The following is a 115,343-nucleotide window of genomic DNA, read 5'->3' as shown; positions in this document are numbered from 1 at the left end:
TTTATCCTTGACGTTGTTTATGTTTTGGATTTGCTGGGCAAATCACCATAACGCGTCCTTTACGACGAATTACTTTACAATGTTCACACATTGGTTTTACTGATGGTCTTACTTTCATGATAATACCTCCTGTAGTTTTACGGAGTACAATTATTTAAAGCGATAAGTAATACGGCCACGGTTTAAATCATATGGAGACAATTCAACCGTCACTTTGTCACCAGGTAGAATACGAATGTAGTGCATACGAATTTTACCTGAAACAGTAGCAAGAACTTGGTGTCCGTTTTCTAGTTCAACTTTAAACATTGCATTCGGCAAAGTTTCGACGACTGTACCTTCGACTTCAATCATATCTTCTTTTGCCACGCACAGTACCTCCTTGTACTTGTTTCGCATTTTCACACGATAAAATGGCGGAAACTGCAGTTCCCACCTCAAAATTCTCAAAATGGATCATCTAGAGGATTCTCTAGAAGTCGGACTGACATATTCTATCATAATTTATTGAACTTGACAAGAGTAACTGCTTAATGCAAGTCGGCTACGGGCAATCGTGCTATTTTTCAATGATTTTTTGGACATCAGTAAATACAGCATCGATTTCACGATCACCATCGATAGTGTGTAGCAAACCTTGTTCTTTATAATAAGCCAAGATTGGTTCACTATTTTTGATGTTGATAGCCAGACGATTTTTAACCGTCTCAGGTTTATCATCTTCTCTTTGATAGAATTCATGCCCACCACAACGATCACATGTGTCTTCAACTTTTGTAGGGTTGAAAATTTTATGGTAAGTTGCTCCACAGTTACGGCAAATGAAGCGGCCTGCTAAACGCTCAACCAAGACTTCTTCACCCACGTGGATATCGATGACAGCATCAATTTGTTTATTTAAATCTTTTAGCATTGCATCTAGAGCTTCTGCTTGCTCGATTGTACGAGGAAAGCCATCTAATAAGAAGCCTTTCTCTGTATCGGGTTCTGCTAAACGCTCTTTTACGATTCCATTTGTTACTTCATCAGGAACTAATGCACCTTTATCCATATAAGACTTTGCTTCCAAGCCAAGAGCTGTTTCATTTTTGATAGCTGCACGAAACATATCTCCTGTTGAGATGTGAGGAATCCCATAAGCGTCAATGATTTTTTCAGCTTGTGTTCCTTTACCTGCACCTGGCAGCCCCATTAAAATGAGGTTCATTGCTTTCCCTCCTAATAAATGTGAGAACGTGTGTTGAGGAAAAACCTCAACACGCTTTCTTACTCAATAAAGCCAACATATTTACGTTTCAGCATTAAGCCTTCTAACTGTTTCGCAGTTTCCAAAGCCACACCGATCACGATCAACAGACTTGTACCACCTAATCCGATTGATTGTGGCAGATCCCAAATCATTTGTGCAATGATTGGTAATAATGCCACTAAACCAAGGAATAGTGCTCCGACTGTACTTAATCGCATCAATAAGCTTGAGACATACTCTTCAGTCCCCTTACCAGGGCGTACACTTGGTATATAGCTTCCTTGCTTTTGTAAGTTCTCCGCTAATTTCTCAGGGTTTACTTGAACAAAGGCATAGAAGAATGTAAATGCGACGATCAATACCGTATAAATCGTTGCGCCAGGCACCGTATTATAGTTAAAGATCTCCATCATTATTTTATACCAGTTTTCAGATCCGAATCGGCCACTTAACGCTTGTAACACAGCATTTGGTGTCGCAATAAATGAACTTGCAAAGATAACCGGAATTACCCCAGCAGCATTTACTTTCAACGGTAGATAACTACTTGTTGGCGCACCTGCTATACGTTTGGTGTACTGAATCGGGATCTTACGTTCAGCTTGTTGGAAAAATGTTACGAATGTCACGATTGCTAGAACCGCAACTAGTAAGATGGCAACGAAAATCGCAGATCTCCAGATATCGGAAGAATTGATATTTACGAAGTAATCTTCATAAATTTCACGTACACTTTCCGGTAATCTTGAAATGATCCCTGCAAAGATGATCATTGACACACCGTTACCGATACCTTTTTCAGTGATTTGTTCACCCAACCAAGTAACAAACATCGTTCCTGCAGTTAAGATCAAACCGATCGTTACATAAGTAGAGACATTTGGATTGTTGACAAAACCTAATTGAGCGTATTGGTTAAACCCTGCTGTGATACCGACAGATTGGATAAATGCCAATACTAACGTCAAATATCTTGTTGCCTGATTCAACTTTTTACGACCAACTTCTCCTTGTTTCGACCATTCCACAAAACGTGGCACGATATCCATTTGTAATAATTGGATCACGATCGAAGCAGTAATGTAAGGCGAAACCCCCATCGAAAAGATCGAGAAGTTTTGCATTGCACTACCACTTACCAAGTTCAACATGTTGAAAAACGGTAAGCTAGATAGGTCTTGTAATGAGCTTGCATTTACGCCGGGAACAGTGATATGTGCCCCTAAACGAAAAACAAAGAGAACAAATACAGTAAAAAGGATTTTCGATCTAATATCTTTGACCTTAAAAGCGTCTTTTAATAGTTTAAGCATTAGATCACCTCAACAGAGCCACCAGCCGCTTCGATTGCTTCTTGTGCTGCTTTTGAGAATTTAGCTGCTTTCACAGTTAACTTTTTGTTCAATTCTCCGTTAGCTAAAACTTTGATTCCAGCTTTTTCGTTTTTCACGATTCCAGCTTCTACTAAAGCAACAGGAGTTACTTCAGCTCCGTCTTCAAAGCGATTCAAGACATCTAAATTAACGACTGCGTAGTCCTTACGGTTAACATTTGTAAATCCACGTTTTGGTAAACGACGGAACAATGGTGTTTGTCCCCCTTCGAATCCTAGACGTACACCACCGCCTGAACGAGCTTTTTGTCCTTTTTGACCACGTCCGGCAGTTTTTCCGTTACCTGAAGAAGTACCACGACCAACACGGTTACGTACTTGGCGTGAACCTTCAGCGGGTTTTAATTCATGAAGTTTCATAGGTTTGGCACCTCCTTAATTGTCCTAGTTCTTATTTCATTTGTTTAATTAAACTTCTTCAACGTCCACTAAGTGAGAAACAGTGTTGATCATGCCTTTGATTGCTTCATTAGCAGGCTTAACCACAGAACTGTTAATCTTTGTAAGACCTAACGCTTTAACAGTATCGCGTTGGTTTTGAGGACGTCCGATAATACTGCGTTTTAAAGTTACTTTTAATTCAGCCATTATGTTTGTCCTCCTTATCCGATTAATTCTTCTACTGATTTGCCGCGTAGAGCTGCAACTTCTTCAGCACGTTTTAATTGTTTCAAACCTTCAACAGTTGCGCGAACAACGTTGATTGGTGTGTTTGAGCCTAAAGATTTAGAAGTGATATCTGCTACCCCTGCTAATTCTAATACGGCACGAACTGGTCCACCAGCAGCAACCCCAGAACCTTCAACAGCAGGTTTCATTAGGATTCTACCACCACTAAAAGCACCGATTACTTCGTGTGGGATTGTTGAACCAACCATAGGTACTTCAACTAAGTTTTTCTTCGCATCTTCAATTGCTTTACGGATCGCTTCAGGTACTTCTTGTGCTTTACCAGTACCAAATCCTACGTGTCCGTTTTTGTCACCGACAACAACTAAAGCAGCAAAACGTAGACGACGTCCACCTTTAACAACTTTTGTTACACGGTTAATTGCAACAACGCGGTCTTCTAATTCCAAATGTTTTGGATCGATATAAACCATGAATGGTATTCCTCCTTCTTCTAAAATTCTAGTCCATTTTCGCGAGCAGCTTCAGCTAAAGCTTGCACACGGCCATGGTAAAGGTATCCACCACGGTCAAAGACTACGACTTTAATGCCTTTTTCAGTTGCGCGTTCAGCAACTAATTTACCGACAGCTTGTGCTGCTTCTGTTTTTGTTCCACCTGAAATTTCTTTATCCAAGGTAGAGGCACTTGCTAGCGTTACACCCGCTACGTCATCAATAAGTTGCGCGTAGATGTTTTTGTTAGAACGAAAAACGTTCAAGCGTGGGCGCTCAGCAGTACCAGAGATAGTGTTACGTACACGACGGTGTCTCTTTTGACGTGTTTTGTTCTTATCTGGTTTTGTAATCACAATTGTCACCTCTTTATTTTTATTTTTTCTACTGTCAGACAGTAGAAATGATCAGTTTTGAAAAAATAGAAGCTGCGGCACAAGTAAACTCTCTCTTAATGAAGGCATACTTCAGCAAAATCCTTTTTTCCTGCTGCTGGCTTCTATGAAATTTTTCGAAACGATTATTTACCAGTTTTACCTTCTTTACGGCGTACGAATTCGCCAACATAACGAATACCTTTACCTTTATAAGGTTCTGGAGGACGAGTACCACGGATGTTCGCAGCTAATTCGCCAACTTCTTCTTTGTTCGCACCCTTCACAATTACTTGTGTGTTAGATGGTACTTCAACAGTCACGCCAGCTGGTGGTGTGATTTCTACTGGATGTGAGTAACCAACGTTCAATACAAGTTTTGTTCCTTGCATTTGCGCACGGTACCCAACCCCGATTAATTCTAATCCTTTTTGGAAACCTTCACTAACACCTACAACCATGTTGTTGAAGTTAGCACGAGTTGTTCCATGGATAGTTTTCATTTCTTTACTGTCATTTGGACGAGTGAATGTCACTTCATTTCCTTCGATATTCATTTTGATATCAGCAGAAAATGTACGAGTCAATTCCCCTTTTGGTCCTTTAACTGTAACGTTGTTTCCATCTTGAGTGATAGTTACTCCTTCAGGGATCACAACGATCTTATTTCCAATACGGCTCACTTAAAGACACCTCCTTGTAGATTCTACTTGATTACCATACGTAAGCGATAACTTCGCCGCCGATGTTTTTCTCACGAGCTTCTTTATCAGTGACAACACCTTCAGAAGTCGAAATAATAGCGATACCTAAGCCATTTAAAACTTTTGGCACTTCGCCAGCTTTAACATAAACACGTAAGCCTGGTTTAGAAATACGTTTTAAGTTTGTAATAACACGTTCGCCGCTTTTACCGAATTTTAGGAAAACACGGATCACGCCTTGCTTGTCATCTTCGATATATTCAACATCACGGACGAAACCTTCACGTTTCAAGATTTCAGCGATGTCACGTTTAATTTTTGATGCAGGAACTTCTAAAGCCTCATGTTTAACCATGTTTGCATTACGGATACGAGTTAGAAAATCTGCAATTGGATCTGTCATGACCATTGAACTTTTACCTCCTTCTTATGCGAATTTACTTTTTTACCAGCTAGCTTTCTTCACGCCGGGAATTTGACCTTTATAGGCAAGTTCGCGGAAGCAAATACGGCAAAGATGGAACTTACGATAAACTGAATGTGGACGTCCGCAACGTTCGCAACGAGTGTAAGCTTGTGTTGAATGTTTTGCAGGACGTTTGTTTTTAGCAATCATTGATTTTTTAGCCACGTAGTTCGCCTCCTTTAATTATTTTTGGAATGGCATGCCTAATTGTGTCAACAACTCACGAGATTCTTCATCTGTGTTCGCTGTCGTTACAATGACGATGTCCATACCACGTACTTTATCTACTAAATCATAATCTACTTCTGGGAAGATCAATTGTTCTTTAATACCTAAAGTGTAGTTTCCACGACCATCAAAGGCTTTTTTACTTACACCATGGAAGTCACGTACACGTGGTAGAGAAACTGATACTAATTTATCTAAAAATTCGTACATTCTTTCTCCGCGTAAGGTAACTTTTGCTCCAATTGGCATTCCTTCACGTAAACGGAATCCAGCGATTGATTTTTTAGCTTTTGTGATCATTGGTTTTTGTCCAGTGATCAAAGTTAGTTCTTCAACTGCTTTGTCTAAGTTTTTAGCGTTTGATACCGCATCACCAACACCCATGTTGATGACGATCTTTTCAACTTTAGGTGTTTGCATAACAGAGCTATAGTCAAATTTTTCCATCAATGATGGAGTTACTTCTTTAAGATATTTTTCTTTTAGGCGGTTCATTCAGTAAGACCCTCCTTCCTTAAACTTTTTATTTATCTAAAACTTCACCGGTTTTTTTAGAAACACGGACTTTTTTTCCGTCTACTTCTTTGTAGCCAACTCGGCCAGCTACACCAGTAGAGTCGATGACCATCACGTTAGAAACGTGAAGTGGCGCTTCCATCTCAACAATTCCACCTTGAGGAGCAGCTTGAGAAGGTTTTTGGTGTTTTTTGATCATGTTCACACCTTCGACAACCACTTTATCCTGTTTAGGAAACGCTGCTAATACAACGCCTTCTTTGTTTTTGTCTTTACCGGTGATCACTTTAACTTTATCGCCTTTTTTAACAAACATAACTGTTTCGCACCTCCTTTGTTAAGTGTCTCAAGATTATAAAACTTCTGGTGCTAGAGAAACGATCTTCATGAAGTTGTTTTCACGTAGTTCACGTGCAACTGGCCCAAAGATACGTGTTCCACGAGGGCTTTTATCATCACGAATAATCACTGCAGCATTTTCATCAAACTTGATATATGAACCGTCTGCACGACGAGCTCCTGATTTTGTACGAACGATAACGGCTTTAACGACGTCACCTTTTTTGACAACCCCACCTGGCGTTGCTTGTTTAACCGTAGCAACGATCACATCACCGATATTCGCAGTTTTGCGACCAGATCCGCCAAGGACTTTGATCGTCAAAATTTCACGTGCGCCTGAATTATCAGCGATTCTTAAACGACTTTCTGCTTGGATCACGTTGTGTATCCTCCTTTCAGATTTTGCATTCAATCTATATAGGAAAATCTCGTGTTATTAGATAATAACTGCTTCTTCGACTATTTCCAACAAACGGAAACGTTTTGTAGCTGATAATGGACGAGTTTCCATAATTCTCACGATGTCGCCAACTTTTGCTGTGTTGTTTTCATCATGTACTTTGTACTTCTTAGAATAGTTCATACGTTTACCGTAGATAGGGTGGTTTTTCTTTGTTTCGACAGCAACGGTAATTGTTTTATCCATTTTGTCTGATACCACGCGACCTTGATAAACTTTGCGTTGATTTCTTTCTTCAGTCATACGCTTAATGGCCTCCTTCCATAATTACTTAGCTTGTTCACGCAAAACTGTTTTGATGCGTGCAATCGATTTACGTACTTCTTTAATACGTGCAGTGTTTTCTAATTGACCTGTTGCTAATTGGAATCTAAGATTAAACAATTCTTCTTTTAATTGTTTTTCTTGATCAAGCATTTCGGCAGTGGTTAATTCTCTGATTTCTTTAACCTTCATTCGATTCACCACCCATTTCCTCACGTTTTACGATCTTAGTTTTCATTGGTAATTTGTGAGAAGCTAAACGTAATGCTTCACGAGCTACTTCTTCAGAAACGCCTGCAATTTCAAACATGATTTTACCACGTTTTACTGGTGCAACCCATCCTTCAGGAGCCCCTTTACCTTTACCCATACGAACGCCGATCGCTTTAGATGTATATGATTTATGAGGGAAAATTTTGATCCATACTTTCCCGCCACGTTTCATGTAACGAGTCATAGCAATACGAGAAGCTTCGATCTGACGGTTTGTGATCCAGTGTGATTCAACAGCTTGTAAGCCGTATTCACCGAATGCTACTTCTTTTCCGCCTTTTGCTTCACCACGCATTTTTCCGCGGAATTCACGACGGTGTTTTACACGTTTAGGTACTAACATGTTTATTTCCCTCCTTTCTCAGTGTTTTTTTTAGTTGGAAGAATTTCTCCACGATAGATCCACACTTTAACTCCTAGTTTTCCGTATGTTGTATCTGCTTCTTCCCATGCGTAATCAATATCCGCACGCAAAGTGTGAAGAGGAACTGTTCCTTCTGAGTATCCTTCTGAACGAGCGATATCCGCACCGTTTAGACGTCCAGATACTTGAGTTTTGATCCCTTTAGCGCCAGAACGCATTGAACGTTGGATCGCTTGTTTTTGAGCGCGACGGAATGCAACACGGTTTTCTAATTGACGTGCAATTCCTTCACCTACTAATTTAGCATCTAAATCTGGTTTTTTGATTTCCACGATGTTGATATGGATTCTTTTACCAGTTAATTTGTTTAATTCTTTTCTTAGGTTTTCGACTTCAGATCCGCCTTTACCAATAACCATACCTGGTTTAGCTGTGTGGATTGAAATGTTTACGCGGCCAGTTGCGCGTTCGATTTCAATTGTTGATACAGCAGCATCAGCAAGTCTAGTTGAAATAAATTTACGGATTCTTAAATCTTCGTGTAAGAACTCTGCATACTCTTTTTCAGCAAACCATTTTGCATCCCAGTCGCGGATGATGCCTACACGCATTCCAATTGGATGTACTTTTTGACCCACAGATTATCCCTCCTTATTTTTCTGATACGACTACCGTGATATGACTTGTACGTTTGTTGATTGGTGAAGCTGAACCTTTTGCACGTGGACGGAAACGTTTCATTGTTGGTCCTTCGTTAACAAATGCTTCAGATACTACCAAGTTCTCAACATCTAAGTCAAAGTTGTTTTCTGCATTTGCAATTGCTGACATCAATACTTTCTCGATGATCCCAGCAGATTTGTTTGGTGTGAATTTCAAAATTGAAATTGCATCCGCAACACTTTTACCTCTGATAAGGTCAATTACTAGACGCGCTTTACGAGGTGAAGTGCGAACTGTTTTTGCAGTTGCTTTAGCTGATGTGATTTGTTCTGCCATTTGCTTTTATCCTCCCCTCGAATTAGCGTCTCGTTTTCTTGTCGTCAGCGACATGCCCACGATAAGTTCTAGTTGGTGCGAATTCACCTAATTTGTGTCCTACCATATCTTCTTGGATGTAAACTGGTACGTGTTTACGTCCATCATATACTGCGATGGTATATCCAACAAAACTTGGGAAAATTGTCGAACGACGAGACCAAGTTTTGATTACTTTTTTCTTTTCGGCCCCTGCTTGAGCTTCAACTTTACTCATTAAATGCTCATCAACGAAAGGCCCTTTCTTTAAACTACGACCCATGGTGAACCTCCTCTCAAAATGTGCGACACATGGTCAAAGTAATTATTTATTTTTACGACGAACGATAAGTTTGTCTGATTTAGCTTTCTTGTTACGAGTTTTGTAACCAAGAGCTGGTTGACCCCAAGGAGAAACTGGAGCTTTACGTCCGATTGGAGCTTTACCTTCACCACCACCGTGTGGGTGATCGTTAGGGTTCATTACGCTACCACGTACAGTTGGGCGTTTACGCATCCAACGAGAGCGGCCAGCTTTACCAATATTGATAAGTTCGTGTTGTTCGTTACCTACAGAACCGATTGTTGCACGGCATGCAGCTAAGATCATGCGAACTTCACCAGAGTTCAAGCGGATCAATACGTATTTGCCTTCTTTACCAAGTACTTGAGCACTTGTACCAGCAGAACGGATCAATTGTCCACCTTTACCAGGTTTCATTTCAATATTGTGGATCACAGTACCAACTGGAATGTTTTCTAAAGGAAGAGCATTTCCGACTTTGATATCTGCTTCAGGACCTGAAACAAGTTTCATTCCAACTTGTAGTCCTTTTGGTGCTAAGATGTAAGCTTTCACTCCATCTTCATAATGTACTAACGCGATGTTAGCTGAACGGTTTGGATCATATTCGATCGTTTGAACAGTAGCAACAACGTTGTCTTTGTTACGTTTGAAATCGATCACGCGGTATTGGCGTTTGTGTCCGCCACCTTGATGACGTACAGTAATGCGGCCGTTGTTATTACGTCCAGCATGGTTTTTCAATGGCTGTAACAATGTTTTTTCAGGTGTTGATGTTGTGATTTCAGCAAAATCAGAACCTGTCATGTTACGACGGCCATTTGTGGTAGGTTTGTACTTTTTAATCGCCACGTTTTCCCCTCCTAATTTAATCAGTTATCGAGTGTTGCTTATTCAGCAGCTTCGAATAATTGGATTTCTTTTGAATCTTCAGTCAATGTAACGATCGCTTTGCGACGTTTTTTTGTATATCCTGCATATTTGCCCATACGTTTGAATTTCGCACGTACGTTCACGATGTTCACGTTTTTGACTTTCACGTCAAAAGCAGCTTCAACCGCTTGTTTTACTAAAGTTTTGTTTGCGCGAGTGTCTACTTCGAAAGTATATTTCTTGTCATCCATGGCAAGCATTGATTTCTCAGTGATCACTGGGCGTTTGATTACGTCTAGTAAGTTCATTATGCAAGCACCTCCTCAATTTGAGTAAGAGCAGTTTGTGTTGCTAAAACTTTTGTATTTGATACAACATCTAGAACGCTAACGTTGTCAGAAGTTACTACAGAAACGTTTGATAAGTTACGTGCAGATAAAGCTGCAAAGTCGTTACCAGGTTCTAGTACAACCAATACTTTAGAGTCAATAGATAATTTAGCAAGAACTTCTTTGAATTCTTTTGTTTTTGGTGCATCAAAGCTTAATCCTTCGATTGCTACCAAGTTGTTTTCAGCAACTTTTTCTGACAATACAGATTTCATTGCTAAACGACGAACTTTTTTAGGAAGTTTGTAGCTGTAAGAACGTGGTGTTGGTCCGAAGACTACGCCACCTCCACGCCATTGCGGTGAACGGATTGATCCTTGACGAGCACGACCAGTTCCTTTTTGACGCCATGGTTTACGGCCACCGCCTCGAACAGCGCTACGGTTTTTAACCGCATGTGTTCCTTGTCTTAATGATGCGCGTTGCATAACGATTGCGTCGTAAACAACACTTTCATTTGGTTCAATTCCGAAGATTTCTTCGTTAAGAGTGATTTCACCGTTTTGGCTTCCATCTTGTTTGAATAATGCTACATTCGGCATTCCTTAGTTCCTCCTTTCTTCCTACTATTATTTAGCTTTCACAGCTGATTTGATAGTGATTAATGATTTTTTCGCTCCAGGAACGTTACCTTTGATCAAGATTACGTTTCTTTCAGCATCTACACGTACAACTTCCAAGTTTTGGATAGTTACGCGGTTGCCACCCATACGGCCAGCAAGACGTTTGTTTTTGAATACACGGTTAGGTGCAACTGGACCCATTGACCCAGGACGACGATGGTAGCGAGAACCGTGAGCCATTGGTCCGCGGCTTTGGCCGTGACGTTTGATAACCCCTTGGAATCCTTTACCTTTCGTAGTACCTGTTACATCAATAATGTCTCCTGCTTGGAAAACATCAACTGTAATTTCTTTTCCTACTTCATATTCTCCTAGCTCAACATTTTTGAATTCACGAATGAAGCGCTTAGGAGCCGTGTTTGCTTTTGCAACATGACCTTTCGCAGGTTTGTTTGATAAAACTTCACGTTTGTCTTGGTAACCAACTTGAATAGCTTCGTAGCCATCAGTTTCCATTGTTTTTACTTGTAGTACTACGTTTGGCGTAGCTTCTACAACAGTAACTGGAATTAATTCGCCAGATTCAGTGAAGATTTGTGTCATTCCCACTTTTTTCCCTAAGATTCCTTTGGTCATGAGTACACCTCCATTATTATTAGTTTAGTTTTTATAGTTTGATTTCGATGTTAACACCTGATGGTAAGTCAAGCTTCATTAAAGCATCAACTGTTTTTGGTGTTGGGTTCACAATGTCGATAAGACGTTTGTGTGTACGCATTTCGAATTGTTCGCGTGAATCTTTGTATTTGTGAGTCGCACGAATAACTGTGTAAAGACTGCGTTCAGTTGGTAATGGAATTGGACCAGAAACGCCAGCTCCAGTTCTTTTTGCAGTTTCCACGATTTTATCCGCTGATTGATCTAAAATACGGTGTTCATACGCTTTTAAACGGATACGAATTTTTTGTTTTGCCATCTTGTTCCCTCCTTCGCCTATTTTGAAAAGTAGACATAGCTCCACGAAAATTTCCGTCACGCTCGTTCGTGGCAAAGCGTCCGGGCGTGTCGCAACCTCTCGTTTCTTAGCCGACAAAATCATTTTGATTTCGTCTGTGCCATTCACCTAAGGTAAACGCACCTTTGTCATTATAATATATCTAAATTCACAACGCAAGGTTTTTTTGCTGTAAAAAACAATTTATTTTCATAAGTTTTCATTTAGCTAAAAAACGAGAAATCCTTCTCTATTTATAGGAGGATTTGTTGTTTTCCTTCCGATTTTCATTCACCTATTTAGATAAAAAAGAAAATTCACTACATATTAAGAATATTTTTGGATATTCCCCTATTTCATAGCCTCTCTCCTAACGAATCGTTTGCTCAAATCATAACCACCCTTCAAAAGGGTGGTTTGCTCTAGGGCTATAAGCCCTTAACACCGGCCAGCGCCTAAAGACGCTGGCTTTCTCATTTCATGTTCAAGCCATATTGCCTTTGTCACTTTTGCCTACCTTTAAAAAGGTGTTTGTTCTACTCTCTAACCCTTAAAAGGGTCCTCGTATTCTCGAACGCTCAATTTATCTAGCGCTATATCATGTTTCTCTTGTTCTTGAATGTATTTCCTTATGGTCGCTTCATTCAATCCCACTGTGCTTACATAATATCCTTCTGCCCAAAAATGTCGATTGCCAAATTTATATTTTAAATTTGCATGTTTATCAAAAATCATCAATGCACTCTTTCCTTTAAGATAACCCATAAAACTTGACACGCTTATTTTTGGTGGGATACTCAATAATAGATGGACGTGATCTGGCATCATATGTCCTTCCAAGATTTCTACTCCCTTATACTTACATAGTCGTTTGATAATTTCTTGAATACTTGCTCGATATTGATTATAGATGATTTTTCTTCTATACTTTGGTGTGAATACAATGTGGTATTTGCACAGCCACTTTGTATGGGCTAAACTATTTGCTTTATTAGCCATTTCTTTTCCCTTCCTTTCGTTATCAATATGACCTGAACAATCATATTTTAACGATAGGAAGGGCTTTTTGGTAGAACCTTTTATTCCCCACCCGCATAGCAGGTGGTTTTCTGTTTCACTCGCTTTGCGAGCTCAACTTGGTCTAAAGACAATAATAAAAAAAGTTCGAGGCAAAGGATCAAGATCCTTACCTCGAACTTCAACGTCCGAATAAATGTTACTTTGTTAGGTTTAAAATGAATTAAGCTTTGATTTCTGTAACGACACCGGCACCAACTGTACGTCCGCCTTCACGGATTGAGAATTTAGTACCATTTTCGATAGCGATTGGGTGGATTAATTCAACTTCCATTGTTACGTTGTCGCCAGGCATAACCATTTCAGTTCCTTCTGGTAATTCAACAACACCAGTTACGTCAGTCGTACGGAAGTAGAATTGTGGACGGTAGTTAGTGAAGAATGGAGTATGACGTCCACCTTCTTCTTTAGTCAACACGTATACTTCTGCAGAGAATTTTGTATGAGGTGTGATTGTACCTGGTTTAGCTAAAACTTGACCACGTTGGATGTCTTCACGTGAAACACCACGTAGTAACGCACCAATGTTATCGCCTGCTTCAGCGTAGTCTAATAATTTACGGAACATTTCAACACCAGTTACAGTTGTTTGAGCTGTTTCTTCTGCGATACCAACGATATCGATAACGTCACCAACACGAACTTGTCCACGTTCAACACGTCCTGTAGCAACAGTACCACGACCAGTGATTGAGAATACGTCCTCAACTGGCATCATGAATGGTTTGTCGTTATCACGTTCTGGAGTTGGGATATATTCGTCAACTGCAGCCATCAATTCAAGAATTTTTTCTTCGTATGAAGCGTCGCCTTCTAAAGCTCTTAAAGCTGAACCAGCGATTACAGGAACATCGTCACCAGGGAATTCGTATTCTGTTAATAGGTCACGAACTTCCATTTCAACTAATTCAAGTAATTCTTCGTCATCAACCATATCTACTTTGTTCAAGAATACAACGATGTATGGTACACCAACTTGACGAGATAATAGGATGTGTTCACGAGTTTGAGGCATAGGGCCGTCAGCAGCAGAAACAACTAAGATTGCTCCGTCCATTTGAGCAGCACCAGTGATCATGTTTTTAACGTAGTCCGCGTGTCCTGGGCAGTCAACGTGAGCATAGTGACGTGCGTCAGTTTCGTACTCAACGTGAGCTGTTGAAATAGTGATTCCGCGTTCGCGTTCTTCAGGAGCACCATCGATTTGATCGTAAGCCATTGCTTGGCCGCCGTTTTTCTTAGATAGTACAGTTGTGATTGCAGCTGTTAAAGTTGTTTTACCATGGTCAACGTGTCCGATAGTACCAATGTTAACGTGTGGTTTCGAACGGTCAAATTTTTCTTTTGCCATTTTAAAATATCCTCCCTAAAATTACAGTTTAATTTTTATTTGTCTGATAGGTATGTGATAGACAAAATTGCCGATCACATGCCCGTATCATCAAAAGTTATTTTACACGAAACTGCATAAAAAATACAGTCTCTAGATAAATCTCTTCACGAGACTACCTTGCTTTAAGAAATTATTCAGCTTTTCCGCCGTTTTTCTTAATGATTTCTTCTTGAACAGATTTCGGTACGTCTTCGTAGTGGTCAAATACCATCATGAATGTACCACGACCTTGAGTTGCTGAACGCAATGTAGTCGCGTATCCGAACATTTCTGCCAATGGAACGATTGCATTAACGATTTGTGAATTACCGTGTGCTTCCATTCCTTCAACACGTCCGCGTCGGCTTGTTACGTGTCCCATGATATCACCTAAGTAATCTTCTGGTACAGTAATCGTAACTTTCATCATTGGTTCAAGGATCACAGGACGTGCGTGTTTTGCAGCAGCTCTTAGAGCCATTGATGCAGCAACACGGAACGCTGTTTCATTTGAATCGACGTCATGGTATGAACCATCGTAAAGTTTTGCTTTGATATCCACTAATGGGTATCCAGCAAGAACACCGTTATTCATTGATTCTTCTAATCCTTTTTCAACTGCTGGGATGTATTCACGTGGAACCACACCACCAACGATTGCGTTTTCGAATTCGAAGCCTTTTCCTTCTTCGTTTGGTGTAAATTCAACCCATACGTGACCGTATTGACCTTTACCACCAGACTGACGTACGAATTTACCTTCCGCTTTTGTTGCTTCACGGAATGTTTCGCGGTAAGAAACTTGAGGCGCACCAACGTTTGCTTCAACTTTAAATTCGCGTTTCATACGGTCTACTAATACGTCCAAGTGCAACTCACCCATACCTGAGATAACTGTTTCACCTGTTTCAACGTTTGTTTCAACACGGAATGAAGGATCTTCTTCTGCAAGTTTTTGCAACGCAACACCCATTTTATCTTGGTCAGCTTTTGATTTAGGCTCAACAGCGACTTGGATAACTGGTTCTGGGAATTCGATTGATTCAAGGATAACTGGTGCATCTAACGCACACAATGTGTCCCCTGTTGTAGTATCTTTCAATCCAACAGCAGCGGCGATATCACCTGAATACACTTTGTCGATTTCTTGACGTGTGTTTGCGTGCATTTGTAGAATACGACCGATACGCTCTTTTTTGCCTTTTGATGCGTTCAATACGTATGAACCACTTTCAAGGACACCAGAGTAGACACGGAAGAAAGTTAGACGACCTACGAATGGGTCAGTCATTACTTTAAATGCTAATGAAGCAAAAGGAGCTTCGTCATCTGCAGGACGAGTTGTTTCTTCGTCTGTTTTTGAGTCAATACCTTTGATTGCTTCGATATCTAGTGGTGATGGCAAGTAATCAAGAACAGCATCCAACATCAATTGGACCCCTTTATTCTTGAATGCTGAACCAGCTAACACAGGGAAGAACTCAACGTTGATTGTTGCACGGCGGATACCGGCAATCAATTCTTCTTGAGTGATTTCTTCACCTTCAAGATATTTCATCATTAGTTCTTCGTCTGTTTCAGCAACAGCTTCGACTAATTTTTCACGCCATTCTTGTGCTTGTTCTGCATATTCTTCAGGGATTTCAGTTTCTTGGATGTCTGTGCCTAGATCGTTTGTGTAGATCTCTGCTTTCATCGTTACCAAGTCAATGATACCTGTGAAGTTATCTTCAGAACCGATTGGCAATTGGATTGGATGCGCGTTCGCTTGTAAGCGATCGTGCAATGATTTTACTGAGTATAAGAAGTCTGCACCGATTTTATCCATTTTGTTACAGAATACGATACGAGGTACTCGGTACTCAGTTGCTTGACGCCAAACAGTTTCAGTTTGAGGTTCAACACCTGATTGTGCATCAAGTACAGTTACAGCACCATCCAATACACGTAGAGAACGTTGAACTTCGATTGTGAAGTCTACGTGTCCTGGTGTATCGATGATATTTACGCGGTAACCTTTCCACTGCGCAGTAGTGGCAGCAGATGTAATCGTGATACCACGTTCTTGTTCTTGTTCCATCCAGTCCATCTGTGAAGCTCCTTCGTGAGTTTCACCGATTTTATGGATTTTACCAGTATAGTACAAGATACGCTCTGTTGTTGTAGTTTTACCTGCATCAACGTGAGCCATGATACCAATATTACGAGTTTTTTCTAGCGAAAATTCTCTTGCCATTTTCTTACTCCTCTCTTTGTTTAAATCGATTGTAAATTGACTTTCTGCTGTGGGGTTAGCCGACAGACAGAGAGGATCTTACCAACGATAATGAGCAAATGCGCGGTTCGCGTCTGCCATTTTGTGTGTGTCTTCGCGTTTTTTAACAGAAGCTCCAGTATTGTTTGCAGCGTCCATGATTTCTTTCGCTAAGCGTTCTTCCATTGTGTGTTCACCGCGCAAGCGAGCGTAGTTAACTACCCAACGTAGCGCTAAAGTCGTACGACGTTCAGGGCGAACTTCAACTGGTACTTGATAGTTTGAACCCCCAACACGACGTGCTTTAACTTCAAGAACAGGCATAACATTGTTCATTGCTTGTTCAAACACTTCTAATGGATCGTTACCTGTAGATTCTTTGATCAAATCAAAGGCATTATAGATAATATTAGCAGCAACACCGCGTTTTCCATCAACCATTACACGGTTGATCAAGCGAGTTACTAATTTTGAGTTATAAATAGGATCTGGTAAAACATCACGTTTTGCAACAGGACCTTTACGTGGCATCCGTAACTCCTCCTTCCGAAATATTCTTCATAGTTGATCGAACGACTATTATATAGTAGGTTCGATTTTCATTTGTAGTAAATAATTAAAATTAAGCTTTAGGTCTTTTCGTACCGTATTTAGAACGGCTTTGTTTACGGTCGTTCACACCAGCAGTATCTAGTGCACCACGAACGATATGATAACGTACCCCTGGTAAGTCTTTTACACGTCCACCGCGTAATAGTACCACGCTATGCTCTTGTAAATTGTGACCAATCCCTGGGATATAAGCAGTAACTTCAATTAAGTTTGACAAACGAACACGAGCATATTTACGTAAAGCTGAGTTCGGTTTTTTAGGTGTCATTGTTCCCACACGTGTAGCTACCCCACGTTTTTGAGGAGAGTTCACGTTTGTTTGAGTTTTCTTAAAGCTGTTATATCCTTTGTTCAAAGCAGGTGAATTAGATTTTTCCACCTTTGATTTACGAGGTTTACGTACTAATTGGTTAATTGTAGGCATTCCTAGTTCCTCCTTCCCACGATTCACATCTAGTTCCACACATCCAGGTGGTTCTTTTTTTGCGATAAAAAATAAATGCAGTTATGCATCTTTATCAAATATGCTTTGATAAACAGTCAGCACGTCTCTTAACAGAGACCTGTAGATAAAGCACCTTGGTTAGAATATCACGGATAAAAAAGAATGTCAACCAAACATATACATTTTTTTCGATCCTATAAAAATTGTGTTATGCTCCCTATCTTTTTCGATTAAATCAAGATAAAATAGCAGTTAAAGAGCTATAAAAATGCTGGAGGGATAGAAATGAACTTAAAGCAATTAGTAGGCATTAAAGCGGCAGAATTTGTTGAAGATGGCATGATCGTTGGACTTGGAACTGGTTCTACTGCCTATTATATGGTAGAAGAAATTGGCCGACGCATGCGCGAAGAAGGATTGAAAATCACTGGTGTCACTACTTCTAGCGGTACAAAAGCACAAGCAGAAAGCTTAGGTATCCCTTTGAAAAGTATTGATGAAGTCCCAGTCGTCGATTTGACGATCGATGGTGCCGATGAAATCAGTGCCGATTTTCAGGGAATCAAAGGTGGCGGTGCTGCTCTTTTATTTGAAAAGATTGTTGCATCTTATTCAAAACAAACGATCTGGATCGTCGATGGATCAAAAATGGTGGATCAACTAGGGCGCTTTCCACTCCCTGTCGAAGTCATCCCTTATGGTTCTCAACAACTGATGCGTCTTTTTGAAGAAAAAAACTATCAGCCTGTATTACGTCACACAGAAACTGGGGAGACCGTCGTAACAGATAGTGGGCATTATATTATTGACCTTCATTTAGAACGAATCGAGGATCCCGAAAAATTAGCGACTTATTTGGATCAATTAGTCGGTGTCGTCGAACACGGCTTGTTTTTAAATATGGTTTCAAAGGTTGTCGTTGCCTCTGAAAATGGCGTGTCTGTACTCGATACTCCCTTTCAAAAATAATGCGAAAGAGATTCGTTGAAAATGCCTAAAAAAACTATCTTTTTCAGTTACTTTATGCTACATTTTTACTTGTCTCAAACACTTAGAAAACTTTGCTAGAAAGGAATCACCATGAAGATTATCGGTTATGCACGTACAACTATCAATGATGTCGATTTGACGGCTCAAATGCAAAAACTCTCTGATTTTGGTTGTCACGAAATTTTTCACGAAACGTATGGTCAAAAAGACAGTTTATCTGACGCCATTTGTTTAGAAAAAGTCATCGAAAAAATGGAGCAAGGCGATACATTAGTGATTTGCCAGCTTCATCATCTAGGAAAATCGACAAGACAACTAACAGAATTCACGAAATTATTTAAAGACCGTGGGTTACATCTAGTCAGCATCACAGAAAAAATCGATACTCGCGAACCTATGGGGACGGTCTACTTCCAATTAATGGAAGGATTAGCTGAGATGGAGTGTGCATTGATCAAAGAACGCACGCTGATCGGATTAGATGAAGCACGTAAAAAAGGAAAAATCGGCGGACGACCAAAAATCGATGCCAAAACAATCAAAAAAATTCGTCGGCTCTACTATGAAAAGAAAGAAACGATCCAATTTATTTCTTCAAAATGTGGAGTTTCAGTCGGTACTTGCTACAAATATATCAACCTACCTGAAAAAGAGCTTCAGCAATTATTCAATTAATTAGCAAGTATAAACCCGTTGATTTCAATAATTGATCGAAAGAACCCACACTTAACAAACAGAAATTATTTTACTTAATAGATAAAAAGGTTGTCAAACAAGTTTTTTGAGTGAAAGCTCTGTAATAACGCTTGTTTACAGCCTTTTTTTTAGTTCGTCTGTGGTCTTTTAAACAAACAGCTTTCATTTTACAATGGAAATCTTATGAAAAACATTGTACAATAAGGCAGAACTGAAATTTTCAGAAATAACACTTATTTTAAAGGAGAGTTAAACATGCCAAAATTAGTTTTTTCTCGTCACGGTCTTAGCGAATGGAATGCATTGAACCAATTTACTGGTTGGGCAGATGTAAACCTAGCACCAGAAGGAATCGAAGAAGCAAAAGAAGGCGGACGTAAAATCAAAGAAGCTGGAATCGAATTTGATGTTGCTTATACTTCTGTATTAACTCGTGCCATCAAAACTTGTAACTTGATTTTAGAATACTCAGATCAACTTTGGGTACCACAAATCAAATCATGGCGCTTGAACGAACGTCATTATGGTAAATTACAAGGATTAAATAAAAAAGAAACAGCAGAAAAATACGGTGACGAACAAGTTCACATCTGGCGTCGTTCATATGACACTCTTCCTCCATTAATGGAAGCAACTGATGAAGGTTCAGCAGCAAACGATCGTCGTTATGCAATGTTAGACAAACGCGACGTACCTGGTGGAGAAAACTTGAAAGTTACTTTAGAACGCGCATTGCCATTCTGGCAAGACGAAATTGCACCAGCTTTGTTAGACAACAAAACTGTCTTAGTTGCTGCACATGGTAACTCTTTACGTGCATTAGCAAAACACATCGAAGGAATCTCTGATGAAGACATCATGGATCTTGAAATTCCAACAGGTCAACCACTTGTTTATGAATTAAACGACGACTTGACTGTCATCAAAAAATACTACTTATAATAGACACTCTATTATAAACAAGACAGCCCCATCCTTTCCTACTTATTGTAAGAGATGAAGGGGCTGTTTTTTTAGATATTGGATAGACGGCAGTCTTAGCTATCTAATGCGAGTGACATCAATTTACATAATAACTAATGATCATAATAGTAAGTACTGTTTGAATAAATTAAGAGGGAAGGCGTAGCATGGAGAGAAAAAAGAACGTTTGGTTTATTCCCTGTCACACCAATTGCGCATGAACAATGGACAAATTCTGAGCAACTCCTTTTTCAAAAGCTATGATCTTAGGAACGATTTTAATAGTGGTAGTTTATCTCTTCGCACCATACAGCTATTACTATTACAAGATAAAGCGAGGCAAGGAGACAAAATATAGTAGACTCCAATTAGTTCTGTATACCTTATTCGTTATGTAAGACATTTTACTAACAGTCCAGCCTAGCTATTCTTTCTAGGTTGGGCTTTTTATTGGGCAATAGATAGCGAGAGGAGAAATAGATTATATGAGCTATGTAACATAATAGCAGGTAATATATTGTTGGTTTTCACGTATAGATAGGTTGTAGCTAAAGTCAAAAATAGAACTTGAGTCATTGCGTATAGATTTCCACCATATGTAAAGCTATGCCCATAGAAAAAGAATCCTGTTGAAACCAGCCCATACACTAATTTTAACCAATTAGAATCAGTTATACTCAAAAATAGGTAACGGTACACTAATTCTTCTCTTATTGGGGCAATCACTATGACAGAAAATAACAACACCATCATTTTGTGGCCTTCTCATCTTTCTCCTTTAATTTATTCACTTACTATGTAAGAATATTCCACTTTTTTCCACTGACAGTTATGATCGCTAATGTTTGTACTTTGTAGTTTATATCTAGACAGCATCACAATACTGCTTCCATTTCAATGCCCTTTAACCTAATGTCCATTGAAGAATCAGCCAGACAATCGTTCATATGTGGAGTGAACAGCTTTTGTAGAAGATTATTTACCTCTCATTCTTGTATCCTATTTCTAAGAGGAAGTTTTCATTTGTATGAGCTATCACCACAACTCTCCATCTTTTCTTATGTTACTAATAAATGAAATTTAGATAAAAATCAACCTTATAACTCTTTTTATTTTATCATTTTTTTCTAATAATCAACGTTATCGAGAAAAAAGCGTTTACACAGTCGCTATTTTCTCGGTTATGATTAATTTGTAAGATACAAAGAGATGATCGTATTTGAATCTTACATAGAAAATACAAAATAAAAAAATATATATAGTGAGGAGATACAAGATGATTACAAACAATTTCAAGAAAATGATGGCAGCAGGAATGGTAGTTTTAAGTCTAGGAGGGCCAGTTTCGACATTCGCAACAAGTCTATCAACAACTGACATCGTTAGTACAAGCAAACAGGCCATTGAGCAACAATTATATATCCATAATGGTGACTTTAATGACGGGTTTGATCGTTGGATCGTTAGTGATCCAGATTCAAATAATCCCACACTTCAAACAGTTAATGGTAATAACTTTGCATTAGCAACAAATGGTGAAAACGTTCATCAGTATGTCACTCTAAAACCAAATACAACGTATACATTCAGTTATGATGTTGCAGCAAGCGAATCAGCACCAGGACGTGTTGAATTAGGGATCATGAATCATGGTGTCGGTTTCGATGTATTAGAGCGCGTTGAACATAATAATGAGGACTGGGAACGTGGCAAACTTACCTTTACGACTCCAGACGCTGAAAATACATACCTTGTGCGCTTCGCCTCTACATGGACTGGTTGGGCGAAATATGACAATATCCAAGTGGAAACAGGCGTAACAGAAACAAGCTTGTTATCTGTAGGGAGAGAAGGCCATCTGGCATTTGCCTACTTAACTTTAGATGAGGACCGTTTCAACAGCCGAGAAAGACTAGTCGTAACTGTTGATGGAAGATATCTTTTTGAGACACATAATGGAATCAATTACTATTCCTCTAGAAGATTCATTGATGGCAACATCCAAATACGACAAACCATTGCTGGTACTGCAGGTCAAGTCATCCAAGTTCATAGAGTACCTGGACACCCAGGACAACATTTACCAGGACGAGTATTGTTAGAATCATATACTATTGGAGCAGATTTGTTTTAATCATAAATGACCATAAATCATACCATATTACGTGAGCAAATAAATGATTAAGGTATTCATCTAGACGAAGCCACCACCAGGATATGACTCATTTGTCACATCCTGTTGGTGCCTAGTTCGGAACAGAAAGAGCGTAACTCGCTTCTTTCTGTTCTTTTTTATTTGGTTAAGATTGTGCCATTCGTCTGCAACGGAAGGAATGTCGATTCACATTTTAGACATTCAAATGGTTGACTTTAGAAGGACTCTCGAAGTAACTGAAACAACGGTTGCCATTGATTTCAGGTTATGTGAGACAGTTTCTGCGAAAAAATGTGACTGCCAATTTTCTATTAATAGAAGTTTAGGCAGTCACACTTTCTTGCTGTTTAATTATTACTTTATCCTTGAATCGCCGTTTCCAATCCTACTTCAATCATGTCATTGAATGTTGTCTGACGTTCGCTGGCAGTTGTTTCTTCACCGGTGATCAGATGGTCACTGACCGTCATGATCGCTAGTGTTTGCACGTGGTATTTTGCACCTAGATAATACAACGCAGCAGCTTCCATTTCCACGCCCATCACACCAAGTTCTGCTAACTTGAATGTTTCTGTCAAATCGTCTTTGTAGAAAGAATCTTCTGATAGTACATTGCCGACGTGTGTAGTAAAACCCTTTTCTTTCGCTACTTCGTATGCTTTTAACAACAAGTCAAAATCACAGATTGGTGGAAAGTGGAAGGCGTTGAAATCCTTCTCAATCATGGAAGAACTAGTCGCAGCTCCTTGTGCTAACACCAAGTCGCGAACGTGTACGTCTTTTGACAAGGCACCGCACGTGCCAACACGAATCAATTTTTTTACGTCATAGGAATTGACCAACTCATGCGCATAGATCATCGCTGAAGGCATACCCATTCCTGTTCCTTGAACAGAGACTCTTTCGCCTTTATACGTTCCAGTATAACCAAGCATACCGCGTACTTGGTTATAGCAAACGGGATTCTCTAAAAAAGTTTCTGCAATATACTTCGCTCTTAGTGGATCGCCAGGAAGTAAAATCTTGTCTGCGATCTCTCCTGGTTTTGCTTCAATATGAACACTCATTTCCAGACCTCTCAATCAATTTTTTATAGTAAAGAAAGTGTTTCTTTGATCAATGATTTAAATGTTTGTTTGACTCTCTCAGTTGTTTCAACGACTTCTTCGTGATTCAAGTTTGCTTGCATACCAGCAGCCAAGTTGGTGATACAAGAAATTCCTAAGACCTTCAACCCGCTATGAGCTGCAACAATGACTTCTGGTACAGTCGACATGCCCACTGCATCTGCTCCCATCACGCGAGACATACGAATCTCAGCGGGTGTTTCATAAGTTGGACCAGAATAGCCCATATACACGCCTTCTTTTAATTCTACGTCTAATGATGTCGCTGCTGCTTTTGCCATTTCACGATACGCTTTTGTGTAAGCTTCACTCATATCAGGGAAACGAGGACCCATTTCTTCATCATTAGGTCCAATCAATGGATTTTGACCTGTAAAGTTGATATGATCCGTGATCAGCATCAAATCACCTGGTGCAAATGATTCATTCACGCCACCACACGCATTGGTCACAACAACTGAATGCGCGCCTAACGCAGCCATCACTCGTACAGGATAAGTGACTGTTTGCATCGAATGACCTTCATAAAAATGGAAACGTCCTTGCATCGCCAATACTTTTTTGCCTGAAAGCGTTCCGTAAACAAGTTGACCTGCATGTCCAACGACTGTCGAAGTTGGAAAGAACGGAATCTTATCATAAGGAATCACGATTGCTTCTTCAATCTCCTCTGCTAATTCACCTAAACCTGAACCTAAGATCATGCCAAAATCGATCGTTCCGACACCTTTGCTTTTGATAAACGCAGTCGTCTCTTGTAACATCTCATTTAATTTCATTGTTTTTCTCCTATATATAAAATTTTGATTATTCTATCTTACATAATAAAGCCAATGATGATTCATTGATGGATGATGCACGTCGTTATTTCAATAGTTTTAAAAAGCTTTCGCCATTTTCAGTTGCTGCTACGTCAAAGTTTTCGGCAATCGTTGCAGAGATATCCGCATAATAACCTTGTGGTAAACTACCTTGCCCACTCATTTGTTTACTATAAGCAAGTAGTGGCACATATTCGCGAGTATGGTCGGTACCAGTGAAAGTTGGATCATTCCCATGGTCAGCGGTGATCAATAATAGATCATCATCAGCCATTGCATCTAATAATTCTGGAATACGCAAATCAAAATCTTCAATGGCACGCGCATAACCAACCACATCGCGACGATGACCGTATAACGCATCAAAATCGACTAAGTTTGTAAAACTCAACCCAGTGAAGTCTTGTTTCATGACATTCAATAATTGATCCACACCGTCCATATTGCTTTTCGTACGAACAGAATCGGTGATGCCTTGACCATTGAAAATATCATTGATCTTACCGACTGCAATAACATCTTTGCCGGCTTCTTTCAATGAGTCTAAAACCGTATGTCCAAATGGATCTAATGCGTAATCGTGACGGTTGCTTGTTCGCGTAAAGTTACCTGGCTCACCAAGATATGGACGGGCAATGATCCGACCGATCATATAAGGATCATCTTTTGTAATTTCACGAACATATTCGCAAATCCGATAAAGTTCTTCTAAAGGAATAATTTCCTCATGTGCAGCAATTTGTAACACTGGATCAGCTGACGTATAAACGATCAAGTCGCCGGTTTTCATTTGATGTTCACCAAAGTCGTCAATGACTGCTGTTCCGCTATAAGGTTCGTTACAAACAATTTTACGTCCAGAGAAGTCTTCGATTTTCTTCAATAATTCATCAGGGAAGCCGTTTGGAAAAACACGAAATGGTGTTTTGATATTCAAGCCCATGATTTCCCAATGTCCTGTCATTGTATCTTTGCCGACAGAAACTTCTTCCAATTTTGTCGCATACCCTTGATGATCTTGCACTGCTTCGACCCCTTCTAAAGGACGAATCGTTCCTAATCCAAGTTGCTCCAAATTCGGTATCGTCAACCCAGCTTCTTTAGCAATATGACCTAATGTATCCGAACCTTTATCTCCGAATTTTTCAGCATCAGGTGCTTCTCCGATTCCGACTGAATCCATGACGATCAAATGTACGCGTTTAAACATGAGTATTCCTTCTTTCTATTTATTTTCTTTATAAAGTAAAAAGGGCGAGCCGAAAAAAACTTCCCGTAACCCGCCCTTTTTAATCACTAAACGATTATTTGGATTTTATATAATTCTTACCGTTGGCTTTTGGTCCAGATGCTTTACCTAAGAACGCCACTAAAACGATAATTGTTAATAGATAAGGCGCAATCTGTAGTAAAACTGGTGGAATTGAAGAAATAACTGGTAATTGCGCGCCGATGATACTCAAACTTTGTGCAAAACCAAAGAATAAGGATGCACCCATCGCACCTAGTGGATTCCACTTACCAAAAATCATTGCAGCCATTGAGATGAACCCTTGACCGACAATCGTTCCTGCTGAAAAGTTCCCAGAGATCGATTGAGCAAAAACAGCTCCACCCATTCCTCCAAGAAGACCAGAAATCAAGACACCTGAATAGCGCATCGCATATACATTGATCCCTAGTGTATCTGCAGCTTGAGGATTTTCCCCAACAGAACGTAAACGTAAACCAAATTTAGTTTTGAAGATGACGAACCATGCGATAACAGCAATTAAAATCGCACAATACGCTGGTAAAAATGTATTTCTAAAGAAAATTTGACCAATCACTGGAATCTCAGATAATCCAGGAAATGAAAAGTAACCTAAGTTTTGTGAGATATTGTCTGTTTGTCCTTTACCATACCATGCTTTGATCAAAAATACACCTAAAGCAGGTGCCATCAAATTGATGACCGTTCCGCTGATGATATGGTCTGCGCGCAAGCTGATCGTTGCGACTGCATGGATCAAGGAAAAGAGAACACCAACCACGCCACCGACTAAAATAGCAATCCAAGGAGTCATTGAGCCTAATGTGTCACTCATCGTCAAGTTGAAGACGACCGCACTAAACGCCCCCATCACCATGATGCCTTCTAACCCAACGTTGACGATCCCGCTTCGTTCAGAAAACGTTCCGCCTAAGGAGGTTAAAATCAACGGTGTTGAATAAACAAGTGTTGATGTAAGGATCAAGGAAATCAGTTCTACTGTTGACATTACAGCTCTCCTCCTTCTTGATTTTGATGATTTGGTTTCGTTTCAATCGTTGCGACGATTTCCTCTTGTTTTTTCCCTTGGAAGAATTTCGCCATAAGGAAACGAATCAAGAAGTTGATCCCCACGAAGAAGATGATCAAGGCAATCGATACATTGACGATTTCAAACGGTACCCCAGCACCGGTCTGCATCCCTAATCCACCGATTTTTAGGACACTGAATAATAGCGCAGATAACAAAATCCCAATGGCAGAACCAGAACCTAATAATGACACGGCCATACCGTCAAACCCGATGGATAATGAAGTTGTTTGAACGAAGAAGTTTTGGTATGTTCCTAGTCCTTCGACCACACCACCTAGTCCAGCTAATCCACCAGAAATAACCATGGATAAGACAATTGTTCGTTTACTACTCATTCCCGCATATTCAGAGGCGTATGGATTCAATCCAACAGAACGGATCTCAAAGCCTAAGGTTGTTTTCTTCATAACGATCCATACAACCACTAACGCAATCAGTGCCAAGAAGAGTCCGCCATTCACACGAGAGCCTCCAAACATCTGCGTTAGCCAAGGAATACGTAAGGAAGCATTCTCACTGATCATATTTGAAGAGTCTAAACTTGAACGATAAGATTCAGGCATTATTTCATGAAGTGTATACGTACTTAAATAGAGCAAAATATAATTCATCATGATTGTTACGATAACTTCACTTGTTCCAAAGAACGCACGTAACAATCCTGGAATAGCTGCGGCCATTGCCCCAGCAAGTGCACCTAAAATCACGCACATTGGCAAGAGAATGATTTTTGGTAGATCTGGAAAAGCTAATGCGGTCCAAATGCTTATGATCCAACCACAAAGTGCTTGTCCAGAAAGCCCGATATTAAAGAATCCGGCTGAATTTGCAACAGAAAAACCTAAGGCTGTAAAAATCAAAGGTGTTGCTTGTCTTAATGTTTCACCGATACTTCGTTGTGAACCTAACGAAGCATTCAACATGGAAGAATATCCTTGGATTGGATGGTAACCAAAGGCAACCATCAAAATAGCACCTAGAATCAACCCTAAAATAACCGAAAATATAGGCACTAGCAGATTACGGAACCTTTCGCTACGATCATTCATGTGTGTCACCAACCTTTTCTAACTCTCTACGTGCTTCTTCTAAAGTATAACCCGCCATCAATAGACCTAGCTCGTTTTCAGATGTTTCTTTTGGATCAACGATCCCGACGATTTTTCCTTGATGGATTACCGCAATACGATCGGACACATTTAAAATTTCTTCTAATTCAAAACTAACCAATAAAACTGCTTTGAACTTATCACGTTGCTCAATCAAACGTTTATGGATAAACTCGATCGCACCAACATCTAATCCACGTGTTGGATTCGCAACGATCAGTAGATCAGGGTCACGATCGATCTCACGTGCAATGATGGCTTTTTGTTGGTTCCCACCAGATAAAGCTTTCGCTGGAACTAATTCGTTCGTTGTCCGCACATCATACTCATCGATTAAATCTCTCGCATGTTCATTCATCACACCATAATTCAACAGACCATTTTTACTATACGGTTTTTGATAGTAGGTTTGCATGGCAATATTTTCAGATAAAGTCATATCAAGGACCAAGCCATATTTATGTCGATCTTCTGGCACATGTCCTAGCCCAGATTCAGTGATTTTACGTGGTTTTTTATTCGTGATCTCTTCGTCTTTCAAACGAATCGTTCCACTTTCTACTCTACGTAAACCAGTTAACGCTTGGATCAACTCCGATTGTCCATTTCCATCGATTCCAGCAATACCTAAGACTTCACCTGCTCGGACTTCCAGACTCAAATCTTTCACTGCTTCTAATCCCCGGTTTTCTTTAACTACAAGATTTTCAACAGAAAGCACCACTTCTTGTGGACGTGCTTCTTTTTTCATTGTTTTGAATGAGACGGTTCTTCCGACCATCATATCGGCTAACTGTTGCGAAGAAACATCTTTCACATTGACCGTTCCGATTCCTTGACCACGGCGAATGACCGTACAACGATCGGCAACTGCTTTGATCTCATCTAATTTATGTGTGATCAAAATGATCGACTTTCCTTCTTTGACTAACTCTTTCATGATCACGATCAATTCATCGATTTCTTGCGGCGTCAGTACGGCTGTTGGCTCATCAAAGATCAAGACATCTGCCCCACGATAGAGTGTTTTTAAAATCTCCACACGTTGTTCCATACCGACAGAAATATCACGAACGTACGCATCCGGATTCACTGCTAAGCCGTATTGTTCAGATAATCGTTTGATTTCTTCACGGGCTTTCTTGCGGTTCAAGATACCGCCTGTACTTGGCTCACTACCTAGTACGATATTTTCTGTTACTGTGAATGCATCGACTAACATAAAGTGTTGATGCACCATTCCGATCCCTAATTGATTGGCTTTCGTCGGGCTCGTGATGTTTACTTCTTTGCCGTGCATCAAAATCTCACCTGATGTTGGCTCTAAAAGACCGGATAAAACATTCATTAACGTTGATTTACCTGCACCATTTTCACCAAGCAAGGCATGGATTTCTCCTGCTTTCACTTGAAGGTTGATGTTGTCATTTGCTTTGAAAGTACCGAATTGTTTCGTGATATTTCGCATTTCGATGACAATATTTTCTTGATCCACATTTTTCACATCCTAACAATTTATATCCAGACGACATTGTTTAAAAAATAAAAGGGACGATGACGATCGTTCACAAAACGTCGCTCATCGAGTAACCAAAATCCAAGGAGCTAAGCTACTTGTTACAAGTTGTTCCCTTATCCAAATCGGGGTACCTAGCAACTTGCATAAAAAAACAACATTAAGTAGATAACTAAACGATAGCCCTGTTAAACAATTGTCCAACAAGGCTATAGAAATGGTATTTATTAGCTTTCAGGAGTTTCAGGAACTTCGATATCACCTGAAATGATTTTTTCTTTTGCTTCATCTACTGCTTTTTTCGCTTCATCAGAAAGTTGGCCTTCAGTGATACCGACACCATCTTCTTTCAAACCATAAACAGTGTGTTCGCCACCAGGGAAGTTACCGTCTGCTGATTGTTGAGCTAAATCTTTTACAACTGTTCCTACACCTTTAAGTGTTGATGTCAATGTGAAGTTTTTGTCTTCACCATTCAATGTGTAGTTTCCTTCGTCAGATTGGTCACGGTCAACACCGATTACCCAAACTGTTTTGTCGCCTGATTCATTTAATGATTTTGCTTCTTGGAAGACACCGTTACCTGTCCCACCTGAAGCATGGAAAATGATGTCAGCATTTTGTGCGTACATACCTTGTGCGATTGAACGTCCTTTATCTGGAGCTGAGAAATCACCTGCATATTGGTTCAATACTTCGATTTCTTTGTTCAACGCTTCAGCACCTGCTTTAACTCCGGCATTAAAACCAGCTTCAAAACGGTCGATTACTTCACCTTTAACACCACCGATAAATCCAACCACATTTGTTTCAGTTGTGTAAGCTGCTGCAACTCCAGCAAGATAAGAAGCTTCGTTATCTTTGAATGTTGCTGAAACGACGTTGTCTTTTCCTTCGATCACATCATCAATGATTGCAAAGTTTGTTTCAGGGTTACTTGTTGCTTGTTCTTCGATTGCAGGTTTCAATTTAAACCCAATCCCAAAAATTGTTTTGAAGCCAGCGTTTAACGCTTGATCGATATTTGGGATATAGTCTGATTCATTGGCAGATTGGAAATATTGGAAGCCATCGTTTCCACGTGACAAGCCTTGCTCTTTACCCCAATCTTCTAACCCTTCCCAAGCTGACTGGTTGAATGAACGGTCGTCGACGCCACCTGTATCTGTAATCAATGCTGCAGTTGCTGTTCCTGATGCACTGTTTCCACCGGTTGAATCAGTAGAATCTGAACCGCCGTTACCGCATGCGCTTAAAAGTAAGCCTGCTGATAGTGCGATAGCACCTAAACCAAATAATTTTGCTTTTTTCATTTCTGTAAAGCCCCCTAAAAGTAGTTGTTTTTTCAACAGTCAGCTGACTGAATTGAACATAATTTATAAATCTTTTTCTGAAAATGCGTAAGGTAATAACTCTCTTACCGTCATCGTTTTCGCCACACCATTGTCGCCAACCAACGTGACTGGCATCTCTGGGTCACAAAATTCTGCCATTACTTGGCGACAAGCACCACATGGAGAAATCGGCTCAGGTGTATGACCTGCAACGACTAGATGTGTAAAGTCCATTTCTTTTTCAGATACTGCTTTAAAAAACGCAGTACGTTCTGCGCAATTCGTTAAGCCAAATGACGCATTTTCGATATTCAATCCTTGATAGGTTTTCCCAGATGCTGTCACTAAACAAGCACCTACTGGAAATTTGGAATAAGGCACATACGCTTTATCCAAAGCGTCGATAGCGATATCGATCCATTCTTGTTTGATTTCTGACATCTTTTTCTCCTTAGAATATTAATAGCCTTCGCCAGTTGAACCGGACATGATTGACACACCAGCACTTGTACCGATTCGTGTTGCACCGGCTTCGATCATCGCAATGGCTTCTGCTTCATTGTGGATACCTCCTGAAGCTTTGACGCCCATTTCTGGACCAACCGTTTCACGCATCAAGCGAATATCTTCCACTTTCGCGCCACCTGTTGAGAACCCAGTAGATGTTTTCACAAAATCAGCTCCTGCAGCTTTCGCTAATTCGCAAGCTTTGATGATTTCCGCCTGTTCTAACAAGGCTGTTTCAATAATTACTTTAACTAACGCACGATCTTTTGCAGCTTCGACTACGGCTTCGATATCTTTTTTCACGACATCGTCTTGTTCAGATTTCAAGGCACCGATATTGATGACCATATCCACTTCATCTGCGCCATTTTCGATCGCATTCGTTGTTTCAAATGCCTTTGTTGCGGCTGTATTTGCTCCTAATGGGAAACCAATAACGGTACAAACAGCGACTGGCTCACCTTGTAATTCCTCTTTCGCCAAGGCAACCCATGTTGGATTGATACATACTGAATAGAAATGATGTTTTTTTGCTTCCTCAATAATGCGCATCACATCTGCTTTTGTTGCATCTGCTTTTAGAATTGTGTGGTCGATCATTCGATTTAATTCCATGTCTCTTCTCCTTTTACTCTGTAATGATGTCATGAATCAAGATAGGCTGTTCAGCCGTATCACCGATTTCAATATTTTTATATAACAAGTCGATCACTGGCGAAATGTCTTCTTCATTACTATAGATCGTCAATAGCGATTCGCCAGTTTCTACTTTATCACCGATTTTCTTATTCAATCGCAAACCAACAGCATGATCGATCGAATCTTCTTTCGTTTTACGTCCTGCACCAAGCATCATTGCTGCGATTCCTAATTCGTTCGCAACGATTTTTGTCACGACACCTGTTGTCTTCGCTGGCAGTTCATAAATATAACGAGCAGTTAACAACCGCGCAGGTTCATCGACGATCGTCGAGTCGCCCCCTTGGTTTTGGATCATTTCTTTGAATTTGGCTAGCGCTCGCCCAGATTCGAGGGCTTCTTTTAGCATTTCGCGCGCTTCTTCGATCGATGCCGCTTTTTCGGCTAAAACGACCATTTGACTACCTAAAGCATAGCACATTTCAACTAAATCTTCCGGTCCGTTCCCTTGAAGTGTTTCAATGGCTTCAACGACTTCTAAGCTGTTGCCGATTGCTTCACCCAACGGTTCAGACATATCAGAAATCACTGCTACTGTTTGGCGACCGGCTAATTTGCCGATCCGTGTCATGGTCTTCGCTAGACGTCTTGCATCTTCGATATTTTTCATGAAGGCACCGTCACCCGTCGTCACATCTAGCACGATCGCATCCGCTCCTGCGGCGATTTTCTTACTCATGATCGAACTAGCAATCAATGGGATCGAGTTGACCGTTGCCGTCACATCACGCAAGGCATACAATTTTTTATCTGCTGGAGCGAGATTGCCCGATTGGCCGATCACCGCTACTTTACTTTCGTTCACGGTGCGGATGAATTCTTCATCTGATAGTTCGATCCGAAATCCAGGAATAGCCTCTAACTTATCTAATGTACCACCTGTGTAACCAAGACCACGCCCTGACATTTTTGCCACAGTTGCGCCTACACTTGCTACTAAAGGTGCTAAAATCAAGGTAGTTGTATCCCCTACCCCTCCGGTAGAATGCTTGTCGACTTTGATCCCATCTAAGGAACTCAAATCGATCACATCGCCAGAATGAGCGATTGCCAACGTTAGATCAGTGATTTCTTCATCGGTCATATCCTGATAGAAGATAGCCATCAATAATGCGCTGATTTGGTAATCAGGAATGTTATCATTTGTGTAGTTCGTGACAATGTACGTAATCTCTTCCTTTGATAATTGGTGTCCATCTCTCTTTTTTTCGATCAAATCGACCATCCGCATGCCGTAATCCTCCTCGTTCTTCATTCGGTATTATACAGGAATTTTGAAAAAGGTAAACCACTTTAGTAAACCGGTTTACTATTTTCCCGCAATGTATCTTACCAGCTTTGTAAACACTTACATAAGCAATATAACGCCCTACTAGACCTTTGTCAATGTTTTTACGCTCTCACGAATAATTAATTTTGTTTCAAAGACTTTGTTCGGAACTTTTCTTTGTGGAAATTCAATCGTATCAATCAAAAAGCGAGCTGCATAAAAACCGATATCGAAACTCGGTTGTTTGACCGTTGTCAACTTAGGGATCATATACTCAGACAATTTTAATCCATCAAAGCCGATGACCGAAATATCCTCTGGAATACGCTTGCCCATTTCATCGATTGCTTGGTAACAACCAATTGCCATGGCATCATTGCCACAAAACACCGCCGTCACATCTTTGTGCCGTAACAAGCGTTTACTTGCTTCGTACCCTCCTTGAACAGTCAGATCTCCTTCTTCTACAAACTTACCGTTGAACGCTAATCCATGATCTTTTAAGGCATGACGATAACCATTGAATCGCTCTTCTAACTGATAATAGCCAGTTGTCTCTTTTAGCATACCAATTTTAGTATGACCATTTTTGATCAATAACGAGACAGCTTGATAAGCGCCTTCATATTCCTTCACGATCAAGCGACCGTTATCCCGACGATTCAACCCACGATCGATTAGGATGATCGGCATGTTGTTATAAAAACCACTATCAAGGGCATACTCTTGAGGCAATACATTCGGCGTCGCTAACAATAAACCATCCACGGATCGATGAGAAAGCTCCCTTAAATACTTCAGTTCATTGTCTTGACTATGTCTGGAGTTACAAAGAATGATGACATATCCTAAGGGATTTAAATAACTTTCAACCCCTTCGATCACTTTTGAAAAGAAGAAATCCGTCACATCTGGCACGATCATACCAATCGTTTTTGAGTGACGATTGATCACATTAGAAGCAAAATAATCTGGCTTGTAATGATGTTCATTTACGATCGACAACACTTTTTTTCGTGTCTTTTCACTAAAACGGCTGCCTTTATTATTTAAAATCTGTGACACAGTCGTCACTGAAACACCCGCCATCTCAGCAATATCTCGAATTGTCAGTTTCACTTTTGTTCCCCCTTTATATATGTAAATTCCCTAACAGTGTACCAAATGGTTTTCAAAATGGATAGAGGAAATGAGGCTTGGTCAAAAGTAAATGAGTCTCATATAGAGATTCACTAGATAAATTTTATAACAATGTCTTATGTTTCGTGGTTCACTCTCACTTCCCCTTATCCTACTTTATTTACCTATCACCGATGACTATCCGTTTATTTGGTGTAGTAACATCTATACTCTACAACTCGACCGACCCACGCTAGTATATTTAAATTGCTCTGATTTTAAAGACTTTTAAAAAAACTCGATGTGCTTTTTTACTGTTATTTTAGATATGTAAAAGCATTAAATAATATGTTATTTTTCTATCTTGCATTACTTATTTATTACTTTATTGGCACTATCATTTTCCTTTCACATCCATTGATCAACTTCTTGTACAAACAAAAACAGTTAAAGAAATCCTTACTCATTTCTTCAACTGTTTCGTTGCTTATATTCAGTTGTTTTTAGTCTTCCTTCACACTTCGGATAATATAATAGCCTTTATCTTTGATCACGATTTCTGCGTTTCCAAATGTTTCTTGCATTTTCTTTTGTGCGCTAGGTGCCCCTTGTTTTTTCTGAATGACGATCGTTAAAGTACCGCCCGTACGTAAACGAGGATACGCACCTGTCAAGATTTCATGTACGACTTTTTTGCCTGCTCGAATCGGCGGATTGCTGACGATTGCAGCGTAATCTGTTTCTGTCACCTCTTCATAAATGTTTGACTGATGAATCGCTACATTCTTGATTTGATTTCGCTTCGCATTTCCTTGCGCTAAATCAACCGCTCTGGCATTGATGTCTACCATTTCCACGAAACGTTCACTCGCATAGGCAAGCGAAAGCCCGATTGGACCATAGCCACAGCCAACATCCAAAATTTTGCCTTCTGGTAACTGTGTCCATTCAAAGGCATCGATCAATACACGTGAGCCATAATCAACTGTTTCACGTGAAAACACGCCGGAGTCCGTCACGAACTGAAAGGTTTTCCCTCTTAGCTCAAATGACCATTCGTCAAACTCATGAGCTGTCTCTGGGTGTTCGGAATAATAATGATTCGTCATAGTTTCCATCCTTCTTATCTGTTAGTTGTTCATAGTCTAACGTGTTCCATGAGAAGGTGCAAGTGAAACTGTATGTCTTCGGTTTTCTTTTACAGAATCAAGCGATTTAATGCACTACAGAAAGAAAAATCGCATTCCTTAGTATTTCTCTATTTACCCTTTTCGGTATTTGCGTAATCTGTTTCGTGAAAGTAGGAACAGGGTAAATAGGACGAGCATAACCTTTGATATCACCGCCTTTATGATGACAAATCGCGAGATGATCACCCGATTAGAAGAAGGAGTATTATTGACTCTTACTTCCGCTGACCTTTATGATGTGGATGAAAAAATAATCATATTAGGTGAGGTTACTCTGAAGAACATAGGTTATCGCTCGGAAATGTCGAGAGACAGTAACGAGTAAAGCAGGGATTGTCGAATTAAGGCTTTTCCAAGATAACTAGAACTTGTTTCTTACGTCTCAGAAAGCCAAAGCTCAATTAACGTGATTACAATTGCGCACCACAATTGCAAATTACACTTTCCAATGTTTATTTGAGTACGCCGCCCTTTATGTATTAAGGAGGCTTTTTTATGTTGTCAGCAAAAATTGCACCACCAAGAAACCGGTGAACATTGCTTTAGGTAAACATGGCTGTCTTGGTACCCTATTGCTATTTCAACTATTTCGATTTCCTTACTTGGTTGAGATTCGCTTCATCCACTACAACAAAGCAATGACTGTCTTTCCAGAAAAAAATTTATTAATGACCAACTCACATCCAATTCCATCAGCAAACAATAAATTGTACGGATTCATTTACTATTCAATTATATAGTGATTTATTTCACAATTTATTAAGGATTGTTTAATCTCTACGTGCGCCTCAACATAACTATTGTTTTTTTAAGAGGCTCATGAGAAATTTAAGAGGAGAATAGAATGATAAAGGAGGCATAGCTGTATGTCGATCGAAAAATTAGAATATTTCTATATGATTGCCCGTTTCAATAGTCTCTCACAAGCTTCAAAAGAGCTCCATGTTAGTATTTCTTCGTTAAGTAGTTCGTTAAAAAGTTTAGAACAAGAAATCGGGACAGATCTGTTTGAGCGTCACGGGAAAAAGATCATATTGAGTACCCATGGAAAAGCAATCCTTCCTTCCGTAGAATTGATTTTGGCGGAAGCGAAGAAATTGAATATCTCATTAAATGAATCAGTAGACTATCCTTCTTTGCGTGTCGGCACAAGCGATGCTTCGTTTATCTTTGAAGCAAACAAATATCAAAGCCGGCATCAAAACTTTACGATCGACTACCGTTATATTCCTTCATTGGATCTGCTAAATAAACTAAGTCAGAAAGAAATCGACTTTGCCATTACTTCTGCTACCTTAGATCACCCCAAATTCATTCAAACAAGGTTAGCCACTTTGGAACTTAAAGTTGCAATCAGTAGCTATTTTGTAAAACCAGATGGGATATTATCCGCGGAAGTACTAGAAGAGTTACCTTTTATCTTTTTACTCGACCATGTCGAACATCAAGTGATTACAAAAAAAGTAGTCAAACAGCTGACCAATGAACCAAAATATATCGTCTGTCCAGATAGTTTAGGAGCAACGAAAATGATTACAGAAGGAAAAGGAATGCTATTAGCCAATACCTTTGCGCAAGAACTTTTAGCTATTGAACCTGTTTGTTTTGTCTCGCTGCCAACATTTCCAACCATTCATTTTTATCTTTATAAAAACAGTGAATCAGAAAACTTTTACTTCTATCCAGAGGTTGAAAAAGAAATCCAAGCGATTTTCAATCAAACATGTCACACTACACAAATGATGGGCTCTGCTGATACTGGCACCTATTACTTGCCAAAACGATAAATACTGAAATCAAAATAAAACAAGTATTTCAATGTCGTAAATGAACACCGATAAGAGATCCCAGAGAGATTTATCTTCGAAAAGTAAGGCGGCATCCACTGAATTTGTTCTTCAATTTTTGGTGGGTGTCGTTTTATTTCCCAGAATGTTACTTCTATTCCTACTATTTCAGCTAACTTTGAGTTAAACTGTTACTTTTTTCTTATACAATCCTCTATTCTCTTCGCCTCTTTTCAGTTATCAAAAAAGAAAGAACGCCTATTCTTCCATCCTTTGATATGAGAAAAAACCATTTAGTTTCTCGCCTAAGTGGTAGGGTTTGACACGCATTTATGTTAAAATAGGTCCATTGATGGGAGAATCCAGGAGGCTATGTATGAATGATCCAATGAATTATTACCGTGTGGCAAGAGAAGAGTGGCGCGAATTTTACCGAAATGGTCAAGCTCCATTGACACAAGATGAACTAGATAGTATAAAAAGTTTGAATGACCGTATTTCCATGCAAGATGTTCGCGACATTTATGTACCACTTGCGCACTTGATTTTTCTGCATATGAAAGAGTTTGAATCCCTCTCTCTGAGCAAAGGGTTATTCCTTCATAAATACACTCAAGTCCCACCGTTTATTATCGGGATTGCCGGAAGTGTCGCAGTCGGTAAAAGCACCACCGCGCGCTTATTGCAAATGATTTTGTCTCGGACATTCAAACGAAGAAATGTCCAGCTAATCACCACAGATGGTTTTTTATATCCGAATAAAGTCTTAAAAGAACGTGGTATCATGGACCGGAAAGGATTTCCGGAAAGTTATGACATGGAAAGGTTGATCGATTTTCTTAATCAAGTGAAATCCGGTCAAGAAACAACCAAAGTTCCAGTCTACTCTCACGATGTCTATGATATTATTCCCGATGAATATGAACTGATCCAACAACCGGACATTTTGATCGTCGAAGGAATCAACACGCTTCAACTACCAGCTAATCAACAAATTTACGTCAGTGACTTTTTTGATTTCTCTGTGTACGTTGATGCAGATTCTGAATTGATCGAAAAATGGTATTTGGATCGCTTTGGCGCGTTACTTGATACAGCTTTTCAACATCCACAAAACTATTACTACCAATTTGCCATTGGTAATCGTGAAGATGCGTTTAAAATGGCAAGAGATGTATGGAAAAATGTGAATTTGAAGAATTTAAACGAATATATCTTGCCTACTCGTGGAAGAGCCGATATAATTCTCCATAAAACTGAAAATCATATTATCGATTCGATTTTCATGCGAAAATATTAGCATTTTAAAATAGTTCAACTATTTTGAGATAAATTTTAAAGGGATAGGGGTAATAAATGTGACGAACGTTGCCGATATGACAAACGTTGAAAAAATCATCGTACTAGATTACGGTAGTCAATATAATCAATTGATTACACGACGCATCCGTGATTTAGGTGTTTTTTCTGAATTATTGAGCCACCGTATTACAGCTGAAGAAGTGAAAGCCATGAATCCGAAAGGGATCATCCTTTCTGGAGGACCAAACAGTGTCTATGATGAGAATGCTTTTGGCATTGATCCTGAAATCTTCAATTTAGGAATTCCAGTGTTGGGTATTTGTTATGGTATGCAATTGATCACGTACAAACTTGGCGGTTCTGTTGAGCCTGCGAAAAACCGTGAATACGGCAAAGCATTGCTTGAAGTAACAGCCGATGATGCGGCACTATTCAGCCAAACACCAAAACAACAAACCGTTTGGATGAGCCATGGGGATCTAGTAACCAAAGTACCAGAAGGTTTTGAAACTGTTGCTACAAGTAGCGATTGCCCAATTGCATCGATCCAAGACAAAGAACGTAACTTCTACGGTATCCAATTCCACGCAGAAGTCCGTCATTCAGAATACGGAATCGAATTATTACGTCATTTTGCTTTTGACATCTGTCACTGTGAAGGCAATTGGACAATGAACAATTTCATCGACATGCAGATCGAAAAAATCCGTGAACAAGTTGGCGATAAAAAAGTCTTACTTGGTTTATCTGGCGGAGTGGATTCAAGCGTCGTTGGTGTCCTTTTACAAAAAGCGATCGGTGATCAATTAACATCGATTTTCGTTGACCATGGTCTATTGCGTAAAGGCGAAGCGGATCAAGTCATGGAAAGCTTAGGCGGAAAATTCGGCTTGAACATCATCAAAGTAGATGCAAGAGAACGTTTCTTAAATAAACTTGCAGGTGTCTCTGATCCTGAACAAAAACGTAAAATCATCGGTAACGAGTTCGTCTACTTGTTTGACGACGAAGCAACAAAGCTTGCCGGCGAAGAAGGTGTGTCTTTCTTAGCACAAGGAACACTTTACACCGACGTAATCGAAAGTGGAACAGAAACTGCCCAAACGATCAAATCACACCACAACGTAGGTGGCTTGCCTGAGGACATGCAATTTGAATTGATCGAACCATTGAACACATTATTCAAAGACGAAGTCCGCGAACTAGGGACACAGCTTGGTATGCCTGACTCAATCGTTTGGCGCCAACCATTCCCTGGACCAGGTCTTGGTATCCGTGTCTTAGGTGAAATCACTGAAGAAAAATTGGAGATCGTCCGTGAATCAGATATGATCTTACGCGAAGAAATCGCCGCTGCCGGTCTTGACCGTGACATCTGGCAATACTTCACGGTTTTACCTGGTATCCGTTCTGTTGGTGTCATGGGCGACGGTCGTACGTATGACTACACAGTCGGTATCCGTGCGGTCACATCGATCGATGGTATGACAGCTGACTTTGCACGTATCCCATGGGATGTGCTACAAAAAATCTCTGTACGTATCGTCAATGAAGTCGCACACGTGAACCGTATCGTGTACGATATTACCTCTAAACCACCAGCAACTGTGGAGTGGGAATAGAATAATCAAAATAACCGTGAATCCTTTGTTAATGAAGGGATCCACGGTTTTTTTGTTTTGTAACTAAAGGAATACAAAAAGAGGTACATTTAATAACTTTGTTTCTTTGATGTACTATTTATAGTTGTGTCATAGCTAAATTTCTGAACAAGAAGTTTATACCATAAAGATATGTCTTTATAGCTTTTGTCTTGCTTTATTTTATGGGAAAGGTTCTACTCAACACACAAATTGAAGTCCATTGAAAAATGAGACCAATAATCTATCTTTTTAAAACACTGTTTTTATTGAAAAATATAGCTTTGTAAAAAAGTAAGGCTAATTCATTCACCTATTTTTTTAATACAATGACATCTTTACCATCAATTTGGACATTTAATACACCTTGCTCATCGTATCCAATAAAATCAAAATACCAAAGTACTTTACCCTCATTAGATAAACGACTTTCCAATAAGTTAGATTCTTTCAGTTTACCTTCACTTTCATAGGTGAGTTTTATGTCCATACTATTTTTTGCACCATTCAACTGATCAGCTTCTACAACAAACATTGTAGGATAAGCTTTGCCAAAGGCTTTATTGCCAGTTTCTATTACATTACCTGTAAAACCAATTGGTTGAAAATTTTTCATTTCTTGTACATTTACAGGTAAAGGCCAATTACCTTCCGTAGTTAATATTTCAACCTTAGAAAATCCTTTCCCAGCTCCTTTTTCACCTTGATTTACTCCACTTATTTTGTTAATTTCAACTGACAGTTCCTCCATAGTATCAAAATCATTTTCGAAACTATTTATTAGATAAGAAATTTCTAAAGTATTTGTGGAATCATCGAAATATTGATTAAATGTATACGAGTCAACTTGAGAATCTTCTGTAGAGTTGTTTGTAAACAGTACTTTACCATCTTCTTTGATCGAAAATCCTAGGTTATAGTAATCTATTCTTGAGGACACAAGCTTGGATTTTTTAGGAAGATTGATAATGAAATATAGTCCTAATTGTTTCTGGTCTATGTAAGCTTTTTCTAATTTGATTTCAATTTCGTTGTCTTTAACAACACTATTTAGTTGATGAACAAATTCTTCTTCCACTAACTTTTTTGATGTAAATTGCCCAAATTTCAAATAATTTCCAACAGCTTGTGTTATTGGGGAGATGCAAACAACTATCAAAACCAACGCAGCTATACTAGCTATTAGTATTGTTCCAAGTCTTCTTTTCTTATTTCTACTTGTTTTGATTTTTTGGTACGCGACATCTATTTTTTCTTTTACTTCCCTAGGTATTTTTTCTTCATTATTTTTTAGATTAGCTAATTCTTTTTCAAAATCTTCATTCATATTTTTAATCACCTTTCGTGTATTCTTTTTTCAACCAGGCTTTACCTCTAAAAATTCTTGATTTCACAGTCCCTAATGGTTCTCCAATAATAATACTAATCTCTTTGTATGAAAAACCGCTGTAATAATAAAGTAAAATCGGTACTCTATACACCGGATCTAGCTTTGAAATAAGGTTTTCAAGTTCCAATCCTTCTTCACAATCTTCTACTAATAATTTTTGATGATTGTCAGAATAGTTATAGGAAAATTTATTATTTTTCTTAATCAGGTTATAACTCTGATTAATTAATATTTTTGTTATCCACGTATGAAAATATTGAGGCTGTTTCAAATTCCCAATTTCTTCAAAAGCAATTAAAATAGTATCTTGTAAAACATCGGCTGCATCTTCTATACCTAAATATCTTTTGGCTATCCCATAAAGAACATTTTCATACTGCTCTATTAACTTTACAAAGGCTTCCCCATCCCCTTTTTGAGCTCTTTTAACTAGCCATTTTTCACTTGACAATAGAAATTCACCACCTTTATCTACTCTATTAGAGCAAAAAAACATGCAAAAAGTTCCCTTTCAAAAAATTTTTCTTAAACAATGGATACCTTGTCAAATCAGCTGAATAAAAGTTGGATCGAATAACAAAAAGACTGAGAGGTATCTAAGCTCTCAGTCTTCAATCATATTTAAAGTTTCTCACTAAGCATCTCAATCACTTCAACTACCTAATTTTTACATAAAAGGTGAATCTATACATATCAGAACCACTTAATCAGCTCAACAAATTTTGATTTTTTCTAACAAAATTCATTTTCATGCTGGTATTTTTTGATCAAAAAATAGAAATCAACTTTAGTCTATTAGCAGCTGATTGAATATTCTATCTACTTAGATCATCTTATTGGACTTTCTTTCTTCTTGTTAAATAGATTAATGAAACAAGAAATGTTACTACTCCAACCAGTTGTCATATGTGGTTTGTTTGCTCTCCAGTGTGGAGTAAGTTTTTATTATTATTTTTGTTGCTTGTTTTATTGTTTGTATTTTGAGAATGTGCAACATTATTATCCTTGCTTGTAGTTCCATTTTTTTCTTTCTCTCTAACAGTGATCGCGGCGGTACTCGTTACTCCAGCTCTATTGTTGATGATCTAATAAAGGTGCCTCTGGAGCAATAATCATTTTATGCCATCAAAACCGAATATATACTATTCCAGAAACAGCTATTTTTTATAACATCTTTGACTAGTTCGCTCTAAAATTAGTTAAAATTTTTGCTCTGCTTTACAAAGTAATTCCTTAGATAATAGAAACACATCCCTAAAGAGGCTGCGAACATTATCCATAGATACTCATGAAGCGGTATACTGATTTTTATACTATCCAGGTATTCCAATGTCTTTTCAAATGTATATGACAGAAGAAACATCAGTAAAAACACTTTGAGCTTGCCAAGTTTTTGTTCAATACTTCGTTCACCTAATGTAGCTAGTCCTAAAATCAATCCAATAGTACTTGGGTACAATATAACAAATTCTTGTTTTGAAAATATTTTTGCAATTCCAACAGCAATTAAACTCACATATGAAGCAAGTAACACGTTTCTTAATATATTACTTAATATGATTTTCATGTTCGCATCAACTCCAAAATAGATGTTTTGCATAGGCTAACTATTTAACTTTCTTACAAGTGGATATACATCACTTATACCATTTTCTGTCGATGGTTTTCGATATTAGTCAAAAAATACCTTTTTGAAGTCATAATTGTACATGAGGTTGTGACAAAAGTTCTTAACTTCGAGAAATAACCTAAAAAAAGAATTGTTCGTCATATTCCCCATTCACTTTAAAAAAAATGAAAAATCAATGTTTTTACTTTTTGAATTATTGTATAATACTCATATCAATTGAAAAATGGGAGGTTTTATGAACGTATTCCAGTTAAATGAAGGCATTTATCAAGCAATCGTCGATGGCACTTTGAAAGGATAATTACACTATCTTGATGAACGTAAAGCAAAGAAGAAGGAAATGTTGGTTAGCGGTGCATACGCTTGGACGAAAGGGAATCATATTGATGATCAAGTAGCAAAAATCGGACAAAGTGTTGGCATTGATTTTACAGTTGAAAAAGCTGGCTATACCTGGGAATATTTACAGTTCACCCTAAATGAAGAAGCCGATACTTTTATGTTGATCGTCAAGAACTCTCGGCGAATCCGCCAAACATTTGATGGCGTGATAAAAAAAGAAAAAAACTACCTAACAGACTTAGCCGATCTTAATCTTCCCGCATTCAAAGAAACAGGATTGACGCTTTTAGAAAAAACCGAGCAAATCGAATTAGAATTAAATTATCCCGAAGAAATAAAAGCGATCCAAGAAGGTCGCTCTTTAGCGGTTGAACATGCTTGTTCTCGTTTTTACATAGTTACATACGAAATCAATGACGACACCAAAATAATTGACTCTATCCACTTAATGATGCCCAATAGTGAAACAATGAGTTTGGTTTCGATAAAAGATTTATCCACTTATATGGCTACTAGCCCTTATGAGATTACATATGAAGATGTAGCGATCATCAAAGAAGAAAAAACGACCGATCAAACAATCTTTTCCGGAGAACCAAATGCTTTTGGGCTCTCTGTCGCTGTAGAGATAGAGGAAAAAGAAAATTAATGAAATTAAAAAGTTAGGATGTGTTAACCATGTTTTTCGGAGAGAAATTACAAGCTGTTCGAGAGTTAAAAGGTCTCTCCAGAAAAGAGCTCGCTGATTTGGTCAATGTCAGCGAGCAAGCGATATGGCAGTATGAAAATGGATATACGGTTCCTAAATTTGAGATCGTAAATAAATTTAAACAAATTTTTTTTGTGAAACCGCAATTCTTTTATACTGAAGCTTTTATCAAAAACATAGCCACAATTGAACGGATCGCCTATAGAGCAGAAGATCGTGAAGCTAGAAAAAAAGCAAAGATGGAAACAACGTATTTAGATTTTGTTAGCCATTTTATTTTAGTATTTGAAGCGAATGTGGAAGAACCGCCAAAAACAATCTATCACTTAAGACAAGCATCTGAAAAGGATTATTATAACGCTTCTAAAACTACTGATAAAAAAATGATCATTCAACATCTAGCAGAAAAAGCTAGAATTGAATTAAATATAAAGAACAATAAAGAATTATTGTATAAATTAGAAATGTCTGGAATTTCGATTCTTGAAAAAAATATGGGCGCAGAGATTGATGCCTATAGTGTTTGGACGAAAGAAAACCGCCCCTTTATTATTTTAGGAAATCGAAAAAAATCCTCTGTCAGAAGAAATTTTGATTTAGCACATGAACTAGGACACCTTTTAATGCATCGATTGATTGATATGGATAGTCTTTCTAAAGAGGAACATAAGGGCATTGAAAAAGAAGCAAATGACTTCGCCTCTTATTTCTTACTTCCAGAACAAGAATTTATCAATGATTTTAAGCAAATCAAGAAGAAATCGAACCCATACTCTTATGTGGAAATGAAAATGAAATATATGGTTTCAATCATTGCTTTAGAGTACCGTGCGTATAAGTTGGGCTTACTTAGTTTCGAGGAAAACAGATATTTTTATGCTTCACTCAATAAATACAATATGCGCGATAAAGAACCTCTAGATGAAGATATTCCAATAGTCCAACCTGGTAAGATTCGAGCACTTCTTCATTTTGTTTTTGAAAATCAACTTCTTTTATTAAGTGATTTTTTGGATAAATACAATATTGAGCTTTCTTTTCTAGCTAACCTACTCAGTGTTGATGAAGACTTTCTAACAAAATTCAATGATACGGTTCGAACAGACTATTATCATTCGAATATCATCCATTTTTCACCTAATCGAAAATAAGTACAGTTAAACTTTCTAGCAATTTTTTACCTCATGAAATTTACCAAAAGTAATTTTTTCAATAATAAGCCATCAAAGCCAAAAATACTTTTTAGCTTTGATGGCTTATTTTGAATGCTCACTTCAATTCTAAATAGGTCATCTAGACTATTTTTTATGCTACTTTAAGTACCAATTCTATTAAATATCTCTTTGATTCCAACTATTACATTGATTCTTCCCAAACTTTGACACTGATAACTGTCTCTTTTAGCAACTCCCCGCTGATTTCTTTATCATTCATAAAAAGACCACTACTTCTGTACGGATAATCACTCTCTAAAATAATAGCTATCTCCTCTTTATGTTTTCTAGCTCCGCTCGCATAGCTTTAGGTATGAAATAAGAACGCTCAAAATAAAATCCACTTGAATAAGTACATCGATTTGTCCAAATTCTCTTAGTAAAAATTAGTACTAATTTTCTCACTTTGCCGATTCTCTTTTTCATTCTAAAGCCTTTGTTTTTCATACACTTGAATTCTATTAGCATTTATTTAAGCCAAACAATGACAACTAAAAATCAATATTGAAACAATACCTTCTCTTTTACTCACTCCTCCCTTTTAAACATTCTGCTAAACATTAAACTTTAATTAGTACCCTTTTATCATTACCTTGTTTCACTCATAAACTGTCTGTTGAAACCGAAAAAACATTGTTATACCAAGGACTACCACATTAATGTGGTAATTAATTATCATTTACTACATAACAAAATTTCATTAAGATAGAATTAAGGAAGCGCTTCCGGAGGTGGGTTCGATGAGTTTAAGCAAAAGGGAAAAGTTGTTGCTACGTCTACTTTTAGACCAAGAAAAGTATCAACCAGCAGCATTTTTCCAAAAACAGTTGTATGTCTCTCCTAAGACAGTTTACAACGACTTAACAAGTTTGGAAGAAAAAATAAAAGAAACTGGTACCGTGATCACTAAGCTACCTCGCAAGGGTATTCGCTTAGAAGGTACTGAATCAGCGAAACAAAATGCACGTTCTTTGTTGGTATATGAGCAACTCATTCTTGATGAATACTCCCCAGAATACCGACGCTTGTTTATATTCGGGAACTATTTTTTTTCAGAAAAAGCCATGCGTTATCATGAGTTTGCTGAATACTTTTTTGTGAGCCAGCAATCAATCAAAAATGATGTAGATGACATCGTAAGATTTTGCCAATCCAAACAGATCACAGGAAAAGTAACGTCACATGGATTGCAATTGATCGCAGATGAGTCTGTTCAACAAAATGTTTTCAAATCATTCTTAGAACCATATATGGAAACTGAAGGAAGTCAACATACTTCTATTCCTTCGCTGTTTGATGAGCGAATTATTGACCTGACAGAACAGTTTATTTATGGGATGATCCAGCAAATTGGACGGCAAATTAATAACTATTTTGTAGAATCATTATCTTTATCCTTACAGATTTTTTTATCTAGGCTTCTTTTAGATCATCACATCGAAAAGCAAGAACAGCTAGTCTTTGATGAATTGAAACGAATGAAACTGTATATGATTGCCCGTTCATTTGCCGAAATGGTTAATGAATCCTTGTCTATTTCATTACAGGAGTCAGATATCCAATATATCTGTTCGCTCTTACTTGCTCACGGGATCGAACCTTATGTCCAAAGTACGGATAAGCCTGATTCAGTCATCACTGTTTCCACAAAACAAATCATTGATAAAATGTCGACTTTATTGAAAATTGATCTGACACAAGATGAACTGTTGTTACAAGCCTTGCTCTCACATATCGTACCCATGATCCATCGTCTGAAAACTGGTATGTTGATCAAGAACCCTTTGCTTAAAAGTATCAAAACACAATATTCGACGATGTTCACATTGACCAAGTATGCGATTAGCGAGTTAGAGAAAGAATTCCGCTGTTCTTTAACAGAGGATGAAGTCTCTTTTCTCACGATTCATTTCCAACTGGCTTTTGAAAAGCGAAAGATGACAAATCATATCCTCATCGTTTGTCGCTCTGGCCTTGCCACTTCAGAATTGATTTTCAATCGGATCAAGCAGACCATTTCGGCGAATACTGTTTTAGAAATCATTCAATCAAACAAACTCTCTCATACTTCTTTGGAAATGGTTGATCTAATCATTTCAACAATCCCTTTAGAAGAAGTAGAACCGCCTGTTATGTACGTGTCTGCTTTACCAACTACCGAGGAAATCACAAACATTTCAGCAAGAATTTCTAATTTGAATGAAAATGAAAAAAAATTCCATTCAAAAAAATATCAATCGCCCACTTTACTAAAAAAATATCTTGACCCAGATTTCATTTATATACAAAAGCCCTTTTCAACAAAAGAAGCGATCTTGTCTTTTTTAGCCGATGATTACTTGGAAAAAGACTTAGTTAGCCACGGTTTTAAACGCTCTTTATTTGATCGAGAAGAATTAGGTAGTACAGGACTAAAAACCGGGGTGGCCATCCCTCATGCTGATCCACATACAGTGAAAGAAACAAAATTGGCATTTGTCACACTTGCTTCACCGATTGCTTGGGGAGATACGAAGATCCAATTGATCGTCTTATTAGCGATCGCCGAAAAGAATATGACCGAAGCAAAAGAATTGATCGCTTCAATTTATGACTTGTTCAATTCCTCAGAAGAAATCCAGTGGATTGTAGCGAGTCAAACACCAGATGAACTTTATCACAGACTTATAAGAGGAGGGAATGAGCTTGTTTTTTGATCATCAACTTGCGTTATTGAATCAATCATTCGCAACGAAAGAAGAAGCGTTGCAAAAGCTATCAGAAGAACTACGAAAGAAACAATGTGTCACGGATGATTTCTATCAAAATATTATTCGACGTGAGGAAGTATTTCCGACAGGTTTAGCCATTAACGGTATAGGCGTTGCGATTCCACATACAGATAGCCAGTATGTCAATGAATCACAAGTGGCGTTCATGTCACTCAAAAAACCATTACCATTTATTGAAATGGGCACAAACGACAAAGAAATAGATGTTTCATTGTTGTTCATGCTTGCGTTGAAAGAACCTCATGAACAGTTGGAAATGTTGCAACAATTGATTGAGATGTTCCAGAAACCTGGCGTTTTAGAGGAACTCTTAACACTCACTACAGAAACAGAATATCTAGCGATTATCAAAAAATATGGCTTACATTAAGGAGGAACATTTATGTTAGACGCATTACAGTGGTTTGTTGATTTAGGTTCGATTGTTGTCCTTCCTATCCTTATCTTTATTTTCGGAATCATTTTAGGAACAAAACCAGGAAAAGCATTTACTTCGGCGTTGACAGTTGGTGTTGGTTTTGTCGGATTGAATCTAGTAATTGACTTACTAGGAAACAGCTTGGGACCAGCGGCACAGCACATGGTTGAGCGTTTAGGGTTAAACTTGACCACGATCGATGTCGGTTGGCCAGCAGCCGCAGCGATTTCTTATGGAACGATTTTGGGGAGTCTCGCTATTCCAATCGGTGTGGTATTGAATATCGTACTGATTTTACTCGGCTTGACGAAAGTATTGAATGTTGATATCTGGAATATCTGGCATGCTGCATTTATTTCTTCACTTATTTTTGCTTTGACCGGTGATTTCGCTATGGGAATCGCTGCAACGGTGATTTATTTGATGATGATCCTTTTGATGGGCGATATTTTAGGTCCGATTATCAACAAATTTTATGGATTCCCGAATATTACGTTCCCTCATGGAACAGCAGCTCCAGGATTTGTCTTTGCATTACCAATGAACTGGATTTTTGACCGTATTCCAGGATTGAAAGATTGGAAAGCTGACCCAGAAACGATTCAAAAGAAATTCGGTGTTTTTGGTGATTCAACTGTAATGGGCTTTCTGATTGGTTTGGTGATGGGGATTTTAGCTGGCTATGATGTTGCAGGTACTGGTCAATTGGCGGTTCAAACTGGAGCAGTTATGGTGATCATGCCTAAAATGGTTGCTTTATTAATGGAAGGGCTTACTCCAATATCAGAAGCTGCCAATGAATTTGTCAAAAAACGTTTCCCAGGAAGAGAACTTTATATCGGAATGGATGCTGCGTTATCTGTAGGTCATCCAGCTGTTCTTTCTTCTTCCTTATTACTCGTGCCGATTACGATCTTATTAGCGGTTATCCTACCCGGCAATACAACTTTGCCTTTTGGTGACTTAGCAACGATTCCATTCTTGATCTGTTTGATGGCTGCAGTCTTTGCAGGAAACATTATTCGAACAGTAATCGCTGGAACACTCTATATGGTAAGTATTCTTTACATCACATCTTGGGTTGCCCCACTAGTCACAACAGCTGCTCGTTCGGCAAACTTTGATTTACAAGGAAACTCAACGATTACTGCGATGGCAGAAGGCGGTCTTTGGACCACTTGGATGTATGTCGGACTAACAAAAGTTTTAAGCTGGGGTGGTTTAGCGATCATCGGTGCAGTTGTTCTTTTCGGATTGATCTACGTCAACAAAATTTTACCAAAAAAACAAGCAGCTAAAACAGCTGAATAGGAGGAAACTAGAATGAAAAAATTATTGATTATGTGTGGTACAGGTGTTGCAACTTCTACCGTTGTAACGAACAAAGTAAAAGAATGGTTAAAAGAAAAAGGGCTAACGGAGCAAGTAAAGTTGTATCAATCAAAAGTAGCCGACGAAATGAATAAAATCGATGAATATGACATTGTTGTCAGTACGACAGTCGTGCCAGATTCAATCAAAGATCGTGTCATTATGGGTCTGCCTTTGTTGACAGGTATCGGTACCGAAGCGATGTATGCTGAAATCGAGAAGAAAATCAACGAATAAAGGAGAATCCACATGCTGGTTACCACAAAAGAATTATTTGAACAGGCAGATAAAAACAATTACGCGATCCCTGCTGCCAATTTCTTCGATTTAGATAGCGCAAGAACGTACGTAAAAACAGCTGAACGATTAAAGAAACCATTGATCTTGGCGTTTGCCCAGTCTCATATGAATATGATGTCGTTAGAAGAAGCCGCTTTGATTGGTAAATTCTTAGCAGAAAAAAGTACTTCACCTGTCGCCTTACATTTAGATCATGGTCAAGACGAAGCAATCATCAAGCAAGCAATCGATCTAGGATTTACTTCGGTCATGATCGACGCATCAGAAGATTCATTCGAAGAGAACGTTCGCCGATCAAAAGCGATCGCTGATTATGCTCATCCTTTCGGTGTGGTTGTTGAGGCAGAAATCGGTCACGTCGGCGCTGGAGATAGCTTGGAATCAGAGGAAAGTGACTCCATCTATACAGAATTTAGTGAAGCTGTGAAATTTGCAGAAGCAACTGGCATAGACTCATTGGCAGTATCTATCGGTACCGCCCATGGTCACTATACAGGTACACCTAAAATCAATTTCGATGTTCTACAACAGCTGTATGAGGCATTAGCTATTCCTTTAGTGTTACACGGTGGTTCTTCTTCTGGGGATGAAAATCTTGAGAAATGTGCGCTCAACGGGATTCGTAAAATCAATATCTTTACCGACTTTATCACAGCATCAATGGATAAGATCCGTGAAAAGCAACCAGAAAATTACTTTGACTTGATCCATGATGCAAACGAAGCAATCGCTAAAACTCTAGAGCATTATTTTAATGTCTTCCACACAGCTTCTCATGAATAAAGGAGTGTAATTATGCAAAAAAGAACCTTACGTACCCCATTCTTTGTTGTTAATCCAAAAGCTTATTTATATGGCGACCAAGCACTTGCCTTAGCCAAGGTAGCAGATGAACTATCTGCTAAACACGATATTGACATTTTATTCACTGTCCAGCATGTCGATGCTGCCCGAATCAAAAACGAAACTGATCATTTATTCATTACTGTTCAACATTTAGACGGGCTTCAAGTAGGACGTGGCATGGGATATATTCTTCCTGAAGCAGTTGCTAAAGCTGGGGTTACTGCTACGTTTTTAAATCATGCGGAACATCCAATGACTGTGAACGAACTGACAAAAGCAGTAAAACGTGCAGATGAATTAGGCATCCTTACGATCGTTTGTGCAGATTCCATTGAAGAAGCACAAGCAGTGGCAACACTTCATCCTGATGTGATGGTCTGTGAACCGACGGAGTTGATTGGCACTGGTCAATCCAGTGATATTTCTTACATGAAAGCAACCAATGATGCGGTTCGCGCAATCAATCCAGACATCCAGCTCTTACAAGCAGCGGGGATTTCTACTGTTGAAGATGTAGAAAAAGCGTTATTATCCGGTGCAGATGGTACTGGGGGAACAAGCGGTATAGTGGCGGCTGACGACCCTGCTCAAACATTGACGAATATGATCCAGAAAGTAGCAGAACTAAAAAAGGAGCTTAAATAGATGAAATTCGCAAAAGATCAATTAACTTTGACTTCAAATGGTAATCGTGTGTCTTATCATAATATTACTGAACAGGTCAAAGCAATCGTTGAGAAAAGTCAAATCACGAATGGTATTTGTCTCGTTCAATCTCCTCATACGACTTGCTCAGTGATTTTTGAAGAGTATATGCACGATACCGATTTTAATGGCGATGAATTTCTACAAGTAGACCTAAATCGTATTTTAGATAAAATCATTCCGAGAGAGCTATCTGAGAACACGAATTATCGTTATCCAGGACCGAAGCATTTAGAATTCCTGATGGGTCTGGATGATCCTAACTATCCAACCGATCCTGCAACGATTTTAAATGGCGATGCTCACATCCGCTCTTCCTTTTTCGGTGCAAGCGAAAGTTTTATTTTGAGCGAAGGAAAATTAGAGATTGGCTCTGTTGGCTATATTTACTTCGTCGACTTTGACCAAAACCGTGTACGAAACCGAACCTGTCACGTCATGGTGATGGGAGAGTAACTTCTCGCTTTCGATTTCCCATTCATTCGGAAACCACCATTGATGGCTAAACAAAACAGACGAAACAGCACGCACATCCTACCTACTCCCATTGGTTGATGTGAAGGTGTCGTTTCGTCTTTTTTGTTGTCTGAAATCAAACGACTCTTCTAGTGTTCAACCAGGATGGAACAGCCTAGTGGATGTTCCGTCCATCCTTGTACTTTCCGATTTCTAAGCACGACTTGAACATGTGATAACCCTTCTATCTTGACCTGATAGCTCTCATCTTCGGGTATGACAGTGATCGTACCAACTGAAAGCCCCTGTTGATCTACCACTTGTTGCGTCACTTTTTCAGTCAGTTCAAAAACGTGCACAGTCAAGTCTTTCGTGTAGTCGTATGCAGCGGTCGTATCCACGGAACCTTCGATGATCAATGAATTAGGACGGACCATGAGGGGTAAGTGGAAGTAATCATAGGTCTGTGTGTACCATTGTTGTCCTTCATATACATGATTATCTAAATAATTCGTCCAACGTCCCTCTGGTAAATAAAAAGTGACCTTTCCCTGCCCATTGAAAATCGGTGCAATCAACAGCCGTTCACCGAACATATACTGTTTATCGATCGTATGCGTCGTATAGTCTTCTGGAAATTCCAGCATCACTGGACGCATCATCGGGATACCTGTTTGCGCTGTTTCTACCGCTTGCTCATAGATATAAGGCATCAAGCGATTTTTTAATTTTGAAAATCGTTGGCTGACCAATACCGCTTCTTCCCCAAAGTTCCACGGTACTCGGTATTCAATATTACCATGGTAGCGACTATGAGTAGATAATAATCCGAATTGTGTCCAACGTTTATAAATATCCGCTGTCGCATTCTCTTCAAATCCACCAATGTCATGGCTCCAGAAGCCAAAGCCGGATAACACAAATGAGAGTCCACCCCTTAATGATTCTGCCATGGACGGGTATTCCGATAAGTTGTCCCCACCCCAATGGACTGGGAATTTTTGTGAACCAACCGAAGCAGAACGAGCAAATACGACCGCTTCATCTGGGCGTAATTCTGCTAATAATTCAAAGACGACTTCGTTATAAAGATACGCATAATAGTTGTGCATTTTTTGCGGATCAGAACCATCGTGGTAATTCACATCCGTAGGTATACGTTCACCAAAATCCGTCTTGAAGGAATCGACACCAATTTCTATGAGTTCTTTCAGCCTTTCTTTGTACCAATGACGCGCTTCTGGATTTGTAAAGTCAATGATTCCTTGACCCGCTTGCCAAAGATCCCATTGCCAAACTTCGCCATGTTTATCTTTGATGAAATAGCCTTTCTCTTTACACTCTTGAAAGGCTGCCGCTTTTTGTCCGATATACGGGTTGATCCATACGCAGACCTTCAAGCCCTTCTGATGGATTTTTTCAATCAGTTGTTGCGGATCTGGAAACAGCTCGCGATTCCATTCAAAACCACACCACTCGAATTCTTTCATCCAAAAACAATCAAAATGAAAGACATCAAACGGAATCTCTCGTGTCTGCATTTCTTCAATAAATCCCATGACTGTTTCTTCACGATAGTCCGTCGTAAAGGAAGTTGATAACCACAAACCAAACGACCATGCAGGTGGCAATGCGGGTTTGCCCGTTAAATCAGTGTATTTTCTTAAGATCGTTTTCATATCGGGTCCATAGATGATATAGTATTCCAATCGTTCACCTACTACACTGAATTGTGTGCGTGAAACATTCTCCGAACCAACTTCAAATGAGACATTTTCAGGATGATTGACAAAGACACCATACCCTTGGTTCGTTAAATAAAATGGGATATTTTTATACGCTTGTTCACTACCAGTACCGCCATCTTGATTCCAACAATCAATGATTTGCCCATTTTTGATGAACGGGGTGAATCGTTCACCTAAGCCATAGACATATTCATACGGATCTAATGATAACTGTTCTCGCATGTAATACAGGCCGTCACTACTTTTGACCAACGCCTGTGCTTTTGGCAAAGAAGAAGTCAAACATTTCCCTTCCGCGAGAAAATCAATTTGGAATGCGGCGTTTTTCGGCACTCGTGCGACTAATTGTCCTGATTGGAACGTATAAAATTTTTCATTTTCTGTATCGATCATGACCGAAGATGATTGCTTGTTGAGTTGAAAATGAGGACCGGTTTGTGCTTTGTCATGATGCACCAGTTGTACTTTGATAATATCTTCTCTTGGTGATTCAAAAGACAAGGTCGTCATCCCTAGATTCAAGGTATCCCCTCTTGTCTGGATCGGTTTATAAGGCAAGAAAAGAGTTAACTTATCCTCCTTCACTTGAGCTTCATAGACATGGTTCGGGTGTTCAAGATGAAACCCTTCTTTTGCCAACCAATAGCCGTTTGTAAACTTCATTTATTTTCCTCCTACTTCACTGCGCCATCTGAAATGCCTTTTACGACATGTTTTTGCAAGACAACAAATAAAATAATAATCGGTAAGACGACGATCACTAGCGCAGCCAGTGCCAAGTGCCACTGCTTATTGAATTCGCCGAAGAAATAAAACATCTGTAAAGGAATTGTATACATCCCTGCTTTGTTGATGCTTAATGAAGGCAACAGATAATCATTCCAAAACCATAAGGCATTCAACACGATGACTGTCACTGTCGTAGGCTTCAGCAAAGGAAAAATGACTTGCCAATAGATTTGGAAGGTATTTGCCCCATCGATCAATGCCGCTTCATCTAATGATTTCGGAATCCCTCGTAAAGCACCGTAATATAAAAAGGTCGACATACTTGTCGCTAATCCTAGATACATCACCATCAAACCTGGCTGATTCAGCATACTGACTTGCCCAAAAAGTGAAATTAAGGGAATCATGATTCCCTGAAAAGGAATCAATAAGCCAATTGCGACAATAAAATAAAGAAATGAACTTAAGCGACTCGTGTTTCTCGATAACGCATAGGCCGCCATGGAAGAAACAAACACAATCAATACTAAAGATCCGATCGTTATCAGTAACGAATTAGCTGCACTTTTGAAAAAATCCAATCGCTCGAACGACTCGATATAGTTGTCAAGTGTTAGCCCAGTTGGTAAAGTGAGTGTGTTTTGGAATATCTCTGCTTTGGTTTTGAATGAATTGATCACCACTAAGAAAAACGGATAAAACCACAGACTAGCAAGCACCAATCCGCTAAAAATCAGTAGCGCCTTCTTAATCTGTCGTGGATGTTTCACTTTTGATTGCTTCATGCACTGACCTCCTTTTTTCGTGTCAGCGAGATTTGAACCACTGAGATGATCACAATAATAACCAGAAAAATCACCGCTTTTGCCTGTGCATAGCCCATCTTTCGCATCCCGAATGCTTCATTGTAGATATTCATCGCCACCATTTGTGTGGAATTGAACGGACCACCTTGTGTCAGTGCTAAGTTTTGATCATAGATTTTAAATGCGTTGGACAACGTCAAGAACAAAGTGACGGTGAAAGCTGGCATCAACATGGGTAATTTGATACGGAAAAAGACTTGCAAAGGATTCGCCCCATCCATATCTGCCGCTTCCAAAATCTCTTCTGGAATATTGTTGAGAAATGAGATATAGATCAGCATCATATAGCCACTCATTTGCCAAACAAATAAAATAATGAGCCCCCAAAACCCCGTTTCCGGCGTGTTCAGCCAACCGGCAAAAAAATCAATGCCCGTCATAGTCGCCAGACTTTCAAATGCTTTATTGAAAATAAACTGCCAAATAAATCCTAGGATGATCCCTCCAATCAAATTTGGCATGAAAAAGATCGTACGGAAAAAAGTCGTCCATCTACCTAATTTTTGTGTCACGAACATCGCTAGACCTAAAGCCACGATGTTGATCAAAATCACACTGAAAAATGAGAATTTTGCGGTAAACAGTAAACTGTCGATAAATCCTTGATCATTAAATGCCCGAAGATAGTTTTCAAATCCAACGAATTCACCTACTGTATTGCCATTCCAGTTTGTCAGTGAATAATAACTACCTGTCAGTAATGGAATGAACAAAACGATCGCTAACGCCAATAACGCTGGTGCAAGTAATAACCAAAAAGCTTTTGTGCGATTTGTTAACATGAGAACCCTCCTTGTATCTCACTAGATAAAAACCAACCGTTCACCGCTTACTTCCTTTCTTGTGCCCAATTGGTTTGCAAGGTATCAATAAATTCCTCCCAAGAGATTCGATCGGCTGCATACGCTTGGATCTGGACACCAAATATATTTTGTCCAAACCCATCTGGATAGGAATTATGGACCCATGGAACGGTTTTACCTTCGCTTAAATACGTATAGATTTCCTTAGATAACGGATCATTGATCGCTTCGCTCGAAAAGTTGGTATACGCCGGAATGAATTGAAACTCATCGATGATTGCTGTCATCGCCTGCTCATCCGTATACATCCACGTTAAAAATTCGATCGACGCATCAATGACTTCTTGGTCTTTGTCTTTATTGACCCCCCAATACCAAGCTGGCCCCGCCACGATGTTGCTTTCTCCCGATGCTTCGATCTGCATAGGAAGAATCCCTAGTTTTTCTTTCGTGAACGTCTCATCTAAGCTATCCAATGTCGGTACGATCCAATTTCCTTGATGGATGATAGCCACCTTTTCACTGGCAAATAATTCTTCAACAGATGTACTGTAATCCATTGCCTCCATTGGTTGTGCATTGTACTTAATGACCAAGTCGGTGTAGTTTTTCATTTGCTCGGCATAATCTACGCTTAATTCCAGTGCCTCATAGGTCATTTCTAAGCTGTTATCAAACTCCGGAGCAAGAAAATTTGAACTATATTGACTGGATACCCACGTTTCTGCCCCGCTAAAACCAAATACGCCTTGTAGCCCAAGTTCATCTTTTTTACTATCCAATAATTGAACGGCTTCTTCAAATGCCTCAAATGAGTTGATCGATCCACTATCGATGCCAGCTTGTTTAAAAATCTTCTGGTTGATCAACCAGCCATATCCCTCGATATTCATCGGCACCCCATAGACCGTATCGTCGAGTGTAGCCCCCTCTAATGTTCCCTCAATTGCTTGTTTAGCTAACGTCGTTTCCCCAAGATCATAGAGTTTATGTTGCCAAATCTGCGTATCTGCTAATCCACCCAACATAAAGATATCTGGTTCATCCCCTGAGGAAAACTTTGATTGCAACGCTGCTGTCGCATCGGTTCCCCCGCCAACCGTCGTCAAGTTGATCTTGATCTGCGGATGGTCTTTTTCAAAATCCTCTACCAAAGCATCCATTTGCTCGGCTGTTTCTGTCTTGATATTGAAAATCTCTAATGTTACACTACCATCATCTGAAGACCCGCTTTGTGCCGTACCGCAGCCAGTAATTCCTAACACCATGATAAAAGCAAGTATTAAAAATCCTCGTTGTTTCTTCATGATTATTCCTCCTCCTCTTATTAACAAATTGATTATATTGATATTTACAACGGTATGTAATCGCTATCTTAATCAAAATACCTTGTAATATTGATCAAAATGGAGGAAATGTGATGTTTAGTCCAAACGATATTTTTACCCCCAATCCTAGTCAACAAGATATTGATACCACGCTAAAGGAAATGACCGAACATGGGGATAGTTTGTTTCCAATTGCCGTTCACTATACGAATCATCCAGCCCATCAGGAAAATATGATCCACCCCCATTGGCATCGAGAACTAGAGATTCTTTATGTCTATCAAGGACTCATGGAAGTCAAAATAGAAGGAGTACCTTACGTTGTTCACGAAGGAGAGGTTATGTTTATTCCTGCGAATCAATTACATGAAGCACTCAATCATCAAATGAATGCCTGTGCATTTTTTGCCATCGTGTTTGATGCTTCATTCATTGAAAGTCGCGTTTCCGATCATATCCAGCAAACTTATCTTGATCCATTGCTCCATTCACCAGAACAAGTAGCGATCCATTTTACAAATGATTGCTCAAGTATTTCTGAGATCCAACAACTAGTGATCACGATCATTGATACATTTGCCTTGAAAGAATCTCGCTTTGAACTGACGATCAAAGCACAATTGTTCTTACTGATCAAACATTTTTCGCGCTACAGTACTCAAGTGAATCCTGCAAAGTTAGTTGCTAGTAAAAACAAACTCAACACGTATCGCTGTAAAAAAATCATTCTATATCTTGAAGAAAATTACCAAAGCACGATCACTCTTGAAGCAATCAGTCGTCATATTGGCTATAGCAAAGAGCATTTCTGTCGTTTTTTTAAAAAACATTTTCGTATGACTTTTTTCACGTATTTAAATCAAATGCGCATCAAAAAAGCAGAGTACCTGTTACTGCATACAGATTTGAAAATCATCGATATTGCCTTGGAAGCCGGTTTTGAAGACCCTAATTACTTCACTAGCCTGTTTAAACGCGAAACGCAAATGACTCCGACAGGTTATCGGAAAAAAATGTGCGATTTCACCAATATATGAGTCTATCTCTTGATTGTTACCAGCAGCTTTTTCACCTCATACATTAACGATAGTGGAAAAGACTAGGACAACTCTCATAGATAGTTACTGAATATAAAGAAATATCGACTTAAAACTTGGAGAAAGTTTTTTAGTCGATATTTCTTTTATAGATAATCTAGGATAATACTTATTTATTTCTCTTCATTTACCAGATGTGAGCATCCTAGTTTATTCTTTACTTTAAATTATTGATGTTATAATAATATGTATTCAAACTATATCTATCACTTAGGAGTTCACGAGTATATGAAAAACAAGTTTTTTTTAGCAATGATTAGTTTATTTTTTTTGTTTATATTAATAAGCTGCAAATCAACAAGTACCATAAATACAAACTCTTCGGTAATCGCTAGTACAGTATCTACAGCAGATAAATCATCCGCAACACCCTCTGATCACTCAGATTCAGAGAGTGAATCGACAAACGATACGACAACACTTCACGGTCTAAACGATCCGGCCACAATCTACTTAAATGGAGAACCTGCAGTTACTATCGAAATTATTAAAGCTAGTGCGCAACCTAATGATATCATTCAAGAACAAGAGTACTTGGCTTACCCTATAGATACTATCATTAGACTTGATATTCGCATGACAAACCATTCAATAAAAGATTTTAATAATGGATCGAAGTTCTACAGAAACTTTGAGATTACTACAGAAGATAACATCCATGTCGATCCCACAATGCAGAACCAACCAGGCAATCAACCGGGAACTGATCCATTAGAAGTTGGCGCAACAGGTGTTGTCGAGGCCTACTTTGTGCTAGATGAAGATATGAAAAACACTAATGTCCAAACAATTGATATCGAATACTATTATCTACGTGATTTACTTAACCCAAATAGCCAAGATTTTCGTTCGATAAAATTTAAACTTCCAGTTACGCATTGATATTATGAATAAAATCTCACTTAAGCTAACAAACAATAAACAAGTACCTTGTTCTTTAACAAGGTACTTGTTTATATTATTGTCTTTAGACCAAGTTGAGCTCGCAAAGCGAGTGAAACAGAAAACCACCTGCTATGCGGGTGGGGAATAAAAGGTTCTACCAAAAAGCCCTTCCTATCGTTAAAATATGATTGTTCAGGTCATATTGATAACGAAAGGAAGGGAAAAGAAATGGCTAATAAAGCAAATAGTTTAGCCCATACAAAGTGGCTGTGCAAATACCACATTGTATTCACACCAAAGTATAGAAGAAAAATCATCTATAATCAATATCGAGCAAGTATTCAAGAAATTATCAAACGACTATGTAAGTATAAGGGAGTAGAAATCTTGGAAGGACATATGATGCCAGATCACGTCCATCTATTATTGAGTATCCCACCAAAAATAAGCGTGTCAAGTTTTATGGGTTATCTTAAAGGAAAGAGTGCATTGATGATTTTTGATAAACATGCAAATTTAAAATATAAATTTGGCAATCGACATTTTTGGGCAGAAGGATATTATGTAAGCACAGTGGGATTGAATGAAGCGACCATAAGGAAATACATTCAAGAACAAGAGAAACATGATATAGCGCTAGATAAATTGAGCGTTCGAGAATACGAGGACCCTTTTAAGGGTTAGAGAGTAGAACAAACACCTTTTTAAAGGTAGGCAAAAGTGACAAAGGCAATATGGCTTGAACATGAAATGAGAAAGCCAGCGTCTTTAGGCGCTGGCCGGTGTTAAGGGCTTATAGCCCTAGAGCAAACCACCCTTTTGAAGGGTGGTTATGATTTATATATATTATTTTTTAATATATCAGTAAAGCTAGTATAGGATATTTTTTAATTAGTTAAAGATGTTCATCGCACTAATCAACATCTGGATATCTTCTGTATTTCCCGTAGGTATATTTATTCTTTGCGCATTATCGAGTATTTTCTGTTCTTCCTGCTTCATAGTAACTGGATCATCTGACTGTTGAAAGTGACTTGGTACAGGATAATACATTATTGAACCATCATGGTTACTAGAGTAAACAACTAAACCTTGATACCCATATTTTCCGGTTAAGGTTACTGTCTCTTGAGGATAAACTATGCTATTTTCGTCATAAGGATTGATTTTTATACCCGCTGGAGAATGGTTAACATTTAATGTAAAACCTGCATTACCTAAATCATTTTTATAAGCTGTACCATTAGTAGTTAACCAGACGCGTGCATATTCAATTTGTTCGTCTGAGTAAACACTTAACGGATCATTTATGGATTCCGAGGGTACTGTTGAGGATGTTGCTGAATCCTCTGGAATCGTTGTTGACTGTTCGCTTTCAGTTATTTCACTCTCTGAGACAGTAGACTCTATTGTCTTGCTTTCTGAAAGAGTAGAAGTTGTTTCTTCTGATTTTTGAACAGTTGATTGTTGTGAATGATTCTCACTTGTATTAGATGAAGATTCTTTTTTATTCCTACTTTCAATTATTTGACCATTGGTGGATTGAGCTGTTTCAGTATTTTTTGAGCCACATCCGGTAAGAAGAATTAATAATAAAATACTGATTGGTACTATTTTTTTCATATTGAACACCTCTATTTAATTTATCAGTATTATTATAACGCATATTATTAATAACTTTTCAGTTTAACTAATCGAAGAAATTTACATGTACACTTAACTATTTTGTAATGAAATGAAAAGGCCCAAAGTGAACTTTTGTTCATTTCGGAAAATTTTTACACTATCAATTACTTATTCCAAGGTTTCGTCTCTTTTAACTCCACAAATCCATTCTCGTTATATTTATCCTCCTAAATTTCTATTGTTCCATTGAAAAGAGAATATTTCTTCATGATACAACAACCATCCAACACCTTTGAAATGACCTAATATGTTTCTTCTGGAGAATAAAGGCTTCTCTTAGACATACAAAAAACTCTCTATAAAGTAGATTTGGAATTTTTTTCCTTGCCTACTTTATAGGGAGCATATCATCACAAGAAATAGCAGTTTTTTTATTAAATTTTTAAAGCTACTTTCAAGTTTTGTCTGCTATAATTAAAAAAAGGCTTTAAGGAGAACTAAATAATGCTTTTAATTAAATTTATGTTTACTTTAATATATTATGGTAGTTTTATTTATACAATCTACAAAGTCAGCCAGATCCAACAGGAGTATTCAGATATCATGGCTGTATATAAACAAGAAGGAGAGCGTGCTTTTCCAAACCTGACTGCACAAGAACAAAAGAGACGAAAAAAAGCAATCTCACAATATTATGAAAAAAAGGACCCTTCTTTTGCTCTAAAAAGAAAATTTTCATTTATCGTTTACGTTATTGTCTTTTTTATTTTGGAACGTGTCATTCGATACTTTTTCCCTATTGAAGACGTTCCTAAAAATTTGAATTACATAGTTCCCTATTTGGGAGTAGCCCTTACCATCAGTGCTATTACAGGCTTTTACTTAATTAAATCCAAAAAAAATGAACGCGAAATATTTAAACAGTATTTAATAGACCATCCCAAAAACGAATTACAATTTGTTTGGGTTTCAGTAAAACTTCAGGCAAGTTTTATGCAAAATACAAATAAAAGATTTATAGTCCACCTTACACTAGGTATATTAATGATATTGTATCCTCTTTTTTCTTAGATGGGGTTATACCTTAAAATCATAACCACATTTTCGTTCAATAAAATTTAAACTTCCAGTTACGCATTAGTCTTCGATTGACCCCCTTATCTTTTATTTTGGTTTGCGTCATTGATTGATTTTCCGACAAAATAATGACAGTAAATCCCTTGGATACTTTTTATAAGTTACCTATATCATTACAATTGTTCACATTTCCCGAGAAATAAGGCGACAACTACAAAGATTTTGTAGTTGCCGCCTATTGTTTGGAGGATACCTCCTATTGTTTCAGCTTCTGATCGATTTATTCTACTTCATACGTTGCTAATACTTGCAACACATTCGATGAACCACCAGGTGTTCCACTGCTTAATTCAACTGAGATTACATCGCCAGATTTATAATCAATTGTTTTACTAACTTTTACGCTGTCCTCTGCTCTTTCACGAACTGATCCATAATAAACTTTACCTTTATAGATTTCTGCGACATAGGCACCATTTTTACGAATGAACATTCGGTTGTTCCCTTCGAAACTTGCACGATCAAAATCAACGTCTAATCTGTTTCCTGTTAATTGAATATTCTTCACCGCATGTTCTAATAAAGAAGTGTCCACTGCTAAATCTTCTTCTAATGTGATCGATTCTAACAAGCGCTTGCCTGTTGAGCTGTGACCAGGTGAATTTGGTGCGGTATAGACTTCGATTACTTGTCCTTTGACACCGGAAATGCTACGACGTACTTGAGTACCTTCATCGGTTTTGCTTGTAAATGAATAGTAAGTTTTACCTTTATAGGTTTCAAAATGATAACGACCATCAACATAGACCATCAATCGTTCTGAACTGTTGAAACGTTCTGCATCTAGATTTAAATACGCATAAGCTTCACGATCTTGTGTTCCTACAGTCAATAAACTCGTTTCTGTTTTTTCTGGTTCTACTTGAATATTGTCAAATTTCGCCCAACCATTTCCTGTCGAAGAAAAACGAATGATGTATGTATTCTCTGTATCAGGGGTAGTAAATGTAAATTCTCTACGTGTCCAGTTTTCATTGTTGTGTGATGTTTCTTCTAACGAAATAAAACCTTCATCATGATTCATCGTACCAAATTCAACTTTTGCTGGAAAATCAGCGCTACCTGCTACATCATAGCCGAATGTATAGGTCGTGTTTGGTTTCAGTGCCAAATATTGATGAATGTTTTCTCCATAAGTAGCAACTGCATATTTATTTCCGCTTAACTCTTCGATTGTTGGATTCTGTGTACCTGGACTAGACACGATCCAATGGTTCAAACCATCATTGAAGTCACCGTTTTTGATTGTTAACTGTTCTTCTACCTGATTACTGACATTCGCCGAATCGCCTGTTGATTGGCTTGTCGCAGATGTCACGACCGGTCCTCCTAACGTAAGAAGTAACATGCTTGTTGCTGCAATTTTTTTCAAGTTGTTTTTTTTCATCTCAAGCTCCTTATTTATTTTTTTAGCGGATAATTCGTTATACAGTGAACCATAAAACATAATCTATCTCGCTCTCTAAAAAGAATAACTGATAAATATCTCAACAAGAAAACATTTTTTTCCGGAAAAATATTTTTATGGAAACATAACACTGAACAAAAATATGTAATGGATAATAATTGCAAAAAAATCAATAGCCCAATAGATTTATCGAATGATTTCAATTATTCTTTTTCTTGGATAAAATAAAAAAATACAGCACAAAGCTGTATTTTTTTGAATTTTATTTTAGAGATCATTCAAGAAGGTCATCTATCAGAACATAACGCATGAAGGTGTCACTCATAATATTATTTGTTATGGTTAGTACGTTGTTTAAAATGCTGGGATATTTGAGCCTTTTGAATTATTTTTGATGTAGTCAGCGACTTCTGGTGTAGTCATCGCTTCTTTCAACACCTTGATTTTCTCGCTATCTTTTTCTTCCTCTCGAGTAACTAATTGCAACGCATAATGTTTGCTTGCTGCTTCGTCTTCGAGTAACAAGGCATCTTCTGTCGTCAAGTTTGCTGGTTCCAAATATGCTGGATAACAAAAGACCATCGCAATGTCACTTTCATCATAAGCTTTTACTAGATTCAAAAGATCAATACTTTCAAAGGTAAGATTTTTAGGATTCTCTACAATATCTGCGACTGTACCATCAAAACCGATTCCGTCTTTCAATTGAATGATCCCATTCTCATTCAAAATCGCTAACGCACGACCTTCATTTGTTGGATCACTAGGAATGCCCACTTTAGCGTTTTCTGGCAAATCATTGACATCATCATATTCTTTTGAATAAAATCCGCCAGCAAAATAATAGATTGGTTGGACAGCTACTAAATCAGCGTCTTTTTCTTGATTGAATCGTTCCATAAAGGGTTCGTGTTGCGCAAAGTTTGCATCTGCTTCCTTATGTTGGACGGCATCATTATAAGCAACATTATCACTGACTTCCATGATATTGATCGTGTAGCCTGATTTTTCTACTTCTTTTTTAGCAATTTCTAGAATATCTTTTGAGGATTCCAATTGAACCGCTACAGTGATTTCTTTTTTACTTTCTGCGGTTTCATTACTTCCACCACAGGCTGCTAAGACTAGAACACCAACTACAGCAAATGCAAATAAATAAAACTTTTTCATAACTTTTCTCCTACTTTCGTTTATCTAATGATTGTGCGACAAAGTTTCCAAACATTTGTAAAATAAAGACCAAAGCGATCATGATCACAATAGCAACATACATGACTCCATACTCATACCGTTGATAGCCGACACGGACAGCAAAATCACCGATCCCGCCCCCACCTACGACGCCCATGACGGTAGAATAAGAGATCATACTAACTGTTGTCGTGGTATAAGCCAACACTAAGCCACTTCGCGCTTCAACAAATAAGAAGTGCCAGATGTATTGAAATCTTGAAGCGCCTAATGAATTCGATAAGGCATAGATCTCTTCAGGTACATCTAACAACACTTGCTCCACTAAACGAGCAAAAATTGCGACTGCCACAATACTAAGTGGTATAGATGAAGGAACAGGTCCAAAGGCCTTTCCTAAAATCGATCGCGTCACTGGGATCAACGCAATCACTAATAAAAGATATGGAAACGAGCGAACGACCGTCACGATGAAGTTGAGCAACCAGTATAACCAAGGATGGGTCCCTCTAACCTTAGGATTTGTCAAATATAGACCTAATCCTACTGGCAAACCTCCCAACACACAAACGAACATGGAAATCGCCATCATGATGCCCGTTTCTTTCAAACTATTGATTAGAGACGGCCAATATTCAATCAATGCTGTGGGTAAGTTCATCAGTCAAACTCCTTTTTATTTTTTCAAAATAGGTTAGTTCCTCTTCCGCGTACTGTTTTGGGTCATTCGTCAATTCACCGATCAGATGCCCATTTTCCATGACTAAGATCCTTTTACATAAGCGTTTGACGGTTTCCAGTTCATGACTAACAAAAAAAATAGTCGGTTGAAACTCGGCATGTGTTTTATGTAATAAACGAACTACACTTTCTGTATTTTCTTCGTCTAAAGAACTCGTTGCTTCATCACAAAGTAACAAATGTGGATCCCTACTTAACGCTCTTGCAATAGAAACCCGTTGTCTTTCCCCTCCAGAAAGTTTGACTGGATAGCTTTCTGCTTTATGACTCATGCCAACAAAATCGAGTAGATCATTGATTTTTTTAGGCTCTTTCTTCCTTTGTAACTTTAAAGGTAATGCAATATTTTCGTAAACACGTAAATTTTCAAGTAGGTTATGATGTTGAAAAATCATACCTATTTTCTGTTGTTGCTGTTGGCGCTCTTTTTTTGATAATGACTGAACATCTACACCATTTAGTTTGATCGTACCTTCAGTAGGCGTTTCCATCAAATTCAATAAACGTAACAAGGTCGATTTCCCAGAACCACTTTTCCCAACGATCCCGATCACTTCCCCTTGTTTCACCGTAAAACTAATCTTATGCAACGACTTGGTCTTTTCATACTGCTTCGACACATTTACTAGCTCGATCACATTTTTCCTCCAGTCTATAAATGCAATTAAAAGATTAACACAAAGAAAAAAACTGTATTAATTTTATTGTTAACCAAAGATTTATCTGAATTTTTTAAAGAGTAAATAAAGTACAAAAACTTCTATTTTTATAATCTATTAAAAGAAAGCAAAAAGCAACTTTTTTACTCACCAATAAATATGCACTGTTTTTATTTCTGTACTAGTAAGCTCATAAAAGATAGCTTACTTATTCATTTTCGACCAGTCTATCTTGAGATTAAAATATATTTTTTATGGGTGAACTCCATAATTTATCAAATCTAAAAACAAATTGATTTAGTATACTATTTTTTTTAATTTGAGAAAAAATAATAAATAGAGCGAAAGTAAAAAGATGTTATAATCTGGATATTGGATGGCTCATTTAATGATACACTATAGATTGGTTCGTTATCTTATATGGTATCAAAAATTAGATTATTGATACATGAACGAATGACAGCTATCCTGGATACAATTATTATGGATGAAATAATCGGGACTGAAAATTGTTTGGGGAAGTAGTTTTTAGTACTTTTCGTCCATACAGTGTTAATGATGTGCCACTTTTAGCAACACTAAAAACGAGAGCAGAACAAAACTGTTTACTCTCGAAAAAAAAGCAGCGGCCCGTCAAATTTGATAGGCTGCTGCTTATTTTGCTAGATTCAACGATCGTCAAGATCCAGTCATAATTCCATTAATTTTAAGTACGGTCAAAAATTCCTCTACATAAGCATCTTTTTCTTCATCTGTAAATTCTTTATCTAAACGATACTTGTTTCGCACAAAGGCTTTTATGTTTTCTTTCGTCGATTCAGCCTTTAACAAATCAAATATATCAATTGCTACGTCATTGTCTAAAACAAAACGTTCACTCTCAACCATGATGTATAAGTCATTCCCCATTTTTTCATAAGTAATGTTCTCATTGAGTTTCATGTCTTCCACTCTTTTCGTTATTCATTTGTACAGCTACGAACCATTTGATGCTTTAGGATTTCCTTGATCAAATTACACTCGGCTTCGTCTACACCTTGGGTATCATTGGTTGCATAATAATGATGTGCACGACATCCTCCACCGCATAAGTAGCGGAATGAACAATCGTTACATTTTGTTAAATGATTGATGCTTTGAGAGCGAATAAAAGCAATATTCTCTTCGCCAAAAACCTTGCTAAGTTGCTCTTCTCTAATATTTCCCAGTTTGTAGTCAGCAGTTTCTAACAGTTTACAGGCAAATATATCACCAACAGGATTGATTGCAAATTCTCCAACACCAAGTCCACAGGATTCTTTGATGGCAAAGGGTTTTAAAAATGGCGACCGATTTTTGTTCTTTTGTTTTAACTCAATTTCCGTTCTCTCACTCTCAGTTAAAGAAATCTCTGCCATTTTTGCACGTCCTAGTTCACTGAATCCGCCTAATTTATAATTGATGTTATTCTTCTTTAAAAATGCCACCGTTTCATCAATATTATTGAAATTATTATTGGTAATAATCGTATTGACTGCAATATTTGGATAATTCAAGTCTAATAGATTTTGAATCCCTCTCATTGCTATGCGATAACAACCTTTTCCTCTATTTTTATCATTTGCGACTTGGTCGATCGAATCTAAGCTGATGGTGATCGAATCACATCTTTCAGCTAGAAATGCTGCATCTTTTGCATTCCGTACTAAAGTCCCATTCGTGATCAAACCAATAGTTAAACCAATTTTTTTGGCATAATCGATATATTTTAACGCATCCTTACTTAACCCAACCTCGCCGCCAGTAAAGATAATTTTCTTTACACCACAATCCTTTAATTGATTGAGAACGTCAATCCATTCGACAAAGTTTAAACTATCCTCATATTCCTTTTCAGGACTGGCTTCTGCATAGCAGTAAACACACTTCAAATTACATTGATGGGTCATAACCAAATAAGCTGTCTCTGGTATTCCATGCTCCGCTTTTTCTACTTCAATCGGGTCCTCTAAAAGGATTTGAAACAGATCCATTTTTTTCTGGGTCGCCATTGGTAGATGCTTGTAATCTTGCTTTTTTATTTTGTTTAATTCTTCTTGATCAACTAATATCCATGTACTACGTAGGACATTATGTACGATAAATTGTTCATTGAATCGATAGGCATGAAGATTCTCTTTGATTCGGATAAAATCACCTCATTTTTTAAACCCACAAGTTCGTTTTCGCAGAGTAAACCGAAGGGAGCGCCCATTTTCTGCACCAAAAATAAGTAGGAAGCGTTGATAAAAGCCCTTTCAAAAAGCTGAAATCCACAAAAAATTTCGCAGACCTCAGCTTGCTTGTCGGGAAGTGACATCACTGTCATGTTCTCTTTTTCACTTATGATCCTTGACCAGAAATAACACCACAAGCACATGGAGCTGTATATGCTCCCACAATTTTTTTCAATTCAGGTTTTTTAAACATTTGCACCCCTCCTTTATGTTATGAACTAGTGACATACAATAAACACAAGAATAAGGAGTAACAGAAACTATCTTCTTTTTCAGATTAAATTTCTAATCTACCACTTACCTTCTGCTTTAAGAAAAAAAATGAAAATATAGTTCACTTTTTTTCCTAACTAAAGTATAATATGTTTTATAAAATTTTGTCAAACATTTACTTAAGGGGCGGAAAAAAATGAACTTCCTTACAAAGAAAAGCTATATTTATATCTTTATATCAACGTTGTTAGTCTTAGTAACTGTGCTAACCACCTTGATTGCACCATTTATACTGAACAGTATCCAAAGCTACCAAGCTTCCTCTATATTTTCTATTATTTTCCTAATAATCGGTGCTATGACACTTTCATATATTTTCCAAGTCTGTCTGATTATTTATCGGGAAAACTTTGCAGAAAAGTTCAATTTAACTTCCTTTTCCACTCTATTATCTAAAATATATACATTAAAATTTGAGAAATATATCAATTTAGAATCCGGGAATTTAGTTTCTCGAATTTTTCGAATCGTGGATACAACCTACACATTTATGACAACTAGCTTCTTTTTAGTACTAAAATCGACCATCTCTATTCTCATCGTCTTAAGTATATTTTTTTCACTTAATTCAGTAATTTTTTTAATCACACTCATCCTGATCCCAATCAATCTTTTTTCTTATATTTTTATCAATAAAACACTTAATTTAAGAATCAAGACAATGCAAGACGAAAATGCTCAAGCTCAGAAAGACTTGATTCTACTACTAGGAAACCCAGAACAATTTAAAATGTTGCCGAATTTTGATTTCGTGAAGCAGTTAACTTTCTCAACCATCAAAAATATGTATTCAAGTTTGGCATCAACAAATAAATTTGCCCAGATCACTAGTTATACTGTCTCATTCATCAACCAACTTTCTCAAAATATTATTTTTATAACGATCAGCTACTTGGTGTATAATCAACAGCTCCAGTTGAATAATATGATGGTAGTCAGTATACTAATGCCTATTTTCTTCACTTCCCTTTCTGATTTATCCAAAATCAATGTCGATTATCGAACGGTCGTGGCAAACCAGCAATTTGTTCAAGAAAACTTAGAACTACATCAAGAAGATTTATCTGGCACACCAATTGGCCAAATCACTAGCATTAAATTTGAAGATCCGCAAATCACGATGACATCAAATGCAAAAAGAATCCATCTATCATTGACTGAAACATTGAATTTAGGGGATATTTGTTACATCGAAGGTCCTTCTGGTTCTGGAAAATCAACCTTGATAAAATCAATATTGGGGTTTTATGAAAGCAATGGTCTATATATCAATGATCTTCCTATTGAACAATTAGACACAAGGTTAGTCAGGGAACAGATGACTTATCTCTCTCAAGCGACTCTACTCTTTTCAAATACTCTTGAATACAATATCACTCTCGGTCAGACGATTTCTGACGAGAAAAAAGAAGCGTTGAAACAATCATCACTTCTTGCACCGATTTTTAAAAACAAAAACTGGGATTCTTTGATCGTTGACAATGGCGCCAATCTCTCAGGAGGAGAAAAGCAACGTGTGTTTATTGCTCGCATGATGCTCCAAGACAGCAAGATATGGATTCTAGATGAAAGTACTAGTAGTATCGACAAAGACTCTGCGGATGCCATATTTAATACACTTATTAAGATGCACCAAAATAAAATTATTTTATTCACCTCCCATGATAAAGAGAATAAAGCTTTTGCGAATAAAATCATTCAACTGTCCTCTCATGTAGAGACGATAGATTAACGTTTAAGGAAGGTATTTTCAATGGAAAATTATTACTCTGTCAATGAGGTCGCTGATATGTTAGATGTTACCACACGTTCTATCCGCAACTACATTAAGTCTGGAAAACTGACAGGTTTGAAAATAGGAGGAAAATGGTATTTTTCAACGGATAATATTTTAGACTTTATTGCGGGCCATCAACTTGTTTTTTTTATGGACAAGAATGATTCTGCTATCAACAAATTACCTTATACGCTAAGATTCAATCTGTATTTTGAACATGTTAGCTCTATACAAACATTCAAAGATAACATTCTTGACTACCATCAAGATGTTTATGCTAATGATCAAGACCGATTATTTTATTACCAAATATATAAGGAAAAACATGCAGAATTACTTTTAAGTGGAAGTTTTGACTATGTCATCAATTTTGGCAAATGGATCAATCATTTGTTGCAACAACAAACGGACATCTATGAAGTAACTTATACAGACGATTAAATTGTGTATCTGATCCTATCTTCTTAAAAATTAAGTAGACAGACGTAATCACACAATATGTAAAATCAAAAAACAAGAAAAGAGCCACAAAACCTAGCAACAGGTTCTTGTAGCTCTATTCTTATCTTTTAAGGTTGAACACCTTTACTTCAAATTCAAGAAGCAATTATTACTCTTTTTTTGTTAACCAGACAGCTATTGTTGGCGAGTTCTCATCATAAGGACTTCCTTTTACATCCCCGTAAAACCCACTAACAACAAAACCAGCCGCTTCCATTTCTTTTTGCAGAGTTGCTTTTGTAAAATACGTCATCCATAAATAATAAGTTTTGGTTTCGTTCGCAGTAAGGATCGTCGTTTGTTCTAAAGTTACACGTTCGTTGTATTTTGTATTATATTGCAAGGCCACATGGGGTTCATCTGTCCAAAATCCTCCATCTGGACAAGTATCCCAAACTCGCTTTTCTTCAAATGATTGATGACTTGCCATCGAAAAAACATCCAATAGAACTTTTCCTGTTGGTTTTAGATGCTGATAAATTTTTTCCAATAATCGTTTTCTATCACTCGCTGATAACGCCCCAAAGTCACAATAGATCATCGTGATGATATCGTATTGTTTATCTAGATCCATTGTCAGATAATCTGCATAATGGTACGTAATCGGTAACTGTTGGTCTTCCGCAGATTTTTTGGCATATGCTATCGAACGCTTAGAAAAATCAAGCCCCGTTACTTCATACCCCAATCGACTAAATTTTTCTGCATAGATTCCCGGACCACAGCCAATATCTAATACCATTGGATAGGTTTTCGGCGGGATTACTGTATTGATCCAACGAACAGATTCATCAATAAACCCAGCTTTTCGACTTGCACCTTCAAATTCAGGGTCAAGATGTGCTTGTAACATTTGTTTTGAGATGTGACGATCATCCCAAAATGCGCCTTTCGTTTGTTGATAAAGTGTTGGTTGGTTTAAAAGTGTTTCAATCATTGTTTTCCATCTCCTCATTTTCTTTTTATAAATTTGAACAAAAGAAAAAAGCCGTAGATTTTACTCTACGGCTTCCCTACATAAGGCGAAGATGCGAGTAAAATAAAATCAAATACATAGGTACGCTAAATAAAGCTGTGTCTCAGCTAATTTTTTAACCTATTGAATTGATTTTATTTACTCGCTTCCAATCATACCCATGTTACTGATTATATAACATCTGATATGCCGGATTCATCACCTTTTTCTGTTAAATTTATAGTTTCATTCTATAGAGAATACCTGTAATTGTCAATTTTTTCTCTGGTGACTATAAAACGATCGTAAAAGAAGCGTATCTATAAAATAATAGTATGCCAAAGCATTTTTTTCCTAAAGGTGATCAATGTGTCCAAATGGCTCAGGCAACTATATTAGTCGTTATGAAAGGGGTGCGTTCAAGTAATGGCTTTATTTATACTCCCTGATTTTAGGCGGGATATACTGTTCAACAAAAGGCTGGATCTCTGTCAGTGCATCCGCAAACAAAATTTTATCGAAGTCTTCTCTTGTTAAAAAGCCTTGATCGACCATGGCTTGATACTGCTGCTTTAATGGATCAAAGAATCCTTGGTGATTCATTAACACACATGGATTGACATGCTGGCCGATTCTTCCCCAAGAAATTACTTCAGTAATTTCTTCGATGGTTCCAGGACCGCCGGGCAGTGCAATATAGACATCTGATAATTCAATCATTTTTTGTTTCCGTTCGTGCATCGACGACACGATCATCAAAGAGGTGACATCTTTTTTTGCTAGTTCTCGTTTTGCCAAAAAGTCAGGCATGATACCTGTCACTTTCCCTCCAGATCCTAGTACTGAATCAGCAATAATCCCCATCAAACCAGCATTTCCACCACCATAAACCAACTGATATTCATTCTTCCCGATCCACTCACCTAAGCTTCTCGTTACTTGTTCAAATTCTGGAGAATTCCCTTTGCTTGCTCCGCAATAGACTGCAATGTTCATTTCCGCAACCCCTTCCAAATTTTTTTCAGCTTATGCAATTATATAATTGAAAGGTGGTTAACCTCAACATGAACATGAAAGAATACAATGACTGGGTAGTTGATTTTTATAAAAAAAGAAAGTGGTACGACTACGATCCATTTATCCGTATCGGCTTTTTAACTAAAGAAGTTGGCGAAGTTTCAAGAGCGGTTCGAAGTCTCGAAATCGGTCGGGATCGTCCGGATGAATCTATACAAACAATTGATTTTTACAAAGAAAATCTGATGGAGGAATTGGGTGATGTCTTAGATAATGTTCTGATTCTTGCTGATAAATATGACTTAACATTCGAAGAAATCATTCATCACCACAAACAAAAACTAGAGAACCGGTTCAATATGTAGTCTTCTCACGATGCCATTTCCAATTTTTTTAGAAAAATCCTTTCCATCGTGCTATACTCTAAAGAAAAAGAATCTTGAGGTAAACACATGGCTATCTTTGAAAGTCTTAACTTAAATAAATTGTCTGCCGTTGAACAAGAGATTTACCGGTTTATCGTTAACAACCTTGAGAAAATACCTTATATGCGGGTACGAGATATAGCGACGGATGCGCATGTTTCTTCAACTTCTGTCTTTCGTTTTATCCAAAAAGTCGGCTTTGATTCATTTCCGGAATTTCGTTTTTATATTAAAAACCATTTGGAAAAAGCCCATTACGAAACAGATGACAAGCAATTAATGTTAGAAGAACGAATCAATCAGTTGAACATGACTATTTTTCATCCCGATATTGAATATCAAATAAAAAAAATGGCAAAAACATTACGTCAAGCTGATTTTATTCTATTTATGGGGATGGGAGCTTCGGGAGCATTAGCGCAATATGTGGCACGAAAATTAGCGAATATCGGTTATTTTTGTATTAGCTTAGACGAACTGACTTATCCGATTCGTAGTTTTTTGCGTCCAGATCAAAAAAATGCGTTAGTCTTTTTGAGTGTTTCAGGTGAAACAAAAGAACTAATCGAAGTAATTTCAGGTTTAGCTCATGCGGATAGCGTGCATAAGTATTGTATTACCGCTCATAAAGAAAGTTCATTGGCCCAATTGTGTGATTACTCAATTGACTATGCCATTAAAGAAGAACGGAAAGACATCTTTCTTGATTTGACTAGTCAGCTACCTTCCATGGCGATCCTTGAAACACTGATCGGTTATTTAGAGGATGAATGATTCACCACTCAATTTGGAACACTATGTTCCTACCACGAAATAATTTTCATTGTTCCAAATTTTTATCCTAAATAAGAATGCGCTTACTTTTCTTTCACACCTTTCGCTATAATGAATCCATCATATAGCGAAAGGTGTTATTCTTATGCAAAAATTCAATGATTTATTAGATCGAAGTCTTGTTCCTATTGCAACACGGTTAAACAACCAACGACATATTGCAGCCGTTCGAGATGCATTCATGCTTATTTTTCCATTAACGATTTCTTCTTCATTAGTCATCCTAGTCAATAATATTTTATTTTCAAAAGACAGTTTTATCGTGCAATTATTTCAACTTTCACGTATCTTTCCAAATTTAGAAAGTGCACAACAAGTCCTTGCTTCTGTAGCAAATGGCACAATCAATATCATGAGTTTGTTTATTGCTTTTTTAGTCGCTCAGCTTTTGGCAAAACATTTCGAAGCTGATGCAACCTTAGTTGGGCTAACTAGTGTCGCTTGCTTTATGATCTTTTACCCTACTTCTTTTGCAGTCGATGAAATGAATGTCATCTCGACGCAATATTTGGGTGCTCAAGGGTTATTCGTTGCGATGATTGTCGCTTGCTTGGTTGGCGAATTCCTACCGAAATTATTCAAAGTCAAGAAATTACAAATCAAGATGCCTGAACTCGTTCCACCAGCTGTTTCTCGCTCTTTTTCTGGGATGATCCCAATCATTATCGTTGTTTCTATGTCAGCTTTGATCAACTTCTTCGTCTTGATGATCGCGCCTGAAGGAATCAACGAGTTGATTTATGCCGGTATCCAAGCACCTTTACGTGACTTAGGTGGAAATGTGTTTGGTGTCCTACTCTTAGCTTTTATTCAGACACTGCTATTTTCTATTGGTATTCATGGGCCAAACACATTGAATGCTGTTCGTTCAGCGATTTTTACCGAGCAGGACTTAGCCAATCTCCAATTCATCAATGATGGTGGTTCGCTGTGGGATGTCCCTTACAAAGAAACCTGGGGCATCTTGAATGATATGTTTGCAAACATGGGTGGAACGGGTATGACCTTAGGCTTGATCATTGCGATTTTTATTGCTTCACGACGACCTGAATATCGCGAAATTGCCAAACTATCTTTTGTACCAGGTATTTTCCAAATCAATGAACCGATGATTTTTGGACTACCGATCGTCTTAAATCCAATTATGATCATTCCTTTTGTTTTAACACCGATGGTCAATATTCTGGTCGGTTACTTCGTCACAGTCGTCTGGCCAATCATGCCATCACCAGCGATTGGTTTACCTTGGACCACCCCAGGGATCATCAATTTGTTTTTAGGAACTGGTGGGAATATCATGGGAATTGTAATAGGCGTACTTTGTTTAGCGATTTCCGTTTTGATTTACCTACCTTTTGTCATGGCTTCCAACCGCGCACAACGCACAGAGATATAACTTAAGAATCAATGAAACTTAGGAGGAATTTGTATGAATAGAGAGTTACCCAAAGATTTTTTATGGGGAGGCGCAATTGCTGCTCATCAAGCAGAAGGTGCTTGGAATATTGATGGACGAGGTCCAAGTATCGCTGACGTTATGACTGCTGGCGGAAATGGGATTCCGCGGAAGATCACTAAAGGAGTCGTCGAAGGGGAATATTACCCAAACCACGAAGCCATTGATTTTTACCATCGTTACAAAGAAGACATCCAATTATTTAAAGAACTAGGCTTAAAATGTCTACGCACATCCATTTCATGGAGTCGGATCTTTCCTACTGGTCAAGAAGAAACACCGAATGAACAGGGATTAAAATTTTACGATGATCTTTTTGACGAATGCTTAAAAAACGGGATCGAACCGGTAGTCACGTTGTCTCATTTTGAGATTCCTTATGCCATTTATGAAGATTTTGGTGGCTTTGCCAATAAAGCGGTCATTCCTTTATTTGTTAAATTTGCTCAGTGCGTATTTGACCGTTACAAAGACAAAGTAACTTACTGGATGACCTTCAATGAAATCAATAATCAGGCGGACGGACAAGAGCCCGTTCATGTTTGGACCAATTCAGCCATGATCATTGAAGATGACCAAGATAAAGAGGCCTTAGTATTCCAAGCAGGGGTCAACGAACTGATTGCCAGTGCTTGGGCTGTCAATGAAGGGAAAAAGATCAATCCCGATTTTCAGATTGGTTGTATGATGGCTTACGTTCCAATCTATCCCTACTCCTGTGCGCCAGAAGATATGATCGCTTCAGTCAAAGCAAATGAACGTCGTTTCTTCTACAGTGACGTCCATGTACGCGGAGAAATCCCTACCTACACAGAAAAGTATTGGGAACAAAAAGGGCTCACAATCGAGATCAGCGAGAAAGAACGACAAATTTTACGTCAAGGAACTGTTGACTATATCGGTTTTAGCTATTATATGTCGGGAACGATCACAACCCTTCCCGATGTTGAGGGCAGACAAACAGAAGATATTCCTTCAGCCAAACTAGTTAAAAATCCTTATATTACTGCTTCTGACTGGGGCTGGCCGATTGATCCTGTTGGGTTGCGTTATGTATTGAATACGGTGTACCAGCGTTATGATCTCCCACTGTTTATCGTTGAAAATGGTTTTGGTGCCTACGATCAGTTAACTGATTCAAATGAGATCCATGATGACTACCGGATCAATTATTTAAGAGAACACATCGAACAAATGAAAAAAGCAGTAGTTGAAGATGGCGTACCATTAATTGGTTATACACCTTGGGGAATCATCGATATCGTCAGCTTTGGCAGTGGTGAAATGGAAAAACGCTATGGCATGATCTATGTCGATAAAGATAATACCGGTAACGGAACCTTACAACGTTTGAAAAAAGATTCCTTTGCTTGGTACCAACAAGTGATTGAAACAAATGGTGAACAGCTTTAGTAACGAACAAAGAAAGAAAGGCGATCCGACTTCATTGTCGTGACCGCCTTTCTTTGTTATGTTTCATATTTTTCTTTCACAACTGCTAAGTAATGTTGCAGACCGATATTCATTACCCAGGCTACGCCTAGACCAATGAAACTACCGATGACGATACCAATAAAACGATACTCGATCAATGAGATCAAGTACGTGTTCCTGACCAGTGTCGAAAGCATCAATGCCATGGGATTCAAGAAAATATTCGCCACTGCATAATTTCGAGCCACTAAAAACTGAGAAATACCATAAAGAAACGTAATTAAAAAAATCGTTTCAAGTTGGGAAAAAGGAATCAGTGATAAGACAGCCGATAAACACAACCCTAACATCGAACCAATCAAATATTGCACTTGCCGATGTTTCATCGCATCTAAATTCTCAGCCAATAAAATCGAGGCACAAGACAGTGTCAGCCAATAAGGATTTTTCATGTTCAAGCCATGGCTAACATAAACGGAAAGGAATAATGCAGCGCTGTAAAAAATTGAATCAATGATCACTAAAGGTTCTTGGTGAAAACGCTCCTTCAAGGATACCTTTATCACTTCCTGTTCTGGGCGTGAATCCATTTTTTTCGTTAGAAATGCAGCAATCAAAGCAAACACAACACCCATAAAGAAAAAAGAAGCTACTGTCGGCAAATGGGAAAATGGAACGGACATACTCGTTCCCATAGCCGCTAACATCGCAAAGAATAAGCCCCCTGGTTTAGAAATATGGAACAAACGCAAAATAAATCGACTGAAAAAAGCAACTGCTCCAACAGCAAATGGTTCAAGCCAGATGACATACGTCGACAATAGCCCTAATGTAAAAGCCAGTAATAGACCGCAACCAATCAAAAATAGGCGCTTTAATAATTGCTTCATCGGAATGTTCTGGTAGTAAAAGAAGGTAAAGATACCTAGAGAAGAGAAACTTGAAATCAAAAAATTATGATTGATGTAACCGATCCATAAAACGAGAAAGATCATCACCATCAGATTCATGATGCGAAATGGATTTTCTTGAATTTTGTTAAATGTAAAATAAGATTTAACCATAAAAAACCTCCTTATTTTGAAATGTATATAAAAATCGTTTTCGCCTTAAGGATGTCTTGTCTATTTATAAGAAGTATCAAAGAAATCAACTATTAGAAGTAAAAGGAGAGTTTTCCAGAGAAAAATTTAAACGAATTTACTTTATCTAGTATAACACCATTTTTCATCGCTTAAACAGCCAGAAATTCCCACCAATCATTAAATAACTAATTAAATATTATAATTAATTAATAATAACCACCATTATTTGTAATAATATAGATAGTTTTAGCTATCTAAAATTAAAAGCTTTTCATCTAGTCAAAGAATTTGTGAAATCTGCTTTATTTTTTTGTATTTTAAATTTATACTATGAAAGAAATCATTTTTAATAACAAAAAAAAATTAAAATTTATTGTTACATAAAGTTTTTTTGATTTTAACATCAGACATATACGTTGGAGAACACAGAAAGGACAAAAAGTAAGGAAAATGAAGAAAATTATTTTAATTATCAGTAGCTTGTTTGCATGTGTCGGTTTATTTTCTTTTATTCATTTTTTGAATTCTCCTGTTCGAGATGTTACCTCCAAAGCTGAAATGATCCAAACAGACGAAATTAAAATGGAATATGTTCCTACAAAAAATCAATTATTGAAAAGCATTGGTGACTCGGTCGATTTTTTAGGCATCTACGAAGTAACAGAAATCAATTTTAATGATACACCCCATATCGTACTAACAAAAGAAGATGAAAATGAACTATCGTTTGAAATCAGAGTGAATGATCCAAAAGAGCAATCGTTCTCGATTCCAGCAATAAAATTCTCTCCACAAAACATTCATGTTTCTGATACATTTGGCATTGCGAAAAAAAATGATCGCTACTTTGCCTACAAAAACAATGTATCCATTGAAGGAGAACCTTACAACACACGCTGATATACCCTGCGGGGGTAAATATAAATTTACATTTAGACTATAAAAAAGCAAACTGAAACGAAGAAATTCCTCTTCCTTTCAGTTTGCTTTTTTTTTGAGTTCCAACGAATATCTGTCCATCCTTTAGTATCGTTTGATCTATGTTATTTAAAATAACAATAACAAATAAAAGTAATTGTTATCTAAAGTTTTGATCTAATAACGAGTTATCCACAGTGGATAACTCGTTAGCTCTTTCTATTTGTCCACAAAATCCGTCATCTTTAACTTGGTGACCGATCGAGCTCAGGTTTGTTTACTTCTTTGTATCGCCTATCCTTTAAGCGTAACGATGGCAGTAAGTAAAACTGACAACAGGAGAACGAGCAAATTACACCTCGATTGCTCTACATAAATAAGTACGGTAATAAAACTTGTAATGATTGCTGGATAAAATTTTTTTCGTTTTCTCATATGCATCCCTCTTTAACTATCATTGTGCCTAAAAAATTCGATTGTTTTTTTATTTTTTACTTATGTTTCTGTTAAATTTTTTTATAATCGTTAAACGAGTCAAGAGCATACAAAAAAACACAGAACAGGAAAGGAGTATTCCCTAACTATTCTGTGTCTTTTGATTGACTATGTTATTCAAGTATCTAGCGATAGTACGCTTCAATTTTACGACTTGGGATCAACCAAGTAACCAAAATCAAGACATTGACTATTAACACGGCGATGGGCGCAATCAAATATCCCAAAATCAATCCCACGACATTCAAACCAATAGATACGTAGGATTTACGATAATTGCCAAACAACTCTTTGATAGATGCATTCTCGTCTTCTTCTGAGGCAACTAATGTCCTTGCTAACAAATAATACGTGAGATTCGCTCCTAATATCACTATACCATAGGTCATTTCAGGGACAAGACTGTTACTGTATTCGCTGATCCATGAAGTAACGAAAGGAAACAGCGACAGGAAAAAAATAAAAAAGCTATTCACCCAGAGCACTCGCCCATTCACTTTGTGGACGGCTTGAAACAAATGATGGTGGTTATTCCAATAAATGCCTAGGGTAAAGAAACTAATGATATAAATAAGAAAACGTGGCGCAAGTGCAACTAGCGCTTCCAAGGTATCTGAGTGTGGTTCATGTAGCTCCAACACTAAAATCGTCATAATAATAGCGATCACGGCGTCTGTAAAGGCTTCTAGTCGATTTTTCGGCATGACTTTCCTCTCCTTTCGCTTCATTTTATTCGTAATAAGGGCAAAAAAGCAACCTTTTCACACCAAAGTAGCAAGTAGAAATCGGGCTCTGGGTGGAGGTTAAGTCAATCAATCCTTGCTATACTTACTATATAGAAAACAGCAAGCGTAACTTCTATTGAGAAGTTTATCAAACGAGAAAAGAGGCGATCATCATGCAAAAAAGAAATACGTTTCAAACAATCATCCTATTAGTGGTAGGTTTCGTCGTAGCTAGCTTTGTCCTCAATCTATTCGTTGGCGTGATCAGTGGTTTATTATGGTTAGGTATTAAATTGTTGATTCCAGCAGCCATTGCGATTTGGTTAGTCCGTTGGATCACTCGCACCACGCAACAAAGAAAATACTACTAATACTATTTTCCTAAATGAAAAACAAAAAGAGGCAGAAAATTTCTGCCTCTTTTTTTACTTCTTTTAAATGATATATCATTTAACCTAATGCTACATCTAAGATCATCATGATAATAAAACCAGTCATAACACCAAAAACTGCATAGTGTCGTTTACTTGAAAGTGTTTGTTGCGCTTCAGGAATCAGTTCCTCCACGACGACGTAAATCATTGCACCCGCAGCAAAAGCTAAGGCATAAGGTAGTAAGACTGCAACTTTTGTCACTAAGATTGCCCCGATGACTCCAGCAATCGGTTCAACCACTCCTGAAGCTTGCCCATAGACAAAAGCTTTTGTTCGACTTAATCCTTCTTGTCGGAGAGGAATCGAAACAGCCGCACCTTCTGGAAAGTTTTGAATACCAATACCTAGCGCAACAGAGATCGCTGCTAGCACCGCAGTCGTTGGATTATCTGCAGTTGCCGCTGCACCAAATGCAACACCTACTGCTAATCCTTCTGGAATATTATGCAAGGTAATGGAAAAGACAAGCAAAATCGTGCGTTTTAAATGTGTTGGTAAGCCTTCTTTTTCATGTGCTGGACCAAAATGCATGTGTGGTAAGGTTTTGTCGGCAATGTATAAAAATAATCCCCCTAGCCCAAAACCAATACTCACCACAAGCCAAGCAATATCACCATTTTCTTCTGCTTTTGTGATTGCCGGATCTAATAAAGACCAAAAACTGGCGGCGATCATCACACCCGAAGCGAAACCTAACATCAAATTGAGTACATCTTTTTTGATTTCTTTAAAGAAAAATACTAAGCCAGCCCCAAGCGCAGTCATAAAATAAGTAAATGCCGTACCCGTCAACGCTTGCTGCCAAGGTTCTAGCTTCAGTAACCAATCAACCATACAATTCCCCTTTCACCTTTTTATTCTTACTCTAGCATATTGCCAAAAATGTGACTACTATTCTACTATTAATCTGATGATCCTTTATTCTAAGCGGTTATCCTCTCACGCTTTTCCAATCATTCCCAAACCACTTATGGTAAAGATCATCAACGACTTGAACATTTGTAATCGTCATGTTTGGATCGACCACCGTATCTTGCTTCTTACCTGAGGAAAGTAAATTGGCGACATGACGGATCTCAAAGACAAATTCACTATCCATTGGAAAATCTTTTGTTAACACTTCTCCGTTGTTCATCTGGATCGTATAATGGTCTGTTTTCCAATAGTTAGGGATAATGATCGTCCCTTTTTCTCCAATGATGGTATACGTACTAGTAAAATCCATTTTTGTCGTAAGGAATAAACTGATGAAAAGGTCTTTCTTCTTCAGGTTGACCATACACTCTTCGTCCGTCAGACCTTCTCCATGTTCTACACATAAGCCGTTATATTCATCAAATCCTGTGCCAAATAAATATTGACTGACACTTAATGGGTACGAGGCGTTGGAAATCAATACGCCACCTCCTTGTTCCATCTTCCAGAACCAAGGAATCTTCTCTGAACCTGGTCTTGCATCACGTATCTCCACTAATTGAACGTTTCCGATTTTTCCGGTCTCAATGGTTTTTTTCACATCTTCGATCGCAGGTAGAAATAGGGCTTTTTGTGCTTCCATGAGAAAAACCTTGTGTTCCTTAGCCAAGGCATAGAGTTCTTGTGCTTGCTCCGAATGTAGCGTAAAAGGCTTCTCCAAAAGCACATGTTTCTTTGCTTGGATCGCGTCTTTCGCAGCTGAAAAATGCAAGTGATTGAACAATGGAATATAAATCAGTTCTATCTCGTTATCAGAAAGTAACGCTGCGTAACTGCCATACGCTTTTGGAATACCTAACTCTGTGGCTAACTGTTGCGCCTTTTCTAAGCGACGTGTCGCAATCGCTACAGCTTGTGCCACGCCACTTTCTTTGATTCCCTCCACAAAACGAGGTACGATCGAGGCACCGCTCATAATCCCGATTTTCAGCATACTCTTCCTCCTAACATTTTGAATCCACTATAACATAGTTTCACACATTACTGGCAATTCACTCTACTTGGTTGAAAGTCGCTTTAGTTGGGCTTTTGATAAGGAAGATTTATACTTTAGACAATAAATATAATTTGTTTTTTTAAGGAGTGGATCAAAATGTCAACGATAAATGCCGGTATTGCCATGGTAAAAGTGCTTGAAAGCTGGGGAGTTGATCATATTTATGGGATTCCGGGTGGTTCGTTCAATTCCATTATGGATGCGTTGTACCATGAAAAAGACCAAATCGATTATATCCAAGTACGTCATGAAGAAGTGGGCGCGTTAGCTGCCGCAGCGGATGCCAAATTAACAGGAAAAGTCGGAGCTGTCTTTGGCTCAGCTGGTCCTGGAGCCACCCATTTGATCAACGGACTTTATGATGCCCAAATGGATCACGTCCCAGTTGTCGCCCTTTTAGGACAAGTGGCTTCGACTTCTATGAATTATACTGCCTTTCAAGAATTAAATGAAAATCCAATTTTCGCTGATGTTAGTGTTTATAATCGGACAGTCATGACACCAGAAAGTTTACCTTATGTCGTTGACGAAGCGATCAAGGCAGCTTATGCACATCAAGGAGTCGCTGTTGTGACGATCCCAGTTGATTTTGGTTTTGAAGAAATCGAGTGGCAGGATGTTTCTAATGCTTCTACGTACAAAACAGGGGTGATCCTCCCTGAGATGGAAGACGTGAAAGCAGCCCTTCCTTATCTCGAACAAGCTCAAAAGCCTGTCTTGTTCATCGGTCAAGGTGTTCGTCATGGCTATGATCAGATCAAGAAATTTACCGAATATTTCAAAATGCCAGTGGTTGCCTCTGTTTTAGCAAAAGGGATCGTGCCAGATGAAGACAAAAATTTTCTTGGATTTGCAGGTCGGGTAGCGACAAAACCTGCGAATGAAGCGTTGGCAGAAGCCGATTTGATTTTATTTGTAGGAAGTGACTTCCCTTTTGGGCGGACGTTCTTCAATCCAGAAGCTGCCTTTATCCAAGTCGATATTGATGCCGCCAAATTCGGCCGCCGCCACCACACCGATTTAGCTATCTTAGGTGATGGTAAAACAACGTTAGAAAACCTAGTTGAATTGGGGAAAGAGCGCTCAGAAGATGCTTGGTATCTAGCCAATCAAGAAAATCTTCGCAATTGGCGGCGTTGGTTAACATCGTTTGAAGAACCCACAGAGCAATCGATTCGACCAGAAGCAATCTATAAAGAAATCAACCGGATTGCTGAGCGTGATGCTATTTTTGTGACAGATGTTGGAAATACGACCATTCATTCGATCCGTTTGCTGAACATGACTGGTGAGCAGTTACACACTACTTCTGGTTGGTTTGCAACGATGGGCAACGGTGTACCAGGAGGCATTGCTGCTAAATTAAGTTTTCCGGAGAGACAAGTCTTTACTTTAAGCGGAGACGGCGGTTTTGCCATGGTGATGCAAGATATCTTGACCCAAGTCAGCTATCAGTTGCCAATCATCAATGTCGTTTTCTCAAATTATTCATTCGGATTTATCGAAGCAGAACAAGAAGATACTGAACAACAAAAATTTGGTGTTTCCCTTGAACAAGCTGATTTTGGGAAAGCCTGCGAAGCCTTAGGTGCCGATGGCTTCACGATCACACACTACGAACAATTACGCCCTGCCTTCGATGCTGCGGCGAAATCTGATCGACCAGTCGTGATCGACGTCAAGATCCCCAACAAACGGCCCTTACCTGTCGAAGACTTACACTTAGACCCAAGAAAGTATAGCGAAGAAGAAATTGAGCGCTTCAAAGAAAAATACGAAGTACATGATATGCCGGTGCTTCATGAAATATATACGCATCATCTTTCTAAACAGTTGTAAAAATCCAGTAAACCACAACTTAGTGAGAAAAGATCCACCTCAAATTGATAGGATTTGAGGTGGATCTTTTTCAAATTTCATACACTTATTTTATTACTAATCATCTAAACGCATAAACGATCTGATTGATCCCAACCACCATAAAGTAAAAACCAACTAAAAAACTTAGCGTCAACGCAGAGGATAAAGGATTGAATAATAAAATGATACCTAGTAAGATACCCAATATATTGATGACTACGGTGAACCAGTAATGACCTTCACTTATTCCTCTGAATAAATCAGCAGTAAATAAAGCCAAAACAGAATCAATAATAAACCAAACAGCGAAGACAAATGGTAGTGCAACTACCCCAGCACCAATATTGAAAATGAAAAAGATCCCAATCAATAAATCAATGATCCCAATCACTATCGGCATCTTCCCTTTATATCCTGTCAGTTCTTTTACTCGACTACGTAGAAATAACTCAAATAATCCTTTTAGGATCGCAAAAATAGCAAATACAATAACGATAGCAACTAAGTTACCTACTGGATCGCGAAAAGAAATCAAGGAAACTAAAACAAATAATATCCCTAAAACGAGTGAACCCCAATCAATTTTTCTACTTTCTTTCATTTTAATCCCTACTTTCTTTTAATCTATTTCTATCTTACGCCCCCATTTAAATAACTTCAAAAATTTAGCATTTATGAAAATGCTTTAGTTGTAAAAAAACGGTTTATCTCTTTTCTTCTTTTGATTGTTTCACGTGAAACGTAAAGAATTACTGATTTCCTTGAAACTTTCAACATTCCCCTATATAATTCTAGAAGACTTGGCAAATATTATAAACATAAAGTGAGGAAAAAAATTGATTACTGTAAATGATGTAAGTTTGCACTTTTCAGATCGCAAACTATTTGATGATGTTAATATAAAATTCACTCCCGGCAATTGTTATGGCTTAATTGGAGCAAATGGCGCAGGTAAATCAACATTCCTTAAAGTGTTATCAGGTGACTTGCAACCTTCAACAGGCTCTGTCACATTAGGTCCAGATGAACGTATGGCTGTTTTGAAACAAAACCACTATGACTATGAAGAATATACTGTGATGGAAACAGTAATCATGGGCCATAAACGTTTATATGAAGTAATGAAAGAAAAAGATGCCATCTATATGAAAGAAGATTTCACAGATGAAGATGGGATTCGTGCGGCAGAATTAGAAGGCGAATTTGCAGAATTAAACGGTTGGGAAGCAGAGCCAGAAGCAGCAGTTCTACTTCAAGGATTGAACATTCCTGAAGAATTACATCATCAATTGATGAGCGAACTAACTGGTGGACAAAAAGTGAAAGTGTTGCTTGCGCAAACGCTATTCGGTAAACCAGATGTTTTACTTCTAGATGAGCCGACAAACGGACTAGATATCCAATCGATCAACTGGTTAGAAGAATTTTTGATCGAATTTGAGAATACAGTGATCGTTGTTTCCCATGACCGTCATTTCTTAAATAAAGTTTGTACCCACATGGCAGATTTAGACTTTGGAAAAATAAAGCTTTATGTAGGAAACTACGATTTCTGGTTAGAATCAAGCCAATTAGCAACTAAGTTACAAGCAAACGCCAATGCGAAAAAAGAAGAACAAATCAAAGAATTACAAGACTTTATCGCACGTTTCAGTGCAAATGCGTCAAAATCAAAACAAGCAACATCCCGTAAAAAAATGTTAGAAAAAATCACATTGGATGATATCCAACCTTCTTCACGTCGCTATCCTTTCGTTGGATTCAAACCAGAACGTGAAATTGGAAATGACTTACTACAAGTAGAAAACGTTAGTGTCACAATAGATGGTAAAAAGATTTTAGATGATATATCATTTACATTGAACAAAGAAGACAAGGTAGCATTCGTTGCTGAAAACGATATAACAACTACAACCCTGTTTAAAGTTATCATGGGCGATCTAACACCAGATACCGGTACTGTCCGTTGGGGTGTAACAACTAGCAATGCTTATCTACCAAAGGATACAACGAAGGAATTCGATACGGACTTAACGATTCTTGATTGGTTACGTCAATATGCAAGTAAAGAAGAAGACGACAATACGTTCTTACGTAGCTTCTTAGGTCGTATGTTGTTTTCTGGTGAGGAAGTATTAAAACCTGTGAATGTTCTTTCTGGGGGCGAAAAAGTTCGTTGCATGCTTTCTAAATTGATGCTTTCAAAAGCAAACGTCCTTGTCTTAGACGACCCAACGAATCATTTAGATTTAGAATCAATTACTGCATTGAATGATGGTTTGATGGCATTTTCAGGTTCGATCCTATTTGCTTCTCATGACCACCAATTCATCCAAACGTTAGCAAATCGTATCATTGCTGTTTCTGATAAAGGCGTGATCGATCGTGCAGATACGACATATGATGAATTCTTAGAGAACAAAGACATCCAAAAACAATTAGAACAATTGTGGAACTAAATATTCCAAAATAACTATAAAAACAGCTGTACAACGTGAGTACTCTTACGTTGTACAGCTGTTTTTCTTTTTTATCGACTCACACCCATTGAAAAGATGGCGATACACCCGTAGCCTGTATGACTGGCGATCGTTGGTCCTAAGGGATAGAGTTTGATTTCTTTTGTTTTGATATTTTCTTCTAATAATTTTTTGGCTTTCTCAGCACTTTCTAGGTCTCCGGCATAAGCGATATACACCGTTTGTTCCAATGGAGCTACGATCGTTTTGACCGTTTCCTCCACGATTTTCTGAATGGATTTGTTTCTGCCACGCACTTTATCGACATTCTTCAAATGACCACTTGGTTCAACGGTAATGATCGGTTTCACGCTTAACAGACTACCAATAGCAGCACTTGCTTTAGAGATGCGTCCTCCTCGTTCTAAATGCTTTAAATCATCAACGGTTACCCAAGAATGAACTTTGAGGTAATTATTTTGTAACCAAGCCAATGTTTCTTCCAAAGAATAACCCGATTCTTTCAAACGAACCGCTTCTAATACAAGTAGTCCTTCCCCGATACTTGCGGCTTTCGTATCAAACACATGAACTTGCGGGTCCTCATAGGTTTCTTTCAATAATTCGACTGCTTGTAAGGCACTGCTGTAAGAACCACTCATGCCACTCGAAAAAGCAACGTACAAGACTGGGATGCCTTTCTCCACATAGCTACGGAAGAATTCCAAATAGCGACCCACATTGATTTGTGAGGTCGTAGGCATTGCTCCTTCACGTAACTGTTGGATGTACCCTTCATAATCAAATGTTTTTCCCAGATCATCGATTCGTATTTCCTCACCAATCTGGATCTCCATGGATAAAAAATCAACATTTGCATTTGCCAACACTTGATAGGGCAGATCGCAACATGAATCTGTGACTATTTGATACATTCGTTCCAACTCCTTTTTTTCTCCACTTTTCATCGCAGTCTATTATAGCAAACTCCTTTAATTTTAAATAACTTCAGCTCTTATATTCGTTGTACTTGGTACAAGCCAATCAAGCGAACGCTTAAATGAACACGATCAGTCTAAAACAAAAGTCACATTCATTTTTGTGTGTCGCCCTAAAACCGATAAATAATGGCAACAGGAGTAATCTCTTGGAAAATAAAGCGACAACCACAAAAATTAGAAAAACAATTTTCGTGGTTGTCGCCGTATTTCTCGAGGCTAAACACTTCTGTCCCGATTTCATTTATTTCACGTGATTTCAGTGGTCCACTCATTCTTAAAAGAATGTTCCTGTTAGCGAATCATCACTGAAAGGCTTAGATTTGCGCCCACACGCTTTCTAAGATATTTGTTTGGTTTCGGTCAGGACCTACTGAAAATGTTGAAATACGCACGCCTACAAGCTCTGAGATACGTCTTACATAGTTACGTGCATTTTCTGGTAATTCAGCTAGTGTACGACAAGCAGTAATGTCTTCTGACCAACCTGGCAATTCTTCGTAGATTGGTTTGCAACGGTTCAATTCTTTCAAACTCGCTGGATAATGATAGATTCGTTCGCCGTCTAATTCGTATGCTGTACAGATTTTCACTGTTTCTAAACCGCTCAAGACATCGATCGAATTCAATGATAGATTCGTGATACCTGACACACGTTTTGAGTGACGCATCACGACTGTATCAAACCAGCCGACACGACGTGGACGTCCAGTCGTTGTACCATATTCGCGACCGACTTCACGAATTTGTTGACCTGTTTCATCAAACAATTCAGTAGGGAATGGGCCATCTCCCACACGTGATGTGTAAGCTTTACATACACCGACCACTTTATTGATTTTAGAAGGTCCGACCCCACTACCGATCGTTACACCACCAGCCACTGGATTCGATGAGGTAACAAATGGATACGTTCCTTGATCGATATCCAACATCACACCTTGTGCGCCTTCAAATAAAACACGTTTTCCTGCATCTAACGCATCATTTAAGATAACTGATGTATCCGTCACGTACTGTTTGATTTGTTGGCCATATTCGTAGTATTCTTCAAAGATTTCTTCAAAGTCGATTGGCTCTGAATCAAACATTTTCACAAATTGACGGTTTTTATCGTCTAAATTCACTCGTAAACGCTCTTCAAAAATTTCTTTATCCAATAAATCGGCTACACGGATACCGACACGAGCGGCTTTGTCCATATAAGCAGGTCCGATCCCTTTGATGGTCGTACCGATTTTATTTTCTCCTTTTGCATCTTCTTGCAATTGGTCTAATTTGATATGATACGGTAAAATCACATGCGCACGATCAGAAATACGTAAATTATCTGTCGTCACATTTTTTTCATGTAAATAAGCCAATTCTTTGACTAAAGATTTCGGATTGACTACCACACCGTTCCCGATCACGCTGATTTTATCTTTGTAAAAAATCCCCGAAGGAATCAAGTGCAGTTTATACGTAACACCATCGAATTTAATTGTGTGTCCCGCATTGTCGCCACCTTGGTACCGTGCGATCACTTCAGCATTTTCACTAAGAAAGTCAGTAATTTTTCCTTTCCCTTCGTCGCCCCATTGTGTACCCACTACTACTACAGATGACATTTGAACACCTCATTTAATATTATTTAATCCTGAATTATTGTAACAATACTTCAAACTTTATTCAACTAAAATCGAATGATATTTAATATATTTTAGAGAAAACGTTTAAAAAGCGAACATTATAATTTGCTACGTTCCATTGGTTACTAACAAGTAGGCGCCTGACCTGACTGAGTTTGAAAAAAACATGTCCGGACATTCGTCCTCTCGCACCACCTAAAATCGAATAAACGGCGGGAACTGAAGTAACCACTTCAAAAAATAAGGCGCCAGCCACAAAAATTTGAAGAACAATTTTCGTGGCTGGCACCTTATTTCTCGAGGCTAAACACTTCTGTCCCGACCTCGATGTTTGATTTATTCAGATTTATTCGTCCTAATATTCTTCTCGCGGAGAAAGCGAGGAAAATTTATTGTATTCTTTGATAAAGAGCAATTCGACCGTTCCCCTTGCTCCACTCCGGTTTTTTTCAATGATGACTTCGATCACATTATCATTTTGTGGTTCTGGCGCATCGCCATCTTCGCCACCTTCGCGTTCATAGTAATCATCACGATATAAGAATGCTACGATATCTGCATCCTGCTCGATCGAACCAGACTCACGGATATCACTTAAAACAGGTCGTTTATCTTGGCGTTGTTCCACTCCACGAGAAAGCTGGGAAAGAGCAATGACGGGAACTTTTAATTCTTTCGCTAGCTTTTTCAATTGACGTGAGATATCGGATACTTCTTGTTGGCGGTTTTCTTTCCCATTTCCTTCGATCAACTGCAAGTAATCGATGAGTATCAAACCTAGATTCCCTTTTTCTTGTGCAAGTTTCCGACATTTTGCTCGTATCTCAGAGATTTTGATCCCTGGTGTATCATCAATGAAGATATTTGCTTTGGATAAACTACCCATCGCAACGATCAAATTGGACCATTCTTCTTCTGAAAGCTGTCCCGTACGTAAGTGACTCGCTTCAATCGAACCTTCCGCACAAAGCATCCGGTTGACTAATGATTCTGCCCCCATCTCTAGACTGAAGATCGCTACGGAACGATCTGTCTTTGTACCGACATTTTGGGCAATATTCAAGGCAAAGGCGGTTTTCCCTACCGCCGGACGTGCAGCCAAAATAATCAGCTCTTCTGCTTGGAAGCCAGCAGTCATTTTATCTAATCCTTGGTAACCAGTTGGCAAACCTGTGATCTCTTCATTGTTTTGCGCGAGTTGGTCAATATTTTCAATCGTAGAATTCAAGACTTCCGCAATGGATAAGAACCCGCTACGATTACGTTTTTCTGATACTTCAAGAATACTACGTTCCGCATCATCTAAGATGGATTGGACTTCTTCTCCTTGTTCAAAACCTCTAGTCACGATCCCTGTTGCTGTTTGGATCAAATTACGGAGTAATGATTTTTCTTCCACGATTTTTGCGTAGTAGACAATGTTTGCTGCCGTTGGTACAGCTAAAGCTAAATCAGATAAGTAACTGACTCCACCAGCATCTTCCAAGAGATTTCGTTGCTCCAAACGATCTTTGACGGTCACTACATCAATCGCTTCACTACGGTCATTCAATTCGATCATGATTTCAAAAATGATTTGATGTCCCCGACGATAAAAATCTTTCGGTTCTATGTACTCCATGGCATCGATGATCGTTTCAGCGTCTAGAAAAACAGAACCTAGAACCGCTTGCTCAGCTTCAATATTTTGCGGTGGAATTCGATCCTGCCACACTTCACTCATATTCTATCGCTCCTTGCTTTCAATTGCTTCATTTTACAAGAAAATGGCAGAAAAGTCATCCCTAAAATGAACATCTGTTCCAAAAGCTCTTCCTTCGAAAATAGACCGCAAAAGTCAAAAATAATCGAAAGCGATTTTTGTCCTCTGCGGCTGATTTATCGAAGTGATTTCGTCACATGTTCTTTTCGTTTATTCAGAGACAACGTGTACCTTGATCGTTGCAGTTACTTCATGGTGTAGTTTCACAGGTACGTTAGTATAGCCTAGCGTACGAATTGGGTTATTCAACTCGATTTTACGTTTGTCTAATTTTACTTTGTATTGCTTATTCAAGCCTTCAGCGATTTGTTTTGATGGAATCGAGCCAAACAAACGGCTATCTTCTCCTGCTTTGGCTTTTAATTCCACGACTGTTTCTTCTTTTTCAAGAAACTCTTTTAATTTTTTGGCTTCTTCAAGAATTTCTGCTTCTTGCTTTTCTTGGGCTTTTTTCTGTCCTTCTAACTGACTGATACTGCTTTTATTTGCTTCTTTTGCCAGATTGTTTTTGATCAAATAATTTTGCGCATAGCCTGTAGGAACTTCCTTGACATCGCCTTTTTTGCCTTTGCCTTTAACATCTTGTAAGAAAATGACTTTCATCTCATCTACTCCTTTTTATATAATTGATTCATATTTTCTTGGATAGCAGCGAGCAGTTGTTGTTTTGCTTCTTCTACAGTCACATTTTCCAGTTGTGTTGCCGCATTGGTGAAATGTCCGCCACCACCTAGGGATTCCATGATCAATTGGACATTGATCGTTCCTGTGCTGCGGGCACTGATACCAACTAAGCCATCCGTCCGTTTCGTAATGACGAAAGCGCCGTTGATATTGACCATTGAGAGCAACGTATCTGCTGTTTTTGCTGCAATAACACTATTATACTCTTTTTCATCCGTCCCTGCTGCCACCACAATATCCTCTGTCACTTGTTCATTGTGGGCGATCAAGTGGCTGATTTCTAAATAAGTGGCTAAATCAGAGCTCAATAAATATTGTACTAAGGATGCGTCCGCACTACAAGTCTTTAAATAGCTTGCAACATCAAACGTACGTGCTGTCGTTCGCACGTTGAAGTTATTTGTATCAACGGTCATGCCAGCTAACAACAATGTCGCCTCTAAACGACTGATCCGATTGGTTCGGCTACTTTGATATTGGATCAATTCTGTGACCAACTCAGAAGCAGAAGACGCAGATGATTCAATATAGGTTAAAAGCGGTTTGCTTGGAAACTCTTCGCCTCGACGATGATGGTCAATGATCACGATCTTATCAAATTGCTCGTAAAGGCTCTGAGAGATCGATAGCGATGGTTTATGGTAATCGACCATTACGAGTAAGTCTTTGGCTTTCTTAAGCTCCATTGCACGCTCTGGCGTAATCAATTGCATCTCCAACTCTGGTTCTTTATGGATTTCTGTTAAACAGCGTTCCACATCTGGAATGATCTCTTTTTCATCGATGACGATATAGGCTTTTTTCTGATTGAAGCGTGCCAGACAACTGACTCCAACGGCTGAACCAATGGCGTCCATATCAGGGAAGCGATGCCCCATAATAAATACATCGCCTGTTTCATCAAAAATTTTGCGTAAAGCAGTACTCATCGCCCGTGAACGAACGCGCGTACGTTTGATCGTCGTCGCTGATTTTCCCCCGTAATAAGTGGGTTTCGCTCCTTCGCGAACTTCTTTCACTACAACTTGATCACCACCACGAACCAAGGCAATATCTAAATTATTTTGAGCTTCACTACCGATTTCTTCGAGGGTCTTTTGCCCATAGGCGATGCCCATACTAAGTGTCAACGGATGGTTTTGTCTTTCAGCTTCTGCTCGTAAGCGATCTAAAAGATCAAATTTCTTATCCATCATTTTCTTTAAGTCACTCATCTGTCCAAAAAAGAAAAAGCGCTCTGAATTGATTCGTTTAAAAAACACATGATATTCATTCATCCAGTCAGAAATCAGTGTCGTAATGAAGGAGTTCAAATAAGAAACTTCTTTTTCATCCAATTTATCGACCGTATCTGCATAGTTATCGATTGAAAGAATCCCGATGATTGGCTGGCTATTCACTTGATGGATCTTCAGTAATTGGTTCTGGGTCACGTCAATAAAGTAAACGACCCCTTTCACCGTATCCAATTCAAATTGAAACGTTTTGTCAGCTAAATAGACTTGATTTTTCTTTTTTTCTTTTGCTGAAAAAAAAGTTTCTAACAAGTCTGCTTCCAATAAAGAGCTTTGGTCTTTCACATTCAATGCGAAAGGATTCAGCCAATCAATGGTTTGTGTCGCTGGTTGGTAAGAGATGATTCCGACTGGCATGATCTCAGAAACATAATTCAAATTGGATTCCGCAACTGTGGAAGCTTGTTGGATCTTGTCACGATTCCTTAGAGTCAACCACCGTTTCATCTTTAAACCATAACGAATACAAAATAGATTCACGATCAGGATGAACAACGCACTGATCAATCGAAATGGCATCAATAATACAACCAAAACTTCTGCAAGGATCAATAAAAGAATGAGCAGAGGGCTCGGGCTTACTTTTATTTTTTCTTTATCCATGTCTTTCCTCCCGTAACTGATTAGCCTAATTTTACCATAACTCATGTCATGTAAGCGACTAAACACCTAAATGGAACAAAAAGAGGAAGTCACGACAGTAGTCATAACTTCCTCTGTAATGGTTTGAAACGATTGGGTATTCCTACAGAATCATTCCTAAAGCGAATTATTCTTCGCCAACGAATGGTAGTAATCCCATGATACGTGCGCGTTTGATTGCAATCGTAATTTTACGTTGGTTTTTAGCGCCTGTACCTGTTACACGACGTGGCAAAATTTTACCGCGTTCTGAGATAAATCTTTTTAGTAATTCGATATCTTTATAATCGATATATTCAATATGGTTAGCAGCGATGTAGTCTACTTTACGACGTTTACGTCCGCCTCTTCTTTGTTGTGCCATTCTATTTCCCTCCTATCAAATTCGTTTAGAATGGTAAATCATCGTCTGAAATGTCGATCGTTGAGCTTGATCCAAATGGATCAGAAGAATCACGATCAAAATCAGGCATACCGTTGGATGATTGAGATGTTTGATTATAGTTATTGTTTCCGCCGTTTCCGCCAAAATTATTTGTCGATTGACCAGTGTCTTGGTAGCCACCGCTTTGTTGACGGTTTTCAGATGCTGCACGACTTTCCAATAATTGGAAGTTTTCAGCAACTACTTCTGTTACGTACACACGTTGTCCTTGTTGATTATCATAAGAACGCGTTTGAATACGACCAGTTACACCTAAAAGAGTTCCTTTATGTGCATAGTTTGCTAGTGTTTCTGCTGATTTTCGCCAAATCACACAATTAATAAAATCCGCCTCACGGTTGCCGTTTTGGCTCGTGAAGTTACGATTGACAGCTAAAGTGAACGTTGCTACAGCAGTGCCACTTGATGTATATCGTAAATCTGGATCTTTTGTCAGACGTCCAACTAGTACAACGTTATTAATCAAAATGGTCATCTCCTCTCATCGTTTGATTGTTCCATGTGAAACAATAATTAAGCTTCTTCTTTTACGATCATGTGACGAACGATATCGTCATTGATTTTAGCAAGACGATCAAACTCGTTGATTGCATCTGCTGATGATGGAGAAGATACTTTAACGATGTGATAGATACCTTCACGGTAACCGTTCATTTCGTATGCTAAACGGCGTTTTTCCCAATCTTTTGATTCGATAACTTCAGCTCCGTTATCTTTCAAGATTGAATCGAAACGTTCGATTAAAGCAGTTTTTGCTTCTTCATCAATGTTTGGACGAATAATATACATGATTTCATATTTCGTGTTTTCCATTGATTTTTCACCTCCCTATGGACTTTCGGCTCTCAGCTTTCCCAAGAGCAAGGAGAGTTTTCTAATAAATTAGACTACTCACAATCCTCAATTATACACGCAATACACTAAAAAAGCAAGCTGCTGTTCTTTGTTTTCCAAATTTTTCTTTTGAGACGACCAAAAACTCCCAAAGATAGTTTTACCTATTCTTGGGAGTTTTGATTTTAGACGTTCACTTTTGTTTTACGCCTATTTTCTATTCTTCTGTATGATCTGTTTCCACATCAACTGTCTCTGCTTCGACAGTCGTTTCTTCCGCAGGTTCTGGTTCTACTGCTGCCATGGTCACCACTTTCGTTTCTGCTTCCATCTTGATCAAGCGCACGCCTAGCGTTGCCCGACCTGTCTGAGAAACCGTTGAAACGTTGAAGCGGATGATGACACCTTTGTCTGTGATCAACATAATATCTTCTTCGCCTGTCACCGTCGTCAATCCAGCTAATGGACCATTTTTCTCAGTGATATTCGCAGTTTTGATCCCTTTACCCCCACGTCCTTTGACAGGGTACTCAGAAACCTTGGTACGTTTTCCATAACCTTTTTCTGTGATGATCAAGACTTCATGATCCTCATTCATCAAGGCTGCTCCAACGACGTAATCGTCTTCTCTCAAACGAACCCCACGAACCCCAGAGGCTGTACGTCCCATATCACGAACGGCATCTTCTGCAAAAGTCACAGAATATCCATCGTGTGTACCAATAATGATGTTTGATTTGCCATCAGTCAATAAGACGTTGACCAATTCATCATTTTCTTTCAAACCAATCGCAATCAACCCATTGCTACGGATATTGGCAAAAGCAGTGACAGTCGTACGTTTGACTGTTCCTTGTCGCGTAGTAAAGAACAAGTAATGTCCTTCCTCTGCTTCACCAGTTACTGCGATGATTGCTTGGATCTTCTCACTTGAATCAATGCCAAGTAAGTTGATGATCGGAATACCTTTTGCTGTACGTCCGTACTCTGGGATCTCGTATCCTTTCGCACGATACACTTTTCCGTTATTGGTAAAGAACAGCAATGTATCATGTGTGGAGCAAGAAACAAGATTTTTCACGAAATCATCGTTATGAACACCCATTCCTTGGATGCCTCGACCCCCACGACGTTGTGCGCGGAATTCGTTGTTGGCTAAACGTTTGATATAGCCATTATTCGTCAATGTGATCACGATTTCTTCTTCTTCGATTAAATCTTCGTCTTCTAAACTCAAGACTTCACCGACCAGTAATTCTGTACGACGTTTGTCGCCAAATCGTTGACTCAATTCAGCAAGTTCGGTTTGGATGATTTCTGTTACCCGTTCAGGTCGAGCAAGAATATCAGCTAAATCTTCAATGAGTTTCAATAATTCTTGGTATTCATTTTCGATTTTTTCTCTTTCCAAACCAGTCAAACGGCGCAAACGCATATCTAAGATTGCTTGCGATTGACGGTCAGAAAGATCGAAGCGTTCGATCATCGCGTTTTTCGCTTCCTCATCTGATTTGGACCCACGAATGATCGCAATGATTTCATCAATATGATCTAAGGCGATTCGTAGTCCTTCTAAGATATGTGCTCTTGCTTCTGCTTTATCCTTTTCAAAGACCGTACGACGTGTAATAACTTCGCGTTGGTGTTCGATATAATTTTCAAGGATCTGCTTCAAGCTTAGAACTTTCGGTACGCCTTTTTCGATCGCTAACATATTGAAACCAAATGAGTTTTGTAAGGATGTCAATTTGTAGAGATTGTTCAAAATAACAGAGGCACTCGCGTCACGACGCACATCGATCACGATACGCATTCCTTCACGAGAAGATTCATCTCTTAGATCCGTGATACCTTCAATTCGTTTGTCACGGTGCAATTCTGAAATTCGCTCAATCAATTTCGCTTTATTGACCATGTATGGCAATTCAGTGACTAAGATCCGCTCTTTTCCATTTGGCATTTCCGTGATTTCTACTTTTGCTCGAACAGTGATTGAACCTTTTCCTGTTTCATACGCTCGACGAATGCCGGATTTCCCCATGACTAATCCGCCTGTAGGAAAATCAGGCCCAGGTAAGACTTCCATCAATTCATTGGTTGTCACATCTGGATTTTCCATCAATAGATCAATCGCTGCTACAACTTCTGTCAGATTATGTGGCGGGATATTCGTCGCCATTCCGACTGCGATCCCTGTCGTACCATTGACTAGCAAGTTAGGAAAACGTGCCGGTAAGACAACTGGTTCTTTTTCCGTATCATCGTAGTTGCTTTGGAAATCAACCGTATTTTTATTGATATCACGTAACATTTCTGTCGCGATTTTACTCATTCTGGCTTCAGTATAACGCATCGCAGCTGCGCCATCTCCATCAACTGACCCAAAGTTTCCATGACCATCTACTAACATGTAGCGATAGCTAAAAGGTTGCGCCATCCGAACCATTGACTCATAGATCGCACTATCACCATGGGGATGGTATTTACCCATAACGTCCCCCACGATTCTGGCTGATTTCTTGTGTGCTTTGTCTGGTGTGACACCTAGCTCATTCATCCCGTATAAAATACGGCGGTGAACTGGTTTTAATCCATCTCTAACATCTGGTAAAGCCCGAGCGACAATGACACTCATGGCGTAATCTATGAAGGAGTCTTTCATTTCGCTAGTTAGATTGACATCATGGATGTTTTCTCTGATTTCTTCACTCATTTTTCTTCCTCCTTCATGATTAAATATCTAGATTTTTAACATAGTGAGCATTTTCTTCAATGAATGCCCGACGAGGTTCCACTCGATCACCCATCAACATTTCAAACACTTCATCGGCAGCAATCGCATCATCTACACTGACACGAGCCATCATACGTTTGCTTGGGTCCATCGTAGTTTCCCATAGTTGATGATCATCCATCTCACCAAGCCCTTTGTATCGTTGAACACTTGGTTTTGGTGTTGCTGGTAGTGATTCGATGACTTTTCTCAACTCTTCTTCGGCATTTTTCCCTGGTTGGACATACGTGATTTTCTTTCCTTGTTTAACGCCATATAGCGGTGGTTGCGCGATATAAACATAACCAGCTTCCACGATTGGGCGCATATAACGATAAAAGAGCGTCAATAGCAACGTACGAATGTGGGCACCATCGACATCGGCATCGGTCATGATGACTAATTTATGGTAACGTGCTTTGGACACGTCGAAATCTTCACCAAACCCTGTACCCATCGCTGTAAACAGTGAGCGAATTTCTTCGTTGGCTAAAATTTTATCCATACTTGCTTTTTCAACGTTCAAGATTTTCCCACGGATCGGTAAAATCGCTTGAAATTCACGGCTTCGTCCTTGTTTTGCTGAACCACCAGCTGAATCTCCTTCGACGATGAACAATTCGCTTTTTTCAGGATCATTGCTGGAACAATCGGCTAATTTACCAGGTAGATTACTGATTTCCAATGCCCCTTTTCTCCGCGTCACTTCACGCGCGCGTTTAGCCGCTAAGCGGGCTCTAGAGGCAAGTAGTCCTTTTTCGATAATCTGACGGCCCACACTTGGGTTTTCCAATAAGAATTTCATGAAATGCTCACTGAACAAACGATCAGTGACCGTACGTACTTCTGAGTTTCCTAATTTTGTTTTCGTTTGTCCTTCAAACTGAGGATCTGGATGCTTGATCGAAATGACTGCTGTCAAGCCTTCACGCACATCTTCACCTGTCAAATTATCATCATTTTCTTTCATCAATTTTTGCTTGCGTGCATAATCATTGATGACCCGTGTCAAAGCTGTCTTAAATCCTGATTCATGTGTTCCGCCTTCATACGTATGGATATTGTTGGCAAAACTCATGATATTAGAATGATAACCGTCTGTATATTGCATCGAAACTTCGACAGTGATTTCTTGTTGTTCCCCTTCTAAATAAACAGGTTCTGGGAAAATCACTGTTTTGCTCGCATTTAAATATTCGACGTAGCTTTTGATTCCACCGTCATAATGGTATTCTTTCACGACAGGCTTTTCTTCGCGACGATCTTCAATTGAGATTTTCATCCCACGATTCAAGAAAGCCAGCTCACGAATACGAGTCGCTAATTTATTAAAGTCGAAAGTTGTCGTTTCTGTAAAAATTTCTGGGTCTGGGATGAAGTGAACGGTCGTTCCACTTAAATCAGTGTCACCGATGACTTTCAAATCATCGACTACCGCCCCACGACGATATTCTTGGTAATAGATCTTACCATCTTTGTACACTTTGACATCTAATAGTGTCGATAGTGCATTCACAACGGACGAACCAACCCCATGAAGACCACCGGATACTTTGTAGCCGCCTCCGCCAAATTTACCACCCGCATGCAAGACAGTAAAAACTGTTTCTACAGCTGGACGACCGGTCTTCGCTTGGATATCGACCGGAATCCCACGACCATCATCGATGACAGTGATACTGTTGTCTTCCTCAATGATGACTTGGATCTTTGTCGCAAATCCTGCCAAGACTTCATCGATCGAATTATCGACGATTTCCCATACTAAGTGGTGAAGTCCTTCTGAACTTGTTGAACCAATGTACATCCCCGGACGTTTCCGAACGGCTTCAAGACCTTCAAGCACTTGAATCTGACTGGCATCATATTCTTTTGCGCGCTCGACTAAACTTCTTTCTTCTGTCATGTATGTTTATTCTCCTTTTATTTCTCCCTGCTGAACATAAAAAATCTCAGGTTCAACAGTCATTTTATTTTTAACGTGATCTAGAGAGGTAGTAGTTAAGAATGTCTGTACTTTCCCTTCAATCGTTTCAAGTAAATGGAGTTGACGTTGGTCGTCTAACTCACTCATTACATCATCCAGTAATAGGATCGGATACTCGCCTGTTTCTTCTTTGATCAAATCGATCTCTGCTAATTTGACACTTAATGCCGTTGTTCGCTGTTGACCTTGAGAACCAAAATTTTGCACGTTTTTTTCATTGACAAAAAAAGAAAGGTCATCTCGATGGGGACCTACAGTCGTTGTCCCTCGAAAGAGATCTTTCTTTTTGTTTTGTTCGAGCAACGTTAAAAATTGTGACTGGATCTCTTGAACTGTCATAGTGTCTAAAGAAGAGAGGGCGGTCACATATTCGATTGCCAACTGTTCTCTTTGATGCGTGATTTGTTGATGTAAAGAATTTGCCCAATATTCTAAACGCTTGATAAACTGCGCTCTTGCCTTTAGTACTTTGCTACCAAATTCTGCTAGTTGTTCAGATAAAATATCAAGATAAAGTAAATCCGTTTGTTTTTTCTCATTCAATTGCTTCAAATATTGATTTCTCTGCTTTAGGACTGCTTGATATTGGACAAGATCGTAAAGATAGATTGGATTGATCTGACCTAATTCCATATCTAAAAATTTGCGTCGGATCTGTGGGCTTCCTTTCACTAAAGAAAGATCTTCAGGAGCAAATAAAATGACATTCAATTGTCCAACATAACTACTCAACTTCTTTTGTTCGATATGATTGATCTTTGTTTTTCGTCCTTTTTTAGACAGTTGGATCTCTAACGGAATCTTAGAGGTTCCTCTGGTGATCTCCCCTTGGATCATCGACTGCTCATCGTTCCATCCAATCAACTCTTGTTCACTATTTGTACGATGACTTCTTGTCATTGCAAGCACATAAATACTTTCCAAAAGATTCGTTTTTCCTTGGGCATTTTCTCCTAAAAAAATCACGAGGTTTTTGGAAAAATCAATTTGCAATTCTTGATAGTTTCGATAATTTTTGAGGTGCAGCTTATTCAGCCTCATTATCGTTATTCCCTTTTTTTACCATAAAAAAAGTTCCTGCTTCTGGAACTTCGATCATCATACCGGGATAAAGCTTTCGTCCACGACGATTTTCTGGCTCGCCATCAACCAAAACCGTGTTTTCTGCTAAATACCATTTTGCTTGTCCACCACTGCCGATGACTGTGACTTCTTTCAGCATTTGACCCAACGTCATAAACTCAGTTTTTAGAATGACTTGTTGTTTCACTCTTCATCCCTCATTTTCATTATTAAAAGTATACTTTATTATACCCTTTTTTTCGCAAGAAAACAAATTTATCCATATATTTTTCCATATGAGCGGATTTAAATGAAAAAAGGTGATTTGAACAAAAAGAAACAGAAAGCCTTAAAATTGATTTTAGGGCCTTCTGTTTAAAATGGTTTATTTTTCAGTTTATTTTCAATTAGTATTTTAGTTTGTGCGTACTGGAGTGATCAATTGGATGAATTGTACCCCATCTTCCGTTGGTTCTAACGTAAATGGACGAATGGCAGAAATGAATTTTACTTTGATACTCATATCGCCAAATGCACGCAAAGCAGCTTTCATATAGTCCGGATTAAAGGAAATATCCAGCGGATCACCGGTGCTAGTCGTATAGTTCAAGCTTTCTTCTACTTTTCCGATTTCAGGAGAATTACCGTATAGAACAACAGAATCAGGCTGGATCGACAAACGAACGATATTGTTGCGTCCTTCATGTGAGAGCAAAGAGGCACGCTCGATCGCTGCTAAAAAGCTTGGGACAGAAAATTCAACTTCGGTATTGAAACTTGAAGGAATCAAACGATTCGTATCGGGATAATTCCCTTCTAATAAGCGTGAATAAAAATACATATTTTCAGTTTTGAACAATACTTGGTTTTCCATAATACTGATTTCTACGATTTCTTCTTCATTTGTCAATGAACGTGATAATTCAGTCAAACTTTTTCCAGGAATCACGATATCGAATTGATCAGCTGATTGTTCGATCGGGATCACTCGTTGACTCAAACGATGTGAGTCAGTTGCTACTGCTAATAAAGAGTTGTCTTTCAAAATGAAATGAACACCTGTAAGGATTGGGCGACTTTCATGTTGAGAAACAGCAAACACTGTTTCATTGATCAATTTGGTCAATACATGTACAGGCAATTTCATCTGGTTGTGACTCTCTACAACAGGAAGATGAGGGTAATTATCCGCATCTAACCCATTCACTAAGAAATTCGCTTTCCCTGAAGTAATGGCCACTTGTTTGTTTTCTAACACTTCTAGCGTAAAGGTTTCTTCGGGCAATCGACGAATGATTTCACTGAAGAAGCGAGCTTGTAGAACAATGGCTCCTGTTGCTTCAATTTGCATTTGCGCTTTTTCATTTTCAACAGATAGAAACGTCTCAATTGAAATATCTGCATTACTACCTGTTAAAGTCAGTCCTTCTTGATTAAGGGTGATTTTAACCCCTGTCAAAATAGGAATTGTCGTTTTACTTGAAATCGCACGCTGAACAGTTTGCAATTCTTGCATAAATGTTGCGCGGTTTAAGGTTACTTTCATTGTAGATCTCCTTTGCCATATATTTATTTTATTATTAGTAAATAAAGTAATAAAAGTATTAGGTACTGTTGATACTGTGGAAAACTATAAAAATGCTAGAAGAGAAAAGAAAAAACAGCTGTGGAAAATATGTGTATAACTTTTGAATGATTTCTAATTTTATCCACAAGGTGTTTTTCTTTCTATCAAGCATCTTTTTAGTTTAATAGGAAATTTTTGATTTCTGATACTTCATTTTGCATGCTGACACTTGAATCGATCAGCTGCTGGATTTTTTCGTGCGCATGGATGACGGTTGTGTGATCTTTTCCACCAAATTCAGCGCCGATTTTAGGAAGAGAGCTATCGGTTAATTCCCGCGCCAAGTACATAGCGATTTGACGAGGAACAACGATCGATTTGACGCGTTTCTTTCCTTTTAGATCCTTTAATTGAATATGGTAATACTTTGCAACTTCTTCTTGGATCTGCAAAATCGAGAGTTGCGGGTGACCTTTGCCAGATTTCAATGTCTTTAAAGCATCAGCAGCTAAACTAGTTGATATATCTTCACTGTTCATCGTAGCAAATGCTTGAACACGTACAAGAGCGCCTTCTAGTTCACGAATGTTGGAATCGATTTGTCCCGCAATATAACTTAAGGTATCATCAGGAATTTCTAAGCGTTCTGCTGCGGCTTTTTTTCTCAAAATAGCTGTTCTTGTTTCAAGGTCAGGTGGCGTGATATCTACTGAAAGTCCCCAAGCAAAGCGAGAAACGAGACGTTCCTGCAATTTAGGGATTTCGTTTGGTAAACGATCACTCGTTAGGACGATTTGTTTGCCTTCATTGTAGAGCGCATTGAAGGTATGGAAAAATTCTTCTTGAGTTGCTTCTTTTTCAGCAAAAAATTGAATATCATCGACTAATAGTAAGTCGACATTTCGATATTCTTGGCGAAATTCTTCGGCCGTTTTATTTTGGATCGAATTGATAAAATCATTGGCAAACGTCTCACTGCTTACATATTTGACCTTCGCATTTGGCTGACTTAACAACATTTGATGACCAATCGCGTGCATCAAGTGAGTCTTACCAAGTCCGACACCACCATAGAAGAACAATGGATTATAAATCGAACCAGGATCTTCAGCAACGACCAAGGCAGCGGCATGAGCCATCTGATTACCTTTTCCGATCACAAATGTATCGAAGGTATACTTAGGATTCAACATCGCTTTTTTGATTGGTGTGATTGGGGGAACTTTCATTGTTTTGATTTCTTCTACTTCTTCTTGTTCCGCTTCTTCACCGGTCACAAAACGTGGAATGATCTCTTTTCCCGTTAACATGTAGCCGACCTCAACAATCTTTGTTGCGAGATTTTTTTCCCAATATTCCTTATGGATCTTACTTGGAACAGTCACCACTAATTGGCTTTGTTCTAAGGATTTAGGTTGTGCTGTCTCAATCCAAGTATTGTAACTTGCTGGAGACAGTTCTTTTTGATAAGTCGTTTTTAATTCAGTCCATAAAGCATCGAGGGATACCATACAAGGCCTCCTCCTTCATTAAAAGTAAATAGCTAGTACTAATTTAGCATTTTTTACAAAAGTTTTCCACAGAAAGAAAAGAAAAAAATTTTTTATAACAATTATCCACATTATCCAGAAGAAAAAAAAAGAAGAAAAACACAGAGAGGAAAAAAAGATATCCACAAGAGTAATCAACAGGTGGATAAGTGGTGTAAAACTAGAGATTTACCCAGTGGGTTGTGGATAAAAAAAGTAATAATGACAATACTTACAGAAATCAATACACAGGAATTTATGAAGTTGTGGATTACTTATTTTCAGGTGTTTATTCTGTGTAAAAACTAAGGGTAAATTACTGTGGAAAACTTCTGTGTATAACTTTATCCACATTGAAAACACAGCGCGAAAAATACCGTTGTGGATAAAATGAGAGAATTATTTTCGAATAAAAGCTTTTTTTTATATTGACAAATCACCTAAGTACTCGTTATACTATCAAAGTATGTCTGTGTTTAATTCATGTACATGTAGATAAGAATTTCTGGAGGTGGAACAAGATGAAAAGAACATACCAACCAAATAAACGTAAACGTCAAAAAGTTCACGGATTCCGTAAACGTATGAGTACTAAAAATGGACGTCGTGTTTTAGCTAGCCGTCGTCGTAAAGGAAGAAAAGTTCTTTCAGCTTAGACCACTGGGGTTACAGTGGTTTTTTTTATGCCCTTTTTTAGAGGAAAAGGTGAAAGACTTATAGGAAATATGGTATGATTGGGAGCGTAAGTGAGAGATAGAAAAGGAAAGAAAACGAATGAAAAAAGCGTATCGAGTGAAAAAAGAACGAGAGTTCCAAGCGGTGTTTCAAACCGGCGCTTCCTTTGCTAACCGTAAGTTTGTCGTGTACCGTTTAGAAAAGAAGGAACAACCGCATTTTCGTGTTGGCTTATCTGTAGGTAAGAAAGTCGGAAACGCTGTATGTCGCAATGAAGTAAAACGAAAAATCCGTGCGGCGATCTATTCATTGAAAGAAGAGATCGAGCCGGAATTAGATTTTATTGTGATTGCTAGACCAAGCATCAAAGGACTGACTTACGATGAGATTCGCTCCAACTTAGTCCATGTCTTAAAGCTTGCAAAAATAATCGACAGAGAGGAAAAGAGTAAGTGAAGAAATACAAACGTTTACTTTTGATGGCCGGACTTGTCGGTCTGATCATCGTCTTATCCGGTTGTGGAACTGGAGAAGTCAGCGCACAAAGTACAGGAATTTGGGATCGCTACATTGTTTATTATTTTGCAGAAGCGATTAAAGCATTGTCATTTGGAAATGTTGGGATCGGGATCATTTTATTCACGATCATCATTCGCGTAATTTTATTACCATTAATGCATTTCCAAACAAAAAGTATGCGTAAGACCCAAGAACTTCAACCAAAACTAAAAGCGATCCAACAAGAATATAGTTCAAAAGATCCTGAAACACAAAGTAAGTTAAGAGAAGCACAACAACGGTTATATGCTGAAAATGGTGTAAATCCATATGCAGGTTGTTTGCCTTTATTAGTACAAATGCCAATCTTAATGGCTTTATGGCAATCAATTTCTCGTGTTCCTGCGTTGAGTCAAGGTCACTTCTTATGGTTGAACCTAGGGAACGCTGACCCAACCTTTATTTTACCAGTGTTGGCTGCCATCTTTACATTTGCAAGTACGTATTTATCAAGCATGAGCCAAGTGGAATCGAATGCTTCATTGAAAGTCATGAATTTTGCGATGCCAGTGATGATCTTAGTTATGGGGGTCAATTTAGCCAGTGGACTTTCACTATACTGGGTAGTATCAAATGCTTTCCAAGTGTTCCAAACACTATTGATCAATAATCCATTTAAAATCAAACGTGAGCGTGAAGAAGAAGCACAACGTATCCGTGAAAAAGAACGTGCTTTGCGTAAGGCACAAAGTCCTAAGAAAAAACGTAAAAAATAAGGGAGGGAATGCAAATGCCGATTTATGAAGCTGCAACCGTAGATGAAGCTGTTGAAATTGGATTGAATGAGTTAGGACTAGCAAAAGAGCAAGTCGCTATTGAGATACTTGATGAAGGAAAAAAAGGATTTCTCGGAATGGGAAAAAGAAATGCCAAACTTTCAATCGAACCGAATATCAGCGAAGTTGTCTCTGAAACGATTGAAGAAACCGTAGAAGAAGTGTTGGAAGAAACATCTGTTCAAACAGAAAATACGGGTGAAATCGAACCTGAGGACTTGATTGAAGAAAAAAGTGAATTAGGTGACGACGCAGCTTTATCGGAATTAGCAACCTATCTCACTGAGATCTCCCAGCAACTAAATGCACCAGCTGTAGTAAAAATGACAAGAGAAGCGAATTTGATCGTCTTCCATTTAGAAACGGATAAACAAGGTCTGTTGATCGGCAAACATGGAAAAACGTTAAATGCTTTGCAATATTTGGCGCAAGTGTTCATTCATCGAGTAGCCGGTAATAAACTCTCTGTCGTGGTAAACGTAGGCAACTATCGTGAAAAACGACAAGAGATCATCCAACGTTTAGCTGAGCGCACCGCAGAAAAAGTCTTGCGTACAGGACAGCCTGTATTTTTAGAACCGATGCCTGCGTTTGAACGCAAACAAATTCACGCGGCGTTAAGTAAACATGACGGAGTACAAACCCACTCAGAAGGTGATGAACCATATCGTTACTTAGTTGTCGAACCAGCCAAATAGCGATTACGAAGAGAAGAACCCAAAATCTTGCGATCAGATTGACAAACTTTTCCAAACAAAGTATATTTTATTAGAAATCATTCTTATCGGAGTATACGATGGTAGTCTTTACTTTGGTAGAAAAAACGTGCAGGGCGAAAGCTCTGCACGTTTTTTTGTGATTAGCCAATCGTTGTCTGGACAAATTGGATCACGGTACCGTAAGCAAAAAGTTCGATGATCTGTTTGCCATCTCGGGGTTTTTGTTGATATTCAAAGTGACAATTGATGACTGCATTTGCGCCATAATCTAGCACTTTCTTTTTTAATTTTTGTTTTGTTGTCAAGAACATGTCATCACTATTGAATGTAGGGTCGAATAAGTCCCCTTCGATACATTCTGCGACAAATACGATATCTCTGACGATATATTTTTGATTGATATTCCCTGTCGATAACACCACTTCATTGATTCGTGGATCATCTACTCCGTCTACTGCACTAGGCTTAAATTGGGCCATAATTTTTGCTCCTTTCGGTAAAGAAAAAGTATGTAGGTACCGCTACCATTTAAGTGTAACGTTTTTTGCCACAAAGATAAAGGTATAAGAGTAGATTTACTTCTATAGAGTGTTATCTGATGGGACATCCAGTCAAAAGGCACCTGTGCAGAAAAAGTTTAAGAATGATTCGTTACTCTCTTAAAAATAAACAAAAAAGCTTGATTACTAGAATTAGATATGATAGTCTATGACCAGAATTTAAACAGAACAAGCAGTCAAAGTGCGAAGTTCACCATTTATTGCAAAGGGTGAAGTGGGCACTTTTTTTGTGCGTAAAATGAAAAAGGAAGTGAAAAAATGGCTGAAATAACCTTAGAATTTGATACGATTGCAGCAATCTCTACACCACCGGGTGAAGGGGCGATAAGTATTGTGCGATTAAGCGGTGATCAAGCGCTGACCATTGCCAATAAAGTCTATCAAAGTGGCAATAAACAGTTGTTAGATGTTCCTAGTCATACGATTCACTATGGGCATATCGTCGATCCCAAAAGTGAACAATTAGTCGATGAAGTCATGGTATCCGTCATGCGCGCACCACGAACATTTACCCGAGAAGATGTTGTAGAAATCAATTGTCATGGGGGCATCGTTGTCGTCAATCAAATTTTACAGCTTCTATTAAGAGAAGGCGCACGTTTAGCAGAGCCAGGAGAATTTACAAAGCGTGCCTTTCTAAATGGACGTGTTGATTTATCCCAAGCTGAAGCAGTCATGGATCTGATCCGTGCGAAAACAGACAAGGCGATGGGTGTCGCGTTGAACCAATTAGATGGGAATCTGTCTGCATTGATCCGTTCCCTTCGACAAGAGATTTTAGAGACATTAGCACAAGTGGAAGTGAATATCGACTACCCTGAATATGATGATGTTGAAGAATTGACGACAAAACTTCTATTAGAAAAAGCGCAGATGATCCAACAACGTATTGAAGTTCTTTTAGCGACATCACAACAAGGCAAGGTCTTGCGAGAAGGGTTAAGTACGGCGATTATTGGTCGCCCCAATGTTGGGAAATCAAGCTTACTGAACCATTTATTACGAGAAGAAAAAGCCATCGTAACGGATATTGCGGGAACGACAAGAGATGTGATTGAAGAATACGTCAATGTTCGTGGCGTACCGTTGAAACTAATCGACACAGCTGGTATTCGGGAAACAGAAGATATCGTGGAACAAATCGGTGTGGCTCGTAGTCGTAAAGCCTTGGCAGAATCTGAATTGATCTTACTTGTCTTGAATCAAAGCGAGCCGCTGACGATTGAAGATGAACAGTTGTTGGAAGCAACAAAAGGATTGAAACGGATTATTCTATTGAATAAAACTGATTTACCGAAACAATTAGAGGAAGACAAGCTTTTATCATTGATCGAGGATGAACCAGTATTCGCTGTTTCGGTTGCCAATAATGAAGGATTGGACCGATTAGAAACGGCCATCTCTGAGTTGTTCTTTGGTGGGCAAACTGGTGAAAGAGATGCAACTTATGTATCCAATACCCGTCATATTGCCTTGCTCGAAAAAGCGGCCATCTCTTTACAAGAAGTGATCGCAGGAATCGATGCGGGTATGCCTGTTGATCTCGTTCAAATGGATATGACTCGCTGCTGGGATTACCTTGGTGAAGTTGTAGGAGATAGTGTTCAAGATGAATTGATCACACAATTGTTTAGTCAATTTTGTCTTGGAAAATAAAGGAGGAACAGTTCTTGAATCAATATCAAGCAGAAGAATATGATGTGATCGTTGTCGGTGCAGGACATGCTGGTTCAGAAGCCGCTTTGGCTGCTGCACGCATGGGGACAAAAACGTTACTGTTAACGATCAATTTAGATATGGTAGCATTTATGCCATGTAACCCTTCCGTCGGTGGTCCAGCCAAAGGCGTTGTCGTACGTGAAATTGATGCACTAGGCGGCGAAATGGGTAAAAATATTGATAAGACATACATTCAAATGAGAATGTTGAACACTGGGAAGGGACCTGCTGTTCGAGCGTTACGTGCGCAAGCAGATAAGCATGCCTACGCCAGTGAAATGAAACATACGATTGAAAAAGAAGAGAATTTGACATTAAGACAAGGAATCGTTGAAGAATTGATCGTTGAAGATGGGGTTTGTCGTGGTGTAGTGACTTCAACTGGTGCAAGTTATCGTTCAAAAGCAGTCGTTATCACTGCGGGTACCGCATTACGTGGTGAGATTATTATCGGTGAATTAAAATATTCGTCTGGTCCGAATAACTCACAACCATCAATTGGTTTAGCCAATCACTTAAAAGAATTAGGTTTTGCCATTGATCGTTTTAAAACCGGAACGCCTCCACGTGTGAAATCAAGTACGATCGATTACTCTGTCACAGAAGAACAACCGGGAGACAAGGAGCCAAATCATTTTAGCTTTGCCACACCGGACAGTGCCTATAACTTAGAACAAGAACCTTGTTGGTTGACTTATACAGGTGAAACGACCCATCAAATCATTCGTGATAATCTTCACCGCGCACCAATGTTTACAGGAATCGTTGAAGGCGTCGGCGCACGTTACTGTCCTTCAATTGAAGACAAAATCGTCCGTTTTGCAGACAAACCACGTCATCAACTCTTTTTAGAACCAGAAGGATTGAATACAGAAGAAGTGTATGTTCAAGGGCTTTCAACTTCACTTCCAGAAGACGTCCAAGTGGATATGTTGCATTCGATTGCTGGATTAGAAAAAGCAGAAATGATGCGTACGGGCTATGCCATTGAGTACGATGTGGTCGAACCACACCAGTTGCGTCCAACATTAGAAACGAAAGTCGTAGAAAATCTTTATACGGCCGGTCAAACCAATGGGACAAGTGGATATGAAGAAGCAGCGGGACAAGGGCTGATTGCAGGAATCAATGCAGCGTTGAAGGTTCAAGGAAAAGAGCCATTAGTCATCAAACGTAGTGACGGCTATATCGGTGTCATGATCGATGATTTAGTCACAAAAGGAACGAATGAACCTTATCGCTTACTGACATCCCGGGCAGAATATCGTTTACTTCTTCGTCATGATAATGCTGATCTACGTTTAACGGAAATGGGTCACCAGATCGGTTTAGTAAAAGAAGATCAATACGCTGCTTACTTGAAAAAGAAAGCAGCAGTTGAACAAGAAATCAAACGTTTGATGAACGTTCGTATCAAACCGACAGCAGAAGTCCAAGCCTTTTTAGCAGAATTAAATGCTGCACCATTAAAAGATGGTGTGCTAGCAAGTGATTTCTTGCGTCGTCCAGAAATCACCTATGCCGATCTATTACGATTTATTCCAGAAAATGCGGAGTTAACACGTAAAGAAATCGAACAAGTTGAAATTCAACTAAAATACGAAGGATACATCAAAAAAGCATTAGAAAAAGTAGAAAAACTAAAACGGATGGAAGCCAAACGCATCCCAGAAAACATTGACTACGCTGCGATCAACGGATTAGCAACGGAAGCAAAACAAAAGCTTCAAAAAATCCGTCCAGAAACCATCGCACAAGCAAGCCGCATCAGCGGTGTCAATCCAGCAGACCTAAGCATCTTGATGGTCTACATCGAACAAGGGAAGATTGCGAAAGTGGAAGTGTAGAACCTTGGTACTAAAGGATTTGTGTGAATAAACGAATCCTTTAAATACCAACTGACTACGTTTTTGACTACGTTTCTCAACCGTTCATGTAAGAAAAGAACAAATTAATCGTTTCTTCTTGCCGATTTTTCGATACTTGAATATAGATGTCCATGGTTGTTTTAGAAGAAGAATGTCCTAGTCTATCTTGTACATCTTTTATCTGTGCACCAGCCTCAAAGAGCAAGGTAGCATGGGTCTTTCTAAAACCGTGGACTTTGATTATTTTCATATTTAAGGAACTTCCTAGCTACTTTATCAAGGTAACCTTTGTAGTGGAAGTTCCTTTTTTTGTTAGCTTTTATTGCATATTCACATTTCTATTAACTGTGAATGAGCTAATTGGGTGTATTTTTATGAGTTTTCAGATACGCCTTAATAAATAAAAAAATAATGATGGATAATTTTACAATACAGGTGCTAACTGACCAATGATGACATGACTACATTGTAAAGGAGTAAAGCCGAATGCTATAATATTCTAACAATTTAAATCTAAAGGAGTTGTAGTGAGTGGTAGAAAAAGGAAAAAGTACTGATGGTTTAATGAGACATATTAGAAATTCACATGGAGTAGAGATCAATGGAAGCACTGAGAAACAAGCACTATTAAACATGGGATATTATCATGGCTACAAGGCGAGTAGATACATAAAAAAGAGTTCTAATTTACAAAATTATAATAATTTTCAGGAAGTGAAAGCTATCTATGATTTTGATATAGAAGTAAAAACGATATTTTATCCATTACTAGTACGAATTGAAACCTCATTAAAAAATCGTTTAATTGATTATTTAGTTAAGGATAACAATTCTGATATGGAAAGTATTTATCAAAATAAATTAAATGATTATGAGGCAAAACCTGTAGGGAATAAAGAATATAAAAAATATTTAAATAAAAAATTGGAGTTACGTAACAAAATAGACAGTACTATTGCGTATAACTACTCTAAAGGACATCCATGTATTCAGCATTTTTTCCATAGCAGTAAACCACTTCCATTATGGGCATACTTTGAAGTAATAACTATGGGTGAGTTTGGAAATTTTATCTCTTGTATGAATATTTCATATAGAATTGAATTTACTCAAGATATGAATATGCATCATACTGGTTTTAATCAGAATGGTAGAATGTTAGAAAATATAATTTTCTGTTTAACAGGTATTAGAAATGCAACAATGCATAATTCTATGATTTTTGATTGCAGATTTAACAACAGCAACTTTTCTTCTCAACTTATAAAATATTTAGAAAATTCTACAGGGATTAAAAACATTGATTTTGAAAGCATAGTAGATTTTTTAGTGTTGCTTATATTTTTAATGAAGAAGCAATATACAACAAAAACAGAACTGAGCCGTGTGGTATCACAGTTTGATAAAAAGAGAGAACTTCTATATGCCTCTATTCCAATGAAAGCCTACAGTGAAATACTAGGAACAGATGCTAGAAAGAAAATAGCGGGGCTAAAAGAGTATATTTCAAATGGTTAGAATTTTTTTGCTTTACTCTGTATATTGCTCGTGGTATCATGAGTATACTAAATAGCGGTGTATTACTTCGGTATGCACCTAAAAAAGTCGGATGCGTCCGGCTTTTTTGTTTGACCTAGGCAAAATCGTGAAAGTGGAAATATCTGCTTAAATAAAGCACTAAATAAAAAAACAGCTGACGAATGATTAATTCGTCGGCTGTTTTTTCATTAGCAAGAACATAGAGTAAATCACTTATGTAAAAAAGAAGAAACCTGAATATCCCATCGACTGATCAGCCACCTATTTATACATGCACCAATAAGAAACCCACAAGTATTTACAAAAACATCCCCTAAATCAAAGATGCCTAGGTAAAAGAAATATTGAATCCATTCAATGCCTATGACAGATGAAATGACTAAGATAGTATTCTTCCAACTTAATGGTAAAAACCAGCCTAGAGGTAGAAACAATAAAATATTAAACAGAACAATCATTGGATCACCATAAATCAAATCCTTCACCCATGAAAATAATTGAAATTCTACACCTCGTATCCCGATATTTTTTAAGAAAAGTAAATAAATGAGAAAGGTGATGTAGAGTAAAGAAAAAAAGATCAGCCATTCCCAATAAATGTTTCTTGTGAAAGCACAGTGAAGACTGACATAAAGGAATAACGTAATGATTATCACTAAGAAGAAAGGAAACCAGAAGTCGACAGGGCCAGATGGTGGAAAAAGCGTAATAGAATAATAATAGAGATAACGCATGAAAAACCATCGAGAAAAAAGTAGGCAAGAAAGTAGCATTAAAAATTTAAAAAATAACAATTTTATTTTTATTTCGATCTAAAAAACCTCCTTATTTTTGTTATAATAAATTGAGATGAGCTGTATAGATGAACATACGTCACAACACTTGTCTTTCTCTCTATAAGTATACATAAAATAACTTGATATTGAAATGTGATCGCAGAATAAAATGAAGTATACGTATCTTATTGTGAAGCATTGACAAAAATAGTAGCTAACTGAAAGGAGGATCTATGAAAAAACGGCATTGGTTAGGTGTGTTAGTAATCATTATTTTAGGAGGAGTCGGAGGGAAGATGCATATGGATAAAAGGGAAGAAGATCACCAAGAATTGCTGGAAATACAGAAAGATCTGGCGAATTATGTGTACAATAACTATCGAATTTATACGAGAGATAGTGAGAAACAAAAGGAAATCGTAGAAGAATATCAAAAAGAAGAAGGAATAACAACGGAAGAATATTTAGAAAAAATGTTGAGTATCAGAGAGTATTCGGATATTGAGAAGATAGAATTTACTGGATATTCGGTTAGTCCGATGAATTCATTAGTCATCTATTTCACAGTTAATGATGTTTATCAAGAAGAAGTATTGTTAAACACAAGATCTGCAGAAACAGATAAGTTTATTTACAGAATAACTAGTGGCAGAGGTCAAGGACCTTATTTTATTAATGAAAGAAAGGAAGAAAAAGGGATTGATATCTCAGATGATCAAATTGTTTATTATACAGGAGGAATAAATTAATGGATCAAAATAGATACTTATCTGAATTTATATATCAATTAGAAAGTGGCAAGGTAAATTATGGCGATAAACCTCTTGGAACAAACCATATCGTTATAGGAACTTTAAATACAGATAAAGATAAAATAGGTAATGAATCTAAACCAAAGAAAAACAGTACGCAGGCAATGGTTGTTGCTGAACTTAAGGATCGGTATAAGACATTTGATGATGAAGAGCTAAAGAAAGTCAATGGCTTCCCCGACTCCGTCATCACCAAAAACCTGACGATTGCCTATGCTGGCACGACTTCGCTCAAAGATTGGCATACTAACCTTGAGGAAATTGGTCGAAGTAATAAACATCCAGATGGCGCATTTGTCTCCGCTTTAAACTATGCCCGTGAAATTGAAAAGCAGTATCCCAAATCAGCTGGCTATACGATCTCAACGACAGGGCACTCATTAGGTGGCGCTAAAGCTCTTTTTGTCGCAGGGCTCAATGGTTATGACAGTGTGACGTACGGCGCGGCCGGACCAGGGCTTGCACAAGCATTATTTGATAATCACAACGGTACCCTGATCAATATCTACGACACTTCGGATGTCGTCACGAGTGGGCTTTTCACTGGTGGGAAAGGGATGCTTCCAATCAATAGTTTTGGAATCGACAATTCGGGCTGGGAAACATTTGGACATTCGCTGGATCAATTCAGAACAGATGAAGAGGGAAATTATATCGAT

Annotated in this window: 117 protein-coding genes, 3 pseudogenes and 1 riboswitch (1 of these 121 running past the window's edge); of the genes and pseudogenes, 39 read left to right on the top strand and 81 right to left on the bottom strand. The window is 38.4% G+C overall.

Annotation, left to right across the window (positions count from 1 at the left end):
- Window position 1: 1 nt before the first annotated feature.
- From rpmJ to rpsL, 30 genes are all read right to left on the bottom strand, one after another.
- Window positions 2–118 carry a 50S ribosomal protein L36 gene (gene rpmJ, locus EM4838_RS14780; protein ID WP_002288710.1) on the bottom strand — a complete coding sequence of 39 codons (117 nt, stop codon included), beginning with the start codon at window positions 116–118 and terminating at the stop codon, window positions 2–4.
- Between the two features lie 32 nt (window positions 119–150).
- Window positions 151–369: a translation initiation factor IF-1 gene (infA, locus tag EM4838_RS14775; RefSeq protein ID WP_002288695.1), complete on the bottom strand. Its 219-nt coding sequence runs from the start codon at window positions 367–369 to the stop codon at window positions 151–153.
- 190 nt (window positions 370–559) lie between these two features.
- A complete protein-coding gene (locus EM4838_RS14770; protein WP_010734452.1) occupies window positions 560–1,207 on the bottom strand; it encodes an adenylate kinase in 648 nt (215 codons plus the stop codon).
- Window positions 1,208–1,266: 59 nt separating this feature from the next.
- Complete coding sequence (secY, locus tag EM4838_RS14765) at window positions 1,267–2,562, bottom strand: preprotein translocase subunit SecY (RefSeq protein ID WP_023518901.1); 1,296 nt, start codon at window positions 2,560–2,562, stop codon at window positions 1,267–1,269.
- Complete coding sequence (gene rplO / locus EM4838_RS14760) at window positions 2,562–3,002, bottom strand: 50S ribosomal protein L15 (RefSeq protein ID WP_010734454.1); 441 nt, start codon at window positions 3,000–3,002, stop codon at window positions 2,562–2,564. The genes secY and rplO overlap by 1 nt, the downstream gene beginning before the upstream one ends.
- Before the next feature lie 48 nt (window positions 3,003–3,050).
- Window positions 3,051–3,230, bottom strand: a complete 180-nt coding sequence (gene rpmD, locus EM4838_RS14755) for a 50S ribosomal protein L30 (protein WP_010734455.1) — start codon at window positions 3,228–3,230, stop codon at window positions 3,051–3,053.
- Between the two features lie 14 nt (window positions 3,231–3,244).
- Window positions 3,245–3,745, bottom strand: coding sequence for a 30S ribosomal protein S5 (gene rpsE / locus EM4838_RS14750; protein WP_010734456.1), 501 nt, complete (start codon window positions 3,743–3,745; stop codon window positions 3,245–3,247).
- A 20-nt stretch (window positions 3,746–3,765) separates the two neighbouring features.
- Window positions 3,766–4,122, bottom strand: a complete 357-nt coding sequence (gene rplR / locus EM4838_RS14745) for a 50S ribosomal protein L18 (protein ID WP_010734457.1) — start codon at window positions 4,120–4,122, stop codon at window positions 3,766–3,768.
- Window positions 4,123–4,286: 164 nt separating this feature from the next.
- A complete protein-coding gene (rplF, locus tag EM4838_RS14740) occupies window positions 4,287–4,823 on the bottom strand; it encodes a 50S ribosomal protein L6 (protein WP_010734458.1) in 537 nt (178 codons plus the stop codon).
- 31 nt (window positions 4,824–4,854) lie between these two features.
- The gene (gene rpsH, locus EM4838_RS14735) at window positions 4,855–5,253 is read right to left on the bottom strand and encodes a 30S ribosomal protein S8 (RefSeq protein ID WP_010734459.1); all 399 of its coding nucleotides are present in this window, start codon (window positions 5,251–5,253) and stop codon (window positions 4,855–4,857) included.
- Window positions 5,254–5,289: 36 nt separating this feature from the next.
- On the bottom strand, window positions 5,290–5,475 hold the full coding sequence (locus tag EM4838_RS14730; protein ID WP_002356214.1) for a type Z 30S ribosomal protein S14: 186 nt from the start codon (window positions 5,473–5,475) through the stop codon (window positions 5,290–5,292).
- An 18-nt stretch (window positions 5,476–5,493) separates the two neighbouring features.
- On the bottom strand, window positions 5,494–6,033 hold the full coding sequence (rplE, locus tag EM4838_RS14725; protein ID WP_010734460.1) for a 50S ribosomal protein L5: 540 nt from the start codon (window positions 6,031–6,033) through the stop codon (window positions 5,494–5,496).
- Between the two features lie 28 nt (window positions 6,034–6,061).
- Entirely contained in the window at window positions 6,062–6,370 is a 309-nt protein-coding gene (gene rplX / locus EM4838_RS14720) for a 50S ribosomal protein L24 (protein WP_010734461.1), read from the bottom strand.
- 36 nt (window positions 6,371–6,406) lie between these two features.
- Complete coding sequence (rplN, locus tag EM4838_RS14715; protein WP_010734462.1) at window positions 6,407–6,775, bottom strand: 50S ribosomal protein L14; 369 nt, start codon at window positions 6,773–6,775, stop codon at window positions 6,407–6,409.
- Between the two features lie 57 nt (window positions 6,776–6,832).
- The gene (gene rpsQ / locus EM4838_RS14710; protein ID WP_010734463.1) at window positions 6,833–7,099 is read right to left on the bottom strand and encodes a 30S ribosomal protein S17; all 267 of its coding nucleotides are present in this window, start codon (window positions 7,097–7,099) and stop codon (window positions 6,833–6,835) included.
- A gap of 24 nt (window positions 7,100–7,123) precedes the next feature.
- Window positions 7,124–7,312, bottom strand: a complete 189-nt coding sequence (gene rpmC, locus EM4838_RS14705) for a 50S ribosomal protein L29 (protein ID WP_002288664.1) — start codon at window positions 7,310–7,312, stop codon at window positions 7,124–7,126.
- Window positions 7,302–7,736, bottom strand: a complete 435-nt coding sequence (gene rplP / locus EM4838_RS14700) for a 50S ribosomal protein L16 (RefSeq protein WP_010734464.1) — start codon at window positions 7,734–7,736, stop codon at window positions 7,302–7,304. The genes rpmC and rplP overlap by 11 nt, the downstream gene beginning before the upstream one ends.
- A gap of 2 nt (window positions 7,737–7,738) precedes the next feature.
- Window positions 7,739–8,395, bottom strand: coding sequence for a 30S ribosomal protein S3 (gene rpsC / locus EM4838_RS14695; protein ID WP_010734465.1), 657 nt, complete (start codon window positions 8,393–8,395; stop codon window positions 7,739–7,741).
- Window positions 8,396–8,408: 13 nt separating this feature from the next.
- Window positions 8,409–8,756, bottom strand: a complete 348-nt coding sequence (gene rplV / locus EM4838_RS14690; RefSeq protein WP_010734466.1) for a 50S ribosomal protein L22 — start codon at window positions 8,754–8,756, stop codon at window positions 8,409–8,411.
- A gap of 22 nt (window positions 8,757–8,778) precedes the next feature.
- Window positions 8,779–9,057, bottom strand: a complete 279-nt coding sequence (gene rpsS / locus EM4838_RS14685; protein ID WP_010734467.1) for a 30S ribosomal protein S19 — start codon at window positions 9,055–9,057, stop codon at window positions 8,779–8,781.
- Between the two features lie 42 nt (window positions 9,058–9,099).
- Window positions 9,100–9,930 (bottom strand): 50S ribosomal protein L2, encoded by an 831-nt coding sequence (rplB, locus tag EM4838_RS14680; RefSeq protein ID WP_010734468.1) that lies wholly within the window; start codon window positions 9,928–9,930, stop codon window positions 9,100–9,102.
- Window positions 9,931–9,968: 38 nt separating this feature from the next.
- Complete coding sequence (gene rplW, locus EM4838_RS14675) at window positions 9,969–10,259, bottom strand: 50S ribosomal protein L23 (RefSeq protein WP_002290449.1); 291 nt, start codon at window positions 10,257–10,259, stop codon at window positions 9,969–9,971.
- On the bottom strand, window positions 10,259–10,882 hold the full coding sequence (rplD, locus tag EM4838_RS14670) for a 50S ribosomal protein L4 (RefSeq protein WP_010734469.1): 624 nt from the start codon (window positions 10,880–10,882) through the stop codon (window positions 10,259–10,261). The genes rplW and rplD overlap by 1 nt, the downstream gene beginning before the upstream one ends.
- 27 nt (window positions 10,883–10,909) lie before the next feature.
- Window positions 10,910–11,539, bottom strand: coding sequence for a 50S ribosomal protein L3 (gene rplC, locus EM4838_RS14665; RefSeq protein ID WP_010734470.1), 630 nt, complete (start codon window positions 11,537–11,539; stop codon window positions 10,910–10,912).
- A gap of 31 nt (window positions 11,540–11,570) precedes the next feature.
- Window positions 11,571–11,879 carry a 30S ribosomal protein S10 gene (rpsJ, locus tag EM4838_RS14660; protein ID WP_010734471.1) on the bottom strand — a complete coding sequence of 103 codons (309 nt, stop codon included), beginning with the start codon at window positions 11,877–11,879 and terminating at the stop codon, window positions 11,571–11,573.
- Window positions 11,880–12,440: 561 nt separating this feature from the next.
- Window positions 12,441–12,896, bottom strand: coding sequence for an IS200/IS605 family transposase (tnpA, locus tag EM4838_RS14655; RefSeq protein WP_100917284.1), 456 nt, complete (start codon window positions 12,894–12,896; stop codon window positions 12,441–12,443).
- Between the two features lie 241 nt (window positions 12,897–13,137).
- Entirely contained in the window at window positions 13,138–14,325 is a 1,188-nt protein-coding gene (tuf, locus tag EM4838_RS14650) for an elongation factor Tu (protein WP_010734472.1), read from the bottom strand.
- Window positions 14,326–14,497: 172 nt separating this feature from the next.
- A complete protein-coding gene (gene fusA, locus EM4838_RS14645) occupies window positions 14,498–16,582 on the bottom strand; it encodes an elongation factor G (RefSeq protein WP_010734473.1) in 2,085 nt (694 codons plus the stop codon).
- Between the two features lie 78 nt (window positions 16,583–16,660).
- A complete protein-coding gene (gene rpsG, locus EM4838_RS14640; protein WP_010734474.1) occupies window positions 16,661–17,131 on the bottom strand; it encodes a 30S ribosomal protein S7 in 471 nt (156 codons plus the stop codon).
- Window positions 17,132–17,222: 91 nt separating this feature from the next.
- Complete coding sequence (gene rpsL / locus EM4838_RS14635; protein ID WP_010734475.1) at window positions 17,223–17,636, bottom strand: 30S ribosomal protein S12; 414 nt, start codon at window positions 17,634–17,636, stop codon at window positions 17,223–17,225.
- A 306-nt stretch (window positions 17,637–17,942) separates the two neighbouring features.
- Between rpsL and rpiA the strand changes: the two genes are divergently transcribed.
- The 3 genes from rpiA (at window position 17,943) to EM4838_RS14620 (ending at window position 20,285) form a co-directional block, all read left to right on the top strand.
- A complete protein-coding gene (rpiA, locus tag EM4838_RS14630; protein WP_071867735.1) occupies window positions 17,943–18,626 on the top strand; it encodes a ribose-5-phosphate isomerase RpiA in 684 nt (227 codons plus the stop codon).
- Between the two features lie 111 nt (window positions 18,627–18,737).
- Complete coding sequence (locus EM4838_RS14625) at window positions 18,738–19,322, top strand: recombinase family protein (RefSeq protein ID WP_019723066.1); 585 nt, start codon at window positions 18,738–18,740, stop codon at window positions 19,320–19,322.
- Between the two features lie 276 nt (window positions 19,323–19,598).
- Complete coding sequence (locus EM4838_RS14620; RefSeq protein WP_010734478.1) at window positions 19,599–20,285, top strand: 2,3-diphosphoglycerate-dependent phosphoglycerate mutase; 687 nt, start codon at window positions 19,599–19,601, stop codon at window positions 20,283–20,285.
- Window positions 20,286–20,753: 468 nt separating this feature from the next.
- Here the strand turns inward: EM4838_RS14620 and EM4838_RS17180 are convergent, their stop codons facing one another.
- Complete coding sequence (locus EM4838_RS17180) at window positions 20,754–21,056, bottom strand: CPBP family intramembrane glutamic endopeptidase (protein WP_373865804.1); 303 nt, start codon at window positions 21,054–21,056, stop codon at window positions 20,754–20,756.
- Between the two features lie 526 nt (window positions 21,057–21,582).
- Here EM4838_RS17180 and EM4838_RS14610 point away from each other — a divergent pair.
- A complete protein-coding gene (locus tag EM4838_RS14610) occupies window positions 21,583–22,440 on the top strand; it encodes a carbohydrate binding domain-containing protein (RefSeq protein ID WP_071867737.1) in 858 nt (285 codons plus the stop codon).
- A gap of 380 nt (window positions 22,441–22,820) precedes the next feature.
- On the opposite strand, the gene deoD is transcribed toward EM4838_RS14610, so the two are convergent.
- From deoD to EM4838_RS14550, 12 genes are all read right to left on the bottom strand, one after another.
- Window positions 22,821–23,528 carry a purine-nucleoside phosphorylase gene (deoD, locus tag EM4838_RS14605; protein WP_019723069.1) on the bottom strand — a complete coding sequence of 236 codons (708 nt, stop codon included), beginning with the start codon at window positions 23,526–23,528 and terminating at the stop codon, window positions 22,821–22,823.
- Between the two features lie 23 nt (window positions 23,529–23,551).
- The gene (locus EM4838_RS14600) at window positions 23,552–24,367 is read right to left on the bottom strand and encodes a purine-nucleoside phosphorylase (RefSeq protein WP_010734482.1); all 816 of its coding nucleotides are present in this window, start codon (window positions 24,365–24,367) and stop codon (window positions 23,552–23,554) included.
- An 85-nt stretch (window positions 24,368–24,452) separates the two neighbouring features.
- Window positions 24,453–25,619: a phosphopentomutase gene (gene deoB, locus EM4838_RS14595; RefSeq protein WP_071867738.1), complete on the bottom strand. Its 1,167-nt coding sequence runs from the start codon at window positions 25,617–25,619 to the stop codon at window positions 24,453–24,455.
- 94 nt (window positions 25,620–25,713) lie between these two features.
- Entirely contained in the window at window positions 25,714–26,670 is a 957-nt protein-coding gene (locus EM4838_RS14590) for an ABC transporter permease (RefSeq protein ID WP_010734484.1), read from the bottom strand.
- Entirely contained in the window at window positions 26,670–27,803 is a 1,134-nt protein-coding gene (locus EM4838_RS14585; protein ID WP_071867739.1) for an ABC transporter permease, read from the bottom strand. The genes EM4838_RS14590 and EM4838_RS14585 overlap by 1 nt, the downstream gene beginning before the upstream one ends.
- Window positions 27,796–29,358: an ABC transporter ATP-binding protein gene (locus EM4838_RS14580; protein ID WP_071867740.1), complete on the bottom strand. Its 1,563-nt coding sequence runs from the start codon at window positions 29,356–29,358 to the stop codon at window positions 27,796–27,798. The genes EM4838_RS14585 and EM4838_RS14580 overlap by 8 nt, the downstream gene beginning before the upstream one ends.
- A 248-nt stretch (window positions 29,359–29,606) precedes the next feature.
- Window positions 29,607–30,692 carry a BMP family lipoprotein gene (locus EM4838_RS14575; protein ID WP_071867741.1) on the bottom strand — a complete coding sequence of 362 codons (1,086 nt, stop codon included), beginning with the start codon at window positions 30,690–30,692 and terminating at the stop codon, window positions 29,607–29,609.
- Between the two features lie 63 nt (window positions 30,693–30,755).
- Window positions 30,756–31,154, bottom strand: a complete 399-nt coding sequence (locus EM4838_RS14570) for a cytidine deaminase (RefSeq protein ID WP_071867742.1) — start codon at window positions 31,152–31,154, stop codon at window positions 30,756–30,758.
- Window positions 31,155–31,172: 18 nt separating this feature from the next.
- Complete coding sequence (gene deoC, locus EM4838_RS14565; RefSeq protein WP_071867743.1) at window positions 31,173–31,835, bottom strand: deoxyribose-phosphate aldolase; 663 nt, start codon at window positions 31,833–31,835, stop codon at window positions 31,173–31,175.
- Between the two features lie 13 nt (window positions 31,836–31,848).
- Window positions 31,849–33,150, bottom strand: coding sequence for a pyrimidine-nucleoside phosphorylase (locus EM4838_RS14560; protein WP_071867744.1), 1,302 nt, complete (start codon window positions 33,148–33,150; stop codon window positions 31,849–31,851).
- 141 nt (window positions 33,151–33,291) lie between these two features.
- A complete protein-coding gene (locus tag EM4838_RS14555) occupies window positions 33,292–34,308 on the bottom strand; it encodes a LacI family DNA-binding transcriptional regulator (RefSeq protein WP_071867745.1) in 1,017 nt (338 codons plus the stop codon).
- Window positions 34,309–34,811: 503 nt separating this feature from the next.
- Window positions 34,812–35,417 (bottom strand): class I SAM-dependent methyltransferase, encoded by a 606-nt coding sequence (locus tag EM4838_RS14550; protein ID WP_071867746.1) that lies wholly within the window; start codon window positions 35,415–35,417, stop codon window positions 34,812–34,814.
- A gap of 329 nt (window positions 35,418–35,746) precedes the next feature.
- Window positions 35,747–35,914: riboswitch (M-box (ykoK) riboswitch) on the top strand.
- Between the two features lie 450 nt (window positions 35,915–36,364).
- Here EM4838_RS14550 and EM4838_RS14545 point away from each other — a divergent pair.
- The 3 genes from EM4838_RS14545 to guaA all read left to right on the top strand — a co-directional run bounded on the left by EM4838_RS14545 (window position 36,365) and on the right by guaA (window position 40,209).
- The gene (locus EM4838_RS14545) at window positions 36,365–37,285 is read left to right on the top strand and encodes a LysR family transcriptional regulator (RefSeq protein WP_071867747.1); all 921 of its coding nucleotides are present in this window, start codon (window positions 36,365–36,367) and stop codon (window positions 37,283–37,285) included.
- A 376-nt stretch (window positions 37,286–37,661) separates the two neighbouring features.
- A complete protein-coding gene (gene coaA, locus EM4838_RS14540; protein WP_019723173.1) occupies window positions 37,662–38,585 on the top strand; it encodes a type I pantothenate kinase in 924 nt (307 codons plus the stop codon).
- A 58-nt stretch (window positions 38,586–38,643) separates the two neighbouring features.
- Entirely contained in the window at window positions 38,644–40,209 is a 1,566-nt protein-coding gene (gene guaA / locus EM4838_RS14535; protein ID WP_071867748.1) for a glutamine-hydrolyzing GMP synthase, read from the top strand.
- Window positions 40,210–40,540: 331 nt separating this feature from the next.
- Here guaA and EM4838_RS14530 read toward each other — a convergent pair whose 3' ends face one another.
- From EM4838_RS14530 to EM4838_RS14520, 3 genes are all read right to left on the bottom strand, one after another.
- Window positions 40,541–41,554: a DUF4179 domain-containing protein gene (locus EM4838_RS14530; RefSeq protein ID WP_071867749.1), complete on the bottom strand. Its 1,014-nt coding sequence runs from the start codon at window positions 41,552–41,554 to the stop codon at window positions 40,541–40,543.
- Window positions 41,555–41,558: 4 nt separating this feature from the next.
- On the bottom strand, window positions 41,559–42,068 hold the full coding sequence (locus tag EM4838_RS14525; protein WP_071867763.1) for an RNA polymerase sigma factor: 510 nt from the start codon (window positions 42,066–42,068) through the stop codon (window positions 41,559–41,561).
- Window positions 42,069–42,812: 744 nt separating this feature from the next.
- Window positions 42,813–43,184, bottom strand: a complete 372-nt coding sequence (locus EM4838_RS14520; protein ID WP_071867750.1) for a hypothetical protein — start codon at window positions 43,182–43,184, stop codon at window positions 42,813–42,815.
- A 379-nt stretch (window positions 43,185–43,563) separates the two neighbouring features.
- On the opposite strand from EM4838_RS14520, the pseudogene EM4838_RS14515 reads away from it, so the two are divergent.
- The 9 genes and pseudogenes from EM4838_RS14515 to EM4838_RS14475 all read left to right on the top strand — a co-directional run.
- Window positions 43,564–44,238: pseudogene (locus EM4838_RS14515) on the top strand (spr1630 family ClpXP-sensitive toxin); the annotation flags it as partial.
- Between the two features lie 29 nt (window positions 44,239–44,267).
- Entirely contained in the window at window positions 44,268–45,449 is a 1,182-nt protein-coding gene (locus EM4838_RS14510) for a spr1629 family repressor/antitoxin (protein WP_071867751.1), read from the top strand.
- A gap of 803 nt (window positions 45,450–46,252) precedes the next feature.
- Complete coding sequence (locus tag EM4838_RS14505; protein ID WP_071867752.1) at window positions 46,253–48,208, top strand: BglG family transcription antiterminator; 1,956 nt, start codon at window positions 46,253–46,255, stop codon at window positions 48,206–48,208.
- Complete coding sequence (locus tag EM4838_RS14500; protein ID WP_071867753.1) at window positions 48,198–48,653, top strand: PTS sugar transporter subunit IIA; 456 nt, start codon at window positions 48,198–48,200, stop codon at window positions 48,651–48,653. The genes EM4838_RS14505 and EM4838_RS14500 overlap by 11 nt, the downstream gene beginning before the upstream one ends.
- 12 nt (window positions 48,654–48,665) lie before the next feature.
- Entirely contained in the window at window positions 48,666–50,012 is a 1,347-nt protein-coding gene (locus EM4838_RS14495; RefSeq protein ID WP_071867754.1) for a PTS galactitol transporter subunit IIC, read from the top strand.
- 12 nt (window positions 50,013–50,024) lie between these two features.
- Entirely contained in the window at window positions 50,025–50,309 is a 285-nt protein-coding gene (locus tag EM4838_RS14490) for a PTS sugar transporter subunit IIB (RefSeq protein WP_019722790.1), read from the top strand.
- A 12-nt stretch (window positions 50,310–50,321) separates the two neighbouring features.
- Window positions 50,322–51,155 carry a class II fructose-bisphosphate aldolase gene (locus tag EM4838_RS14485; protein WP_071867755.1) on the top strand — a complete coding sequence of 278 codons (834 nt, stop codon included), beginning with the start codon at window positions 50,322–50,324 and terminating at the stop codon, window positions 51,153–51,155.
- 12 nt (window positions 51,156–51,167) lie between these two features.
- A complete protein-coding gene (locus EM4838_RS14480; RefSeq protein ID WP_071867756.1) occupies window positions 51,168–51,863 on the top strand; it encodes a triose-phosphate isomerase in 696 nt (231 codons plus the stop codon).
- Entirely contained in the window at window positions 51,864–52,379 is a 516-nt protein-coding gene (locus EM4838_RS14475; protein WP_019722787.1) for a YjbQ family protein, read from the top strand. It abuts the gene before it with no gap.
- 149 nt (window positions 52,380–52,528) lie between these two features.
- On the opposite strand, the gene yicI is transcribed toward EM4838_RS14475, so the two are convergent.
- From yicI to EM4838_RS14455, 4 genes are read right to left on the bottom strand one after another with little or no spacing between them, the layout of a single operon-like run.
- On the bottom strand, window positions 52,529–54,790 hold the full coding sequence (yicI, locus tag EM4838_RS14470) for an alpha-xylosidase (protein WP_071867757.1): 2,262 nt from the start codon (window positions 54,788–54,790) through the stop codon (window positions 52,529–52,531).
- 11 nt (window positions 54,791–54,801) lie between these two features.
- Window positions 54,802–55,641 carry a carbohydrate ABC transporter permease gene (locus EM4838_RS14465; protein ID WP_071867758.1) on the bottom strand — a complete coding sequence of 280 codons (840 nt, stop codon included), beginning with the start codon at window positions 55,639–55,641 and terminating at the stop codon, window positions 54,802–54,804.
- Window positions 55,638–56,504: a carbohydrate ABC transporter permease gene (locus EM4838_RS14460; RefSeq protein WP_071867759.1), complete on the bottom strand. Its 867-nt coding sequence runs from the start codon at window positions 56,502–56,504 to the stop codon at window positions 55,638–55,640. The genes EM4838_RS14465 and EM4838_RS14460 overlap by 4 nt, the downstream gene beginning before the upstream one ends.
- A gap of 47 nt (window positions 56,505–56,551) precedes the next feature.
- Window positions 56,552–57,832: an ABC transporter substrate-binding protein gene (locus EM4838_RS14455; RefSeq protein ID WP_071867760.1), complete on the bottom strand. Its 1,281-nt coding sequence runs from the start codon at window positions 57,830–57,832 to the stop codon at window positions 56,552–56,554.
- Window positions 57,833–57,945: 113 nt separating this feature from the next.
- Between EM4838_RS14455 and EM4838_RS14450 the strand changes: the two genes are divergently transcribed.
- The 3 genes from EM4838_RS14450 (at window position 57,946) to tnpA (EM4838_RS14440) (ending at window position 60,519) form a co-directional block, all read left to right on the top strand.
- A complete protein-coding gene (locus tag EM4838_RS14450) occupies window positions 57,946–58,890 on the top strand; it encodes a helix-turn-helix transcriptional regulator (protein ID WP_071867761.1) in 945 nt (314 codons plus the stop codon).
- A gap of 288 nt (window positions 58,891–59,178) precedes the next feature.
- Window positions 59,179–59,832 carry a hypothetical protein gene (locus tag EM4838_RS14445; RefSeq protein ID WP_071867762.1) on the top strand — a complete coding sequence of 218 codons (654 nt, stop codon included), beginning with the start codon at window positions 59,179–59,181 and terminating at the stop codon, window positions 59,830–59,832.
- A 231-nt stretch (window positions 59,833–60,063) separates the two neighbouring features.
- On the top strand, window positions 60,064–60,519 hold the full coding sequence (gene tnpA / locus EM4838_RS14440; protein WP_100917284.1) for an IS200/IS605 family transposase: 456 nt from the start codon (window positions 60,064–60,066) through the stop codon (window positions 60,517–60,519).
- A 207-nt stretch (window positions 60,520–60,726) separates the two neighbouring features.
- Here the strand turns inward: tnpA (EM4838_RS14440) and EM4838_RS14435 are convergent, their stop codons facing one another.
- Window positions 60,727–61,458, bottom strand: a complete 732-nt coding sequence (locus EM4838_RS14435; RefSeq protein ID WP_071868105.1) for a hypothetical protein — start codon at window positions 61,456–61,458, stop codon at window positions 60,727–60,729.
- Window positions 61,459–61,965: 507 nt separating this feature from the next.
- Between EM4838_RS14435 and EM4838_RS14430 the strand changes: the two genes are divergently transcribed.
- Window positions 61,966–62,532, top strand: coding sequence for a hypothetical protein (locus EM4838_RS14430; protein WP_100917288.1), 567 nt, complete (start codon window positions 61,966–61,968; stop codon window positions 62,530–62,532).
- A gap of 286 nt (window positions 62,533–62,818) precedes the next feature.
- Here the strand turns inward: EM4838_RS14430 and EM4838_RS14425 are convergent, their stop codons facing one another.
- The 6 genes from EM4838_RS14425 to EM4838_RS14400 all read right to left on the bottom strand — a co-directional run bounded on the left by EM4838_RS14425 (window position 62,819) and on the right by EM4838_RS14400 (window position 68,627).
- On the bottom strand, window positions 62,819–63,985 hold the full coding sequence (locus EM4838_RS14425) for a carbohydrate binding domain-containing protein (RefSeq protein ID WP_071867632.1): 1,167 nt from the start codon (window positions 63,983–63,985) through the stop codon (window positions 62,819–62,821).
- 375 nt (window positions 63,986–64,360) lie between these two features.
- Complete coding sequence (locus EM4838_RS14420; RefSeq protein WP_071867633.1) at window positions 64,361–65,176, bottom strand: MetQ/NlpA family ABC transporter substrate-binding protein; 816 nt, start codon at window positions 65,174–65,176, stop codon at window positions 64,361–64,363.
- A gap of 10 nt (window positions 65,177–65,186) precedes the next feature.
- Window positions 65,187–65,858, bottom strand: coding sequence for a methionine ABC transporter permease (locus EM4838_RS14415; protein WP_062805922.1), 672 nt, complete (start codon window positions 65,856–65,858; stop codon window positions 65,187–65,189).
- Window positions 65,833–66,576, bottom strand: a complete 744-nt coding sequence (locus EM4838_RS14410) for an ATP-binding cassette domain-containing protein (protein ID WP_071867634.1) — start codon at window positions 66,574–66,576, stop codon at window positions 65,833–65,835. The genes EM4838_RS14415 and EM4838_RS14410 overlap by 26 nt, the downstream gene beginning before the upstream one ends.
- A gap of 699 nt (window positions 66,577–67,275) precedes the next feature.
- Window positions 67,276–67,539, bottom strand: coding sequence for a hypothetical protein (locus EM4838_RS14405; protein ID WP_071867635.1), 264 nt, complete (start codon window positions 67,537–67,539; stop codon window positions 67,276–67,278).
- A gap of 17 nt (window positions 67,540–67,556) precedes the next feature.
- The gene (locus EM4838_RS14400; RefSeq protein WP_071867636.1) at window positions 67,557–68,627 is read right to left on the bottom strand and encodes a radical SAM/SPASM domain-containing protein; all 1,071 of its coding nucleotides are present in this window, start codon (window positions 68,625–68,627) and stop codon (window positions 67,557–67,559) included.
- Between the two features lie 1,159 nt (window positions 68,628–69,786).
- Between EM4838_RS14400 and EM4838_RS14390 the strand changes: the two genes are divergently transcribed.
- Both EM4838_RS14390 and EM4838_RS14385 read left to right on the top strand, forming a co-directional pair.
- The gene (locus EM4838_RS14390) at window positions 69,787–70,857 is read left to right on the top strand and encodes an ATP-binding cassette domain-containing protein (protein ID WP_229078051.1); all 1,071 of its coding nucleotides are present in this window, start codon (window positions 69,787–69,789) and stop codon (window positions 70,855–70,857) included.
- 21 nt (window positions 70,858–70,878) lie between these two features.
- Window positions 70,879–71,343, top strand: a complete 465-nt coding sequence (locus tag EM4838_RS14385) for a helix-turn-helix domain-containing protein (protein WP_071867639.1) — start codon at window positions 70,879–70,881, stop codon at window positions 71,341–71,343.
- A gap of 169 nt (window positions 71,344–71,512) precedes the next feature.
- Here the strand turns inward: EM4838_RS14385 and EM4838_RS14380 are convergent, their stop codons facing one another.
- Entirely contained in the window at window positions 71,513–72,340 is an 828-nt protein-coding gene (locus tag EM4838_RS14380; RefSeq protein ID WP_071867640.1) for a class I SAM-dependent methyltransferase, read from the bottom strand.
- Between the two features lie 450 nt (window positions 72,341–72,790).
- On the bottom strand, window positions 72,791–73,354 hold the full coding sequence (locus EM4838_RS14375) for an LOG family protein (RefSeq protein ID WP_071867641.1): 564 nt from the start codon (window positions 73,352–73,354) through the stop codon (window positions 72,791–72,793).
- 68 nt (window positions 73,355–73,422) lie between these two features.
- Here EM4838_RS14375 and EM4838_RS14370 point away from each other — a divergent pair, with 68 nt between their 5' ends.
- From EM4838_RS14370 to EM4838_RS14355, 4 genes are all read left to right on the top strand, one after another.
- Window positions 73,423–73,740, top strand: coding sequence for a MazG nucleotide pyrophosphohydrolase domain-containing protein (locus tag EM4838_RS14370; protein ID WP_071867642.1), 318 nt, complete (start codon window positions 73,423–73,425; stop codon window positions 73,738–73,740).
- Between the two features lie 87 nt (window positions 73,741–73,827).
- On the top strand, window positions 73,828–74,574 hold the full coding sequence (locus tag EM4838_RS14365; protein WP_019722675.1) for a MurR/RpiR family transcriptional regulator: 747 nt from the start codon (window positions 73,828–73,830) through the stop codon (window positions 74,572–74,574).
- A 145-nt stretch (window positions 74,575–74,719) separates the two neighbouring features.
- Complete coding sequence (locus EM4838_RS14360; protein ID WP_019722676.1) at window positions 74,720–76,030, top strand: PTS sugar transporter subunit IIC; 1,311 nt, start codon at window positions 74,720–74,722, stop codon at window positions 76,028–76,030.
- A 33-nt stretch (window positions 76,031–76,063) separates the two neighbouring features.
- Window positions 76,064–77,503, top strand: coding sequence for a 6-phospho-beta-glucosidase (locus tag EM4838_RS14355; protein ID WP_071867643.1), 1,440 nt, complete (start codon window positions 76,064–76,066; stop codon window positions 77,501–77,503).
- Window positions 77,504–77,559: 56 nt separating this feature from the next.
- Here the strand turns inward: EM4838_RS14355 and EM4838_RS14350 are convergent, their stop codons facing one another.
- Entirely contained in the window at window positions 77,560–78,588 is a 1,029-nt protein-coding gene (locus EM4838_RS14350) for an FUSC family protein (protein WP_071867644.1), read from the bottom strand.
- 471 nt (window positions 78,589–79,059) lie between these two features.
- On the opposite strand from EM4838_RS14350, the gene EM4838_RS14345 reads away from it, so the two are divergent.
- Window positions 79,060–79,509: a hypothetical protein gene (locus tag EM4838_RS14345; protein WP_071867645.1), complete on the top strand. Its 450-nt coding sequence runs from the start codon at window positions 79,060–79,062 to the stop codon at window positions 79,507–79,509.
- Window positions 79,510–80,147: 638 nt separating this feature from the next.
- Here EM4838_RS14345 and EM4838_RS14340 read toward each other — a convergent pair.
- Window positions 80,148–80,726: a TMEM175 family protein gene (locus EM4838_RS14340; protein WP_071867646.1), complete on the bottom strand. Its 579-nt coding sequence runs from the start codon at window positions 80,724–80,726 to the stop codon at window positions 80,148–80,150.
- 194 nt (window positions 80,727–80,920) lie between these two features.
- Between EM4838_RS14340 and EM4838_RS14335 the strand changes: the two genes are divergently transcribed.
- Entirely contained in the window at window positions 80,921–81,118 is a 198-nt protein-coding gene (locus EM4838_RS14335) for a hypothetical protein (RefSeq protein WP_065096712.1), read from the top strand.
- Between the two features lie 79 nt (window positions 81,119–81,197).
- Here the strand turns inward: EM4838_RS14335 and EM4838_RS14330 are convergent, their stop codons facing one another.
- Together EM4838_RS14330 and EM4838_RS14325 are read right to left on the bottom strand one after the other, a co-directional pair.
- Window positions 81,198–82,016 carry a ZIP family metal transporter gene (locus EM4838_RS14330; RefSeq protein ID WP_019722681.1) on the bottom strand — a complete coding sequence of 273 codons (819 nt, stop codon included), beginning with the start codon at window positions 82,014–82,016 and terminating at the stop codon, window positions 81,198–81,200.
- Between the two features lie 97 nt (window positions 82,017–82,113).
- Entirely contained in the window at window positions 82,114–83,091 is a 978-nt protein-coding gene (locus EM4838_RS14325) for a Gfo/Idh/MocA family protein (RefSeq protein ID WP_071867647.1), read from the bottom strand.
- Window positions 83,092–83,250: 159 nt separating this feature from the next.
- On the opposite strand from EM4838_RS14325, the gene spxB reads away from it, so the two are divergent.
- Window positions 83,251–84,993, top strand: a complete 1,743-nt coding sequence (gene spxB, locus EM4838_RS14320; protein ID WP_071867648.1) for a pyruvate oxidase — start codon at window positions 83,251–83,253, stop codon at window positions 84,991–84,993.
- 100 nt (window positions 84,994–85,093) lie between these two features.
- Here the strand turns inward: spxB and EM4838_RS14315 are convergent, their stop codons facing one another.
- Window positions 85,094–85,615: an HdeD family acid-resistance protein gene (locus EM4838_RS14315; protein ID WP_071867649.1), complete on the bottom strand. Its 522-nt coding sequence runs from the start codon at window positions 85,613–85,615 to the stop codon at window positions 85,094–85,096.
- Between the two features lie 235 nt (window positions 85,616–85,850).
- Here EM4838_RS14315 and EM4838_RS14310 point away from each other — a divergent pair, with 235 nt between their 5' ends.
- Window positions 85,851–87,473 carry an ABC-F family ATP-binding cassette domain-containing protein gene (locus EM4838_RS14310; RefSeq protein ID WP_010734549.1) on the top strand — a complete coding sequence of 541 codons (1,623 nt, stop codon included), beginning with the start codon at window positions 85,851–85,853 and terminating at the stop codon, window positions 87,471–87,473.
- A 71-nt stretch (window positions 87,474–87,544) separates the two neighbouring features.
- On the opposite strand, the gene EM4838_RS14305 is transcribed toward EM4838_RS14310, so the two are convergent.
- The 14 genes from EM4838_RS14305 to dnaA all read right to left on the bottom strand — a co-directional run bounded on the left by EM4838_RS14305 (window position 87,545) and on the right by dnaA (window position 104,664).
- Window positions 87,545–88,408 carry a DegV family protein gene (locus EM4838_RS14305; RefSeq protein ID WP_010734550.1) on the bottom strand — a complete coding sequence of 288 codons (864 nt, stop codon included), beginning with the start codon at window positions 88,406–88,408 and terminating at the stop codon, window positions 87,545–87,547.
- 380 nt (window positions 88,409–88,788) lie between these two features.
- Window positions 88,789–90,081 carry an adenylosuccinate synthase gene (locus EM4838_RS14300; RefSeq protein ID WP_071867650.1) on the bottom strand — a complete coding sequence of 431 codons (1,293 nt, stop codon included), beginning with the start codon at window positions 90,079–90,081 and terminating at the stop codon, window positions 88,789–88,791.
- 376 nt (window positions 90,082–90,457) lie between these two features.
- Complete coding sequence (gene dnaB / locus EM4838_RS14295) at window positions 90,458–91,825, bottom strand: replicative DNA helicase (RefSeq protein WP_010734552.1); 1,368 nt, start codon at window positions 91,823–91,825, stop codon at window positions 90,458–90,460.
- A 189-nt stretch (window positions 91,826–92,014) separates the two neighbouring features.
- On the bottom strand, window positions 92,015–92,467 hold the full coding sequence (gene rplI, locus EM4838_RS14290) for a 50S ribosomal protein L9 (RefSeq protein ID WP_010734553.1): 453 nt from the start codon (window positions 92,465–92,467) through the stop codon (window positions 92,015–92,017).
- A gap of 5 nt (window positions 92,468–92,472) precedes the next feature.
- Window positions 92,473–94,446: a DHH family phosphoesterase gene (locus EM4838_RS14285; RefSeq protein ID WP_071867651.1), complete on the bottom strand. Its 1,974-nt coding sequence runs from the start codon at window positions 94,444–94,446 to the stop codon at window positions 92,473–92,475.
- Window positions 94,447–94,612: 166 nt separating this feature from the next.
- Window positions 94,613–94,849 (bottom strand): 30S ribosomal protein S18, encoded by a 237-nt coding sequence (gene rpsR, locus EM4838_RS14280; RefSeq protein WP_010734555.1) that lies wholly within the window; start codon window positions 94,847–94,849, stop codon window positions 94,613–94,615.
- A 25-nt stretch (window positions 94,850–94,874) separates the two neighbouring features.
- Window positions 94,875–95,396, bottom strand: a complete 522-nt coding sequence (gene ssb, locus EM4838_RS14275; protein ID WP_010734556.1) for a single-stranded DNA-binding protein — start codon at window positions 95,394–95,396, stop codon at window positions 94,875–94,877.
- A 47-nt stretch (window positions 95,397–95,443) separates the two neighbouring features.
- A complete protein-coding gene (gene rpsF, locus EM4838_RS14270) occupies window positions 95,444–95,743 on the bottom strand; it encodes a 30S ribosomal protein S6 (RefSeq protein WP_019723039.1) in 300 nt (99 codons plus the stop codon).
- A gap of 238 nt (window positions 95,744–95,981) precedes the next feature.
- A complete protein-coding gene (gene gyrA / locus EM4838_RS14265; protein WP_071867652.1) occupies window positions 95,982–98,477 on the bottom strand; it encodes a DNA gyrase subunit A in 2,496 nt (831 codons plus the stop codon).
- Window positions 98,478–98,496: 19 nt separating this feature from the next.
- Window positions 98,497–100,443, bottom strand: coding sequence for a DNA topoisomerase (ATP-hydrolyzing) subunit B (gene gyrB / locus EM4838_RS14260; RefSeq protein ID WP_071867653.1), 1,947 nt, complete (start codon window positions 100,441–100,443; stop codon window positions 98,497–98,499).
- 6 nt (window positions 100,444–100,449) lie between these two features.
- Window positions 100,450–101,565 (bottom strand): DNA replication/repair protein RecF, encoded by a 1,116-nt coding sequence (gene recF, locus EM4838_RS14255; protein WP_071867654.1) that lies wholly within the window; start codon window positions 101,563–101,565, stop codon window positions 100,450–100,452.
- Window positions 101,552–101,794 (bottom strand): S4 domain-containing protein YaaA, encoded by a 243-nt coding sequence (gene yaaA, locus EM4838_RS14250; RefSeq protein ID WP_019723041.1) that lies wholly within the window; start codon window positions 101,792–101,794, stop codon window positions 101,552–101,554. The genes recF and yaaA overlap by 14 nt, the downstream gene beginning before the upstream one ends.
- A gap of 207 nt (window positions 101,795–102,001) precedes the next feature.
- Entirely contained in the window at window positions 102,002–103,132 is a 1,131-nt protein-coding gene (gene dnaN / locus EM4838_RS14245; RefSeq protein WP_019723042.1) for a DNA polymerase III subunit beta, read from the bottom strand.
- 197 nt (window positions 103,133–103,329) lie between these two features.
- The gene (dnaA, locus tag EM4838_RS14240; RefSeq protein WP_023518857.1) at window positions 103,330–104,664 is read right to left on the bottom strand and encodes a chromosomal replication initiator protein DnaA; all 1,335 of its coding nucleotides are present in this window, start codon (window positions 104,662–104,664) and stop codon (window positions 103,330–103,332) included.
- A 539-nt stretch (window positions 104,665–105,203) separates the two neighbouring features.
- Here dnaA and rpmH point away from each other — a divergent pair.
- The 4 genes from rpmH to jag all read left to right on the top strand — a co-directional run bounded on the left by rpmH (window position 105,204) and on the right by jag (window position 107,389).
- Complete coding sequence (rpmH, locus tag EM4838_RS14235) at window positions 105,204–105,338, top strand: 50S ribosomal protein L34 (RefSeq protein WP_002293121.1); 135 nt, start codon at window positions 105,204–105,206, stop codon at window positions 105,336–105,338.
- A 118-nt stretch (window positions 105,339–105,456) separates the two neighbouring features.
- Window positions 105,457–105,813, top strand: a complete 357-nt coding sequence (gene rnpA, locus EM4838_RS14230; RefSeq protein WP_010734564.1) for a ribonuclease P protein component — start codon at window positions 105,457–105,459, stop codon at window positions 105,811–105,813.
- Entirely contained in the window at window positions 105,810–106,631 is an 822-nt protein-coding gene (locus EM4838_RS14225; RefSeq protein ID WP_010734565.1) for a YidC/Oxa1 family membrane protein insertase, read from the top strand. The genes rnpA and EM4838_RS14225 overlap by 4 nt, the downstream gene beginning before the upstream one ends.
- A gap of 14 nt (window positions 106,632–106,645) precedes the next feature.
- A complete protein-coding gene (gene jag, locus EM4838_RS14220; protein WP_071867655.1) occupies window positions 106,646–107,389 on the top strand; it encodes an RNA-binding cell elongation regulator Jag/EloR in 744 nt (247 codons plus the stop codon).
- 161 nt (window positions 107,390–107,550) lie between these two features.
- Here the strand turns inward: jag and EM4838_RS14215 are convergent, their stop codons facing one another.
- The gene (locus EM4838_RS14215) at window positions 107,551–107,889 is read right to left on the bottom strand and encodes a heavy metal-binding domain-containing protein (RefSeq protein WP_010734567.1); all 339 of its coding nucleotides are present in this window, start codon (window positions 107,887–107,889) and stop codon (window positions 107,551–107,553) included.
- 339 nt (window positions 107,890–108,228) lie between these two features.
- On the opposite strand from EM4838_RS14215, the gene mnmE reads away from it, so the two are divergent.
- Window positions 108,229–109,626: a tRNA uridine-5-carboxymethylaminomethyl(34) synthesis GTPase MnmE gene (gene mnmE / locus EM4838_RS14210; RefSeq protein ID WP_010734568.1), complete on the top strand. Its 1,398-nt coding sequence runs from the start codon at window positions 108,229–108,231 to the stop codon at window positions 109,624–109,626.
- Between the two features lie 14 nt (window positions 109,627–109,640).
- Complete coding sequence (gene mnmG / locus EM4838_RS14205; RefSeq protein ID WP_071867656.1) at window positions 109,641–111,536, top strand: tRNA uridine-5-carboxymethylaminomethyl(34) synthesis enzyme MnmG; 1,896 nt, start codon at window positions 109,641–109,643, stop codon at window positions 111,534–111,536.
- Between the two features lie 76 nt (window positions 111,537–111,612).
- Here mnmG and EM4838_RS14200 read toward each other — a convergent pair.
- Window positions 111,613–111,880 (bottom strand): annotated as a pseudogene (locus tag EM4838_RS14200) (tyrosine-type recombinase/integrase); the annotation flags it as partial.
- Between the two features lie 208 nt (window positions 111,881–112,088).
- Between EM4838_RS14200 and EM4838_RS14195 the strand changes: the two are divergent.
- On the top strand, window positions 112,089–113,075 hold the full coding sequence (locus EM4838_RS14195; protein ID WP_233433743.1) for an Abi family protein: 987 nt from the start codon (window positions 112,089–112,091) through the stop codon (window positions 113,073–113,075).
- A 230-nt stretch (window positions 113,076–113,305) separates the two neighbouring features.
- Here EM4838_RS14195 and EM4838_RS14190 read toward each other — a convergent pair whose 3' ends face one another.
- Entirely contained in the window at window positions 113,306–113,830 is a 525-nt protein-coding gene (locus EM4838_RS14190) for a VanZ family protein (protein ID WP_071867659.1), read from the bottom strand.
- 275 nt (window positions 113,831–114,105) lie between these two features.
- On the opposite strand from EM4838_RS14190, the gene EM4838_RS14185 reads away from it, so the two are divergent.
- Complete coding sequence (locus EM4838_RS14185) at window positions 114,106–114,621, top strand: hypothetical protein (protein ID WP_071867657.1); 516 nt, start codon at window positions 114,106–114,108, stop codon at window positions 114,619–114,621.
- A pseudogene (locus EM4838_RS14180) lies at window positions 114,621–115,343 on the top strand (Tle-like phospholipase domain-containing protein) (it continues 490 nt past the right edge of the window). Before EM4838_RS14185 ends, EM4838_RS14180 begins: the two are co-directional and overlap by 1 nt.

Origin of the sequence: Enterococcus mundtii, assembly GCF_002813755.1 — a bacterium.
Lineage (GTDB): Bacteria > Bacillota > Bacilli > Lactobacillales > Enterococcaceae > Enterococcus_B > Enterococcus_B mundtii.
The sequence above is the reverse complement of the archived record's forward strand: the minus strand, read 5'-3'. Positions and strand labels throughout refer to the sequence as shown.

Coding starts and splice junctions, on each gene's coding strand:
- EM4838_RS14430 (WP_100917288.1), top strand. CDS start 61,966: ATGCTTTTAATTAAATTTATGTTTACTTTAATATATTATGGTAGTTTT.
- jag (WP_071867655.1), top strand. CDS start 106,646: ATGCCGATTTATGAAGCTGCAACCGTAGATGAAGCTGTTGAAATTGGA.
- EM4838_RS14385 (WP_071867639.1), top strand. CDS start 70,879: ATGGAAAATTATTACTCTGTCAATGAGGTCGCTGATATGTTAGATGTT.
- rpmD (WP_010734455.1), bottom strand. CDS start 3,230: ATGGCTGAATTAAAAGTAACTTTAAAACGCAGTATTATCGGACGTCCT.
- EM4838_RS14390 (WP_229078051.1), top strand. CDS start 69,787: ATGCAAGACGAAAATGCTCAAGCTCAGAAAGACTTGATTCTACTACTA.
- tnpA (WP_100917284.1), bottom strand. CDS start 12,896: ATGGCTAATAAAGCAAATAGTTTAGCCCATACAAAGTGGCTGTGCAAA.
- EM4838_RS14215 (WP_010734567.1), bottom strand. CDS start 107,889: ATGGCCCAATTTAAGCCTAGTGCAGTAGACGGAGTAGATGATCCACGA.
- EM4838_RS14345 (WP_071867645.1), top strand. CDS start 79,060: ATGAAGAAAATTATTTTAATTATCAGTAGCTTGTTTGCATGTGTCGGT.
- fusA (WP_010734473.1), bottom strand. CDS start 16,582: ATGGCAAGAGAATTTTCGCTAGAAAAAACTCGTAATATTGGTATCATG.
- rplX (WP_010734461.1), bottom strand. CDS start 6,370: ATGTTTGTTAAAAAAGGCGATAAAGTTAAAGTGATCACCGGTAAAGAC.
- EM4838_RS14400 (WP_071867636.1), bottom strand. CDS start 68,627: ATGGCGACCCAGAAAAAAATGGATCTGTTTCAAATCCTTTTAGAGGAC.
- EM4838_RS14370 (WP_071867642.1), top strand. CDS start 73,423: ATGAACATGAAAGAATACAATGACTGGGTAGTTGATTTTTATAAAAAA.
- EM4838_RS14340 (WP_071867646.1), bottom strand. CDS start 80,726: ATGCCGAAAAATCGACTAGAAGCCTTTACAGACGCCGTGATCGCTATT.
- rpsQ (WP_010734463.1), bottom strand. CDS start 7,099: ATGACTGAAGAAAGAAATCAACGCAAAGTTTATCAAGGTCGCGTGGTA.
- EM4838_RS14420 (WP_071867633.1), bottom strand. CDS start 65,176: ATGAAAAAGTTTTATTTATTTGCATTTGCTGTAGTTGGTGTTCTAGTC.
- dnaN (WP_019723042.1), bottom strand. CDS start 103,132: ATGAAAGTAACCTTAAACCGCGCAACATTTATGCAAGAATTGCAAACT.
- EM4838_RS14475 (WP_019722787.1), top strand. CDS start 51,864: ATGAAATTCGCAAAAGATCAATTAACTTTGACTTCAAATGGTAATCGT.
- EM4838_RS14620 (WP_010734478.1), top strand. CDS start 19,599: ATGCCAAAATTAGTTTTTTCTCGTCACGGTCTTAGCGAATGGAATGCA.
- deoC (WP_071867743.1), bottom strand. CDS start 31,835: ATGGAATTAAATCGAATGATCGACCACACAATTCTAAAAGCAGATGCA.
- rplP (WP_010734464.1), bottom strand. CDS start 7,736: ATGTTAGTACCTAAACGTGTAAAACACCGTCGTGAATTCCGCGGAAAA.
- EM4838_RS14335 (WP_065096712.1), top strand. CDS start 80,921: ATGCAAAAAAGAAATACGTTTCAAACAATCATCCTATTAGTGGTAGGT.
- EM4838_RS14190 (WP_071867659.1), bottom strand. CDS start 113,830: ATGCGTTATCTCTATTATTATTCTATTACGCTTTTTCCACCATCTGGC.
- yicI (WP_071867757.1), bottom strand. CDS start 54,790: ATGAAGTTTACAAACGGCTATTGGTTGGCAAAAGAAGGGTTTCATCTT.
- rpmJ (WP_002288710.1), bottom strand. CDS start 118: ATGAAAGTAAGACCATCAGTAAAACCAATGTGTGAACATTGTAAAGTA.
- EM4838_RS14450 (WP_071867761.1), top strand. CDS start 57,946: ATGTTTAGTCCAAACGATATTTTTACCCCCAATCCTAGTCAACAAGAT.
- rpiA (WP_071867735.1), top strand. CDS start 17,943: ATGAACTTAAAGCAATTAGTAGGCATTAAAGCGGCAGAATTTGTTGAA.
- secY (WP_023518901.1), bottom strand. CDS start 2,562: ATGCTTAAACTATTAAAAGACGCTTTTAAGGTCAAAGATATTAGATCG.
- EM4838_RS14560 (WP_071867744.1), bottom strand. CDS start 33,150: ATGCGGATGGTCGATTTGATCGAAAAAAAGAGAGATGGACACCAATTA.
- rplE (WP_010734460.1), bottom strand. CDS start 6,033: ATGAACCGCCTAAAAGAAAAATATCTTAAAGAAGTAACTCCATCATTG.
- deoB (WP_071867738.1), bottom strand. CDS start 25,619: ATGTTTAAACGCGTACATTTGATCGTCATGGATTCAGTCGGAATCGGA.
- rplD (WP_010734469.1), bottom strand. CDS start 10,882: ATGCCGAATGTAGCATTATTCAAACAAGATGGAAGCCAAAACGGTGAA.
- gyrB (WP_071867653.1), bottom strand. CDS start 100,443: ATGACAGAAGAAAGAAGTTTAGTCGAGCGCGCAAAAGAATATGATGCC.
- EM4838_RS14520 (WP_071867750.1), bottom strand. CDS start 43,184: ATGAAAATCATATTAAGTAATATATTAAGAAACGTGTTACTTGCTTCA.
- EM4838_RS14415 (WP_062805922.1), bottom strand. CDS start 65,858: ATGAACTTACCCACAGCATTGATTGAATATTGGCCGTCTCTAATCAAT.
- rpmH (WP_002293121.1), top strand. CDS start 105,204: ATGAAAAGAACATACCAACCAAATAAACGTAAACGTCAAAAAGTTCAC.
- rplI (WP_010734553.1), bottom strand. CDS start 92,467: ATGAAAGTCATTTTCTTACAAGATGTTAAAGGCAAAGGCAAAAAAGGC.
- EM4838_RS14355 (WP_071867643.1), top strand. CDS start 76,064: ATGAATAGAGAGTTACCCAAAGATTTTTTATGGGGAGGCGCAATTGCT.
- EM4838_RS14185 (WP_071867657.1), top strand. CDS start 114,106: ATGAAAAAACGGCATTGGTTAGGTGTGTTAGTAATCATTATTTTAGGA.
- EM4838_RS14590 (WP_010734484.1), bottom strand. CDS start 26,670: ATGTCAACAGTAGAACTGATTTCCTTGATCCTTACATCAACACTTGTT.
- EM4838_RS14505 (WP_071867752.1), top strand. CDS start 46,253: ATGAGTTTAAGCAAAAGGGAAAAGTTGTTGCTACGTCTACTTTTAGAC.
- EM4838_RS14405 (WP_071867635.1), bottom strand. CDS start 67,539: ATGAAACTCAATGAGAACATTACTTATGAAAAAATGGGGAATGACTTA.
- recF (WP_071867654.1), bottom strand. CDS start 101,565: ATGAGGCTGAATAAGCTGCACCTCAAAAATTATCGAAACTATCAAGAA.
- EM4838_RS14575 (WP_071867741.1), bottom strand. CDS start 30,692: ATGAAAAAAGCAAAATTATTTGGTTTAGGTGCTATCGCACTATCAGCA.
- EM4838_RS14770 (WP_010734452.1), bottom strand. CDS start 1,207: ATGAACCTCATTTTAATGGGGCTGCCAGGTGCAGGTAAAGGAACACAA.
- deoD (WP_019723069.1), bottom strand. CDS start 23,528: ATGAGTGTTCATATTGAAGCAAAACCAGGAGAGATCGCAGACAAGATT.
- EM4838_RS14445 (WP_071867762.1), top strand. CDS start 59,179: ATGAAAAACAAGTTTTTTTTAGCAATGATTAGTTTATTTTTTTTGTTT.
- EM4838_RS14285 (WP_071867651.1), bottom strand. CDS start 94,446: ATGGATAAAGAAAAAATAAAAGTAAGCCCGAGCCCTCTGCTCATTCTT.
- EM4838_RS14380 (WP_071867640.1), bottom strand. CDS start 72,340: ATGATTGAAACACTTTTAAACCAACCAACACTTTATCAACAAACGAAA.
- EM4838_RS14545 (WP_071867747.1), top strand. CDS start 36,365: ATGTCGATCGAAAAATTAGAATATTTCTATATGATTGCCCGTTTCAAT.
- rplO (WP_010734454.1), bottom strand. CDS start 3,002: ATGAAACTTCATGAATTAAAACCCGCTGAAGGTTCACGCCAAGTACGT.
- dnaA (WP_023518857.1), bottom strand. CDS start 104,664: ATGGTATCCCTCGATGCTTTATGGACTGAATTAAAAACGACTTATCAA.
- rpsE (WP_010734456.1), bottom strand. CDS start 3,745: ATGGTTTATATCGATCCAAAACATTTGGAATTAGAAGACCGCGTTGTT.
- rpsG (WP_010734474.1), bottom strand. CDS start 17,131: ATGCCACGTAAAGGTCCTGTTGCAAAACGTGATGTTTTACCAGATCCT.
- tnpA (WP_100917284.1), top strand. CDS start 60,064: ATGGCTAATAAAGCAAATAGTTTAGCCCATACAAAGTGGCTGTGCAAA.
- rplV (WP_010734466.1), bottom strand. CDS start 8,756: ATGGCAGAACAAATCACATCAGCTAAAGCAACTGCAAAAACAGTTCGC.
- EM4838_RS14625 (WP_019723066.1), top strand. CDS start 18,738: ATGAAGATTATCGGTTATGCACGTACAACTATCAATGATGTCGATTTG.
- coaA (WP_019723173.1), top strand. CDS start 37,662: ATGAATGATCCAATGAATTATTACCGTGTGGCAAGAGAAGAGTGGCGC.
- EM4838_RS14360 (WP_019722676.1), top strand. CDS start 74,720: ATGCAAAAATTCAATGATTTATTAGATCGAAGTCTTGTTCCTATTGCA.
- EM4838_RS14425 (WP_071867632.1), bottom strand. CDS start 63,985: ATGAAAAAAAACAACTTGAAAAAAATTGCAGCAACAAGCATGTTACTT.
- EM4838_RS14485 (WP_071867755.1), top strand. CDS start 50,322: ATGCTGGTTACCACAAAAGAATTATTTGAACAGGCAGATAAAAACAAT.
- rpsR (WP_010734555.1), bottom strand. CDS start 94,849: ATGGCACAACAAAGAAGAGGCGGACGTAAACGTCGTAAAGTAGACTAC.
- rpsS (WP_010734467.1), bottom strand. CDS start 9,057: ATGGGTCGTAGTTTAAAGAAAGGGCCTTTCGTTGATGAGCATTTAATG.
- EM4838_RS14365 (WP_019722675.1), top strand. CDS start 73,828: ATGGCTATCTTTGAAAGTCTTAACTTAAATAAATTGTCTGCCGTTGAA.
- EM4838_RS14455 (WP_071867760.1), bottom strand. CDS start 57,832: ATGAAGAAACAACGAGGATTTTTAATACTTGCTTTTATCATGGTGTTA.
- rpsJ (WP_010734471.1), bottom strand. CDS start 11,879: ATGGCAAAACAAAAAATTCGTATCCGTTTAAAAGCGTATGAACACCGT.
- EM4838_RS14300 (WP_071867650.1), bottom strand. CDS start 90,081: ATGTCATCTGTAGTAGTAGTGGGTACACAATGGGGCGACGAAGGGAAA.
- EM4838_RS14510 (WP_071867751.1), top strand. CDS start 44,268: ATGTTTTTCGGAGAGAAATTACAAGCTGTTCGAGAGTTAAAAGGTCTC.
- EM4838_RS14550 (WP_071867746.1), bottom strand. CDS start 35,417: ATGACGAATCATTATTATTCCGAACACCCAGAGACAGCTCATGAGTTT.
- EM4838_RS14375 (WP_071867641.1), bottom strand. CDS start 73,354: ATGAACATTGCAGTCTATTGCGGAGCAAGCAAAGGGAATTCTCCAGAA.
- EM4838_RS14330 (WP_019722681.1), bottom strand. CDS start 82,016: ATGGTTGATTGGTTACTGAAGCTAGAACCTTGGCAGCAAGCGTTGACG.
- rpsL (WP_010734475.1), bottom strand. CDS start 17,636: ATGCCTACAATTAACCAATTAGTACGTAAACCTCGTAAATCAAAGGTG.
- EM4838_RS14325 (WP_071867647.1), bottom strand. CDS start 83,091: ATGCTGAAAATCGGGATTATGAGCGGTGCCTCGATCGTACCTCGTTTT.
- EM4838_RS14610 (WP_071867737.1), top strand. CDS start 21,583: ATGATTACAAACAATTTCAAGAAAATGATGGCAGCAGGAATGGTAGTT.
- EM4838_RS14570 (WP_071867742.1), bottom strand. CDS start 31,154: ATGTCAGAAATCAAACAAGAATGGATCGATATCGCTATCGACGCTTTG.
- EM4838_RS17180 (WP_373865804.1), bottom strand. CDS start 21,056: ATGGTGTTGTTATTTTCTGTCATAGTGATTGCCCCAATAAGAGAAGAA.
- EM4838_RS14435 (WP_071868105.1), bottom strand. CDS start 61,458: ATGAAAAAAATAGTACCAATCAGTATTTTATTATTAATTCTTCTTACC.
- EM4838_RS14530 (WP_071867749.1), bottom strand. CDS start 41,554: ATGAATGAAGATTTTGAAAAAGAATTAGCTAATCTAAAAAATAATGAA.
- rpsF (WP_019723039.1), bottom strand. CDS start 95,743: ATGGAAAACACGAAATATGAAATCATGTATATTATTCGTCCAAACATT.
- EM4838_RS14600 (WP_010734482.1), bottom strand. CDS start 24,367: ATGAAATTAAATGAGATGTTACAAGAGACGACTGCGTTTATCAAAAGC.
- EM4838_RS14585 (WP_071867739.1), bottom strand. CDS start 27,803: ATGAATGATCGTAGCGAAAGGTTCCGTAATCTGCTAGTGCCTATATTT.
- dnaB (WP_010734552.1), bottom strand. CDS start 91,825: ATGAGTGAAGTGTGGCAGGATCGAATTCCACCGCAAAATATTGAAGCT.
- EM4838_RS14460 (WP_071867759.1), bottom strand. CDS start 56,504: ATGTTAACAAATCGCACAAAAGCTTTTTGGTTATTACTTGCACCAGCG.
- rplC (WP_010734470.1), bottom strand. CDS start 11,539: ATGACCAAAGGAATCTTAGGGAAAAAAGTGGGAATGACACAAATCTTC.
- gyrA (WP_071867652.1), bottom strand. CDS start 98,477: ATGAGTGAAGAAATCAGAGAAAACATCCATGATGTCAATCTAACTAGC.
- EM4838_RS14490 (WP_019722790.1), top strand. CDS start 50,025: ATGAAAAAATTATTGATTATGTGTGGTACAGGTGTTGCAACTTCTACC.
- spxB (WP_071867648.1), top strand. CDS start 83,251: ATGTCAACGATAAATGCCGGTATTGCCATGGTAAAAGTGCTTGAAAGC.
- EM4838_RS14305 (WP_010734550.1), bottom strand. CDS start 88,408: ATGTATCAAATAGTCACAGATTCATGTTGCGATCTGCCCTATCAAGTG.
- rpsH (WP_010734459.1), bottom strand. CDS start 5,253: ATGGTCATGACAGATCCAATTGCAGATTTTCTAACTCGTATCCGTAAT.
- rpmC (WP_002288664.1), bottom strand. CDS start 7,312: ATGAAGGTTAAAGAAATCAGAGAATTAACCACTGCCGAAATGCTTGAT.
- EM4838_RS14480 (WP_071867756.1), top strand. CDS start 51,168: ATGCAAAAAAGAACCTTACGTACCCCATTCTTTGTTGTTAATCCAAAA.
- mnmE (WP_010734568.1), top strand. CDS start 108,229: ATGGCTGAAATAACCTTAGAATTTGATACGATTGCAGCAATCTCTACA.
- EM4838_RS14495 (WP_071867754.1), top strand. CDS start 48,666: ATGTTAGACGCATTACAGTGGTTTGTTGATTTAGGTTCGATTGTTGTC.
- rplW (WP_002290449.1), bottom strand. CDS start 10,259: ATGAACTTACTAGACGTAATCAAACGCCCAGTGATCACTGAGAAATCA.
- tuf (WP_010734472.1), bottom strand. CDS start 14,325: ATGGCAAAAGAAAAATTTGACCGTTCGAAACCACACGTTAACATTGGT.
- rnpA (WP_010734564.1), top strand. CDS start 105,457: ATGAAAAAAGCGTATCGAGTGAAAAAAGAACGAGAGTTCCAAGCGGTG.
- EM4838_RS14350 (WP_071867644.1), bottom strand. CDS start 78,588: ATGGTTAAATCTTATTTTACATTTAACAAAATTCAAGAAAATCCATTT.
- EM4838_RS14315 (WP_071867649.1), bottom strand. CDS start 85,615: ATGAAAGAAAGTAGAAAAATTGATTGGGGTTCACTCGTTTTAGGGATA.
- EM4838_RS14465 (WP_071867758.1), bottom strand. CDS start 55,641: ATGAAGCAATCAAAAGTGAAACATCCACGACAGATTAAGAAGGCGCTA.